114 protein-coding genes, 2 pseudogenes and 2 riboswitches (2 of these 118 running past the window's edge) are annotated in these 112302 nt (G+C 64.4%); of the genes and pseudogenes, 40 read left to right on the top strand and 76 right to left on the bottom strand.

From position 1 onward, the window contains the following. From gndA to ccoN, 9 genes are all read right to left on the bottom strand, one after another. Positions 1–649 carry the 5' end (the start) of an NADP-dependent phosphogluconate dehydrogenase gene (gene gndA / locus DFR48_RS03415; protein ID WP_114361698.1) on the bottom strand. 773 nt of this gene lie to the left of the window's left edge, so 649 of the gene's 1422 nt are visible here — the first part of the coding sequence; it begins with the start codon at positions 647–649; its stop codon lies beyond the left edge, outside the window. Between the two features lie 126 nt (positions 650–775). Next, the gene (gene ccoS / locus DFR48_RS03410; protein ID WP_112684834.1) at positions 776–931 is read right to left on the bottom strand and encodes a cbb3-type cytochrome oxidase assembly protein CcoS; all 156 of its coding nucleotides are present in this window, start codon (positions 929–931) and stop codon (positions 776–778) included. Next, positions 928–3228, bottom strand: coding sequence for a cation-translocating P-type ATPase (locus tag DFR48_RS03405; RefSeq protein WP_114361697.1), 2301 nt, complete (start codon positions 3226–3228; stop codon positions 928–930). Before DFR48_RS03405 ends, ccoS begins: the two co-directional genes overlap by 4 nt. After that, the gene (locus DFR48_RS03400; protein ID WP_114361696.1) at positions 3225–3770 is read right to left on the bottom strand and encodes a FixH family protein; all 546 of its coding nucleotides are present in this window, start codon (positions 3768–3770) and stop codon (positions 3225–3227) included. Before DFR48_RS03400 ends, DFR48_RS03405 begins: the two co-directional genes overlap by 4 nt. Then, complete coding sequence (ccoG, locus tag DFR48_RS03395) at positions 3767–5356, bottom strand: cytochrome c oxidase accessory protein CcoG (RefSeq protein ID WP_114361695.1); 1590 nt, start codon at positions 5354–5356, stop codon at positions 3767–3769. Before ccoG ends, DFR48_RS03400 begins: the two co-directional genes overlap by 4 nt. A 285-nt stretch (positions 5357–5641) precedes the next feature. Further along, positions 5642–6505: a cytochrome-c oxidase, cbb3-type subunit III gene (gene ccoP / locus DFR48_RS03390; protein ID WP_114361694.1), complete on the bottom strand. Its 864-nt coding sequence runs from the start codon at positions 6503–6505 to the stop codon at positions 5642–5644. Positions 6506–6508: 3 nt separating this feature from the next. Then, positions 6509–6661, bottom strand: a complete 153-nt coding sequence (locus DFR48_RS03385) for a cbb3-type cytochrome c oxidase subunit 3 (RefSeq protein ID WP_112684844.1) — start codon at positions 6659–6661, stop codon at positions 6509–6511. 10 nt (positions 6662–6671) lie between these two features. Next, on the bottom strand, positions 6672–7403 hold the full coding sequence (gene ccoO, locus DFR48_RS03380; protein ID WP_114361693.1) for a cytochrome-c oxidase, cbb3-type subunit II: 732 nt from the start codon (positions 7401–7403) through the stop codon (positions 6672–6674). Positions 7404–7417: 14 nt separating this feature from the next. Beyond that, positions 7418–9046, bottom strand: a complete 1629-nt coding sequence (ccoN, locus tag DFR48_RS03375; protein ID WP_114361692.1) for a cytochrome-c oxidase, cbb3-type subunit I — start codon at positions 9044–9046, stop codon at positions 7418–7420. 290 nt (positions 9047–9336) lie between these two features. On the opposite strand from ccoN, the gene DFR48_RS03370 reads away from it, so the two are divergent. After that, a complete protein-coding gene (locus tag DFR48_RS03370) occupies positions 9337–9855 on the top strand; it encodes a hemerythrin domain-containing protein (RefSeq protein ID WP_114361691.1) in 519 nt (172 codons plus the stop codon). Positions 9856–9891: 36 nt separating this feature from the next. Here DFR48_RS03370 and DFR48_RS03365 read toward each other — a convergent pair whose 3' ends face one another. From DFR48_RS03365 to hemN, 8 genes are all read right to left on the bottom strand, one after another. Further along, the gene (locus DFR48_RS03365) at positions 9892–10620 is read right to left on the bottom strand and encodes a PAS domain-containing protein (protein ID WP_114361690.1); all 729 of its coding nucleotides are present in this window, start codon (positions 10618–10620) and stop codon (positions 9892–9894) included. A 204-nt stretch (positions 10621–10824) separates the two neighbouring features. Next, the gene (locus DFR48_RS03360; RefSeq protein ID WP_114361689.1) at positions 10825–11763 is read right to left on the bottom strand and encodes a lipid A biosynthesis lauroyl acyltransferase; all 939 of its coding nucleotides are present in this window, start codon (positions 11761–11763) and stop codon (positions 10825–10827) included. 4 nt (positions 11764–11767) lie between these two features. Beyond that, on the bottom strand, positions 11768–12796 hold the full coding sequence (locus DFR48_RS03355; RefSeq protein WP_114361688.1) for a zinc-binding dehydrogenase: 1029 nt from the start codon (positions 12794–12796) through the stop codon (positions 11768–11770). Between the two features lie 56 nt (positions 12797–12852). Beyond that, positions 12853–14139 carry a beta-ketoacyl-ACP synthase gene (locus DFR48_RS03350; protein WP_114361687.1) on the bottom strand — a complete coding sequence of 429 codons (1287 nt, stop codon included), beginning with the start codon at positions 14137–14139 and terminating at the stop codon, positions 12853–12855. 14 nt (positions 14140–14153) lie between these two features. After that, the gene (locus tag DFR48_RS03345; protein ID WP_114361686.1) at positions 14154–15356 is read right to left on the bottom strand and encodes a beta-ketoacyl-ACP synthase; all 1203 of its coding nucleotides are present in this window, start codon (positions 15354–15356) and stop codon (positions 14154–14156) included. A 135-nt stretch (positions 15357–15491) separates the two neighbouring features. Further along, entirely contained in the window at positions 15492–15971 is a 480-nt protein-coding gene (locus DFR48_RS03340) for a 3-hydroxyacyl-ACP dehydratase FabZ family protein (RefSeq protein WP_114361685.1), read from the bottom strand. A 22-nt stretch (positions 15972–15993) separates the two neighbouring features. Beyond that, the gene (locus DFR48_RS03335; RefSeq protein WP_112831921.1) at positions 15994–16272 is read right to left on the bottom strand and encodes an acyl carrier protein; all 279 of its coding nucleotides are present in this window, start codon (positions 16270–16272) and stop codon (positions 15994–15996) included. Between the two features lie 105 nt (positions 16273–16377). After that, entirely contained in the window at positions 16378–17727 is a 1350-nt protein-coding gene (gene hemN / locus DFR48_RS03330) for an oxygen-independent coproporphyrinogen III oxidase (protein ID WP_114361846.1), read from the bottom strand. 207 nt (positions 17728–17934) lie between these two features. Between hemN and DFR48_RS03325 the strand changes: the two genes are divergently transcribed. Then, complete coding sequence (locus tag DFR48_RS03325) at positions 17935–18660, top strand: Crp/Fnr family transcriptional regulator (protein WP_114361845.1); 726 nt, start codon at positions 17935–17937, stop codon at positions 18658–18660. A 74-nt stretch (positions 18661–18734) separates the two neighbouring features. Here DFR48_RS03325 and DFR48_RS03320 read toward each other — a convergent pair whose 3' ends face one another. The 5 genes from DFR48_RS03320 to cobA all read right to left on the bottom strand — a co-directional run bounded on the left by DFR48_RS03320 (position 18735) and on the right by cobA (position 23374). Then, on the bottom strand, positions 18735–19163 hold the full coding sequence (locus DFR48_RS03320) for a L,D-transpeptidase (protein WP_114361684.1): 429 nt from the start codon (positions 19161–19163) through the stop codon (positions 18735–18737). An 86-nt stretch (positions 19164–19249) separates the two neighbouring features. Beyond that, positions 19250–20233 (bottom strand): adenosylcobinamide-phosphate synthase CbiB, encoded by a 984-nt coding sequence (cbiB, locus tag DFR48_RS03315; protein WP_114361683.1) that lies wholly within the window; start codon positions 20231–20233, stop codon positions 19250–19252. Further along, positions 20230–21234: a threonine-phosphate decarboxylase CobD gene (gene cobD / locus DFR48_RS03310; RefSeq protein ID WP_114361682.1), complete on the bottom strand. Its 1005-nt coding sequence runs from the start codon at positions 21232–21234 to the stop codon at positions 20230–20232. The genes cbiB and cobD overlap by 4 nt, the downstream gene beginning before the upstream one ends. Next, complete coding sequence (locus DFR48_RS03305) at positions 21231–22535, bottom strand: cobyrinic acid a,c-diamide synthase CobB (protein ID WP_114361681.1); 1305 nt, start codon at positions 22533–22535, stop codon at positions 21231–21233. Before DFR48_RS03305 ends, cobD begins: the two co-directional genes overlap by 4 nt. Beyond that, the gene (gene cobA, locus DFR48_RS03300) at positions 22532–23374 is read right to left on the bottom strand and encodes a uroporphyrinogen-III C-methyltransferase (protein WP_114361680.1); all 843 of its coding nucleotides are present in this window, start codon (positions 23372–23374) and stop codon (positions 22532–22534) included. The genes DFR48_RS03305 and cobA overlap by 4 nt, the downstream gene beginning before the upstream one ends. Positions 23375–23468: 94 nt before the next feature. Between cobA and DFR48_RS03295 the strand changes: the two genes are divergently transcribed. Further along, entirely contained in the window at positions 23469–24605 is a 1137-nt protein-coding gene (locus DFR48_RS03295; protein ID WP_114361844.1) for a cobalt-precorrin-5B (C(1))-methyltransferase, read from the top strand. Further along, entirely contained in the window at positions 24589–25281 is a 693-nt protein-coding gene (locus DFR48_RS03290; protein ID WP_245415504.1) for a cobalt-precorrin-6A reductase, read from the top strand. The genes DFR48_RS03295 and DFR48_RS03290 overlap by 17 nt, the downstream gene beginning before the upstream one ends. A gap of 24 nt (positions 25282–25305) precedes the next feature. On the opposite strand, the gene DFR48_RS03285 is transcribed toward DFR48_RS03290, so the two are convergent. Both DFR48_RS03285 and DFR48_RS03280 read right to left on the bottom strand, forming a co-directional pair. Beyond that, a complete protein-coding gene (locus DFR48_RS03285) occupies positions 25306–25734 on the bottom strand; it encodes an SRPBCC family protein (protein ID WP_114361678.1) in 429 nt (142 codons plus the stop codon). Next, positions 25721–26062 carry an ArsR/SmtB family transcription factor gene (locus DFR48_RS03280; RefSeq protein ID WP_114361677.1) on the bottom strand — a complete coding sequence of 114 codons (342 nt, stop codon included), beginning with the start codon at positions 26060–26062 and terminating at the stop codon, positions 25721–25723. The genes DFR48_RS03285 and DFR48_RS03280 overlap by 14 nt, the downstream gene beginning before the upstream one ends. Positions 26063–26290: 228 nt before the next feature. Here DFR48_RS03280 and DFR48_RS03275 point away from each other — a divergent pair, with 228 nt between their 5' ends. Further along, on the top strand, positions 26291–26674 hold the full coding sequence (locus DFR48_RS03275) for a nuclear transport factor 2 family protein (protein WP_245415503.1): 384 nt from the start codon (positions 26291–26293) through the stop codon (positions 26672–26674). Positions 26675–26696: 22 nt separating this feature from the next. Here the strand turns inward: DFR48_RS03275 and DFR48_RS03270 are convergent, their stop codons facing one another. From DFR48_RS03270 to DFR48_RS03230, 8 genes are all read right to left on the bottom strand, one after another. Next, positions 26697–27656, bottom strand: a complete 960-nt coding sequence (locus DFR48_RS03270) for a nucleoside hydrolase (protein WP_114361675.1) — start codon at positions 27654–27656, stop codon at positions 26697–26699. A gap of 270 nt (positions 27657–27926) precedes the next feature. Further along, entirely contained in the window at positions 27927–28235 is a 309-nt protein-coding gene (locus DFR48_RS03265) for a DUF1905 domain-containing protein (protein WP_114361674.1), read from the bottom strand. Positions 28236–28237: 2 nt separating this feature from the next. Next, complete coding sequence (cobM, locus tag DFR48_RS03260; RefSeq protein WP_114361673.1) at positions 28238–29020, bottom strand: precorrin-4 C(11)-methyltransferase; 783 nt, start codon at positions 29018–29020, stop codon at positions 28238–28240. 253 nt (positions 29021–29273) lie between these two features. Then, positions 29274–31298 carry a precorrin-3B C(17)-methyltransferase gene (gene cobJ, locus DFR48_RS03250; RefSeq protein ID WP_114361672.1) on the bottom strand — a complete coding sequence of 675 codons (2025 nt, stop codon included), beginning with the start codon at positions 31296–31298 and terminating at the stop codon, positions 29274–29276. Beyond that, positions 31295–32038: a precorrin-2 C(20)-methyltransferase gene (gene cobI, locus DFR48_RS03245; protein WP_114361671.1), complete on the bottom strand. Its 744-nt coding sequence runs from the start codon at positions 32036–32038 to the stop codon at positions 31295–31297. Before cobI ends, cobJ begins: the two co-directional genes overlap by 4 nt. A 241-nt stretch (positions 32039–32279) precedes the next feature. Continuing rightward, positions 32280–33509 carry a precorrin-6y C5,15-methyltransferase (decarboxylating) subunit CbiE gene (cbiE, locus tag DFR48_RS03240; RefSeq protein ID WP_114361670.1) on the bottom strand — a complete coding sequence of 410 codons (1230 nt, stop codon included), beginning with the start codon at positions 33507–33509 and terminating at the stop codon, positions 32280–32282. Continuing rightward, positions 33502–34146, bottom strand: coding sequence for a precorrin-8X methylmutase (locus DFR48_RS03235; RefSeq protein ID WP_114361669.1), 645 nt, complete (start codon positions 34144–34146; stop codon positions 33502–33504). The genes cbiE and DFR48_RS03235 overlap by 8 nt, the downstream gene beginning before the upstream one ends. Positions 34147–34465: 319 nt before the next feature. Next, a complete protein-coding gene (locus DFR48_RS03230) occupies positions 34466–35815 on the bottom strand; it encodes a sirohydrochlorin chelatase (RefSeq protein WP_114361668.1) in 1350 nt (449 codons plus the stop codon). Positions 35816–36146: 331 nt separating this feature from the next. Here DFR48_RS03230 and DFR48_RS03225 point away from each other — a divergent pair, with 331 nt between their 5' ends. Both DFR48_RS03225 and DFR48_RS03220 read left to right on the top strand, forming a co-directional pair. Next, complete coding sequence (locus tag DFR48_RS03225) at positions 36147–36932, top strand: TSUP family transporter (RefSeq protein ID WP_245415502.1); 786 nt, start codon at positions 36147–36149, stop codon at positions 36930–36932. A gap of 174 nt (positions 36933–37106) precedes the next feature. Then, positions 37107–38429, top strand: a complete 1323-nt coding sequence (locus tag DFR48_RS03220; RefSeq protein ID WP_114361667.1) for a glycosyltransferase — start codon at positions 37107–37109, stop codon at positions 38427–38429. 13 nt (positions 38430–38442) lie between these two features. Here the strand turns inward: DFR48_RS03220 and cobO are convergent, their stop codons facing one another. The 13 genes from cobO to DFR48_RS03155 all read right to left on the bottom strand — a co-directional run bounded on the left by cobO (position 38443) and on the right by DFR48_RS03155 (position 50838). Beyond that, complete coding sequence (gene cobO, locus DFR48_RS03215; protein WP_425359229.1) at positions 38443–39111, bottom strand: cob(I)yrinic acid a,c-diamide adenosyltransferase; 669 nt, start codon at positions 39109–39111, stop codon at positions 38443–38445. After that, entirely contained in the window at positions 39108–39551 is a 444-nt protein-coding gene (locus DFR48_RS03210) for a GNAT family N-acetyltransferase (RefSeq protein WP_245415501.1), read from the bottom strand. Before DFR48_RS03210 ends, cobO begins: the two co-directional genes overlap by 4 nt. Before the next feature lie 83 nt (positions 39552–39634). Then, a complete protein-coding gene (locus tag DFR48_RS03205) occupies positions 39635–39904 on the bottom strand; it encodes a Txe/YoeB family addiction module toxin (RefSeq protein WP_114361665.1) in 270 nt (89 codons plus the stop codon). Continuing rightward, entirely contained in the window at positions 39901–40161 is a 261-nt protein-coding gene (locus DFR48_RS03200; protein WP_114361664.1) for a type II toxin-antitoxin system Phd/YefM family antitoxin, read from the bottom strand. Before DFR48_RS03200 ends, DFR48_RS03205 begins: the two co-directional genes overlap by 4 nt. 47 nt (positions 40162–40208) lie before the next feature. Further along, positions 40209–44303 carry a cobaltochelatase subunit CobN gene (gene cobN, locus DFR48_RS03195; protein ID WP_114361663.1) on the bottom strand — a complete coding sequence of 1365 codons (4095 nt, stop codon included), beginning with the start codon at positions 44301–44303 and terminating at the stop codon, positions 40209–40211. A 276-nt stretch (positions 44304–44579) separates the two neighbouring features. Beyond that, positions 44580–45659, bottom strand: a complete 1080-nt coding sequence (gene cobW / locus DFR48_RS03190; protein WP_114361662.1) for a cobalamin biosynthesis protein CobW — start codon at positions 45657–45659, stop codon at positions 44580–44582. A gap of 3 nt (positions 45660–45662) precedes the next feature. After that, a complete protein-coding gene (cobU, locus tag DFR48_RS03185; protein ID WP_245415500.1) occupies positions 45663–46187 on the bottom strand; it encodes a bifunctional adenosylcobinamide kinase/adenosylcobinamide-phosphate guanylyltransferase in 525 nt (174 codons plus the stop codon). Between the two features lie 169 nt (positions 46188–46356). Then, positions 46357–46725: riboswitch (cobalamin riboswitch) on the bottom strand. A gap of 62 nt (positions 46726–46787) precedes the next feature. Beyond that, a complete protein-coding gene (locus tag DFR48_RS03180) occupies positions 46788–47255 on the bottom strand; it encodes a hypothetical protein (RefSeq protein WP_114361660.1) in 468 nt (155 codons plus the stop codon). Between the two features lie 62 nt (positions 47256–47317). Then, the gene (locus DFR48_RS03175; RefSeq protein ID WP_114361659.1) at positions 47318–48109 is read right to left on the bottom strand and encodes an ATP12 family chaperone protein; all 792 of its coding nucleotides are present in this window, start codon (positions 48107–48109) and stop codon (positions 47318–47320) included. Beyond that, entirely contained in the window at positions 48102–48773 is a 672-nt protein-coding gene (locus DFR48_RS03170) for an HAD-IA family hydrolase (protein ID WP_114361658.1), read from the bottom strand. The genes DFR48_RS03175 and DFR48_RS03170 overlap by 8 nt, the downstream gene beginning before the upstream one ends. Beyond that, the gene (locus DFR48_RS03165) at positions 48770–49762 is read right to left on the bottom strand and encodes an RluA family pseudouridine synthase (protein ID WP_114361657.1); all 993 of its coding nucleotides are present in this window, start codon (positions 49760–49762) and stop codon (positions 48770–48772) included. Before DFR48_RS03165 ends, DFR48_RS03170 begins: the two co-directional genes overlap by 4 nt. Positions 49763–49856: 94 nt before the next feature. After that, entirely contained in the window at positions 49857–50234 is a 378-nt protein-coding gene (crcB, locus tag DFR48_RS03160; RefSeq protein ID WP_114361656.1) for a fluoride efflux transporter CrcB, read from the bottom strand. Between the two features lie 67 nt (positions 50235–50301). Beyond that, positions 50302–50838, bottom strand: coding sequence for a flavodoxin domain-containing protein (locus tag DFR48_RS03155; RefSeq protein WP_114361655.1), 537 nt, complete (start codon positions 50836–50838; stop codon positions 50302–50304). A gap of 290 nt (positions 50839–51128) precedes the next feature. Between DFR48_RS03155 and DFR48_RS03150 the strand changes: the two genes are divergently transcribed. Beyond that, positions 51129–51404 (top strand): hypothetical protein, encoded by a 276-nt coding sequence (locus DFR48_RS03150; protein WP_114361654.1) that lies wholly within the window; start codon positions 51129–51131, stop codon positions 51402–51404. Between the two features lie 81 nt (positions 51405–51485). Here the strand turns inward: DFR48_RS03150 and DFR48_RS22150 are convergent. After that, a pseudogene (locus DFR48_RS22150) lies at positions 51486–51875 on the bottom strand (copper chaperone PCu(A)C); the annotation flags it as partial. Positions 51876–52214: 339 nt separating this feature from the next. Further along, entirely contained in the window at positions 52215–52586 is a 372-nt protein-coding gene (locus DFR48_RS21885) for a hypothetical protein (RefSeq protein ID WP_170141784.1), read from the bottom strand. Between the two features lie 225 nt (positions 52587–52811). Continuing rightward, positions 52812–52900: riboswitch (glycine riboswitch) on the top strand. A gap of 153 nt (positions 52901–53053) precedes the next feature. On the opposite strand from DFR48_RS21885, the gene gcvT reads away from it, so the two are divergent. The 4 genes from gcvT (at position 53054) to DFR48_RS03115 (ending at position 58115) form a co-directional block, all read left to right on the top strand. Further along, positions 53054–54187, top strand: coding sequence for a glycine cleavage system aminomethyltransferase GcvT (gcvT, locus tag DFR48_RS03130; RefSeq protein WP_114361650.1), 1134 nt, complete (start codon positions 53054–53056; stop codon positions 54185–54187). Positions 54188–54268: 81 nt separating this feature from the next. Next, positions 54269–54631, top strand: a complete 363-nt coding sequence (gcvH, locus tag DFR48_RS03125) for a glycine cleavage system protein GcvH (protein ID WP_114361649.1) — start codon at positions 54269–54271, stop codon at positions 54629–54631. Then, a complete protein-coding gene (gene gcvP, locus DFR48_RS03120) occupies positions 54628–57492 on the top strand; it encodes an aminomethyl-transferring glycine dehydrogenase (protein ID WP_114361648.1) in 2865 nt (954 codons plus the stop codon). The genes gcvH and gcvP overlap by 4 nt, the downstream gene beginning before the upstream one ends. A 296-nt stretch (positions 57493–57788) precedes the next feature. After that, positions 57789–58115, top strand: a complete 327-nt coding sequence (locus tag DFR48_RS03115) for a flagellar basal body protein (RefSeq protein ID WP_114361647.1) — start codon at positions 57789–57791, stop codon at positions 58113–58115. 109 nt (positions 58116–58224) lie between these two features. Here the strand turns inward: DFR48_RS03115 and DFR48_RS03110 are convergent, their stop codons facing one another. The 11 genes from DFR48_RS03110 to DFR48_RS03060 all read right to left on the bottom strand — a co-directional run bounded on the left by DFR48_RS03110 (position 58225) and on the right by DFR48_RS03060 (position 67917). After that, positions 58225–58977 (bottom strand): hypothetical protein, encoded by a 753-nt coding sequence (locus DFR48_RS03110; RefSeq protein WP_114361646.1) that lies wholly within the window; start codon positions 58975–58977, stop codon positions 58225–58227. Positions 58978–59114: 137 nt separating this feature from the next. Continuing rightward, complete coding sequence (locus DFR48_RS03105; RefSeq protein ID WP_114361645.1) at positions 59115–59741, bottom strand: LysE family translocator; 627 nt, start codon at positions 59739–59741, stop codon at positions 59115–59117. A gap of 1 nt (position 59742) precedes the next feature. Then, positions 59743–60192 carry an Lrp/AsnC family transcriptional regulator gene (locus tag DFR48_RS03100; protein ID WP_114361644.1) on the bottom strand — a complete coding sequence of 150 codons (450 nt, stop codon included), beginning with the start codon at positions 60190–60192 and terminating at the stop codon, positions 59743–59745. A gap of 189 nt (positions 60193–60381) precedes the next feature. Continuing rightward, complete coding sequence (gene sufA, locus DFR48_RS03095) at positions 60382–60774, bottom strand: Fe-S cluster assembly scaffold SufA (RefSeq protein WP_114361643.1); 393 nt, start codon at positions 60772–60774, stop codon at positions 60382–60384. A 76-nt stretch (positions 60775–60850) separates the two neighbouring features. Continuing rightward, positions 60851–61231, bottom strand: a complete 381-nt coding sequence (locus tag DFR48_RS03090) for an SUF system Fe-S cluster assembly protein (protein ID WP_112684953.1) — start codon at positions 61229–61231, stop codon at positions 60851–60853. 10 nt (positions 61232–61241) lie between these two features. Beyond that, positions 61242–62486 (bottom strand): cysteine desulfurase, encoded by a 1245-nt coding sequence (locus tag DFR48_RS03085; RefSeq protein WP_114361642.1) that lies wholly within the window; start codon positions 62484–62486, stop codon positions 61242–61244. Continuing rightward, positions 62479–63753 (bottom strand): Fe-S cluster assembly protein SufD, encoded by a 1275-nt coding sequence (sufD, locus tag DFR48_RS03080; RefSeq protein WP_114361641.1) that lies wholly within the window; start codon positions 63751–63753, stop codon positions 62479–62481. The genes DFR48_RS03085 and sufD overlap by 8 nt, the downstream gene beginning before the upstream one ends. A 23-nt stretch (positions 63754–63776) precedes the next feature. Further along, positions 63777–64532 carry a Fe-S cluster assembly ATPase SufC gene (gene sufC / locus DFR48_RS03075; RefSeq protein ID WP_114361640.1) on the bottom strand — a complete coding sequence of 252 codons (756 nt, stop codon included), beginning with the start codon at positions 64530–64532 and terminating at the stop codon, positions 63777–63779. Positions 64533–64655: 123 nt separating this feature from the next. Then, positions 64656–65138, bottom strand: coding sequence for a cupin domain-containing protein (locus DFR48_RS03070; RefSeq protein ID WP_114361639.1), 483 nt, complete (start codon positions 65136–65138; stop codon positions 64656–64658). Continuing rightward, complete coding sequence (sufB, locus tag DFR48_RS03065) at positions 65138–66607, bottom strand: Fe-S cluster assembly protein SufB (RefSeq protein WP_114361638.1); 1470 nt, start codon at positions 66605–66607, stop codon at positions 65138–65140. The genes DFR48_RS03070 and sufB overlap by 1 nt, the downstream gene beginning before the upstream one ends. 143 nt (positions 66608–66750) lie before the next feature. Next, the gene (locus tag DFR48_RS03060; protein WP_114361637.1) at positions 66751–67917 is read right to left on the bottom strand and encodes a cysteine desulfurase family protein; all 1167 of its coding nucleotides are present in this window, start codon (positions 67915–67917) and stop codon (positions 66751–66753) included. A 217-nt stretch (positions 67918–68134) separates the two neighbouring features. Here DFR48_RS03060 and DFR48_RS03055 point away from each other — a divergent pair, with 217 nt between their 5' ends. Further along, positions 68135–68812 carry an alpha/beta hydrolase gene (locus DFR48_RS03055; RefSeq protein WP_112684965.1) on the top strand — a complete coding sequence of 226 codons (678 nt, stop codon included), beginning with the start codon at positions 68135–68137 and terminating at the stop codon, positions 68810–68812. A gap of 95 nt (positions 68813–68907) precedes the next feature. Here DFR48_RS03055 and DFR48_RS03050 read toward each other — a convergent pair whose 3' ends face one another. Both DFR48_RS03050 and DFR48_RS03045 read right to left on the bottom strand, forming a co-directional pair. Further along, positions 68908–70077 (bottom strand): GGDEF domain-containing protein, encoded by a 1170-nt coding sequence (locus DFR48_RS03050; protein ID WP_114361636.1) that lies wholly within the window; start codon positions 70075–70077, stop codon positions 68908–68910. Positions 70078–70186: 109 nt separating this feature from the next. Next, entirely contained in the window at positions 70187–71332 is a 1146-nt protein-coding gene (locus DFR48_RS03045; RefSeq protein WP_114361635.1) for an anhydro-N-acetylmuramic acid kinase, read from the bottom strand. 124 nt (positions 71333–71456) lie between these two features. Between DFR48_RS03045 and tyrS the strand changes: the two genes are divergently transcribed. Continuing rightward, positions 71457–72710 (top strand): tyrosine--tRNA ligase, encoded by a 1254-nt coding sequence (tyrS, locus tag DFR48_RS03040; protein ID WP_114361634.1) that lies wholly within the window; start codon positions 71457–71459, stop codon positions 72708–72710. Positions 72711–72767: 57 nt separating this feature from the next. Here tyrS and DFR48_RS03035 read toward each other — a convergent pair whose 3' ends face one another. After that, positions 72768–76178 (bottom strand): hypothetical protein, encoded by a 3411-nt coding sequence (locus DFR48_RS03035; protein WP_114361633.1) that lies wholly within the window; start codon positions 76176–76178, stop codon positions 72768–72770. A 123-nt stretch (positions 76179–76301) separates the two neighbouring features. On the opposite strand from DFR48_RS03035, the gene DFR48_RS03030 reads away from it, so the two are divergent. The 6 genes from DFR48_RS03030 to DFR48_RS03005 all read left to right on the top strand — a co-directional run bounded on the left by DFR48_RS03030 (position 76302) and on the right by DFR48_RS03005 (position 81779). Further along, the gene (locus tag DFR48_RS03030) at positions 76302–76778 is read left to right on the top strand and encodes a peroxiredoxin (protein WP_114361632.1); all 477 of its coding nucleotides are present in this window, start codon (positions 76302–76304) and stop codon (positions 76776–76778) included. A gap of 1 nt (position 76779) precedes the next feature. Next, positions 76780–77607: a ferritin-like domain-containing protein gene (locus DFR48_RS03025; protein ID WP_114361631.1), complete on the top strand. Its 828-nt coding sequence runs from the start codon at positions 76780–76782 to the stop codon at positions 77605–77607. A gap of 160 nt (positions 77608–77767) precedes the next feature. Beyond that, entirely contained in the window at positions 77768–79057 is a 1290-nt protein-coding gene (locus DFR48_RS03020; RefSeq protein ID WP_245415499.1) for a M23 family metallopeptidase, read from the top strand. Between the two features lie 58 nt (positions 79058–79115). After that, entirely contained in the window at positions 79116–79739 is a 624-nt protein-coding gene (locus DFR48_RS03015) for a LysE family translocator (RefSeq protein WP_114361840.1), read from the top strand. 148 nt (positions 79740–79887) lie between these two features. Then, on the top strand, positions 79888–81372 hold the full coding sequence (locus tag DFR48_RS03010; RefSeq protein WP_114361630.1) for a DEAD/DEAH box helicase: 1485 nt from the start codon (positions 79888–79890) through the stop codon (positions 81370–81372). Beyond that, positions 81372–81779, top strand: coding sequence for an NUDIX domain-containing protein (locus tag DFR48_RS03005; protein ID WP_112684983.1), 408 nt, complete (start codon positions 81372–81374; stop codon positions 81777–81779). Before DFR48_RS03010 ends, DFR48_RS03005 begins: the two co-directional genes overlap by 1 nt. On the opposite strand, the gene DFR48_RS03000 is transcribed toward DFR48_RS03005, so the two are convergent. From DFR48_RS03000 to DFR48_RS02970, 7 genes are read right to left on the bottom strand one after another with little or no spacing between them, the layout of a single operon-like run. After that, on the bottom strand, positions 81767–82108 hold the full coding sequence (locus tag DFR48_RS03000; RefSeq protein ID WP_114361629.1) for a TfoX/Sxy family protein: 342 nt from the start codon (positions 82106–82108) through the stop codon (positions 81767–81769). The genes DFR48_RS03005 and DFR48_RS03000 overlap by 13 nt on opposite strands. A 4-nt stretch (positions 82109–82112) precedes the next feature. Then, a complete protein-coding gene (locus DFR48_RS02995; protein ID WP_114361628.1) occupies positions 82113–83744 on the bottom strand; it encodes an NTP transferase domain-containing protein in 1632 nt (543 codons plus the stop codon). Beyond that, complete coding sequence (locus DFR48_RS02990) at positions 83741–84445, bottom strand: XdhC family protein (protein WP_114361627.1); 705 nt, start codon at positions 84443–84445, stop codon at positions 83741–83743. Before DFR48_RS02990 ends, DFR48_RS02995 begins: the two co-directional genes overlap by 4 nt. After that, the gene (locus DFR48_RS02985) at positions 84445–84774 is read right to left on the bottom strand and encodes an XdhC family protein (RefSeq protein ID WP_114361626.1); all 330 of its coding nucleotides are present in this window, start codon (positions 84772–84774) and stop codon (positions 84445–84447) included. The genes DFR48_RS02990 and DFR48_RS02985 overlap by 1 nt, the downstream gene beginning before the upstream one ends. Further along, a complete protein-coding gene (locus tag DFR48_RS02980; RefSeq protein WP_114361625.1) occupies positions 84758–86029 on the bottom strand; it encodes a vWA domain-containing protein in 1272 nt (423 codons plus the stop codon). The genes DFR48_RS02985 and DFR48_RS02980 overlap by 17 nt, the downstream gene beginning before the upstream one ends. Before the next feature lies 1 nt (position 86030). Continuing rightward, complete coding sequence (locus DFR48_RS02975) at positions 86031–86960, bottom strand: AAA family ATPase (RefSeq protein WP_114361624.1); 930 nt, start codon at positions 86958–86960, stop codon at positions 86031–86033. 23 nt (positions 86961–86983) lie between these two features. Continuing rightward, entirely contained in the window at positions 86984–87478 is a 495-nt protein-coding gene (locus DFR48_RS02970; RefSeq protein ID WP_114361623.1) for a flavin reductase, read from the bottom strand. 184 nt (positions 87479–87662) lie between these two features. On the opposite strand from DFR48_RS02970, the gene DFR48_RS02965 reads away from it, so the two are divergent. Next, on the top strand, positions 87663–88745 hold the full coding sequence (locus tag DFR48_RS02965) for a branched-chain amino acid ABC transporter substrate-binding protein (RefSeq protein ID WP_245415498.1): 1083 nt from the start codon (positions 87663–87665) through the stop codon (positions 88743–88745). Between the two features lie 16 nt (positions 88746–88761). Here the strand turns inward: DFR48_RS02965 and DFR48_RS02960 are convergent, their stop codons facing one another. Then, entirely contained in the window at positions 88762–89517 is a 756-nt protein-coding gene (locus tag DFR48_RS02960; RefSeq protein ID WP_114361621.1) for an SDR family NAD(P)-dependent oxidoreductase, read from the bottom strand. A gap of 144 nt (positions 89518–89661) precedes the next feature. Here DFR48_RS02960 and rpe point away from each other — a divergent pair, with 144 nt between their 5' ends. From rpe to purB, 4 genes are all read left to right on the top strand, one after another. Continuing rightward, entirely contained in the window at positions 89662–90339 is a 678-nt protein-coding gene (gene rpe / locus DFR48_RS02955) for a ribulose-phosphate 3-epimerase (RefSeq protein WP_114361620.1), read from the top strand. Next, the gene (locus DFR48_RS02950; RefSeq protein ID WP_342634908.1) at positions 90336–91070 is read left to right on the top strand and encodes a DUF2259 domain-containing protein; all 735 of its coding nucleotides are present in this window, start codon (positions 90336–90338) and stop codon (positions 91068–91070) included. The genes rpe and DFR48_RS02950 overlap by 4 nt, the downstream gene beginning before the upstream one ends. A gap of 1 nt (position 91071) precedes the next feature. After that, the gene (locus DFR48_RS02945) at positions 91072–91593 is read left to right on the top strand and encodes a hypothetical protein (RefSeq protein ID WP_114361618.1); all 522 of its coding nucleotides are present in this window, start codon (positions 91072–91074) and stop codon (positions 91591–91593) included. 61 nt (positions 91594–91654) lie between these two features. Then, entirely contained in the window at positions 91655–92956 is a 1302-nt protein-coding gene (gene purB, locus DFR48_RS02940; RefSeq protein WP_114361617.1) for an adenylosuccinate lyase, read from the top strand. Positions 92957–93112: 156 nt separating this feature from the next. On the opposite strand, the pseudogene DFR48_RS22145 reads toward purB, so the two are convergent. Then, positions 93113–93221: pseudogene (locus tag DFR48_RS22145) on the bottom strand (low affinity iron permease family protein); the annotation flags it as partial. Positions 93222–93420: 199 nt separating this feature from the next. Between DFR48_RS22145 and DFR48_RS02930 the strand changes: the two are divergent. From DFR48_RS02930 to DFR48_RS02920, 3 genes are all read left to right on the top strand, one after another. Continuing rightward, positions 93421–94884: a ferredoxin reductase family protein gene (locus DFR48_RS02930; RefSeq protein WP_170141783.1), complete on the top strand. Its 1464-nt coding sequence runs from the start codon at positions 93421–93423 to the stop codon at positions 94882–94884. Positions 94885–94963: 79 nt separating this feature from the next. After that, positions 94964–95512: an RBBP9/YdeN family alpha/beta hydrolase gene (locus tag DFR48_RS02925; RefSeq protein ID WP_114361615.1), complete on the top strand. Its 549-nt coding sequence runs from the start codon at positions 94964–94966 to the stop codon at positions 95510–95512. A 113-nt stretch (positions 95513–95625) separates the two neighbouring features. Next, entirely contained in the window at positions 95626–98148 is a 2523-nt protein-coding gene (locus DFR48_RS02920) for a sensor domain-containing protein (RefSeq protein ID WP_342634907.1), read from the top strand. A gap of 39 nt (positions 98149–98187) precedes the next feature. On the opposite strand, the gene DFR48_RS02915 is transcribed toward DFR48_RS02920, so the two are convergent. Next, positions 98188–98499, bottom strand: coding sequence for a DUF1476 domain-containing protein (locus DFR48_RS02915; RefSeq protein ID WP_114361614.1), 312 nt, complete (start codon positions 98497–98499; stop codon positions 98188–98190). A 229-nt stretch (positions 98500–98728) separates the two neighbouring features. Between DFR48_RS02915 and purC the strand changes: the two genes are divergently transcribed. From purC to DFR48_RS02885, 6 genes are all read left to right on the top strand, one after another. Continuing rightward, positions 98729–99493, top strand: a complete 765-nt coding sequence (gene purC / locus DFR48_RS02910) for a phosphoribosylaminoimidazolesuccinocarboxamide synthase (RefSeq protein ID WP_114361613.1) — start codon at positions 98729–98731, stop codon at positions 99491–99493. Between the two features lie 18 nt (positions 99494–99511). Continuing rightward, positions 99512–99754 (top strand): phosphoribosylformylglycinamidine synthase subunit PurS, encoded by a 243-nt coding sequence (purS, locus tag DFR48_RS02905; RefSeq protein WP_114361612.1) that lies wholly within the window; start codon positions 99512–99514, stop codon positions 99752–99754. 18 nt (positions 99755–99772) lie between these two features. Continuing rightward, the gene (locus tag DFR48_RS02900; RefSeq protein ID WP_114361837.1) at positions 99773–100030 is read left to right on the top strand and encodes a hypothetical protein; all 258 of its coding nucleotides are present in this window, start codon (positions 99773–99775) and stop codon (positions 100028–100030) included. Further along, positions 100027–100701, top strand: coding sequence for a phosphoribosylformylglycinamidine synthase subunit PurQ (gene purQ, locus DFR48_RS02895; protein WP_114361611.1), 675 nt, complete (start codon positions 100027–100029; stop codon positions 100699–100701). The genes DFR48_RS02900 and purQ overlap by 4 nt, the downstream gene beginning before the upstream one ends. Before the next feature lie 47 nt (positions 100702–100748). Beyond that, complete coding sequence (locus DFR48_RS02890; protein WP_114361610.1) at positions 100749–101132, top strand: hypothetical protein; 384 nt, start codon at positions 100749–100751, stop codon at positions 101130–101132. A gap of 187 nt (positions 101133–101319) precedes the next feature. Beyond that, positions 101320–101892, top strand: coding sequence for an acyloxyacyl hydrolase (locus tag DFR48_RS02885; RefSeq protein WP_114361609.1), 573 nt, complete (start codon positions 101320–101322; stop codon positions 101890–101892). Positions 101893–101977: 85 nt separating this feature from the next. On the opposite strand, the gene DFR48_RS02880 is transcribed toward DFR48_RS02885, so the two are convergent. Further along, positions 101978–102151: a YjiS-like domain-containing protein gene (locus DFR48_RS02880; RefSeq protein ID WP_245415497.1), complete on the bottom strand. Its 174-nt coding sequence runs from the start codon at positions 102149–102151 to the stop codon at positions 101978–101980. Between the two features lie 167 nt (positions 102152–102318). Here DFR48_RS02880 and DFR48_RS02875 point away from each other — a divergent pair, with 167 nt between their 5' ends. From DFR48_RS02875 to DFR48_RS02850, 5 genes are all read left to right on the top strand, one after another. After that, positions 102319–103737, top strand: coding sequence for an aminotransferase-like domain-containing protein (locus tag DFR48_RS02875; RefSeq protein ID WP_114361608.1), 1419 nt, complete (start codon positions 102319–102321; stop codon positions 103735–103737). Between the two features lie 106 nt (positions 103738–103843). Next, complete coding sequence (purL, locus tag DFR48_RS02870; RefSeq protein WP_114361607.1) at positions 103844–106066, top strand: phosphoribosylformylglycinamidine synthase subunit PurL; 2223 nt, start codon at positions 103844–103846, stop codon at positions 106064–106066. A gap of 28 nt (positions 106067–106094) precedes the next feature. Next, on the top strand, positions 106095–106328 hold the full coding sequence (locus DFR48_RS02865) for a BolA/IbaG family iron-sulfur metabolism protein (RefSeq protein ID WP_112685033.1): 234 nt from the start codon (positions 106095–106097) through the stop codon (positions 106326–106328). A gap of 333 nt (positions 106329–106661) precedes the next feature. Further along, positions 106662–106997, top strand: a complete 336-nt coding sequence (grxD, locus tag DFR48_RS02855) for a Grx4 family monothiol glutaredoxin (RefSeq protein WP_112685037.1) — start codon at positions 106662–106664, stop codon at positions 106995–106997. Between the two features lie 143 nt (positions 106998–107140). Then, complete coding sequence (locus DFR48_RS02850; protein ID WP_114361835.1) at positions 107141–108346, top strand: multidrug effflux MFS transporter; 1206 nt, start codon at positions 107141–107143, stop codon at positions 108344–108346. 33 nt (positions 108347–108379) lie between these two features. Here the strand turns inward: DFR48_RS02850 and DFR48_RS02845 are convergent, their stop codons facing one another. The 4 genes from DFR48_RS02845 to rpsD form a co-directional block, all read right to left on the bottom strand. Continuing rightward, positions 108380–109201 (bottom strand): inositol monophosphatase family protein, encoded by an 822-nt coding sequence (locus DFR48_RS02845; protein ID WP_114361605.1) that lies wholly within the window; start codon positions 109199–109201, stop codon positions 108380–108382. Positions 109202–109203: 2 nt separating this feature from the next. Then, the gene (gene ttcA / locus DFR48_RS02840; RefSeq protein WP_114361604.1) at positions 109204–110091 is read right to left on the bottom strand and encodes a tRNA 2-thiocytidine(32) synthetase TtcA; all 888 of its coding nucleotides are present in this window, start codon (positions 110089–110091) and stop codon (positions 109204–109206) included. 61 nt (positions 110092–110152) lie between these two features. After that, positions 110153–111079 carry a glutaminase gene (locus DFR48_RS02835; RefSeq protein ID WP_114361603.1) on the bottom strand — a complete coding sequence of 309 codons (927 nt, stop codon included), beginning with the start codon at positions 111077–111079 and terminating at the stop codon, positions 110153–110155. A gap of 67 nt (positions 111080–111146) precedes the next feature. Next, entirely contained in the window at positions 111147–111764 is a 618-nt protein-coding gene (gene rpsD, locus DFR48_RS02830) for a 30S ribosomal protein S4 (protein WP_114361602.1), read from the bottom strand. A 425-nt stretch (positions 111765–112189) separates the two neighbouring features. On the opposite strand from rpsD, the gene DFR48_RS02825 reads away from it, so the two are divergent. Next, positions 112190–112302, top strand: partial view of a TerC family protein gene (locus DFR48_RS02825; protein ID WP_114361601.1) — the 5' portion only. The gene runs 877 nt beyond the window's last position; the window shows 113 of its 990 coding nt (coding positions 1–113); its start codon is at positions 112190–112192; its stop codon lies off the right edge, out of view.

The raw sequence follows: 112302 nt of genomic DNA, 5'->3' as shown, positions 1-112302 counted from the left end.
CGATCTCCGGAGCCTGTTTGCCGAGACCGTCGCGCAGGATGCCGTAGATCTCCGCGATCATCTGCATGTCGGCATATTCGATGCCGTTGTGGATCGTCTTGACGAAGTGGCCCGCGCCGTTCGGCCCGAGCCACGCGCAGCACGGATCGCCTTCGTATTTCGCGGCGATCGAGGTCAGGACATTCTCGACGCGAGCGTAGGAGTCCGGCGTACCGCCGACCATGACTGACGGACCGTGGCGCGCGCCCTCCTCGCCGCCCGAAACGCCCATGCCGATGTAGGTGAAGCCGGTGTCCTTCAGACGGTCGAAACGGGCCATCGTGTCGCGGAAATTGGCGTTCCCGGCGTCGATCATGATGTCGCCATTTGCGAGATACGGCATCAGCGCATCGATCTGCGCATCGACGGCATCGCCGGCCTTGATCATGATGACGATCGGGCGCGGGGGACGGATGGCGGCGACGAACGCCTCGATCGTACGGCAACCGACGATGTTGCCGCCAAGGTCGCCCGCCTCCTCAAGGAACTCGTCGGTGCGCGCGGCCGTGCGGTTGAAGACCGCGATCCGGTTGCCTTTTTCCGCAATGTTGAGGGCGAGGTTTGACCCCATCACCCCGAGACCGATCAAGCCGATTTCAGCCGTCTGCATGCGCAAGCCTCCTTCGTTTCAGGTGGAGGCATATGTGGCACTCATCGGAACGGGCAGCAAGCGCCGATCTGCCGGGCAGCGTCAGCCGAACACCTGCGAGGAACCGCGGGCTGCTCCTTAGGTCGTTCAGCGCGCCGGCCGGTCGTCGCCGTCGTCGAGAACGCGCCAGGAGGCGCCTTCGAGGTCCTCGTACTGGCCGCTCTTCAGCGACCAGAGGAAGGCGAAAAGTCCGAGACCGCCGAGAAAGAGTGCGATCGGGATGAGGAAGATCAGCATGTTCATGACGCGAACGACGCCTCCGGACCGGCATAGGACGGCTTTTCATCCGTCGCGGGCTGATCGGCCATTTCGAGCCGGTTGAGCCGCAACGCATTGAGGACGACGATGATCGACGAGGTCGACATGGCGATTGCCGCGATCAGCGGTGTCGCATAGCCCAGGATCGCGATCGGAACCGCCAGCGCATTATAGCCGATCGCGAGCGCGAAATTCTCGCGGATCAGCCGGCCGGCGCGGCGGGATGCCTGGATGGCGAACGGAACCGCATCGAGACTGTCGCGCATGAAGACGAAATCGGCAGCCTGGCGGCCGACATCGGCGGCGGTCGCCGGCGCGATCGACACGTGGGCGGCGGCGAGCGCCGGCGCATCGTTGATGCCGTCACCGACCATCAGCAGCTTCTGCCCCTTGTCGGAGGCAGCAGCACAAAGCTCGGCCTTCTCGCGCGGAGACAGACCCGAGCGCCAATTCTCGATGCCGAGACGACGCGCCAGCGGCGCGACGACACCTTCGCGATCTCCCGAGAGGATGCCCACGGCATAGCCCCGGGACTTCAGCCGTGCGACCGCCTTTTCCGCACCCGGCCGCACCGCATCCTCGAAGCGGAAGCTTTCGAGTTCCCGGCCGTCGAGCGACAGCACGACCTCGGAGGTCGCGTCATTCTCGCCCGCGGAGGCGCCGGCCGTCTCGCAGGCGAACGCGCGGCTGCCGAGACGATAGGTGCCGTCCGGCGTAACCGCCTCGACGCCGGCACCCGGAATTTCGCGGACGGTGTCGAGGTCGGACGACGGGCGGCCGCCCGCCGCGTGAAGCGCGCGCGACAGCGGGTGGCGCGAATGGGCCGCGAGGCCTGCGGCAAGCGCAAGATGCTGCGGATCGACCTCCGAGCGGTTGATGAAGCGCGGACGCCCGAGCGTCAGCGTGCCGGTCTTGTCGAAGGCGATCGTGTCGATTTCGGCAAGCCGCTCCATGGCGGACCCGTCCTTGACCATGATCCCGTTGCGGAAGAGACGGCCGGCAGCGACGACCTGCACCACCGGAACAGCAAGTCCGAGCGCGCAGGGGCAGGTGATGATCAGCACGGAGATCGCAATCAGCATCGCCTGCTTCCAGTCGCCGCCGAAGATGCCCCAGCCGAGGAAGGTGGTCAGCGCCAGAAGATGCACCGCCGGCGCATAGATCTGCGCCGCGCGGTCGGCGATGCGCCGGTATCGCGCCCTGCCCCCTTCGGCCGCTTCCATGAGGCCGATGATTTCCGCGAGGAAGGAATCGCGCGCCGTCGCCGTCGCACGGATGACCAGCGAGCCGGTAAGGCTCAGCGTTCCCGCCTGCACGCCGTCGCCGGTGGTGACCGCAAGCGGTGCGCTCTCGCCGTTGACGATCGAGACGTCCATGTCGCTCGAACCAGCGACGATCTCGCCGTCGACGGGCACCCTGTCGCCGGCCGCGATCGCGACCCGGTCGCCGACGCGGATTTCCTCGACGGGCCGGTAGTCGCGCGCGCCGTTCTCGCCGAGCACCATGGCACCGCGGGGGCTGAGCCGCGCAAGCCCGGTGATCGCGGAGCGCGCGCGGTCACGCATGACATGGTCGAGCGTGCGGCCGATCAAAAGGAAGAAGAGCAGCGACACGGTCGCGTCGAACCAGGCATGTTCGCCGTGATGGACGGTTTCCCACAGGGAGACGACGTAGGAGAGCGTGATCGCCAGCGCGATCGGCACGTCCATGTTGGTGCGGCCATGCTTGAGCGCGTTCCAGGCGGACTGATAGAAGAACCGGCCGGCGAAGATCAGCGCGGGCGCGGCGATCATCGCCGAAATCCAGTGGAAGAGATCACGTGTCGCGGCATCGGCACCCGACCAGATCGAAACCGACAGCAGCATGATGTTGCCGGCGGCAAAGCCGGAGAGCGCCACCGCCCGGATCAGCTTGTTGCGCAACTCGTCGGAGGCTTCCGCGGCCGTCGTGAAGAGATGGGTTTCGTAGCCGGTCGCGGCAATCGCCCGCGGCAATATCGAAGGATCGGTCGGACGACCGCCCTGCTCTTCCCGCCAGACGATCGACACCCGCTTGGACGTCAGGTTGACGCGGGCCCGCTCGACCTCGGGAAGTTTCCGCAGAGCCGTCTCGATCGTTGTGATGCACGCGCCGCAATGAACGGCGGGCACCGCGAGGTCGATCTGCTGCAGGCCGTCACCGAGGTCGCGGCTCGCGAGCCGCAGTTCCTCGGCCGTCGGCAGCGCATGGCCGGCTCGTTCGATGTCGAGTGCGCCTTCGGTTCCGGCCGCACAGCAGCTCATTTCTTGCCTCCTTCGCCGGGATGCTCGTGTCGCTCCTCGAGCAGGATCATCCTGCCGTCGGCGAGCGCGATGCGCGGCGCCTCGTGCATGATCGGCTTGCCGTCCTTGACCGCGATCAGTTCGACGATCCACTCGCCCGGCAGAACCTCGTGGCTTGCGCCGTAGAGGCCGCCGCCGAGCGCCGAAAGCTCGGCGACGAAGTCCTGATGCTCGCCGACGGGTCGCTTGAAATGCGCGGTCACCTTGTCGGCGGCGACGGGCTGGTCCACCGGAAGGGTCAGCCGGTAGCGGATCGCGTCACCGGAAACGTCCAGTTCACCCTTGATGCCGGAAGCCAGCATCTCGCGGATCGCCTCAGCCTTGGCGTTGAACTGCTGGCTGGCGACATAGGTGTTCTGAACCACTAGACCGCTCCAGGTCGAAGAGGCGTAATAGGCCATCACGAGGTTGACCGAGATGATCGTTCCGAAGAACAGGATCAAAACGCCGGCCATATGCCTGCCGGTGAACACGAACCCGGCCTTTTCCTCACGCACACTCATTTGTGTTTCTCTCCAGGAGCGTTGAACACTGCCTTGTAGCTGTCGGCTTCCTCGCTATCGACGTCCTTGACGTTGAACCGGAAGCTCTCGACCGTGGACTCGATCTGGTCCGCCGGCACGGTGACGAACACCTTCAGGGTCGTCGCCTCGTCGGGTTCGACGTTGACCGTGAAGGAACGGACATCCACTTCCGACAAGCCGTTCACCCGCATGGTCGCGCCCCGCAGGCCGTCCAGCGTGACTTCCACGTTGCGCGGCTGCGGCACCATGTTCAAGAGGCGAACGGTGTAACCGTTGCGGATCGATCCGTCGGATTCCAGCACGTATTGCGGATTGCGGTCGTGCAGGACGTTGATCTCCAGCCGGTCGCGGCCGAGCAGCGCAACGAGAAGCCCGATGCCGACGGCCGTCCAGACACCCATGTAGAGGAGCGTCCGTGGACGGAAGATGACGCGCCAGTTGAAGTGGCGAACCTTGTCGCTGAACGTGCCGTCGGCATTGTGCACACGGTTCGGCTGGATCTCGGTGGTGCCGTTGTCGGTCGCAAGCGCCATGTTGGACTGATATTCCTCGAGCGTCGCGTAGGCGATCAGGCCACGCGGCCTGCCGATCTTGTCCATGACCGCGTCGCAAGCATCGATGCAGAGCGCGCAGGTGATGCATTCCAGCTGCTGCCCGTCGCGGATATCGATACCCATGGGACAGACGGCGACGCAGGCATTGCAGTCGACGCAGTCGCCGGCAACCTTGCCCTCGGCGGCCGCCTTCTTGGTACCACGGATGCGCGGCTCGCCACGCCAGTCGTTGTAGGTCACGACCAGGGAACTCTCGTCGAGCATCGCCGCCTGAATGCGCGGCCAGGGACACATGTAGACGCAAACCTGTTCGCGCATCAGGCCGCCGAAGAGATAGGTGGTCGCGGTAAGCACGGCGACGGTCATGTAGGCGACCGGAGCCGCCTGCCCCTCGATGAAATCCATCGCGAGCATCGGCGCGTCGGCGAAGTAGAAGATCCAGGCGCCGCCGGTCGCAACGGCAATGGCCAGCCACATCGCATGCTTGGTCACACGCTTCCAGATCTTGTCGAAGGTCCAGGGCGCCGTCTCAAGCTTCATGCGTGCGTTGCGGTCACCTTCGATCGCCCGCTCGACGACCAGGAAAAGGTCCACCCAGACCGTCTGCGGACAGGTATAGCCGCACCAGGCGCGGCCGACGGCCGAGGTTATGAGGAAAAGGCCGAAGCCCGCCATGACCAGCAGGCCCGCGACGAAGAAGAATTCCTGCGGCCAGATCTCGATGAAGAAGAAGTAGAAGCGGCGATGGGCGAGGTCGATAAGCACCGCCTGGTCGGGCGCGAACTCACCACGATCCCATCTCAGCCACGGCGTCAGGTAGTAGATGCCGAGCGTCACGAGCATGACCAGCCACTTGAACTGCCGGAATCGCCCCTCCGCACGCTTCGGAAATATCTTCTTCCGAGCCTTGTAGAGGGGTTCCCGCCGCTTGGCGGACATCACCGGCTCCGCCTCGAGCCGCTCGACCTCGTCGGAGCCTGCCGGATTGTTCTTGTCGATGTGAAGATTCATGACTGGGGACCTCGTATTCTGGCCACCCTTTTCCCACTTCGCCAAGATGGCCGCCTTGACTTATATCAAGGGGCGGCGAAGCGTCGCAACGAAGGGTGAACAGCGCCGCCAGCGGCATAAGGTCACGCGCGGGGATCGCTGCCGGTCCGGAGAGGCGAGCAGGCCTGACCGGCCACGCGGGGCACCCTTCAAAAAAAGAGACCACGCGACAGGCGTGGTCTGAAAAGGGGACCTGATTGCATTCACGTGGTCCGGCGGCCGTCTCCGGCCGCCGGCAGGCACTGCTTACTCGCCGCCACCCAGCGAATGGACGTAGACGGCAAGTTCCTTGACGGTGGTGTCGCCGAGGCGAGCACCCCAGGCCGGCATCACACCATGCTTCGGCTGGGCGACCTGCTGGGCGATGCCCTGCTCGCCCTGCACGCGCAGCCAGATCGCGTCGGTCAGGTTCGGAGCGCCGAACTCGCGCATGCCCTTGGCGTCGGGGCCATGGCAGGCGGCGCAGTTGTCCGCAAAGACCTGCTTGCCGGGTTCGACGAGCGCCGGATCCGACGGCGTATTGGTCAGGCTCCAGACATAGGCGGCAACCTGCTGGATCTGTTCCGGCTGCAGGATGTCGGCGAAGGCCGGCATCTGCGACACGCGGGTATCGGCATCGGCATCATAGCGGATACCGTGGGTGAGCGTCGTCTGGATCGTCTCCAGATCGCCACCCCACAGCCAGTCGTTGTCGTTGAGGTTCGGATAGCCAGGCGAACCTGCGGCACCCGAGCCATGGCAGGGCGCGCAGTTGACCTTGAAGGCCGCCGCACCGCCGGACATGGCGAACTGCGCCAGTTCCTTGTCGGCGACGATCTGGTCGAGCGGCAAGGCGGCGATCTTGTCGAGATAGACCGCCTGTGCCGCCTTCGCCGCCGTCATTTCCTCGGTCAGCGCCGCACGGTTGGTGTAGTTCAGCATGCCCTTGGTGTTGCCCGTCAGGAGCGGCCAGGCCGGATAGGCGATGGTATAGCCGATCGCCCAGACGATGGTCGCGTAGAAGAACCAGACCCACCAGCGCGGCAACGGGTTGTTGAGCTCACGAATGCCGTCCCACTCATGGCCAGTGGTTTCGACGCCACTGATTTCGTCAATATGTTTCTCAGACATCTCTTAGTCCTCCTTGAGAGGGATGCGCGCGATCTCGTCGGCCAGTTTCTTGCCGCCGGGCCGGTAGGTGAAGAGGATCACGCCAACGAAGAACAGGGTCATGCCAAGCAGGCCCCAGCTGTCGGCGAAGTGGCGCATGGCCGTGTAGGTTTCCATGTGCCCCTCCTCAACGATATCCGGTCGCGTCGTCATAGGTGGTGAAGTCCACCAGCGTGCCGAGCATCTGGAGATAGGCAACGAGTGCATCCATCTCCGTCAGCTTCGCCGGATCGCCGTCGAAATCACCTACCTTGGCCTTGGGATAGCGCGCCAGCAGTCCCGAGGTGTCTGCGTTCGGATCGGCCTGGGCGGCGAGATCCGCATCAGCATTCGCGATCATGTCGTCCGTGTAGGGGACGCCAACGATCCTGTTGGTCTCGAGGTTCGCGGTGACGTTCGCGACCTTGAGCGGCGTCGTCTTCAGGAAGGAGTAGCTCGGCATCACCGACTCCGGAACGACGTCCCGGGGCTCGGTCAGGTGCTGAACGTGCCATTCGTTCGAATAGCGGTCGCCGACGCGCGCCAGATCCGGCCCGGTGCGCTTCGATCCCCACTGGAACGGATGGTCGTACATCGACTCCGCGGCCAGCGAGTAGTGACCGTAGCGTTCCACTTCGTCGCGGAACGGACGGATCATCTGGCTATGGCAGACGTAGCAGCCTTCGCGGATGTAGATGTTCCGGCCGGCGAGTTCCAGCGGCGAGTACGGCCGCATTCCCTCTACCTTTTCGATGGTGTTCTCGAGGTAGAAGAGCGGAACGATTTCGACGATACCCCCGACGGTCACGACCAGCAGCGATGCGACGAGGAGAAGGCTCGCGTTCTTCTCGAGGACTTGGTGTTTATCAAGAATAGACATGAGAGCCTTCCTTCTTATTCAGCCGGCTGGACGGCGGCGGGGACGACCGAACCGGGGATCGGTGCTTCCTGCCGTTCGTAGCCGCGGATGGTCATCAGGACGTTGTAGGCCATGATGAGACCACCGGTGAGGTACATCGCACCGCCGACGGCACGCAGGACGTAGTACGGGAACATGGCGGCGACCGACTCGGCGAACGAGTAGACCAGGAAGCCCTGTGCATCGTATTCGCGCCACATCAGGCCCTGCTGAATACCGGCGACCCACATGACGGCGGCGTAGAGAACGATGCCGAGGGTGGCGAGCCAGAAGTGCCAGTTGACGAGCCGCAGCGAGTAGAGGCGGTTGCGGTTCCAGAGCTTCGGCGTCAGGTAGTAGACCATGCCGAAGGAGATCATGCCGACCCAGCCGAGAGCGCCCGAGTGCACGTGACCGATGGTCCAGTCCGTGTAGTGGCTGAGCGAGTTGACTGCCTTGATCGACATCATCGGGCCTTCGAAGGTCGACATGCCGTAGAAGGCGATGGCGATGACCATCATGCGGATGATCGGGTCGGTACGGATCTTGTCCCATGCGCCCGAGAGCGTCATCAGACCGTTGATCATGCCACCCCACGAGGGCATCCACAGCATGATCGAGAACACCATGCCGAGCGTCTGCGCCCAGTCGGGCAGAGCGGTGTAGTGCAGGTGGTGCGGACCGGCCCAGATGTAGAGGAAGATCAGGGCCCAGAAATGGATGATCGAAAGACGGTAAGAATAGACCGGGCGACCGGCCTGCTTCGGAACGAAGTAGTACATCATGCCGAGGAAGCCGGCAGTCAGGAAGAAGCCAACGGCGTTATGGCCGTACCACCACTGGGTCAGCGCGTCCTGCACACCCGAGAAGGCCGAGTAGCTCTTCACGCCGAGGAAGGAGACCGGAACCGAGAGGTTGTTGACGATGTGCAGCATCGCGATCGTGACGATGAACGACAGGTAGAACCAGTTCGCCACGTAGATGTGCGATTCCTTGCGGGTCAGGATCGTGCCGAGGAAGGCCAGCAGATAGGCAACCCAGACGACGGTGAGCCAGAGGTCGACATACCATTCCGGTTCGGCGTATTCGCGACCTTCGGTGATGCCGAGCAAGTAACCCGTCGCGGCCATCACGATGAAGAGCTGATAGCCCCAGAATACGAACCAACCGAGCGAGCCGCCGAAGAGACGCTGGCGCGAGGTGCGCTGAACCACGTAGAAGGAGCTTGCGATCAGAGCATTGCCGCCGAAGGCGAAGATGACCGCCGACGTATGCAGCGGACGCATGCGGCCGAAATTGAACCAGGGTTCAATGTTCAGGTCGGGAAATGCGAGCTGCAAGGCGACCACGACGCCGACGAGGAAGCCGACGACTCCCCAGAAGACGGTCGCGATGACGCCGTATTTCACGACCTCATCGAAATATTCGGATTTGACCTGTGCGGCGGACTTTGCGTTCGCGGGTGCGAACTTCATCTGCCGCAGCATGACGACCGTACCGCCGAGCAGCACGATGAAGGCGACCGTCATGTGGACAGCGAAAAGGCTGTCCTGGGCGAAGGCCACCCCGAGCAACGCGGCGAAGGCGAGGATCGCCATCACCGTAGTTTCTATTGTGTAATTCATTGTTGGAACCCCCAACGGCTTGCTGATCAACCGCAGAAAGACCCCTGATAGGGCGGAGAATCCTCCTGCGCTGTGTGCAGAATTGACATCGAGCGCCTCAAGGCACCTTGATTTAAATCAATGCAGGAAAGCGGTGCTTAAGTGAAAAGTGAATATTGTCGCAGCCAGCCTGAAATGGTGCCGCAGGGAGCCCCGGGCGGCGGGAAAAGCCAGTTCAACCTCGCAGGCGCGGAGGATGACGGGCATGTTCGCGACCTTATGGCGCGGTCGAGGTACCGGAGATGACGGTAATGAAAGCAAAAACCACCGGAACGGGCTGCGATGCCACGGCAGGCACGCCCGTTCTGTCCGCAGCACTCAACGACAATCAGCGGACAATCGCGTGGCTGCGCCGTGCCCATGGCGAGCAGCTGGCCCTCTGCAACGAGCTCGAGGAGATCGCCGATTCGCTGCCGTCCAGCGTCAACCGGGAGAAGTGCCTCTACGCCGCCAAGATGCTCGGCCCCCTCGTCCAGAGCATCCATGAGTACGAGGAGGCGGTGCTGTTTCCCTGGATCGAGTCGCAGCGCGGCCCGCAGCTTCACGAAACAATCGAACGGCTGAAGTTCGAACACTGCGAGGACGAGTGCTTCGCGGAGGAACTGACGGACGCACTTCTGAAGCTCGGCACTGGCGACGCGGTCAACATGGAAGCCGTCGGCTACATGTTACGCGGCTTCTTCGAGGGCATGCGCCGGCATATCGCCTTCGAGCGCGACTGCCTGCTGACGCAGTTGCCGCCGGATGCGACACCCAACGGGCATCACTGACTTCGCAGGCGACCGGACGCGACGCATCTGCGCCGATTACGCGGCGATCTTGCTGCAGGGCTCCTGCTTCGGCCGAATCAGCACCACCGCGCCGACGATCCGGCCATCGTTCCCCTCGAACGGCGTCATCGTGCAGCACGCCGCCCCTTCGCGGCCCCACGGCCGGTAGGAGAAAGTGAACGTCAGCGTCTCGCCGGCAAAGCAGCGGTCGAGCCGCGTGCGCGTAAAATCTTCGAAGTGACTGCCGGGCATGAACTCCGCGACGTGACGGCCGACGATCTCGATCTGTCTGCGCTTCAGGGTCAAGGCATGTGCAGGATTGGCATAGAGATAGCGATAGTCGGTGGTTACGACTGCAACCTGCTCCGACAGCGTATTGAGGATCGATTCGTTGAAGAGATTGTCGTCACCCGCGATCGCAGCCACCCTCACCTGCTCGCTCTTCCCGGTCGCCGGCCGTTCCTCTCCGTCTCCGAAATACCGGTCGAGAAGCGTCGACAGGACGGACGAATGGCGCGTGACGCAGGATCGGTCGTCCGCGTTGTCGCGAATGAGATCGCTGATGAAGCGCAACTGTTGATATATCTCGTCGCTGTTCGAGGCGTGATACTCCACCACCGCCACGATCAGCGGATCGAGTTCCCTGTCGAGCAACCGGACGAGACGGTCGTCGCCGAAACGAACCGCCTGCCGAAGCTGCTCGCTCTTCAATGCAACCACCTCGAACAGTGCACGCAGGTTATCTTTCCGTGTCGCTTTTGGCATCAAGGAGCACTCCCGGCTAGCCCGGCATCGGCGGCTTCAGCCGCGCCGGGGTGTCGCGTTCGGAACAGAGATCCCGCGACGCATAACAACTCGGGTAACACGAATAGCCGACCGACTCAACAACTTGACTTTAGGGGTAAATGTGGCTCTGCACAGGTAAGTGCAGTCGTCCTGGGGCGAACCGGCCGGGACACGCGATGATTGTCACCCGAGATCGAGACTTCGCTTGATGTCCCAGCGATCGTGATACCAGAGCCATTGCTCGGGATACTCCCGCACCCACGACTCGACCTTGTCGTTGAGGAGCTGGGCCGTCGCCGTGACGTCGAGCTGGCCGGCCTCGGTGCGCGGCAGCGCGATCTTCGGTTCGATTTCGAGCCGGAAGCGGTTGCCGGGGAGCCGGATGCACCGCGCCGGGTACACGTCACAGTCGAACTGCCGTGCGAGCTTGGCGAGAAGCGGATTGGTCTTCACCGGGCGGCCGAAGAAGGCCGTGGTGACGCCCTTCTTGAATTTCTGGTCGACCAGCACGCCGACACCGCCACCCGCTTCGAGCTGGCGGGCGAGCGCGAAGGACGAGCCGGCATGCGAGGGAACCAGCTTGCCCATTCGCTTCTTGCGGAAGTCGAAGACCTTTTCGGCAATGTACGGGTTGTTCGGCGGGCGAAAGAGCACGCTCACGTAAAGGCCGAAGGCAGCGCCGGCGACCGGCAACAGCTCGAAGTTCGCGGTATGCGCGGTGAAGACGATGAAGGGGCGCGGATGGTCGCGCAGTTCCAGGAAGAGCGGAATGCCGCTCACCTCGATCCTCCCCTCTCCCAGTCTTTCAGGATCGAAATCGAAGAGCTGGTCGAGGAAGACGTATTCGGCGGCGAGCCGGCCCATATGGCCCCAACTCGCGACCGCGATCCGCTCGAGGTCGGCCTCGGACTTTTCCGGGAACGCATTGCGCAGGTTGGTGAGCATCAGCCCGTGACGCCGCGTCTTCGGTCCGATCCTGCGCATCAGCCAGTCGGCGAAGTTCATCGCCGGATCGGCCGGGAAGATCTTGAGAGCCGTCAGGAAACCGAAGGCGAGCTGCGCCACCAGCCACTGCTGGAAGCGGCGCAATGCAAGCACGATCCGGGTGACGAAGAGCTTCAAGGCGTCAGTCCATCCTGAGGATGATCTTGCCGAACACCTGCCGGGTCTCCATGCGACTCAGCGCCATGTCGATGTCCTCGAGGCGTACTTCGGTGTCGATGACGGGATGAACGATGCCGCGTGCCATCTTCTGCATCGCGTTCGCCATGTTTTCCATCCGGCAACCGAAGGAGCCGAGCAGCTTCAGTTGCTGCTGGAACAGCATCATCAGGTTCATGTCAGTCGAGACACCGGAGGTCGAGCCGCAGGTCACGAGCCTTCCGCCGCGCTTGAGGCACAGCATGGAGCCGGCCCAGGTGTCCTTGCCGACATGTTCGAAGACGACGTCGACGCCCTTCTTCTTGGTGATCTTGCGGACGACGCCTTCGAAGCGGTCGGTACGGTAGTTGATGACGTGGTCGGCGCCGAGCGCCTTCGCCGGCTCGATCTTGTCATCCGAACCGACCGTGGTGATAACCGTGCAGCCCATCTTCTTGGCGAGCTGGATCGCCGCCGTGCCGATGCCCGAACCGCCCGCATGGACGAGGATCGTTTCGCCGGGTTCGAGCTTGGCGTTGTCGAACAGCATGTGCTCGACGGTCCCGAAGGTCACCGGAGCAAGCGCCGCGCCGACAGCATCGACACCGGGCGGGGCCGGAACGAGCAGACGCGCCGGCAGGTTGATCTTTTCCTGGGCGAAGCCGTCGAGATGGAAGCCGTGTACGCCGCCCACATGTTCGCAGAGATTGTCGCGACCCTCGCGGCAGGGCTTGCAGAGGCCGCAGGTGCGCGCGCCGTAAACGGCAGCGAGTTGCCCGGGCAGGATGTTGCCGACGCCCGGCCCGATCGCCTCGACGACGCCCGAAGCCTCCGCACCGATGGTCAGCGGCATCTTGCGCTTGGCAAAGGCCATGCCGCGCCAGCCCCAGACGTCGATGTGGTTGAGCGCCACGGCCTTGACCCGGAGCGTCACTTCGCCCGGCCCCGGCGCTTCCGGCTCCGGCAGATCGACAATTTCGAGCTTGCGGTCATCGACCAGCTGCAATGCGCGCATGAATCCCGTCCTTCGCCTTTCGGCGTTCCGATACACTCTTTTTCGTGGCGTTCCGATTAAGCCGGTTCACGCGTCATGACAAGGCTGGCGTTCTGGCCGCCGAAACCGAACGAATTCGACAGCACGGCCGATACATCCGCCGTGCGTTTGACGTTCGGAACCACGTCGAGCTCCATCGCCGGATCGGGATTGACGTAGTTGATGGTCGGCGGAATCGTGCCGGTCAGCATGGTCTGGAACGAAAAGACCGCTTCGACCGCGCCCGCCGCCGTCAGCGTGTGCCCGATCATCGACTTGTTCGACGACACCGGAATCTGCTTCAGCCGATCGCCGAAAACGGCGAGCATCGCGCCGTATTCCATCTTGTCGTTTTCCGGCGTCGAGGTGCCGTGGGCGTTGACATAGTCGATGTCCGCCTCTCCGATCCCCGCATCGGCAAGCGCCGCGCGCATCGTCGCGATCGCCGGGCCACCGTCCGGCGAGGAACGCGTGCGGTGGAAATGGTCGGCCTTCTCCCCGCATCCCTTCATGACGCCGAGGATCTTCGCGCCGCGGGCGACGGCCGATTCCATCGATTCGAGAACGAGCGTTGCCGCGCCCTCGGCGATGACGAAGCCGTCGCGATCCTTGCTGAAGGGCTTCGACGCCTTCTCCGGCGCATCGTTCTGGGTCGACAGAGCAGACAGCAGGGAGAAACGGATCACCGCCTCGACGCTGATCGAGCCGTCGGTCGCAACCGTCAGCGCGCGCTCCGTGCGGCCCTGGCGGATCGCCTCGACGCCGAGCTGGATGGCGGTCGCGCCCGACGCGCATGCGGTCGAGAGCGTGACCGGCAGTCCGCGCGTGCCGAAGCGGTCGGCGAGCCGTTCCGAGATCGAGCCGAACTGCACCGCTTCAAGGAAGACCGGATCGGGCTTCGCCCGCATCGCGGCGAGGAAGCGCTCATAAACGTCGCCGTCATGATCCGGCGGCGGCGCCCGCTCGGCAAGCGCGAAGCGGTCGGACCATTCCGGTTCGACGGGCGGGGCTGCGAGGAACAGCGGGCCGTTGAAGTCGCCAGAGAGGCCGGCCTGGCCCAGTGCCTCGATCGTGGTTTCGCGGGCGAGGGCATAGGAACGCTCGACGGCGTTGCCGGCCGGGATATCGATGAAATCGACGGTGCCGCCGATGCGCGTCGGCATGCCCTCGGTCGGGAAGCGCTTGATTGCATGGATACCGGACTTGCCGGCAGTCAGTGCATTCCAGTTGTCGGCGAGCCCCTGGCCGAGCGAGGTGATCACGCCCATCCCGGTCACGACGACGATCGGGCGCCCGAGATGATCCTTGAAGCGGTTGTCGGTCATGGATCCCTTCCTTCTCAAGCGTCGGCAGAAACGAGGGCGACGCCTTCGCCGTGGACATAGCCCACCGTCGTCACGACGGCATGGCGGGCGGGTGCGGCCATCGCCGCTTCGTGGGCGGGATCGAAGGGCGGCACCTTCGCGTGGCTGTCGAGCGCAAGGGCGGCAAGCGCCAACCCGAGCGGGAATTGCGCTTCCATGCCGTGCCCGGTGCTGCCGCCGTAACCGCGCACCGGTGCTGCCGGAAAGCGGCGATCGAGCACGGCCTTCTCGCGGCGTGCCAGATCGTGCAGGCCACTCGAACCGGAAAAGACCACCGTATCGGAAGATGCGTCCGCGACATCGGAGAGCAGGCGTTCGATCCGGGCCTCGAAGCGACTGCTCTCGCGACTGCCGCGATCACCCTCGACCGCGTCCAGAACCGCATAGACATGGGCACCCCGCGCCTCGGCGTGTTCCCGGCGTTCGAGCACGAGGAAAGCGCCGACCGATCCGAGCATCATGCCGCCGCCGGCATCCTCGGAGCGCGACCACAGGGGCCGCCATTCACCGGTCGCATGTGCGCGGATGCCTTCGACGAGCAGCAGGATGTCCGGACGTTCGGCGATGAAGGCGCCGCCGACGAGCGTGTGGGTTGACTGGCCGCAGCGCAGGCGCGCGAACGCAGTCTCGATTGCGGAAATGCCGGCCGATTCCTCGCCCATGAAGGTGCGGGAAGAACCGGTGACCTTATGCACGATGGAGATATTGCCGGCCATGAGGTTGGAAAGCTGCGCCAGGAACAACGTCGGGCGAAGCTCGGTCGTCAGCTTCTCGACCAGCAACCTGTCGCGATCGTTGCGGCGCAGGGCCTCGTTGACGATCAGCGTGTCGACGTTGACATCGCGCTCGCCGCCGCCGGCCGCGACGATCAGATCCATCGTGCCGCAGAGTTCGGCATTGTCCTTCAGCCCGGCATCGTCGAGGGCAAGACCGGCCGCGTAGACGCCGAGCCGCTGCCAGTTTTCCATCTGGCGCTGGTCGCCGCGCTTGGCGATCTGCGTCGACCAGTCGATCTCCGGCAGGTGGTGGACCGGATACGGCTTGAACTTCTCCATCTCGACCACCGGCTCGGGCGCCGTCGCGGCGGACAGCAGGGCGATATGCGGCTCCTTGCCGGTCCCATGGCAGGTGACGATGCCAATACCGGTGATCACCACGTCGTTCGGCTTCTTGCTCATTCTCTATCCTTCAGCCGGCAATCCTTCGGCCGGCGTTCCATCCGGCGCATCCCTACGCCTTGCGCAGCGGCGCTGGCAATAGCTTTCGCGACCGGCGGGACTTGTCGGAAAATCCGCGAAGGGGCGGCCTGCCGCTCAGGCGCCGCCCTCCGCTTCGATGGCCGCCATCAGCCCGACCTCGACCGCACGGTTGCGGACGATCTCCGCCAGCGGCACCTCGCTGAAGGGCATGGTGCGCAGTTTGAGCTGGGCGTCGCAGATCTTCTTGCCGCCCGATGCGATCTTCGCCTTGGTGACGGCGAAACCCGAACCATCGTGTTCGAGGTGTGCCTCGATGTCGAGCACGGCACCGGGCTCGACGAAACTGCGCATTTTCGCGCCGTCGACCGACATCAGGAACGGCATCGACGAAAAGCCGCTCGCCGCCAGCACGAGAAAACCCGAGGCCTGCGCCATCGTCTCGATCAGCAGCACGCCCGGAACGAGCGGCATGCCGGGGAAATGACCCTCGAAGACAGGGCTTTTCTCCGGCACGACCGAGCGGGCCCGGAGCGTGCCGTCGCGGAGGTTCACGGCCTCCACCCTGTCGATCATCTGGAAGTATTCGAGCAGCATTGCGTTTCGTCCGCCGGACCGATCAGCCCTTGGCGGCGCGCAATTCGTCGATCTTCGCGCAGAGATTCTTGAGAACGAAGTATTCCTCGGTGGAAACCTTGCCCTCGTTGACTTCCTGCGTCCACTGTTCGAGCGGGATCTTGATGCCGAATTCCTTGTCGATCGCAAAGACGATGTCGAGGAAGTCCAGGCTGTCGATGCCGAGATCGTCGATCGTGTGGCTTTCAGGCGTAATGGTTTCGCGGTCAATCTCGCTGGTTTCAGCGATGATGTCAGCAACTTTGTCGAATGTAGCGCTCACGCCAATTACCTCATATGTCTTAAATCCGAGTTCCACATAGGGAAAACTCGGCGAAAAGCCAATGCCCTGTTGCGCCGGCAGGAAAATTTGCCGTTGCAGTGTTGCTCAAACAGCAATCGAGTGGCGGCCCTTGCCGGTCGACAGGTAGCTGTCGAAGACGGCCGCGATGCTGCGGGTGAAAGGCTTGCCGGTCTCGGTGATGCGGAACTGGTCGGCGACGATCTCGCAGATACCGTCCGGGTTGCTTGCGACATACTGTCGGGCTTCGGCGATCACTGCCTCGGCGATCTTCGGGAATCGATTCCGGATGTCGGCAAACGAGAAGGCGAAGCGGCACATCAGGTCCTCGATGACCTTGGCGCGCATCCGGTCGTCGTCTGTCAGCTCGATGCCGCGCACGACCGTCAGCCCCTGCCCCAGCGCCATCTTCTGGTACTCGCCGGTCGCCGGCATGTTCTGGACATAGCCTTCCGGCAATTGCCCGATCGAAGATGCCCCGAGGCCGATCAGCGCATCCGCCGCATCGTCGGTATAGCCCTGGAAATTGCGGTGGAGCCGCCCCTCGCGGCTCGCGATCGCCAGCTTGTCGCCGGGCTTGGCGAAGTGGTCGATGCCGATCGGCTCGTAGCCGGCCTCAACCAGCATCTCGGCAGCACGGTTCATCTGTCGGAAGCGCATCTCGACACCGGGAAGCGCCTCTTCCGGAATCATCGTCTGGTGCTTCTTCATCCACGGTACATGGGCATATCCGAAGAGCGCGATGCGATCGGGCGCCAGCGAGAGAATGTCGCGGACGGTGGCTTCCAGCGTCTCGAACGTCTGGTACGGCAGACCGTAGAGGATGTCGCAGTTGACCGAGCGCACGCCTCGCGCCCTCACCGCCTCGACGACACCTTTCGTGTGTTCGAAAGTCTGGATACGGTTGATCGCCTTCTGCACGTCCGGGTTGAAATCCTGAACACCGAGACTCGCCCGGGTCATGCCGATCGCCGCCAACGCGTCGTAGCGCGCGTCATCGAGATCGTTCGGGTCCATTTCGACGCTGATCTCGGCGTCGTCGCGGAAAGAGAAGTGCGCGCGCAGCGCCGCCATCAGGGCGATCATGTCCTCTGGCTTCAGCATGGTCGGCGAGCCGCCACCGAAATGCACGGCGCTCACCTTCGCATCCCGGTCGACGAATCTCCCGACGTGGGCGATTTCGCTGTGGAGAGCCTCGAGATAGGCGATAATCGGATCGTATTTCAGAGTATGTTTCGTATGGCAGGCGCAGAACCAGCACAGCCGATCGCAATAAGGAATATGGATATAGAGCGAGATATCTTGCCCTTTTCCGAGATTCTGCAACCATTGCGCATATTTGTCGCAGCCGACGCCCTCGTGAAAATGTGGCGCGGTCGGATAACTCGTGTAACGTGGCACCGCGCCGGAATACTTGCCCAGAAGGCCTTCTTGCATGAACTTCACCGCAATTGTCAGGATAAGCAATTGCTTAATTATTAACAGGAGACGGGCCCGCAGCCTTTGACTTCGATCAATTTGCTGTTAAAATTACGGCATAAGAAAACCGGAGGGTGCACGGCACCTTTCGCGGTCGAAACAGGGCGTTCCTGGTAAGCGCGAACAGGCGTAGGGATGGGCGGGCAGATGAGACCGATCGACATTATGGATGCCCTCAAGAGAAACGTTCTGGAGTGTGAAGGCCCTGCGGTCTGCAAGACGTGCGAAGCACGTCATGGTGGTGTCTGCGCGAGTCTCAGCGTTCCGCAGCTGGTGGAACTCAACAAGCACTCCTCCCGCCGCAAGGTGGAAGCCGGCAACGAGGTCATCGGCCAGGGCGAGTCGGTCTCCACCTACAGCAACATCCTGAACGGTGTCGTGAAGCTCTCCAAGATGATGGCAGACGGCCGCCAGCAGATCGTCGGCCTGCAGTTTGCGCCGGACTTCCTCGGCCGGCCGCATCAGGAAGAGAGCACCGTCACCGCGGAAGCGGCGACGGACACCGAGATCTGCGTTTTTCCGCGGGCGCTCATCGACCGGATCGTCAGCGAGACGCCGGATTTCGAGCGCATGCTCTACGAGCAGTCGCTGAAGGAACTCGACGAGGCGCGCGACTGGATGTTGACCCTCGGCCGCAAGACGGCGCAGGAAAAGGTCGCGAGCTTCCTGCATCTGATCGCGACTCACATCGATCCGGAGAATGCGAGCCCACGTACCTTCGACCTGCCGCTCTCGCGCGCCGATATCGCCGACTTCCTCGGCCTCACCATCGAGACCGTAAGCCGGCAGATGACGAAGCTGCGCAAGGAAGGCATCATCGTCATCGAGAACAACCGCCACGTCACGGTGCCGAGCCTCGAACGGCTGCGCTGCGTCGCCGGCAACGACTGATTCTATCGGCAAATCAGCTTTGAGGACCGCGTGACACCCGCCCAGAGACCTGGGTGTGGTTCAGCGTTTCAATCTCAGCGCGCGATGATGATCTTCGTATTGGCGAGCCCGTTGCTGGTCGCGAGGCGGAAGAAGATCGCCGCATTGTCGGGGTGGAGCCGGATGCAACCATGCGACACCGGCCGCCCGAGGCTTCTCACCTCGTAAGTGCCGTGGATGGCGTATCCTCCCTTGAAGAAGATCGCGTAAGGCATCGGCGCATTGTCGTATTTGCGCGACCGGTGATAGCGCGAGGCCCAGCGGGCAGTGAAGATCCCGGTCGGCGTCCGGTAGCCGCGGCGGGCGGTGGAGACCTTCCACGTATATTGCGGCTCGCCGTTCACCGAAACCCTCATCGTCTGCGCCGAGAGACTAATCTGGGCGACGACTGTATCCGCGATCGCGGCGGCAGGTACGGCCACCAAGAAGGCGAAAACGACCAGCAGAGCGGCAAGACGGCGCATTCCTCCAATACCCCCTGTTGCACATAAATGCCCATCGACATTAGCGCAAAAGGGGTAAACAAACACCCACGCGGCCGGAATCACCGTCAGAGCAGGATTGCGATCACCGTCAGGCCGAGCACGAGCACGGCGAGCGACGAGCAGGCGGCGTCGAAGATGCCGACGGCCGCGCCGATGTCACCCGCCTCAGCCTCGGCGCGGCCGGCGCCGTTGATCATCGGTTCGCTGACCACCTGGCCGCCATAGATACGCGGACCGGCGAGCCGGATGTCGAGTGCTCCTGCCATCGCCGCTTCCGGCCAGCCGGAATTGGGCGAACGATGGAGGCCGCTGTCGCGAAAGGCGACGGAGAGCGAACGACGGGCGGCGGCGCCTCCCTGTCGTATCGCCGCGCCGGCGGCGATCAACAGGCTCGAGAGCCGCGCCGCCGGCCAGTTGGCGAGGTCGTCGAGGCGGGCAGACGCCCAGCCGAAATCGCGATATTTCGGGCTCTTGTGGCCGATCATCGAATCGGCCGTGTTCAGCATCTTGTAGGCGAAGATGCCCGGCAATCCGGCGACCGCGTACCAGAAGGCCGGCGCAACCGTGCCGTCGGCGAAGTTTTCGGCAAGGCTTTCGATTGCTGCACGGACGACGCCGGCCTCGTCGAGCGTCTCCGGGTCTCGCCCGACGATCATCGAAACGGCGCGGCGCCCGCCGGCCAGTCCCTCGCGGCGAAGGCCGTCGGCGACGGCCGCGACATGGTCCTTCAGGCTCTTCTGCGCCAGCAGGACCGCGACGACCGCGATCTCCAGCAGGAAACCGACAAGGCCGAGCGCGGCAAAGAGACCGTGCAGCAAGCTACCGGCAAGCGCAGCTCCGACCAGAAGCAGCACGATCGCCACCACGCCGTTGCGGCGACGAACGTCGCCGGCGAGCGAATCGCGGTTCATTCGCCTGTCGAGCGCATCGATTGCCGCGCCGAAGACCACGACCGGATGGCGGACGCGCTGCCACAGCCACGCGGGATCGCCGACGAACCGGTCGAGCACCAATGCGAGGAAGAGAACCGAGAAGATCGTGCCGCTCATCGGCTGCTCCAGACCGCAAGCGCGGCGGCGAGACGAGCATCCGCCGCTTCGTCCGGCGTAAGGCCGATGCGCAGCCAGTTCGGCGCATAATCGAACTTGCGGGTCAGGATGTGCGCCCGGCAGAGATGGGCATGGAGTTGCTCCGCGTGCGGGTCCTCTACGAGCGCAAAGAGCGCCGTGCCGCCGGCGACGTGAAGACCGCCCCCCGTGAGCACGCGCTGCAGCGCCGCCCGCCGCTCGGCGAGCCGCCGTCGCATGGCGTCCGCGTCGCCGAGGAAGAGTGCGGCGGCGACCGAAAGGGCCGGCCCCGAAACCGCCCACGGCCCGAGCCATGCGGCCATCCGCTCGCGGATCTCCGGCCGTGCAATGACGAAGCCGAGCCGGATGCCGGCCATGCCGAAGAACTTTCCGAAGGAACGGAAGACGATCAGGTTCGGGGTCGCCGGCACGAGATCGACGACGCTCGTCTCCGGCGTGCAGTCGGCGAAGGCCTCGTCGACAACGAGATAGCCGCCGCGACCTGCAAGGTCGGCAGCGAGCCGCTTGAGAACCTCGCGCGATATCAACCGGCCGTCCGGGTTGTTGGGATTGACGGCGACCACGACAGCATGGTCCTCATGCACATCGTCCGGCCCGGCGATGGCATCGACGGCCGCGCCGGCGAGCGCGAAGACCCGCGCATATTCGCCATAGGTCGGCGAGAGGATCGCAACCCGCGCGCCGGCAGGAACGAGGCGCGGCAGCATCTGGATCGCCGCCTGCGTTCCCGGCACGGCAAGCGGCAAGATCTCGCCGGAGCGGTAGAAATCACGCGCCGCGATCGTCACCTCATCGAGAAGATGCTGGTCCGGGAGGCGCTGCCAGGCCGAGGCAGCGACGTCCGGAACGGCTGGCGGGCACGGATTGAGGCCGGTCGACAGGTCGAGCCAGTCCTCGACGTGGCCACCGTAAAGCGCCGCCGCCGCACCGATGCCGCCGCCATGCACGATTTCGCCGCTCATCGGGTCTCGCAGATGTCGATGAGATGCATGAAGGAACCGGCGACCGAACCGCGCCTGAGGCCGACCTCACCGAGCGACGTGCCGAGCGCGTCCTCGGCAGCAAAGAGCCGGTCGCCCTCGCCTTCGGAGATGATCGTCGCGTAGTGGAATTCGTGCGCCGTCATCTCCGTCGCGAAAAAGGACCCGGGAAGCGGCCGCACACGACGATAGCCGAGCTGGCGCTTGCGCCTGGCGAAACTCGTCACCAGCGGCAGGAAGCCGAGCATCCGGTGGCTCTCGCCCGCTTCGTCGATCAGAGCCTCGCCGAGGACCATGTAGCCGCCGCATTCGCCGAAGATGCGGGCACCGCGGGCCTGTGCCTCTGCCATGCCGGCACGGAAGGTTCCGGCCGCAGCGATCCGACCGGCGGAGAGTTCCGGATAGCCGCCCGGCAGGTAGACCGCATCGCAGTCATCCGCCGGCGCTTCGTCGGCGAGCGGCGAGAAGAAGGAGATTTCCGCGCCCCGGCGACGCCAGCCCATCAGCATATGCTCGTAGGAAAAGGCGAAGGCGTTGTCGCGGGCAACCGCGATCTTCTGCCCGAACGGCATCAGCCGGGCGATATTGGCATCGGAGGCGCGATCGGGGATGTGCCGCGCGGTGCGGATCAGCGCCTTGACGTCGCAAGAAGAGGCGACGAGGTCCGCCGCCCGGTCGATGAAGGTTTCGAGTTCGCCGTGCTCGCCGGCCTGCACCAGCCCGAGATGGCGTGCCGGCAGTTCGAGCGATTTGCTCGTGCGGATGACCCCGAAGACCGGCATGCGGATGGCGACCATGGCGTCCCGCAGCATCGCCTCGTGGCGGTCGCCGCTGACCCGGTTGAGGATCACGCCGACGATGCGGGTTTCGATCCGGTAATTGGCAAAGCCGCTGACGAGGGCGGCCGTCGAATGGGAGGAGCGCGCGCAATCGACGACGAGGAGCACCGAGAGCCCGAGGGTCGCGGCGAGATCCGCGGCCGAGCCGCGCCCGTCCGCGGCTCCGTCGAAGAGCCCCATCATAGCCTCGACGACGAGATCCTTGCCGCCGGAGGTGTGAAGGGCCGCATTGGCAAGCAGCAGCTCGCGCCGCATGGCCCAGGGATCGAAGTTGAGACAAACCTCGCCGCTCGCCGCCGCATGGAAGGCCGGGTCGATATAGTCCGGCCCCGCCTTGCCGGGCGCAACCGGGTGACCGAGCCGCTTCAGTGCGCGCAGGAGGCCGAGCGTCACCGTCGTCTTGCCCGATCCGGTTGCCGGCGCGGCGATCATCAACCCGCTCATGCCGTGTCCTTCCGATTGTCGCCGGCGAAGGGATCGCCGACGAGCTTGCGGCCGGAAAGCGCCCCGAGCCAGTCGAGCGACGGTCTCAGGCGGACGACCTCGCCGACGACGACGATGGCAGGTGGCTCGAAACCGGAGGCTGCCACCGCCCGCTCCGCCTCGCCGAGCGTCGTCTCCAGGACCTTCTGCGTGGCCGTTGCGGCATCGCAGACGAAGGCGACCGGCTCCGACGCGCTACGACCGCCGGCGATCAGTTGCGCGGAGATGCGTCCAATGTGCTTCATCGCCATGTACATCACGATCACCGGGGAGCCCTTGGCGATCGCCTCCCAGTCGATCCGGTCCGGAACGAGGCCGGAGGAATCATGGCCGGTGAGGAAAGTGACGGCGTGATTGATCTCCCGGTGCGTGACCGGAATGCCGGCATAGGCGAGCCCGCCGATCCCGGCGGTGATGCCGGGCACGATGCGGAACGGAACGCCGTGCTCGACCAACGTCAGCGCCTCCTCTCCGCCGCGACCGAAGACGAAGGGGTCGCCACCCTTGAGACGCAGGACCTTCAGGCCCGATTTCGCAAGCTCCACCAGCCGCAGCGAGATGTCGCGCTGCTTGGCGGAGGGCTTTCCCCCGCGCTTGCCTGCATATTCGAGGGCGGCACCCGGACGGGCGAGCTTCAGGCACTCCTCGTTGACCAGCGCGTCATGGACGATCACGTCGGCCTCGCCGAGCGCCTTCGCCGCAAGCAGCGTCAGAAGCCCCGGATCACCGGGGCCGGCGCCGGCCAGCCAGACATGACCGGGCTCGATCGCCGGAAGATCGGAAAACGGAAATTCAGTCATGGCCTTGCTCTATGCCCGCAGTCCCAAAATTGCAATCACGTGACACACCATCTGGGTGCTTTCGAAGGCCAGAACGCTGGCCTATAAGAAAGCCATGAACGAGACGACCGAAGCGGCGAAGACGACCACGGGAATCGCCGGCGAAAGCCGGGAGAAGCCCGAAGGACCGCTGCGCCCAGGCTGGACGACCGGTGCCTGCGCGACCGCCGCCACGAAGGCGGCGCTGACGGCGCTCATCACCGGCGAGTTCCCGGACCCCGTCAGCATTCGCCTGCCGCGCGGAGAGGAGCCCGCCTTCGCGCTCGCATTCGAAGGTCTCGGAGAAGGCTATGCCACGGCCGGCATCGTCAAGGATGCCGGCGACGATCCCGATGTCACCCATGGCGCCACAGTAATCGCGACCGTGCGGCCGTTGCCGCCCGGAAACGGTATCCGCTTTGTCGCCGGCGACGGCGTCGGAACCGTCACCAAACCCGGCCTGCCCCTCGGCGTCGGCGAACCCGCGATCAACCCCGTCCCGCGGCAGATGATGACCCGCGAAGTGGAAGCGCTCTGCGCCGAACACGGCCTGCCCGCCGACATCGAAATCACCGTCTCCATCCCCGGCGGCGAGGAGATCGCCAGACAGACCTGGAACCCGCGCCTCGGCATCCTGGGCGGTCTTTCGGTGCTGGGAACGACCGGTATCGTGCACCCGTTCTCCTGCGCCGCCTGGATCCACTCGATCCATCGCGGCATCGATGTCGCGCGTGCCGAGGGCATTACCCACGTGCTCGCCGCCACCGGCTCGACGTCCGAAAGGACCGCGCAGGAGCTCTACGGCCTGCCCGAGGGGGCACTCCTCGACATGGGAGATTTCGCCGGCGGCCTTCTCAAATACCTGCGGGTCCACCCGGTGCCGCGGCTGACGATCGCCGGCGGGTTCGCCAAGATGGCCAAGCTCGCGCAGGGCGCACTCGACCTCCATTCGTCCCGCAGCCAGATCGACAATAGCTATTTTCTTTCACTGCCTTGCACGGAAAACCTGAATCCGTCTGTCAGGAACAAAATCGAACAATCCAACACGGCCCTCGAAGTTCTCGAAATCCTGCGGGACGAGGCTATCGACATCGCCGCCGTCGTCGCGGCGGATGCCCGCGAAACGGCTCTCGACGTCCTGCGCGGCGCGCCGGTCGACGTCGATGTCATCGTTACCGACCGGGAAGGCAATATCCTTGGCCGCGCCGGTTGACCGACGGGAGAAAGTCCTGATCCTCGGCGGGACCGCGGAGGCGGCGGCGATCGCCCGTCGGCTGGTCGATGCCGGTGCGGATGTCGTCACCTCGCTCGCCGGTCGTACGAGCAACCCGGCGCCGCTCCCCGGCCGCACCCGAATCGGCGGCTTCGGCGGAGCGGAAGGTCTCGCCCGCTACATCGCCGAGAACGGCATCACAAAAGTGATCGACGCGACCCATCCCTTCGCGAACCGGATCTCGCAGAATGCCCGGCTGGCCTGTGCGGCAGCCGGGATACCGCTGGAGCAACCGGAGCGCCCCACCTGGAAGAAGCAGCCCGGCGACAACTGGATCGAAGTGCAGAGCCTCGAGGAAGCTGCCGCCGCCCTGCCCGCCGGTGCCCGTGCCTTTCTCGCCCTCGGGCGGCAGCATCTTGCCGCCTTTGAGGGCCGGTCGGATTGCCATTTCGTGGTTCGCATGGTCGATCCGCCGGAGACGCCGCTCGGCTTTGCCGATTGCGATCTGCTTCTTGGAAAGGCCTCGGCCGATCCCGAGGAGGAAGCGAACCTCTTCCGGCTCCATCGGGTCACGCACCTCGTCTGCCGCAATTCGGGCGGTGAAGCCGGCTACGGAAAGATAACCGCGGCAAGGAAGATGGGCCTGCCGGTCGTCATGGTGGGCCGGGCGGCCTGAACGCCGCCCGACGCAGTCTCCGGATCAGGCGAGCGTCTCGGCGAGATCGCCCAGGATCGCGGTCCATCCCTGGATGTGACCGAGGCGCGCCTCCTCGCTGCGGAACTTCACCTGTTTCAGGGTGATGTCCGTCATGCCGGGCTCCGGCTCCGAAAAGTCAATCGTGACGACGCTGTCGTCCTGCGAGAATGGCGACTCCCAGGTGAAGGAGAGGCGCGAGTAAGGATCGATCTCGAGATAGGTGCCGGCGTGCGGGATTTCCTTCTCCGGCGTCTTCATGATGATCGAGAAGCGACCGCCCTTGACCGGATCGTTCGTCACCTTCGCCGCCTCGCTGGCGGTGCCCGGCGGGCGCATGACCTTCGAAAGTATGGCGGGCGACAGCCAGGCATTGAAGACCTTTTCCCGCGAGGCGGCGATCGTGCGGCTTACCGTCAGTTCAAGTTCGCTCATGGTCGTGTTCCTCTGAAACGAGTGCATTTTCCAGCGCCGTCAGGCGCAACTCCCAGATGGACTTCAGTTGCGCAAACCAGCTCTCGGTGAGCTTCAGCGGTTCGAGCTCGGCCGCGATGAAATGCTCGCGGCCCATCGTCCGGCGGGTGACCAGTCCCGCCTCCTCCAGCACCTTGATATGCTTCGAGACGGAATTCAGCGACATGTCGAAATGGGCGGCGAGCGCGGTCACTCTCAACGCCCCTTCCTGAACGAGGAGTGTCAAGATCTGTCGCCGTGTGGTGTCACCGGCGGCTTTGAGAATTCGCGACAGAGCGTCATCGTCCATTTGTTCACCCATACGGTTGAATATATGAAACTCATCACATAGTCAACCATATGGGTGAATATTTTCAAGGTGAAGTTTCCAATGCCCCCGAAAACTTTTTGCAGTTCCGGCGGCAACAACATCTGTGGCAGGATCGGAGGATGGACCAAGAGCGCGAGAGGCAAAACGGAAGTGCCCCTGAAACAAGGCTGGCGTGCCGGTCCGAACCTGCCATGAAGGGAATTCGCTTTGAATAACAGCGCCTCAACCGACATTGCTCATCCCGTTCGGATGCAGTTGGACGCCTACAATGCCCGCGATATCGATTCCTTCATTCAGTGGTGGGCGGACGACTGCAAGTACTATGCCTTCCCTTCCACTCTCCTCGCCGACGGCAAGGCAGAAATTCGCGCGCGGCATATAGAACGTTTCAAAGAGCCAAACCTCTGCGGAAAACTGCTGACGAGATCGGTTGTCGGAAACATGGTCGTGGATCATGAAACAGTGACCCGTACCTTTCCGGAGGGTACCGGAGAAATAGACGTCATCTGTATCTACGAAATCGAAGGTGGCAAGATCGCCAAGGCTTGGTTCAAGCTGGGCGAATCTCGACTGCACCGACCAACGAAGTGACCGGCAGTCGAGTGCCCTGCGCTCAGTCTTCCTTCACCGACACGATGGTGTCGTGGATGAGTTGCAGCACAGCCGGCGCATCGATGCCGGTGCAGATGCGCTGCGAGGGAAGTCCGTCCCAGTCGCTCGGGCCGAAGGTGCGGCCGTCCGGTTTCTGGATCGTCATGCCGTCGGCAATGCCGCCGCAGACGACGCGGACCGTGCCGGCGCGGGTCTGAAAAAGCTCCGGCGCGACGACATAGGCGCAGGCGCAACTGTCGTGCACCACCATGCCGTCCGGCACACGCCCCTCGTAGAACTTGATGTAGAACTGCGAGAGGTCGAAGAGGAGTTTCGCGCGCGTGCCGGCGGCGTCGCGGATGTCGGCGAGCGCCTTCCGGGTCATGACGGTCTGGAGGGTGACGTCGAGCCCGACGATCACCACCGGCCACTCGGCCGTGAAGACGATGTCGGCGGCTTCCGGATCACCGTGGATATTGGCCTCGGCCGCCGGCGTCACGTTGCCGTTGACCTCGAAGGCGCCGCCCATGACGACGATTTCCTTCACGAGGTCGACGATCTCCGGATCTTCCTTCAACGCATTGGCGAGATTGGTCATGCGTCCGACGGCGACGATCGTCACCTCGCCCGGGTTCTCGCGGATGGTCTCGACGATGAAGCGATGGGCCGGCCGCGGATCGAGCGGCACGTCGAAGACATCGGGCACGCCGATATTGCCGAGACCGTCGTCGCCATGGATGAAGGTCGGCGGTTCGTGGCTGATGCGATGCGGGATGAAGGTCTCGCCGGCGCCTCTTGCCACCGGCGCGTCGATCTTCCACTCGCGCTTCAGGAAGAGCGCGTTGCGTGTCGTCGTCTCGATCCGGGCATTGCCGAAGACCGTGGTGACCCCGAGCAGGGCGACATCCGGGTGATGGTGGAGAAAGAGCAGCGCCATGGCGTCGTCGACGCCCGGATCCGTATCGAAAATGACCTTGTGCATGAAACCGCCGGGAGTGTGTCTATGTCGAAAGATGAGGCAGCCGTCTTATCGCATTTCGGACGCGATGGCCAAGCGATCAGACGCCGGCTTCGGCGAATTCGGTGATGGCACCGGTTTGCCGTGCACTTTGAACCGCAGCTGTCCGCAGAGGCAACTGCCTTCCGTTACGTTACTTTTGACTGTCGACGGAATCTCCGTTCCAAACGCCCGCACACCTTAGCGCCCGCGTGTTGGCGAGCAATGGCTTGCCAACGCCCGCTTGTGCGGTACTCACCGCTGGAGAACGATCCTGACCTTCAGCGTGTCGCCGGCCTTCACCCGTGCCGCCTTGCGGACCGCGGCCTTGACCGGCAGCAGATAGCTCGCCGACGTCTTGTCGGGAAAGACCGAGGTCTGGAAGGCGACGTCGCCGATTTCCGCCGTCACCGCCACCATGCCCCAGCCGGGGCGGCGGCCTTCGCTCGCGCAGCGGATCGCAAAACCGACCTCCGGCGGAAGGGTGACGAAGTGCCAGGCCCCCTTGCCCTTGTACTCCCAGAGTTCGGCCTCGAAATCCCAACCCTCCGCCGCGTGTTCCATGATCAGCCGGCCACCTGCTTCTTCTTCTTGCCGACATTCCGCAGCACGTGGCTGAACTGCGAATTGTAGAGATCGCTGTCGCGGAACTCGACCGAGCCGAAGACCTTGCCGACCATGATGAGGGCCGTGCGGGTGATCTTCGCCTCGCGCACCGCTGCCTGCATGTCCTTCAGCGTCGTGCGGATGAACAGTTCGTCCGGCCAGGTCGAGCGGTAGGCGACGACTACCGGGCAATCCTCGCCGTAGTAGGGTGTGAGAACCTCGCGGATATGCGGAAGGTTGCGGATCGACAGGTGGATTGCGAGCGTCGCCCGCGACTTGCCGAGGATTTCCAGCGTCTCGAACTCCGGCATCGAGGACGCCTTCATCTCGGTGCGGGTGATGATGATCGTCTGGGCGATCTCGGGCAGCGTGAGTTCCGTCTTGAGACGGGCGGCGGTCGCGGCAAACGCCGGCACGCCGGGCACCACGTCATAGGGGATGCCGACTGCATCGAGCCGGCGCATCTGTTCGGCGATGGCGCCGTAAATCGACGGATCGCCGGAATGAACTCGGGCGACGTCCTCGCCGCGGGCATGCGCCGCCTCCATCTCGGCAACGATCGCATCGAGATGCATCGGCGCGGTATCCTTGACGATCGCGCCTTCGGGCGCCGCCTTGACGATCTCCTCCGGGACCAGCGAGCCCGCGTAGAGGCAGACCGGGCAGCGCTCGATCAGCCTGAGGCCCCGGACGGTGATGAGGTCGGGAGCCCCCGGCCCTGCCCCGATGAAATAGACGGTCATGCTTGTTTCCTCATGTCTGCGGAGGCTTCACCCCCCTCTGCCCTGCCGGGCACCCCCACAAGGGGGGAGAACGCCGCAGGGCAAGCCTCATGCACCCCCGCCGACGTTGAACTCATTTGGCACGCCTCGCTCGCCCCCCACCTTGCCATGGCGGACAGCGTTTGCCGCAGTCCAATCTCCCCCCTTGTGGGGGAGATGGCCGGCAGGCCAGAGGGGGCTACCAAGAAACCGGCAGTCGCGGCGATACGGATGCTCACGACGCCATCCCCGTGTCCGCCTTCCCCGAATAGCCGCGCGGCGTATAGACCCAGGTCTTGCCGTCGCCGGTCACGACCGTGCGGCTTTCCGACGAACCGACGACGACGACCGTCAGCATGTCGACGTCGTCGACGTTCAGTGCGCCGAGCGGCACGGTGCGGACGTGCTCGCCGGGGCGCCCGAGATTGGTGGCGAGGATCACCGGTGTGGTGGCCGGACGGTATTCGAGCAGCTTTTCGCGCGCCCAGGCAAGCTGCGTGCGCCGCTTCATCGACACCGGATTGTAGAAGGCGATGACGAAGTCGCCCTCGCCCGCCGCCCTGACACGCTGCTGGATATGCTCCCACGGCGTCAGCAGGTCCGAGAGCGAGATGGTGCAGAAATCGTGGCCGAGCGGCGCACCGATGCGCGCAGCCGCCGCCTGCAGCGCCGAAATGCCGGGCGAAACCTGCACTTCGATGCGGCGTGCGCCGTCCGAGATGCCGCCCTTGTCGAAGAGTTCGAAGACCAGCGTCGCCATGGCGTAGATGCCGGCATCCCCCGAGCAGACCAGCGCCACCGTCCGGCCCTCACCGGCAAGCTCCATGGCCCGCACGACGCGCGCCTCTTCCTTGCCGAGGTCGAAATCGTGGCGCGCCTTGCCATCGGCGAGCGGACCGAGAAGGTCGAGATAGAGCGAATAGCCGACGAGATCGGTCGAGGCGGAAACCATCGCCGAGACCTCGGGCGAGCGCCACTGGTCGGCACCGGGACCGATGCCGACGACAAAGAGCTTTCCGCGTGCCCGGCCGACGGCTTCCGGATTGACGATCCCCGGCGCACGGGCGATTGCCGCGGTCGCACCCTTCGACTTGATCTTTTCGACGACGAGTTCCCCGGCTGGCCCGACGGCCGCGAGCGCAGCACCCTCGGCGACACCGTGGCAGCCGACCTCGGCGAAGACGATATCGGACGGGTTCTTGAGCCGGGGCGTTTCCGCCTCCAGCGTCGCGGCATCGAAGAAGCGGGCCGGCACCCCGAAATGCGCGGCGACGGCATGCACCGCCGCCTCGTCCGCCTTGACGTCGATCGAGGCGACCGCCGCGAGGCTCTGCCGCGCCAGTCCGCCGTCTGCAAGGGCCTTTTCGGCAAGCGCGATCGCCTCATCGCTGGAGGCGTGCCGCTCGCAACCGATCCCGAGAACGAGCGTCTTCGGGTGATAGACGAGCTCCAGCGGCCCTGCGTCCTTCGGCTGGTCGGTTACGGTCAAAGTCACCGACCCGTCGTCCGCGAAGGGGATGCGCGAGGCGGTAAGCCAGCCGGCCAGTGTCGGCGCGGCGCCCCCCTCTGCCCTGCCGGGCATCTCCCCCTCAAGGGGGGAGACCGACATCCTTCCAGCGTCGAGCGTCCCATCGGAGTGGCTGTCCGAGTCTGCGGCTCTCCCTGACAAAGGGTCGGCACCAGGTGCACCAACGATCTCCCCCCTTGAGGGGGAGATGTCGCGAAGCGACAGAGGGGGGTGTCCCGCTACCTCAGCGAATATTTGCGCCTTCGCCCCGGCCACCAGCTCGGCCATCACCGCCTTGGCGTTCGCCGGATTGGCGAGTACGTAGCCGGCCGGCGGATCGTCGAGCGCCAAACCGAACCGGAGGTCGCCGGCAGTGGTCACGGCCGCATGGGCATCGAGCGCGCCGGCGATCGTCCGCGCCAGATCGTTGCCGCCGTGATGACCGCCGAGGAGCGGCACGACCGAGGCACCGTCTTCGGAGACGCAGAGCACCGGCGGCTCGGCCTGCTTGTCGGAGAGAAGCGGCGCAAGAAGACGGATGACGGCACCCGAGGCCATGACCGCGACGATCGGTCGGCCTTCGGCGAAGAGCCCAGCCAGATGCGCCTTCACATCGTCGAACAGGCGGTCGGCAGACGCGACGCGCGCGCGGGCGCCGTGCAACTCGCCCCCGATTGCAGGCGCGATGCGCCGGCCGAGATCGAGGACCTTGTCCGACAGGATGACGACGGCCGGTTTGTTCAGTTCGCTCATGAGGGCATTCCGTTTGAGGTGCGCGGCGAGAGGCCGGCATTCCAGCCCTCCCCGCCCTTGTAGATCAGGATCATCGAAAAATAGGGCGCGACGTCTTCGCCGACTTCGGCGAGCGGCAGGACGCGCTGTTCGGCAAGGCTCACACGCTCGACGTAACCGGCGGCGGCTTCGAGCCCCATGGCGCGGATCAGCGCCCGGATGCGGGAAAAGTGTCGGCCGACCTTGATGATCGCCACGGCACCCGCCGCCTCGATGCGGGCACGCATGGTCTCGTCGTCGAGCGGGCCCGGCACGACGCTCAGCACGTCATTTCGCGCGGCGAGCGGCCGTCCGAGTGCCGCCGCCGCCGCCATCATCGAGGAGACACCGGGGACGATCTCGGTCGCAAAGCGCCCGGCGAGGCGCTCGAAGAGATACATGAACGAGCCGTAGAAGAAGGGATCGCCCTCGCACAGAACAGCGACGTCCTGCCCCGCCTCGAGACGGGCGGCGATCGCCTCCGCCGCCTGATCGTAGATCTCCTGTGCCGGGAAGCGCTCGACGCGCATCGGCACGACGATCGGAATTTCCACCTGTGTTCCCGGAAGGTGCGGAGCGGCGATCTGGCGGGCGAAGCTCGGCCCAGTATCGGGTGCCGGATAGGCGATCACCGGGACCGAGGTCAGGATCCGATGCGCCTTCAGCGTCAGGAGTTCGGGATCGCCAGGGCCGAGGCCGAGGCCGTAGAGCTTGCCGGTCATGAGGACTGCCCCCTGCTCGTCGGAAGAATACCCCCTCTGGCCTGCCGGCCATCTCCCCCACAAGGGGGGAGACAGGCAAGCGGCACTGCTCGCACCTTCAGAGGATCACGGGTTAACGCCCAGAAGGCAATGTCCGTGCGAAGCGAGCGGCGGGCGCGCAGCACGTTGGCGGCGCGGGTCTCTCCCCCCTTGTGGGGGAGATGGCCGGCAGGCCAGAGGGGGCATTGAAAAGCGAACCGCATCACGCGCTCTCCCCCTTCGTCACCGACCAGATGGTCACCGGCATCAGCGGCTTCCAGCCGCAATAGCGCCCGACCGGCGCGCCGCGCGACACCGAGATGCGGGTGAGTTCGCCGCCGTGAAGGCCCCTGAGATCCGCAAGCCTCGCCTCACCTTCGATCGTCACCGCATTGGCGACGAGCCGGCCGCCGGGTTTCAGCGCCGCCCAGCAATCCTCAAAAACGCCGGCATGGGTCAAGCCGCCACCGATGAAGATCCGATCCGGCGCATCGAGTCCTTCGAGCCCTTCCGGGGCCGGCGCCTCGACCACCTGGAGGTCCGGAACGCCGAGCGTTTCGGCATTGGTGCGGATCATCGTCACCCGTTCAGCGCGCGCCTCGATCGCCACCGCCTGGGTGCCCATGCCGCAACGCAGCCACTCGACAGCAATCGAACCGCAACCGGCGCCGACATCCCAGAGCAGGGCATTCGGAAAAGGCGCGAGCAGCGAAAGCGTCGCCGCCCTCACCTCGCGTTTCGTCAGCTGGCCATCATGCACGAAGGCCTCGTCCGGAAGACCCGGCACCGGCGCAAGAAGCGGTCCGTCGGCGGCGCAATCGATGGCCAGCGTGTTGAACTCCGAAATCGGCGGTGCCTCGGTCGCGAAAGCCTCGGCGCTCATCGCGGTGATCCGCTCCGCAGGTCCGCCCATGTGATCGAGCACGGTGATCACCGAGGCGCCGAAGCCGCGGCGGACGAGAAGGTTCGCCGCCTCGCGCACCGTTTCCACCCCCGAGGTCAGCGCAAGGATGCGCGCGCCCGGCAGCAGGTGCCGGTTGAGGTGCGAAAGCGGCCGCCCGTGCAGCGAGATCTGCGCCACCGACTGCAGCGGCCAGCCGAGCCGGGCGGCGGCGAGCGAGAAGGCCGACGGCGACGGCAGCACGGCCATCTCGTCCGCCGACACGTAGCGTCGCAGCGTCGCCCCGATGCCGAAATGCATGGGATCGCCGGTGGCGAGCACCGTCACCGGCGTTCCGCGCAGCTTCAGTACCTCCTGCAGGGTTTCACGAAAGCCGCCGCTCCAGTTGAGCACACGTTTCAGCCCCGGAAGGTGACCGCCTTCGAGCACGCCATCGAGCCGCTCGCCGAGCACGATGGTCTCGGCCTGCCAGAGCAGAGCCTGCGCCTCGGGCGTGAGGCTTGCGAGGCCGTTGTCGCCGACGCCGATGATGGCAAGCCAGCGCCTAGTCATTGGTGCCTAACCCTCCGGCGAGCGCGTTGACGGCGGCCGACGCCATGGCCGAGCCACCACGGCGCCCCCGGACGGCGATGAACGGCACGCCGCGCGGATCGGCGATCAGCGCCTCCTTGCTCTCCGCGGCACCGACGAAACCGACCGGAAAGCCGAGGATCAGCGCCGGCTTCGGCGCGCCGGCATCCAGCCGTTCGAGAAGCCGGAAGAGCGCCGTCGGGGCATTGCCGATCGCCACCACCGCGCCGCCGAGCCGCTCGCCCCAGAGATCGATCTGGGCGGCCGAGCGGGTGTTGCCGATTTCGGCCGCCTTCGGGCGCACGCGCTCGTCGGCGATGAGGCATATCACCTCGTTTCCGGCCGGCAACAGCCGGCGGATGATGCCGTGGCGAACCATCTCGGCATCGCAGAGGATCGGCGCACCGCCGGCGAGTGCCGCAGCACCGGCCTCGAAGGCGCCGTCCGAAAAGGCGATGTCGCCAGCGAGATCGACCATCCCGCAGGCGTGAATCAACCTGACAGCCAGCGCCTCCATGCCGTTGGAAAACCGCGACAAATCGGCCTCGCGCCGGATCGTCTCGAAGGACCGGCGGTAGATCTCTGCAGGATCGCGGATGTAATCGAGCGGAGTGGTCAATAGATACCCCCCTCTGCCCTGCCGGGCATCTCCCCCTCAAGGGGGGAGATCGACCTGCCGCAACCTCTCGCTCCCGCCGCAATGGCACGTGTTCGCGGAGCACCGTCCGGACATCCGGAGCCGGCGCTTTCGACCTTCGGATTTGCCGCATGGCGCATGACTGCAGCCGTTTCACGGATGGCCAACCTATCATCGGCGCCGCCAACGCTTTGCTCGCGGCCAAACCTGTTTTGGCGATGTCCGCGCCGCATACCGATCTCCCCCCTTGAGGGGGAGATGGCCGGCAGGCCAGAGGGGGGTGACCCGGCGAAAACCATCATCATTTCTTCTGCATAGACCTCGGGCCGAGCGGATGGTCCGCATGCGGATACGGTGCGTGGTGGTGTCCGTGATCGTGATCATGGCCATGCCCGTGGCCATGATGGTGCGCATGTCCATGGTCGTGGTCATGGTCGTGATGGTGGTGATGATCGTGGTCGTGGCCATGGTGATGATCGCCATGATGATGTCCGCAGCCGCAGTTCGGGCCGTGCTCGTGGACATGCGCCTTGCCGCTCAACGGCGCGTTCATAACCGCGTCGAGTTCGGCATCAGGCGTTGCATTCAGGAGATGGCCGTACTTGCCGCCGAGCGTGGTCGAAGCCGCGTAGTCGAAGGCCGGTTCGAGGTCGTTCGGCTCCGCGTGGGAATGAACGGGCGTCCAGGGCAGCCCATGCTCCCTGCAGAAGTCCGGATCGCGGCAGGAGGCGTCGCAGTCGCCCTTGCAGGGACAGTCTTCCAGCCCGCCGCCGATGCCTTCCACGTGGTGGTGGTGGCTTTCTTGGCGTTGGCCGAGATCGGCCTCGAAGCCGAGCACCTGCTCGCGATATTTGCACATCTGGCAGTTCATCACTGCCGCGCCGTTCAGCACTTCCCCGACGCGATCCTGGAAGGCCTCGAGCACCAGCGGATGGTCATTCAGGTAGCTCGCCTTGACAAACTGTATTTCGGGATGACGGGCCGCCACCTCGTCGGTGTAGGAGTAGATCCGCTTCACCAGCACGCCGGTGAAGAGGAAATAGGGAAACACGATGACGCGCTTGTAGCCGAGCCGGGCGGCGTGTTCGAGGCCGGGCTCGACGAGCGGGAAGGTCACGCCGGAATAGCACGTCTCGCCCCAGCCGAAGCCCATGCCCTCCCAGAGCATGCGCATTACTTTGGCGGCGTTCGAATTGGCATCCGGATCGGAGGAGCCGCGGCCGACGACCATCAGCAGCGTCTCGTGCTTGTCGACGAAGCCCAGTTCGGCATTTGCCTTGTCGACCGCCTCCTGGATGCGATCGCCGGCGGCGCGGATCATCTTGAGATCGATGCCGAGTTCACGGCCATATTCGATGACCATACCCGGATTCTGCGCCTGGTAGGTGTTGAGCACCGACGGGATGTCGTTCTTGGCGTGGCCGGCGGCAAAGAGCATGCCGGGGATCGCCAGCACCCGCGTGACGCCTTCCCCCCTCAGCTTGTCGAGGCCGGCCGAGATCACCGGATTGCAGAACTCCAGATAGCCGTATTCGACCGGCATGTCCGGATTGCGCGCTTTCAAGGCTTCGGCGATCACCGCGAATTCGCGCGCGGCGTTCTGGTTGCGGCTACCGTGTCCGCAGACCATGATTCCGAATTTTTCCGTCATTCTTTCCGGCCTCCTGCTTCGTTGCTTTCCACATGTACGAAGCGCCAGAACCGTCAAGCGGTCCTGCGGCCATCGGGACAGCTCCGGAATTGGCCCCCGACTTGGGTCGGCCGCACCGGACTATTTCCAGCCTGTCAAACAGGCGCCGTCGCACATTAGCGAGTGGTTTACCGAAGCCCATGGCCGCGGTCAAACCGGATTGCGCCGGAAGCTGTGGAGTCTGCGCCACGGCCCCGAGTCGCGCGACGACATGCGGCAAGACGGTTGCCGCGCGCGGATCGCTGGTGCAAGAGTGCCGGCGTCCTCAACCTTCCCCCGAAAGAGTCGTTTCGTGGCCGATCTCGCCCTGCAAGCCTTCGTCCTCCTGTTCATCGCGGCCTTCGTGGCGGGCTTCGTCGATTCGATCGCCGGCGGCGGCGGTCTGATCACCATTCCGGCCATGCTGATCGCCGGCATCCCGCCGCTCGAAACGCTCGGCACCAACAAGCTGCAGTCGCAATTCGGCGCGCTGTCGGCCACACTTGCCTATGCACGTAAAGGCCATGTCGACCTGAAGGCGCAGCGCCCGATGGCGGCAATGGCAGTCCTCGGCGGCGCCGTCGGGGCAATGATCGCAACCATCGTCCCCGGCGAGGTACTGCGGATGCTGATGCCCTTCCTGCTCGTCGCCATCGCCCTCTATTTCGCCTTCAAGCCGAACCTCAGCGACGAAGACCGGCACCGCCGCCTCTCAAACGTCCTCTTCGGCGTCACCATCGTGCCTGTAATCGGCCTCTACGACGGCGTCTTCGGCCCGGGCACCGGCTCCTTCTTCATGCTCGCCTTCGTCTCGCTCGCCGGCTTCGGCATGCTGAAGGCGACGGCCCACACCAAGCTCCTCAACCTCGGCTCCAATGTCGGCGCCTTCCTGGTCTTCCTGATGACCGGCGCCGTGCTCTGGAAGATCGGGCTGCTGATGGGCCTCGGCCAGTTCCTCGGCGCCCAGACCGGGTCGCGGCTTGCCATGCGCAACGGCGCGAAGATCATTCGCCCGCTCCTCGTCGTCACCTGCCTCGCCCTTGCCACGAAGCTGCTCGCCGATCCCGCCAATCCGGTCAGGATGTGGCTCGGGGTTTGACGACAGCCCATCCCGGCTCTGCGAACCTCACCCATTTCGGCACACACACGGCCTGAAAACGTCGAACACCCCTAGATCCTTGCGAATTGACGCAGGCACGGCGCCTGCACACGATGACGGCCGTCATTCATCAGGTCGCCTTTCAAGTATCGATTTTGGCTCAGGAAACAGGCCATGCGTGTCACCATCTTCACCATCGGCACGGAGGGGGACGTGCGGCCACTGGTCGCCCTGGGCGTTGGCCTGGCGCGCAAGGGCCACATCATCACCATCGCCACGGACAAAAGTTGTGCTGATCTCGTCACCGCCCATGGCCTCAACTATCGCCCGCTGTCGGGAGATTTCCGCAGCTGGATGCATGAGGACCCGGATCTGCACAAGCAGGGACTTTCGACACCCGACATGGCCCGCAAGTTTCGCGACCGCCTTAGGATGCTCGCGGAGGACTGGCCGAGACAAGGCATGGCGGCGGCGGCGGATGCGGATCTGCTGATCGGCAATGGCATGGTCTTCCTGCTGGCGGATTCGATCGCGGAACGGCTCGACCTTCCTGTGGCCGAGACGCAACTTGTCCCCACGCTGCCGTCCAGAAATCCGCCCCTCATGCCGCTGCCACGCTGGATGTATCGTCTGCCCGGCGCTGCCAACCGGCTTCTCGGTCGCCTGTCACGCCGTCTTGTCTGGAGTGTGATGGCACCGGCATATCAAGAGGTTGTGCGTCCTGGGCTGGGACTCGATCCCTATACGGCACCCGGACCGCTCTCCGGTATCCAGTCACGCCATCTCAGGCTGTTCGGCTACAGCCCCACACTGGTACCGCCGGACCCCGAGTGGCCCGACACGGTCCAGGTGACGGGAGCTTGGGTCTTGCCGGCTTCGTCCGAGTATAAACCCTCGCCCGAACTGACAACATTCCTGCTTTCCGGACCGAGGCCGATCTATGCGGGCTTCGGAAGCATGACAAATATCGACGCCGATGCCTTGACCGGGACCATGGCCAGGGTCGCACGCGAGACCGGCCGACGCTTCGTTCTGGCGACGGGCTGGGGCGGACTGCAGAGCGGAGAAATTGCAGATTGCCCGCTCATCCACGTCGTCCAACATGTGCCGCATGACTGGTTGCTGCCGCTAATGGCGGCCGCAATCCATCACGGGGGTGCGGGAACTTCGATCGCAGCCGCACGCGCCGGCATCCCCTCCATCATTGTGCCCGTCTTCGGCGATCAGCCTTTCTGGGCATCCCGTCTCCAGCGGCTCGGCGCGGCACCGCCTCCGATCCGGCGAAGCCAGATGACCGAAGCACGCCTGCAAAAAGCCCTGCGTGCCGTCGAAGATCCTGCCATGCAGCGCGCCGCCGCAGAGCTCGGCCAACGGCTCAGACGGGAAGACGGCGTCGATACTGCAATCGGCACCCTGGAGGCGTGGGGCCTGATTCGATCCAACCCAGCTTCGTTGGACCGTCAGACGACACCTGGAGCCGGCCCATCATCACATTGAGCGAGGTTGCCTTTCAGAATTCCACCCCGATCTGTGCCTTGATGCCGGAACGGAACGGATGCTTGACGAGCTCCATCTCGGTCACCAGGTCGGCGATCTCGATCAGCTCGTCCTTGGCGTTGCGGCCGGTCAGCACGACATGGGTCATTTCCGGCTTCTCGTTCGTGAGAAAGTCGACGACCTCGCCGATGTCGATGTAGTCGTAGCGGATGGCGATGTTGATCTCGTCGAGCAGCACCATCGAGTTCGACGGGTCGCGGATCAGTTCCTTCGCCTTCTCCCAAGCGGCCCTGGCCATCGCGATATCGCGCGCCTTGTCCTGAGTCTCCCAGGTAAAGCCCTCGCCCATGGTGTGGAATTCGCAAAGGTCGGAGAAGTGCCTGAGGATCAGGTCGCGCTCGCCGGTCGACATGGCGCCCTTGATGAACTGCACGACCGCGCATTTCTTGCCGTGCGCGATGTGCCGAAAGATCATGCCGAAGGCGGCCGACGACTTGCCCTTGCCCTTGCCGGTGTGGACGATGATCAGGCCCTTCTCGTCGGTCTTGGTGGCCATGATCTTGTCGCGCGCGGCCTTCTTCTTGGCCATCTTCTCCGCGTGGCGGGCAAGATCGGCGTCGCTTGAGGCATTGCTGTCGCCGGCGGAAAGGTCTTCGCTCACAGTGCTCGTCTCCCTTGTCATTCGAATGTCTTTGCAAACCAGATACGCTGCGGGGCGTTGCCTGCTGCCGGCAGACGACCGATTTCCCGGTATCCATGCTGCTGGTAGAATCGCGGCGCCTGGAACTCGAAGGTATCCAGATACACGCCTGCCAGTTGCTCGTCTCTGGCAGACGCTTCGGCCCGTGCCAGAAGCCGCTCTCCGATACCCGAATTGCGCACTTTCACATCGACCGCCAGCCCTTTGACATAGAGCCAGCCCTGCAGCCGCTCGGCAACCAGCCCGCCCAGCAAGGAGCCGTCGCCATCCGTGACTTTCAGATGGAGACGCTCTCCGGCAAAGGGGCGACCGACCTCTTCGGCAGAGCGGTCGAGAATGGCATCGAGCGCCGCAGCCAGTTCTCCAGCGTCATCGCCATCAACCACGACTATATCCATCATGCCCGTCATATCGAAACCCATCATTCGGCCTTCGGCAGGTAATCGCCGACTGGAGGTCAGTCGCCGCCTTCGTGTTCGACGATCATCTCATTTTTTCGCGAATTTCAACGATAATGATAGCGGCATGCCGCGGCCTGCAATTCCTGTGCGTCGCCGGAACCGCTGATGCGATAGACCAGCCGATGCTCGCCCGTGATGCGCCGGGACCAGAAACCCTGAAGCTCTCCCTTGAGCGGTTCGGGTTTTCCGGTGCCGGAGAACGGCGTGCGCATGCATTCCCGGATCAGGAGTTTGATCTTGTCGAGCATGGCGCGGTCCGTCTCCTGCCAGCAGAGGTAGTCGGCCCAGGAGCGCTCCGACCAGACGTGCCTCACGGCGTCTTACCGGCAAGAGCCCGCTCGGCTCCCTGCCCCGCATCAAGCTCGGCAATCGATGCCCGCAGGTGCTCGGCATTGATGGGACTGGCGAGGAGATGCAGGGTCTCGACCATGCTTTCATATTCTTCTTCCGCAAGCACGACGACGGACTTGCCTTTGCCGCGGGTCACGACCAGCGGCGCGCGGCTGTCTGTGACTTCATCGAGATGGGCTGCAAGGTTCTGACGAAACTCACTGACATTCACATGCGCCATAGGGCACCTCCATGTACATATATATGTACATGTCTCCGTCACCTGTTTCAAGCATCGGCATCCCCGCCGGCAAGCCGTGTCAGGTCGAACATCGCCGAATTGCTCTTCGGCGTCCACAACCCGCGGTCGATCGCCTCGATCAGCCGGGCCGACATCTCCTCGAGCGCCGCCGGGTTTTTCTCCGCCATGAAGTCGCGCACCCGCTCGTCGAGGATGAAGGCCCGGTAGACCGCCTCGAAATGATGGTCGCGCACCGCTCCGGTGGTCGCCGAAAAGGCGAACATGTAGTCGACCGTCGCGGCGATCTCGAAGGCGCCCTTGTAGCCGTGGCGCATGACGCCCTCGATCCATTTCGGGTTGACGACCCGCGCCCGCACGACACGGCCAATCTCCTCCTCGAGCGAGCGCACGACCGGCCGTTCCGGGCGGGAGTGGTCGTTGTGATAGACGCTCGGCCGATGGCCGGACACATGCTCGACGGCCGCAGTCATCCCGCCCTCGAACTGGTAGTAGTCGTCGCTGTCGAGGAGGTCGTGCTCGCGATTGTCCTGGTTTTGCACGACCGCCTGCACCGACCTCAGCCGCTCCTCGAAGAGCCCGCGCTCGGCCTTTCCTTCCTCCCCGGCGCCATAGGCATAGCCGCCCCAGACGAGATAGGCTTCGGCGAGATCGTCGCGGCGCTCCCAGCCCTTCTCGTCGATCAGCGCCTGGAGGCCTGCGCCATAGGCGCCGGGCTTGGAACCGAAGACGCGGTAGCCGGCGCGGCGGGCGGACGAGGCCTCGTCCATGCCCGCTTCGCGGAGCCGCGCGACCTCCTCCCGCATGCGGGCGGCAACCGGGTTGTCGGCCTCGTCCTCGTCGAGGGCGCCGACGGCGCGGACTGCGCGGTCGAAAAGGGTGATCTGCTCGGGAAAGGCATCGCGGAAGAAGCCGGAAATCCTGAGCGTCACATCGACGCGCGGCCGGCCGAGGACGGCCTGCGGAACGATCTCGAAGCCGGTGACGCGGCGGGAGGCCATGTCCCAGAGCGGCTTGACGCCGAGAAGCGCGAGCGCCTGGGCGATGTCGTCGCCGCCCGTGCGCATGTTCGAGGTGCCCCAGGCGGTGAGGCCGAAGGACGTCGGCCACTCGCCGTGATCCTGCACGTAACGGGCGATCAGCAGTTCGGCGGACTTCTTGCCGAGCTCATAGGCCGCCGGCGTCGGCACCGCGCGGCTGTCGACCGAGTAGAAATTGCGGCCCGTCGGCAGCACGTCCGGCCGGCCGCGCGTCGGCGCGCCGGAGGGGCCAGGCGGCACGAAGCGGCCAGCAAGGCCGGTGAGCAAGCCTTCGATTTCGGCCGGACCGCAGGCGACGACCGACGGCTTCAGCCGGTTTTCGATCTCGTCGAGCACCGCGCGGGTCCGCACCCACGTTTCGGGACACGTCACCTCGCCCGCCACCAGCCTTGCGGCCAGCAGTTCGATGCGCTCGACCGTGTCGCCTCTGGTACGCCACGGCTGGTCGTCAATGTCAGCAAGGATCGCCGGCCGCGGTCCGTTCCAGGGGTCGGACATCACGCAGTCGAGGGGATCGAAGGAACGGTCAGCGTCCAAAATCTCCCCCTCTGGCCTGCCGGCCAACTCCCCCACAAGGGGGGAGACAACGCGCGGCTCGCCTTGCTCCTCTGGGCGCGCGCCGGGCGCGAGTGGCAGCCCCTCCCCCTTGTGGGGAGGGGTTGGGGAGGGGTTTCCTCCGAAAGCATCCCCCGCGATCGCCCGCTGCAGGCTGGCGTCGCCGCCCTCGCCCAGCCCCCGCGGCACACGGGCCAGAGCGACGGTCAGGTCGGTCAGCAGCCGGCCTTCGGGCGCAAGGCCGAAGATGTGCAGGCCGTCGCGGATCTGCATCTCCTTGAGGTCGCAGAGATAGGCGTCGAGCTTTTCGAGCGCGCGTTCCTCCGCCTCGCCCTTGGCGATCCCCGCATCCTCGTCGAGGCCGATGTCGGCGACGAGGTCGAGGATCTGCTTCTTCAGCAGCTTCAGGCGTCGGGGATCGCCGCCGGCTGCCTCGTAGTACTCGTCGACCAGCGCTTCCAGGTCCTTCAGCGGCCCGTAGCTTTCGGCGCGCGTCAGCGGCGGCGTCAGGTGGTCGATGATGACGGCGGAGGTTCGGCGCTTGGCCTGGGTGCCCTCGCCCGGATCGTTGACGATGAAGGGGTAGAGATGCGGCAGCGGGCCGAACACGGCCTCCGGATAGCAGGTTTCCGACAACGCCAGCGCCTTGCCCGGCAGCCATTCCAGATTGCCGTGCTTGCCCATGTGGATCACCGCATGGGCGTCGAAGACCGTCCTCAGATGCGCATAGAAGGCGAGATAGCCGTGCGGAGGCACGAGGTCGGGAGAGTGATAGCTCTCCTTGGGATCGATGTTGTACCCGCGCGCCGGCTGGATGCCGACGAACAGATTGCCGAACCGCGACAGCGGCAGCGCGAACCGCCCGTCGATGAAGAACGGGTCGGTCTCCGGCGTGCCCCAGCGGGCCTCGACTTCATCCTGAATCGCTTTCGGCAGCGTTTCGAAGAAGGCCTTGTACTGGTTGAGGGAAATCGTTTCGCGGATCTCGCGCCCGTCATTTGCGGCATTCGTCGGTCCGGCCATCAGATGCGCCATCAGGGCGTCGCCGTCCTCCGGCACGTCGCCGACCGCATAGCGGGCCCTTTCCATGGCGCGCAGCGCCTCGACCGTTCCGGCCGGCGTATCGAGGCCGACGCCGTTGCCGAGACGGCCGTCACGGTTCGGATAGTTCGCCATGATAAGCGCCACCCGCCGATCGGCGGCCGGTGTCTGCCTGAGACGCGCCCAGCGGGCGGCGAGCGCCGCGACGAAGGCCGTCCGCCCCGGCTCGGGCTCGTGGGTGACGATGTTCGCCTCGACGCGCTCGTCGAACCGGGCCGCCGACTTGAACGAGACGGCACGGGCGAGCACCCGGCCGTCGACTTCGGGGAGCGCCACGTTCATGGCGAGATCGCGTGCCGAAAGCCCCTGGCTCGATGCTTGCCATGCATCCTTCGCGGAAGCCGAAAAGATCGCCTGCAGGACGACGGCTCCGCCTTCATCAAGGACGGTCGCCCGACGCTCGGCACCCGGCGCGGAAACGGCAAAGCCCGTCGCATTGATCACCACGGCGGGCGGCGCATCAGCAAAAATTGCCCTGAGGGTATCGACGGAGACCGCATCCTTGAGGCTCGAGACGAAGACAGGCAATGCGGCAAGCCCTTCGGCCTTCAAGGCGTCGATCAGGGCCTCCACCGGCTTCGTCTCGCCGCTCTGGACGAGCGCGCGGTAGAAGCAGATGGCAACGACGGACGTCGACGCTTGTTTCCCCCCCTCTGCCCTGCCGGGCATCTCCCCCACATGGGGGGAGAGCCGCTCGCGGCAAGCGCCAGCCTCAGCTGGCGCCGTGCCCTCAGAATCGCCTACCGCAAATTCCAACCCCGGAGGTGGTGCGGCGTGGCCGCCACCTCCGATCTCCCCCCCTGTGGGGGAGATGGCCGGCAGGCCAGAGGGGGGCGCAAAACCGCTACACCGCCCCCATTCCTCCACGCCGATCACGCCACGGCCCGGCCACCAGATGCCGGCCTTGAGCAGCGGCCGCGCCGGCTCCGGCTTCTCGGTTCCGGCGACGAGCGCCTCGGCATAGGCGACGAAGCCGCCGGCATTGGCGTCGCCGCCCTCGATCAGATAGGCCCAGAGTGCTGCAAGATCCTCCATCGGCACGTTGGAAAAGCCGGAAAGCCCCTCGTCCGGCTTGTCGTCGCCCGGAAGCACGGCGATCACGGCGCCCGACCGAGATGCCGCAGCGTGCAGGGCCTCCAGCGCATACTGGAAGTAGCTCGCGCCGCCGAGCGCCCGGACCACGATCAGCCGGGCATGGCGCGCGGTCCGCTCGACATAGGTGTCGACCGACATCGGATGCTTGAGCGCCATCAGGCTCGCGAGACGCCACCTGGGACCAGCCTCGCCACGCGCCCGCACCGCCGCGGCGATCGCGGAAAGCTCGGTGTCGGCCGCCGTCAGGAAGACGATGTCGCCGGCGCTCTGGCCGAGGTCGATCGCCTCCTCGCCGTCGCTGATCGAGCCTTTCTGGGCTAGGAGAAGATGCATGGACGCGTCGCTTCCCCAAAAGCTCGGATCGGGGCGTATCGCGTTGACATCACCCCCCTCTGGCCTGCCGGCCATCTCCCCCTCGAGGGGAGAGACCGGAAGACGACAAGTCGCGCCTCACGCCAAACCCTTTTGACCCGTGCTTCAACCAACCGACCCTCTTTAATGCTAACAGAATGACTGAGCGTCGCCGCATAGTGATCTCCCCCCTTGTGGGGGAGATGGCCGGCAGGCCAGAGGGGGGTAACTGATGCGTCCATCGCTCTCAATCGGTCCTCAGGCCGCCTTCTCGACCGCATCGACCACGGCGGCGAAATCCCATTCGTGCAGGCCGATGACGACGAGGCGGGTCTCCCGTTTCTCGCCGGCCGCCCAGGGGCGATCGAAGTAGGTGTCGATGCGCGAGCCGACCGCCTGGACGACCAGCCGCATCGGCTTGCCTGGCACGTCGACGAAGCCCTTGAGACGCAGGATGTCGTGCGCCTCGATGACACTCCTCAGCCGCTCGACGAAGGCCGCCGGATCGGAGATCGCCGGAAGCCGCAGCGCAAAACTCTCGAACTCGTCGTGGTCGTGGTGGTGCAGGTGGTCGTGACCCTCGCCGGAGGCATGGGCAGCCTCATGCTCCAGCTCGTGATGCGACTTGCGGTTTTCGATATCGGCCTCCGAACCAGCGCCGAGGCCGAGCAGCACGATCGCCGGAACTTCGCCGTTCCTCGCCTCGACCAGCGTCGGCCTGCGGTTGATGCGTCCAGCAACCTCGGAGCGGACCGCGGCAATCCCCTCGCCGTCCAGCAGATCGGTCTTGTTGAGAACGATGAGATCGGCGCAGGTGAGCTGGTCCTCGAAGAGCTCCTCGAGCGGGCTGTCATGGTCGAGCGAGGCATCCTGCTCGCGCATGGCGTCGACCCTGTCGTGGTCGTCGGCGAAACGACCAGCCGCCACCGCGGCACTGTCGACCACGGTCACCACGCCGTCGACCGTCACGCGGGTGCGGATGTCCGGCCAGTTGAAGGCGGCGACCAGCGGCTGCGGCAGGGCGAGACCGGAGGTCTCGATGACGATGTGATCCGGCCGCTCGTCGCGTTCCAGCAGGCGCTGCATGGTCGGCACGAAATCATCGGCCACCGTGCAGCAGATGCAGCCATTGGTGAGCTCGATGATGTCGTCCTCGGTGCAGTTGTCGGCGCCGCAGCCCTTCAGCACCTCGCCGTCGACGCCGAGGTCGCCGAATTCGTTGATGATGAGCGCGATCTTCTTGCCGCCGGCGTTCATCAGCATGTTGCGGATGATCGTCGTCTTTCCGGCGCCGAGGAAGCCGGTGATGACGGTTGCCGGGATCTTCTGCTGCAGCATGGTTCAACCCTTCATTTTCAGCGGCAGTCCCGCCGCAACGAAATAGACTTCGGTCGCGACCGCCGCGACCATCTGGTGGAGCCGTCCGGCGTGGTCGCGGAATTCGCGCGCCATGCGGTTTTCCGGCACGATGCCGAGCCCGACCTCGTTCGAAACGAGGACCAGCCGCGCCCGAAGCGTCGGCAGGACCGAAACGAGGCGCGCGCTTTCGGCGGCGACATCGCGTTCGTCCAGCATCAGGTTCGTGACCCAGAGCGTCAGGCAGTCGACGAGCACGACACGGTCCGGCGCATCGATGCGCCCGAGAACGCCGACGAGGTCGACGGGCTCTTCGTGGGTCGCCCAGAGCCCGCCGCGGCTTTCGCGATGCAGGGCAATGCGTTCGCGCATTTCGTCGTCGAAGGCGCGTCCCGTTGCGACATAGTGGCGTTCGAGCCCGCTCGCCTCGGCAAGCGATTCCGCATGCCGCGACTTGCCCGAACGGGCACCGCCGAGCACGAACACGCAGTGGTCGGCGGCCGCGCTCAAGGACGGACCTCCGCGGTGGCGCGCCGTGAAAGCGAACATGACAAAGGGCCGGGCGCGCGGCCCGGCAGAAAGGATGTGGAAATGCGGGATCGCACGATCCCGCCATCACAAGATGTCGCCACGACAACCTCCGTGCTGGCAACGGGGATTTTTCCCCAGGATGGGCTTTCAAAGCCCGGCACGGGTGGCAGGTCTCCTGGCTCGCGGTTGAGGCGCCAAGCGCCAGCGGGGCAATCTCGCCTTCCCGGAGCTTCGAAGCGGCACGAAGAGGCGGACGATTCGTAGAAATAGAGGCGTCCCGGCCCCGGCTGATCGTGTCGCCACTCCAGTGGCTTTTCCAGCTTCGCCGAAGAACCCGCCGTCCGCGCCTTGCGGACCCGTCGCGGGCATTCCGGCTCACCGGATGATTGACCCTCACCGCTCTACAGTCGCGGGGTCGGCTGCGATTGGCAGGCCCGGCTTGGGTCCCCACCGTCGCATTCCCTTTTGCGTTCCGCTCCGTATCGACGGCGCGGAAACCATCCGAATGAGAAAACGCTTAGGCGCAAGCGGCGGTGAAGTCAATTCGAACAGAACGCCTGCAAACCGCCCCAAAGCCAGTCACTGACGCGCAGAAGGCATGCTCAAGGCGAAGAGCAAGCGGATGCGCGCGGCGACCGCCTCGGCGAGCGCCTCCGCCTCGAAATCGGGGGTTTCCGTTTCGCTCGTCACCGGGAACGTCGCGGTGGCGACCGGAGAACCGTCGATGACCGAGATCGCGGTCACCGTGACGGTTGCCTCGCTGCGGCGGTTGAGCGGCGAAATGTCGGGTCGATAGGAGCCGATCCGCACCGAGAGCACCACCGGTGGCGCCTCCGGCCGCGGCACGGTCGCAGCGATCGCCGCGGCGATCCGGCTGTCGGTGCCGACGACCACGGTCTGCGGCACGCGGACATCGGCAAGCACCGTCAGGTCGCGAACCTCATACACCTTGCGCGGCGTCAAGAGCTCGACGCCCGCGACGCTGCACGACGACAGCAGAGCGGAAAGAAGAAGGGCGATGACGGCGTGGCAGAACCGCAGACACATGGCAGGCTGATCCGATCCCGATTCGGTCGGAAGAGATTGTCACCGTTATGGTTAGCGCCGCGTTAAGCGGCAGCCCGCACGGCCCGGAACAGGCGCGCCGCGGCATCCATCTCCTCGAAGCGCTTGGCCCTGCGGGCCTGCGCCTCCTCGTCGACGCCCCACTGCTCTTCGGTCCAGTCCTCGTCGAGATGAGCGAGCGCCCATACCTCCGGAGTGGAAAGGAAGCCTTCGGCGAAGGCGAGCGTCAGGATTGCCGAACCGGTCAGCGTCGTCACCACGTGCAACGCCGCGAGTTCGAACGGCGTCCGGTACTTGTCGAGCGCACCGGCGAAGGCGTCGATCGCCGCCTGTGGCTGTGCCTGGTGGACGATGCCGGCCGCAAGAATGAACCGCGCGCCATGGGAGGAAGCCACCCAGTCGATCACCGGTCCCCACTGCCGCGCCTGCCGTTCGACGAGTTCCTGGGGCGATTCCGCGTGGTAGCAGAGCAGGTCGTTGCCGGCGTAGCGCACGATATCCTCGAACACGGCGTCGATCTGTTCGGCGACGGCGTCGATCGCGGTATTGGCAAGCCGGGTCATCGGCATCGTCGCCGGGTCGATCGTTTCGCCCTGGGCGCGCCACTCCGAAGCGACGAGCTCGGCGGCATCGGCCGTCGGCAGGCGCAGCGGACGTTTCGCCGGCGTCTTCACGCCGCGACCGTCGAGCAGGATGGCAACGGCCTCATCTTCGTTCCGCGTGCCGACTTCGGTGTAGAAGCGCTTCGCCTGCGGCCGCTGCATCTGGATCTGCGCGCGGCGCACCGGGTCCGGATCGCTCGGCTCGGGGCCGAAATCGCTGAGAAGGTCACGCATCGACGGCTCCTTTCATGACATGGGCCAAAAGGTCGGCCGGGTGGTCGACGACGGCGTCGGCGCCTGCAAGCAGCAGCGCAGCAGTCGTCGAATAGCCCCAGGAGACGCCGATCGCCCGGGCGCCTGCGGCCTTGCCCATCTGCATGTCGTAGATCGCGTCGCCGATGACAACCGCATCTCGGGCGTCCATGCCGGTTTCGCGGCAGCACTCCAGAACCATGGCCGGATTGGGTTTCGACGGACATTCGTCCGCCGTCCGTGAAACGACGAAATGGGGCTTCAACCCGTGGGCTTCAAGCACGCCGTCGAGGCCTCGGCGGGACTTGCCCGTCACCGCACCGATCAGAAGGTCGTCGCGGCGAACCATCGCCGCGATCACCTCGGCAATCCCGTCGTAAAGCGGCTCCTCGAAGCCCTGCTCGGCGCGCACCTCGGCGAAGACCGCCTTGTAGTAGAGCGCCATTGCCCCCGCCTCGTGATCGACATCCGGCTTGCCCTGCATGGTGGCGATCGCGAGATCGAGGCTCAGGCCGATGATCGCCTTGGTGTGTTCGACATCCGGTGCGGCATGGCCGAAATGAAGGAAGGTGCGCGTCATCACCGCATGGATGAGGCAGACGCTGTCGACGAGCGTGCCGTCGCAATCGAAGAGAACGAGCTTCATTCCTCATCCCTCGCCCCGTCGGCTTCATCGAAGCCGAGCAGGTTCCAGCTCTGCACCATGTGTGGCGGCAGCGGCGCCGTGACCTTGAGCCGCCCGCCGGAAGGATGCGGAATGTCGATGTAGCGGGCGTGGAGATGCAACCGCTTCTGGATGCCGCCCGGAAAATCCCAGTTCGGATCGTCGATGAAATATTTCGGATCGCCGATGATCGGATGCCCCATGTAGAGCGCATGGACGCGAAGCTGATGGGTGCGCCCGGTATAGGGCTCCATCTCCAGCCAGGCGAGGTTTTGCGCGGCCGTGTCGATCACCCGGTAGTAGGAGACGGCGTGGTCTGCCCCCTCCTCGCCGTGCTTGGCGACGCGCATGCGGTCACCGTCCGGGGTCTGCTCCTTGACGAGCCAGGTCGAGATCTTGTCCTCGTGCTTGCGCGGCACACCCTTCACCAGCGACCAATAGATCTTGTGGGTGTCGCGTTCGCGGAAGGCGGCCGTCAGCTTTTGTGCCGCGCCGCGCGAGCGGGCGACGACGAGAACGCCGGAGGTGTCACGGTCGATACGATGGACGAGACGCGGCTTCTCACCCTTCTTGTTCGTCCAGGCCTCGAGCATCTTGTCGATGTGGCGGGTAACACCCGAGCCACCCTGTACGGCAAGGCCAGCCGGCTTGTTGAGCACGAAGACCTTGTCGTCCTCGTAAAGCAGCATCCGCGAGAGGAGTTCGCCGTCACCGGAATGCTTCAGGTCCTTGCCGGCGATCGGCCCCGTCTTGGCCTTGGCGTCGACGTCGAGCGGCGGCACGCGGATCATCTGATCCGGCTGGACGCGCGTATCGCTCTTCGCCCTGCCGCCGTCGACGCGCACCTGGCCGGAGCGCAGAAGCTTCTGCAACGCACCGAAGCCGAGGCCCGGAAAGTGCACCTTGAACCAACGGTCAAGCCGCATTCCGGCCTCGTCCGCATCCACCCTGATATGCTCGACGCCCGCCATTTCTGCTCTTTCGACAAATTTCCGCGCGGCCCGAACGCCGCACATCAGGGCCTTTAGAGCATTTCGCCCGCCGAAGGGAAGTGCAAAAGCTCTCTCAGAGCAGCGAACGCATGAGGCCGATGCCCGCAACGGTCGCAACGAGCGAGAGGCCGACGCTCGCGCCGACATAGACGAGGCTCGAAAGCGCTTCGCCACGCTCGAAGAGCGAGACGGCGTCGAGCGCAAAGGCGGAGAAGGTCGTGAACCCACCGAGGAAGCCGGTGATCAGCAGAAGTCGCATCTCCGGCGAGGCGCCGAAACGCGCGACGATCAGCTCCGCCAGGATCCCGATTCCGAACGAGCCGACGAGATTGACGGCAAGCGTACCCCACGGAAAGGCCGGGCCGGCCAGCCGAAGCAGACCGATGCCGACGAGATAGCGGCAGACCGAGCCGACCGCGCCGCCGGCGGCTACGAGGAGGATCTGGTTCACCTCTGGTCCTCTTCTTCTTATTCAGGTGTTCCGAAAGGTCCGGCGGGCAGGTCGCACACCGGCAGCATCAGGCTTTCGCGCCGGCGAGGAAGTCGGAAACGAAGCGCTCGAGCTCGGCCCAGTCGGTGAATTCGAAGTTCTGGCTGGCGTCGGTCGGGGCGCCCTCGCGGGCGGCAAGGCGCTTCGCCATCCAGCGCTTGAAGAAGTCGTATTCGGTGTAGCGCAGCGCGCCTGCGGCATTGAGCACCCGGCCGGGCGTCCAGCCGGTCTCGGCCATCAGCGTGTCGGGGAAATGGCGCGCTTCCTCGCGCTCCTCCTCGAACTCGCTGCGGATGAACAGCGACACCGACACGAATGCGCTCGGCACCGATTTCAGAAAGTCCCTCTCGCGGCGGACGAAATCCACGAAGGGTGCGGGATAGCGCCCGGCGTGGATCGGCGCGCAGAGGATCACCGCCTCCGGTCGCTCCAGCGCATATTCGGCCATGGAGGTGACGTTGAAGAAAACGGCGCGATGACCCGCCTTCTCGACGTGCTCGGCGATCTTCTCGGCAATCTTGCGCGTCTGCCCTTCGATGCTGACAAAGCCAATGAGAATGTTCATTTTCCCCTCCATCCCTTTGTCGGCAACTGCCCGAGTTACCGCGTCCCTTCCGATCGTCGATCGACGGCGCGGCCGTTCGAACGACTGAATTTACAAGCAAAATGACAGATCGGCGAGCGATTGCAAGCCTGCCCCGTTGCCATTTCGGGTAGTTCCGTCGGCGCCTTTCGACGCAGCCTCCGAGGACCGTCCTGCAGTCCATCGAATTTGACTAAAATGCCTCGACCATCCTTAGCGGTCCGTAGAGAGGCATGCCGTATCCTGCAGGGATAGAGATACCGGTGATAGCCATGCCCCAGGTAGTTACAGTTTCGGCCACCACGGCCGCCTATGCAATGGAAGCAACCAAACCGCCCCAGCGTGTTCCTCGCGGCACGCTGGTCGAAGAGCAGTTGCAGGTTTTTGCGGAACGCGCCGCCAAGGGCGACGACTTCAGACTGCGCGCGATCCTTACCGTCGTGCAGCCGCCGGCGCTGTCGCTCCATTTCCTGACGGCCGGACAGACGAGGCATGAGCAGGCCACGCTCAGGGAAGCGATCGACGCCTATCTCAGCTCGACGACCTGAGGACACCTTCAGCACCGACTTGAAATGCGCCGCGGACACGTCGTCCGCGGCGCTCCTTTATGGTTGAGCTCCGGCGCCTGCTTACATCTTCATCGGCGCGGCCGGGCCGACGGGCAGGACGAGATCGACCGAACCGGCATTCTTGAAGGTCAGCTTCACCTTGACGGTACCGCCTTCGACGAAGGGTTCCTTGACGCCCATGAACATCAGGTGCAGGCCACCCGGCTTCAGTTCGACCGTCTCGCCGGCCGGAACCGGAATGCCGTCCTTGAGAGGCCGCATCTTCATGACGTCGTTCTCCATGACCATCTCGTGAAGCTCGACGTGATCGGCCACGGCCGATTCGGCGGCGACCAGCACGTCGTCGACAGCGCCAGCGTTCTTGATGACGACGAAGCCGCCGCCGACCGGCTGGCCGGGAAGCATGGCCTTGGTGAAGCCGCCGGTCAGTTCGAGGTCGCCGAGCTTGACGGATTCCATTCCGCCCGGATCGACGACGCCCATGCCGGACCCGGCCATCGCGGCATGCATCTGGTGACCGCCGGTATCGGCGACCTTGACCACCGGAGCGCTCATATTGTGACCGGCATGCATGTCGGCCGGCGTCGCCGCCGCGGCACCGTCATGCATGCTGCAGGCAAGGCTCGGATGGGCGAAGACGGCACCGGCTGCGACGCTGACGACAGCAAGGGTGAGGCGGGAAATGGTGACTTTCATTATTGTTCTCCTGACCGGTCCTCTGAAACAGAATGGGAGGCGACCGGAACACGCCGCGTGGCGGCTTTGTTTCTGACGAAAATTCTCGAAAGATCAGGCGAAGGCCGGCGGTGCGCGAGAGCGCGGGCGCTCGACCGATTCGGGTTCAGGACCGGCGTCGGCGACGACCGGTTCGTTGTCGAGGCTCGCGAAGGTGGAGAGCAGCCATCCCTCGTCCGGCGGCGCCGGCAGGAGGCTCGCCGCAGCAAGGATGCAGGCTTCGCAGAAGCCGCTCGCTGCCGGGTGCTTGACCGCAACGTCGCCGATGCAGAGGTCGGCGTAGCTGCCGTCGGGAAGGACGTAGGAAGCGGTTTCGAGCACCGCCGCCATGACCTGCGGCGGCTTGTGCGCGAAGGCGAGCGACAGCACGGCGAGCGCGCACAGCATGCGCACGAAACCGCCACCGATCCACTTCACCTTCGTCATTCCATAACCTCCGGGCGGCTTCATCCTTAGCGTCTTTCGCGCCGGAATCAACGACCCTCTGCAGCCGTCGCCACATTCGGACGTCACGTCGCAGCTGTCTTTGATCAAGAACAAATCGCCGCGGACAGCTCGACCGTTGACGGCGGACGAAAACGACAGCGACAATTATTTGCTTCACAACGACGCAAGCCTCTTGCCAACCGCCCGCCTTGCCAGATAATGCCAAGCCATCTTGTTGGGAGAAGCCGGTTCGATCCGGTGCCGAAGGAGCAACCGCCCCGGAAACTCTCAGGCGAAAGGACCACAAGGTGCCATTGGACTCTGGAGAGAAGCGTTCCGTATGACGGGGCGCGCGCCGAAGGGATAACAATCTCAGGCAAACGGACAGAGGGGGCTCACGTAACCGGCGGGCATTTGCGCGCCATGACCTGAGCCAGCGCATCGAGCGCGAAAACCGGAGGCGCCCTTTGGATACCGCCGAACTGAAACGCACCCCTCTTTATGACCTTCACCTGTCGCTCGGCGCCAAGATGGTACCCTTCGCCGGCTACGACATGCCGGTGCAATATCCGGCCGGCGTGCTCAAGGAGCATCTTCACACGCGCGAAAAGGCGGGGCTCTTCGACGTCTCGCACATGGGTCAGGTGATCCTGCGTGCAAAGAGCGGCAGCGTCGAGGACGCAGCCCTCGCCCTCGAAAAGCTCGTCCCGGTCGACATTCTCGGTCTGAAGGCAGGTCGCCAGCGCTACGGCTTCTTCACCGATACCAACGGCGGCATTCTCGACGACCTGATGATCACCAATCGCGGTGATCACCTGCTGGTGGTCGTCAACGCGGCCTGCAAGGATGCCGATGTTGCGCACATGAAGGCAAACCTCGGCGACACCTGCAAGGTCGAGCTCCTCGATCGCGCCCTGCTGGCCCTTCAGGGACCGAAGGCCGAGGCCGTGCTCGCCTCGCTCTCTCCCGACATCGCTTCGATGAAATTCATGGACGTCCGTGACGCGACGATCGCCGGGATTGCCTGCATCGTCTCCCGCTCCGGCTATTCCGGCGAGGACGGCTTCGAGATCTCGGTGCCGGCCGACAGGGCGACGGATCTCGCCAATGCGCTGCTCGCGCATCCCGACTGCGAGCCGATCGGCCTCGGCGCCCGCGATTCGCTCCGCCTCGAAGCCGGGCTCTGCCTCTACGGCAACGACATCGACACCACGACCTCACCGGTCGAGGGCGCAATCGAGTGGGCGATCCAGAAGGCTCGCCGCAAGGGCGGCGCCCGCGAAGGCGGCTTTCCCGGTGCAGACCGTATCCTTTCCGAACTCGAGAACGGCCCCGCCCGCCGCCGCGTCGGCCTGAAGCCCGACGGCAAGGCGCCGGTCCGCTCGCATGCGAAGATCTACAGCGACGAGAACGGCACGACCGCGGTCGGCGAAGTCACCTCCGGCACCTTCGGCCCTTCGGCCGGCGGTCCGGTCGCCATGGGCTACCTGCCCTCCTCCCATGCGGCGGTCGGCACGACCGTCTATGCCGAGGTCCGCGGCAAGTACCTGCCGATGACCGTCGCCGCGCTCCCCTTCGTCGCGCAGACCTACAAGCGCTGAACCCATGACCGCGACCGCCCTCACCCGGCTGCTGCCGGCGTGAGGGCGGGTCGCTCCCCAACATCAAGAGAGGAACATCACATGCTGAAATTCACCGAAGAACATGAGTGGCTGAAGATCGAGGGCGACGTCGCGATCGTCGGCATCACCACCCACGCTGCCGAACAGCTCGGCGATCTGGTCTTCGTCGAACTTCCGGACGTCGGTGCAAGCTTCAAGAAGGGCGGCGACGCCGCGACCGTGGAATCGGTCAAGGCCGCCTCGGAAGTCTACTGCCCGCTCGACGGCGAGGTGACCGAGGTCAACCAGGCGATCGTCGACGATCCTTCGCTCGTCAATTCCGATCCGCAGGGTGCCGGCTGGTTCTTCAAGCTGAAGCTCGCCAATCCCGCCGATGTCGAGAAGCTGCTCGATGAAGCGGCCTACAAAGAGCTGATCGCATGACCACGCCGACCGAATTCCAGTTCACCGATTACCAGCCCTACGACTTCGCCAATCGCCGCCATATCGGCCCTTCGCCGGCGGAGATGGACGAGATGCTGGCGCTGATCGGTTACCCGAGCCTCGACGCGCTGATCGACGACACCGTGCCGGGCTCCATCCGCCAGCAGGTGCCCCTCACATGGGGGGCGCCGATGACCGAGCGCGAAGCACTCGACAAGCTGCGCGACACGGCCAACAAGAACGAGGTTCTCGTCTCGCTGATCGGCCAGGGCTACTACGGCACGATCACGCCGCCGGTCATCCAGCGCAACATCCTGGAAAACCCGGCCTGGTACACCGCCTACACGCCCTACCAGCCGGAAATCTCGCAAGGCCGCCTGGAAGCGCTGCTCAACTACCAGACGATGATCTGCGACCTGACCGGTCTCGACGTCGCAAACGCCTCGCTCCTTGACGAGGCGACCGCGGGCGCCGAGGCCATGGCCATGGCCGAACGCGTCGCCAAGTCGAAGGCGAAGGCCTTTTTCGTCGACGAGAACTGCCACCCGCAGACCATCGCGGTGATCGAGACCCGCGCGGCACCGCTCGGCTGGGAGGTCGTGGTCGGCAATCCGTTCACCGATCTCGATCCGGCGAAGGTCTTCGGGGCGCTCTTCCAGTATCCCGGCACCTACGGCCATGTGCATGACTTCACCGGCCTGATTACGAAGCTCCATGATGCCGGCGCGATCGCCGCCGTCGCCGCCGATCCGCTGGCGCTGGCGCTCCTGAAGGCGCCGGGCGAGATGGGTGCCGACATCGCCATCGGCTCCACCCAGCGCTTCGGCATTCCGGTCGGCTATGGCGGCCCGCACGCGGCCTACATGGCGGTGAAGGATGCCTACAAGCGCTCGATGCCCGGCCGCCTCGTCGGCGTGTCGGTCGATGCCCGCGGCAACCGTGCCTACCGCCTGTCGCTGCAGACCCGCGAGCAGCACATCCGCCGCGAGAAGGCGACGTCGAACATCTGCACCGCCCAGGTGCTGCTTGCCGTCATGGCCTCGATGTACGGCGTCTTCCACGGTCCGAAGGGCATCAAGGCGATCGCGCAGGCCGTCCATCAGAAGGCGGTCCTGATGGCGAAGGGGCTGGAAAAGCTCGGCTACAAGGTCGAGCCGGAAACCTTCTTCGACACGATCACCGTCGATGTCGGCCACATGCAGGGGCTCGTGCTGCGCGCCGCCCGCGCGGAGGGCGTCAACCTGCGCAAGGTCGGTGAGACGAAGATCGGGATCAGCCTCGACGAGCGCACGCGCCCGGCGACGCTGGAAGCGGTCTGGCGCGCCTTCGGCGGCAATTTCATGCTCGCCGATTTCGAGCCCGGCTACCGGCTGCCGAATGACCTGCTCCGCAAGAGCGAGTACATGACGCATCCGATCTTCCACATGAACCGCGCGGAAAGCGAGATGACCCGCTACATCCGCCGGCTCTCCGACCGCGACCTCGCGCTCGACCGGGCGATGATCCCGCTCGGCTCCTGCACGATGAAGCTGAATGCCACGGCGGAAATGCTGCCGATCACCTGGCCGGAATTTTCCGACATCCATCCCTTCGTGCCGGCCGACCAGGCCCTCGGCTACAAGGAGATGATCGACGATCTTTCCGAAAAGCTCTGCGCCGTCACCGGCTACGACGCCTTCTCCATGCAGCCGAACTCCGGCGCGCAGGGCGAATATGCGGGCCTTTTGACGATCCGCAACTATCACCTCGCCCGCGGTGACGCCCACCGTACCGTCTGCCTCATCCCGACCTCTGCGCATGGCACCAATCCCGCCTCCGCGCACATGGCCGGCATGGAGGTGGTGCCGGTGAAGGCGAAGGAGAACGGCGACGTCGATCTCGACGACTTCCGCGCCAAGGCCGAGCAGTATGCCGACACGTTGGCGTGCTGCATGGTCACCTACCCCTCGACCCACGGCGTATTCGAGGAGACGGTCAGGGAAATCTGCCGGATCACCCACGAGCACGGCGGTCAGGTCTACCTCGACGGCGCCAACATGAACGCCATGGTCGGCCTTGCCCGCCCCGGCGACATCGGCTCCGACGTCAGCCACCTGAACCTGCACAAGACCTTCTGCATTCCGCATGGCGGCGGCGGCCCGGGCATGGGACCGATCGGCGTCAAGGCGCATCTGGCTCCCTACCTGCCCGGCCATGTGGCAACCGACGACCGGTCGGGTGCGGTTTCGGCGGCGCCCTACGGTTCGCCCTCGATCCTGCCGATCTCCTGGAGCTACTGCCTGATGATGGGCGGCGAAGGGCTGACGCAGGCGACCAAGGTCGCGATCCTCAACGCCAACTACATCGCCGCACGGCTGAAGAGCGCCTACGATGTGCTCTACAAGTCCGAGCGCGGCCGTGTTGCGCACGAGTGCATCATCGATACGCGCCCGCTCGCCGAAAGCTCCGGCACCACCGTCGACGACATAGCGAAGCGCCTGATCGACTGCGGCTTCCACGCCCCGACCATGAGCTGGCCGGTCGCCGGCACGCTGATGATCGAGCCGACCGAAAGCGAGACGAAGGCGGAAATCGACCGCTTCTGCGACGCGATGCTGGCAATCCGCGAGGAAGCCCGCGCCGTCGAGGAAGGCCGCATGGACCGCAACGACAACCCGCTGAAGAACGCCCCCCACACCGTGGAGGACCTCGTCGGCGAGTGGAATCGGCCCTACAGCCGCGAACAGGCCTGCTTCCCGCCCGGCGCCTTCCGGGTCGACAAGTACTGGTCGCCGGTCAACCGCGTCGACAATGTCTATGGCGACCGCAATCTCGTCTGCACCTGCCCGCCGATGAGCGAATACGCGGAAGCTGCCGAGTAACCGGCTTATTTCAGCCGAAATGCGAAAGCCCGCCCCACCCGGCGGGCTTTCTGCATTCGGGCCGGGGTCGCAAAGTGACCATCGATACCGTGCATGCTTGGCATACACTTAGTTACAAAGCTAAATAATTAGATTTGTAATTACATATTTTCAACAAAGCGCCGCGAACATGCCAATGTGCCGTTCTGGTACAAAGTCGGCGCGCCCGGTCGAAAGCCTAAAGGCTGCTCGTTCACGCTTTGCAAAGCCAGGTGCATTAGGGTGACGCCACTCGCATCGGACCTCGGGGCAGGACTATGGGCATTTCCGCGATCTTGAATATCGCCGTTTCGGGCATGCAGGCGAACACGCGCAGCCTCACCACCTCGGCGCAGAACGTCGCCAATGCCATGACGCCCGGATACCAGCGTCAGGTCACTTCCTTCGCCGCCGATGCCTCCGGCGGCGTCACGACCTCCGTCCGCACGTCCGGCGCCACGCATCTCCCCGACACCTCGGATGTTGACCTCGGGCAGGAGATGCTCGACGCCATCCAGGCCGAAATCGGCTTCAAGGCCAATGCCGCCGTGTGGGAAACCGGCGCCGACATGTGGGACGTGCTCGCTTCGATAAAGCGGGACTGAGGCTCGCCGCTACGGCCGGCCGGATCGAAAACACCGCCGCCACGGTTGTCGCCCGATACGGTGGACTACAACGAAAAACGGGGAAGGACTTCTCCCTCCCCGCAGCCGTTCAGCCTTCATCGCCGCCGTCTTCGATGACTTCGCTACCACCATCGTCGGCGCCGGCACCATCCATTCCATCGTCACCGGCGTCATCCATTCCGGCATCGCCGGCGTCGTCCGTGCCGTCATCGACGGCCTCGTCCGTGCCCATCTCGTCGGCAGCATGATCCGAAACTTCGTCGTAGGCAGCGGCGTCGACCTCGTCATTGTTGCCGTCGGCCAGCTCGTCACCGGCCGCGTCCTCGGCGGTGCCGCTGTCGAGGTCGGCTTCGACCGTCTCCTCGACCTCCTCGTAGGTCACTTCCTCGCTCTCCTCGTAGGTGACCTCGGTGTATTCCTCGGTGATCGATATCTCTTCCGTCGTGACGACGGTATAGCTCTCGTAGACGCTGTATTCGACCTCGTAGCCGAAGCTGTAGCTGAGATCGACGAAGTGATTGCCCCTGGAGCCGGTCGAGGTGGCGACCACACCCGGCCCGAGAGCCAGCACCATCAGGCCTATGATCTCGGCGCTGTAGCCGTCGATGGCGACGATCGCCTCCGTACCGGCGTTGTCGGAGACGTGGAGGAAGTAGACCTGCGCCCTGCGCCGAAGGTCGATGACCTTGATCCCCTTCTTTTCGAGCGCGGTCACGATGAAATGGGCCGAGTGCAGCTTGTGGACATGGGCGGTCGCAGCGAGCGTCTGATGGGGTGCGACGGAGGTGAATGCCATGGTGAGTTGCGCAGCGATGGCTGCGGAGCAGAAAATCTTTCGCATGGAAATAACGGATCCCGGGGGAAATGACGATCCTGCAGGCACCCCCTTTTCTGCCCACCGGTCAGCAATGACACGGGGGCGGCAAGGCTGTCATCGTCGAATAGGCGATTTCGGGCGAATTTGCCCAAAAATGGGCGTCAGCCGATCAACCCCATCACGCCCATGCCGATCGCAATCGCGCCGAAGCCGAGCAGGACGACGCCGGAGATGCGCGAGACCCAGACGGAGAAGGACGGCGGCAGGCGATGGTGCAGCATCGCAACGAGGCCGGAAAGAAAGAACCACCAGAGCATCGAGCCAGCAAATACGCCGAGAACCAGCAGCGCCGCGCTCCAGCGGTCGCCTGCTCCGGCGAGCCCGAGCCCTGCGAAAATGGCGGCGAAGGAGAGGATGGTCGCCGGGTTGGTGATGGTGAGGAAGAAGGTCGATATGGTGGTCGCAAGCAAGTCCCGCGCGCCGACCGTCGCGGCGGTGACCGGCGGACGTGGCCGAAAGCTCGTCCAGCCGAGCCACAACATGAATGCCCCGCCGACGAGTTGGAGCGGCAACGAGATGGCATCGAGGATGAAGGCAAAGGCGGCAAAACCCGCCGCCGCCATCAGCGCGTAAGTGCCGTCGGCGAGCGCCGTACCCAAACCGCCGGCGACACCGGCCCAGAAGCCCCGCTCGAGCGTCCGGTTAATGCAGAGCGCTCCAATCGGGCCAAGGGGGGCCGCGATCGCCAGACCGAGGACGATGCCCTTAGCGACGAGCGCGACTGCCATCTCAGATCTCCGGCGGCGTGAACGGGGTTTCGGTTATGGTGGAGAGTGCAATCACGGTCTCGCTGCGGGCGAGAAAACCGCGCGCCTTGAGATCGGCGAGAAAGTCCTCGATGTCTGTCAACGCACCGACCCTGATCTTGATGAGATAGGACCAGGCGCCGGTGATGTGGTGACACTCCGCGATCGACCTGTGATCAGTCATATAGGCACGGAACGCCTCCTCGTTCGCCCGCGCATCCAGTGACACGAAGACGAAGGCGAGAATGTCCATCCCCAACGCGGCGTGGTCGGCATCCACCGTGAAGCGCTTGATGGCTCCCGACGCCAGAAGCCGCCGCATGCGCTCGTTGACAGCGGAGGGAGAGAGGCTTACATGCTCACCGATATCGCTGAGCGAGCGCCGTGAATCCTCGGCGAGAAGGCTGATGATTTTGTGGTCTATTGTATCCATGGCCGCAAACTATACAAATTGCGGAACGTAGAGCAATAGTTTTTGCAGAAAATTCACACGGAAGCGCAGAGCCTCCGGGCGCTACGCCTGCGAGTTCGAAAGCCGCGCGCCCTTCGGGCGGCCGCTGACGGCTGAAGAAACAGCTATCGGAAACAGAGTGGAAGAGCAGGTGACCGCCCCGCCGGCTGCTCAGCCGGCGGTCACTGCTGCGTCCTTCTGGCGGGCGAGCTCGGCGAGGTCTGCCGCTTTCAGCTCCACGGATTCGCCGCAGCCGCAGGCAGATGTCTGGTTCGGGTTGCTGAAGGTAAATCCTGAACGCAGCTTCGTCGTCTCGAAATCCATCTCGGTGCCGAGCAGATAGAGAACGGCCGCCGGATCGACCCAGACCTTCGCCCCGTCGCGCTCGATGAGATCGTCCCTGGCGCTCGGCGCCGTCACGAGCTCGATCGTGTATTCCATGCCGGCGCAACCGCCCTTCTTGATCCCGACGCGAACGCCCTGAGCGTCCGGTCCGGAACTATCGACGATTGCACGGACGCGCTGAGCCGCAGCGTCCGTCATGGTCATGACTTGAAAGCCCATTTCCTGTCTCCTGCCGCAGCCGGGTTCAAGGTCCGGCGCTTCGGTCATACAAATGTAGTTCTGGTCTTGACGACGATCAATACCAACCGACCGCCACCTGGGCCTCTTCCGACATCCGGTCGGGCGTCCATGGCGGATCGAAGGTCATCTCGACCTCGACGCCGGAGACGCCCTCGACGGCACTGACGGCGTTCTGCACCCAGCTCGGCATCTCGCCGGCGACGGGGCAGCCAGGCGCCGTCAGCGTCATGACGATCTTGACCATGCGGTCGTCGTCGATGTCGATCTTGTAGATCAGCCCGAGCTCGAAGATGTCGGCCGGGATTTCCGGATCGTAGACGGTCTTGAGCGCCGCGACGATGTCGTCCGAAAGACGCGCAAGCTCTTCCTGCGGGATGTTCGACTGCACGATATCCTCGCGGAAGTCCGGCTTCTGTTCGCTCTCGTTCACACTCATGAGCGGCTCCTCAAGCAAAAAATGTACGCGCGTAATCGAGCGCATCGGCCAGCGCATCGACTTCGGCGCGGGTATTGTAGAGGCCGAACGACGCCCGGCAGGTCGATGTCACGCCGAATCGCGCAAGCAATGGCTGCGCGCAATGCGTGCCCGCCCGGACCGCGACCCCGCGGCGATCGATCAGCATCGAGACGTCGTGGGCATGAATGCCCGCAAGCTCGAACGAGAAGATCGCGCCCTTGCCCGGCGCGTTGCCGATGATGCGAAGCGAATTGATCGCCCGCAGCCGTTCCTCGGCATAGGCGGCAAGTCCCGCCTCGTGGGCGGCGATCGCCTCGCGGCCGAGGCTGTCGATGTAATCGAGGGCATGGCCGAGACCAATCGCCTGGACGATCGGTGGCGTGCCCGCCTCGAAGCGATGCGGCGGGTCGTTGTAGGTCACGCGGTCCTCGGTCACCTCGACGATCATCTCGCCGCCGCCCATGAAGGGCTGCATTTCCTTCAGCAGCTCCGTCTTGCCGTAAAGTGCGCCGATCCCGGATGGGCCATAGAGCTTATGTCCCGTGACGGCGTACCAGTCGCAGTCGATGTCGCGGACGTCGACCGGCATGTGGACGGCACCCTGGCTGCCGTCGACCAGCACCGGAATGCCGCGCTCATGGGCGATCCGGCAGACCTCCTTGACCGGCACGACGGTGCCGGTCGCATTCGACATATGGGTGATCGCGACGAGCTTGGTCCGCTCGGTCAGGCACTTCTCAAAGTCCTCGATGTGGAAGGCACCGTCATCGTCGACCGGCACCCAAACGAGTTTGGCGCCTTTGCGCTCACGCAGGAAATGCCAGGGCACGATATTCGAATGGTGTTCGAGGATCGACAGCACGATCTCGTCGCCCTCGCCGATATGCGTCATGCCGTAGCCGTAGGCGACGGTGTTGATCGCCTCGGTCGAGGACTTGGTGAAGACAATCTCGTCAACCGAGCCGGCATTCAGAAACCGGCGCATCTTCTCGCGCGCGCCCTCATAGGCCTCGGTCGCGGCATTCGAGAGGAAATGCAGGCCGCGATGCACGTTGGCGTATTCGTGCGCGTAGGTGTGCGAGATTGCGTCGATCACCTGCCTCGGCTTCTGGGCCGAGGCGGCGTTGTCGAGATAGACGAGCGGCTTGCCGTAGACCTCGCGCGAGAGGATCGGGAAATCCTGCCGGACGCGCTCGACGTCATAGCCCGCGATTGTCGAGGAGAGATCAGCCATGGTGTTCCAGCCAGTCCGAGATCACCCCTTCCAGGGCATCAACCAGCGCCTCGCTTTCCAGTTCCTCGACGATCTCGGCGACGAAAGCCCGCACGAGCAGGGCCCGCGCCTGCTTCTCCGGGATGCCACGCGACATCAGGTAGTAGAGATGGTTGTGGTCGATGTCGGCGACCGTCGCGCCATGGGCGCACTGCACGTCGTCGGCAAAGATCTCCAGCTCGGGCTTGACCGAGAACTCGCCATCGTCCGAGAGCAGCAGCGTGTTGCAGGCCATGCGGGCGTCGGTCTTCTGGGCATCCGGGGCCACCTTAATCATCCCCTGGAAGACACCGCGACCGCGATTGAAAACGACGTTGCGCACGACTTCGGTCGAGGTGGTGTTCGCGACGTCGTGGCCGAGCGTCATCGTGACGTCGACATGGCTCTCGCCGCCGATCAGGTTGATGCCACGCAGGGTGAAGTCGGAGCCCTCGCCGGCGGTGCGGACATGGACTTCCTGCCGCACCAGCTTGCCGCCGACATTGATGATGAAGAGGCGGAACTTCGCGTTTTCCCCGAGTTCGGCCTTGATCTGGCCGAGATGGGTGTCTTCCTTGCCTTCGGATTGCAAGATGATCCAGGTCACCTCGGCGCCCTCGCCGAGAACGAGATCAGCGACGGACGAGACGAGCGCCGGTCCCGTGCCGGCGCCGATGTGCCGCTCGATCACCGTCACCCGGCTCTTCGCGCCGAAGGTGACGGGATAGCGGACATGGAGCTGGCCGGCGCCGTGGACGGACTGCAGTTCGATCGGCGCCTCGACGACCGTGTCGGCATCGACCGAGACGGCAAAGCCGTCGCGCACGAAACTGCTGTTGATGCGTCCGATGGTGTCGTCGCGATCATAGGCGACGAGCCGGGCGGCGGCGGAGCCGTCCGCCAGCGTGCTGCGGAAGGCCTGGACGTCGACGCCATCCGGCGCACGGACCTCCTGGGCCACCCCCTGCAGGACGGCAAACAGGCTCGATCCAGCCACGACGCGCGAAGCCGTGGTGGCATCCGTCGCCGGCACGAACTCCGGAACGACACGCAGGAGGTTCCTCAGGTCCGTATAGTGCCAGGCCTCGACCCGGCGGGTCGGCAGGCCGCCGCGCTTCAGTTCATCGAAAAGCCGGTCGCGGGCCGCGAGAACACCGCCGTCGCCCGGCAACTCGCCGATCTGGTCCGAATAGCTTTCAATCAGCTGCGTTTCTGCCGCCGTCAGTCGATTGGCTGCTTGCAGGGTCATCGTCAGGACTCCTTCCCGGCCGGTCAGGCCGCTTGCCCGATGATGTCGGCATAGCCGCCGGCTTCGAGCTCTAGCGCCAGGTTCTTGTCGCCGGTCTTCACGATCTGCCCCTTGTAGAGGACGTGGACGGTGTCCGGTACGATGTAGTCGAGGAGCCGCTGGTAGTGGGTGATGACGATGGTCGCGCGGTCCGGTGACTTCAGCGCGTTGACGCCATCAGCGACGATCTTCAGCGCGTCGATGTCGAGACCGCTGTCCGTCTCGTCGAGAATGCAGAGCTTCGGCTCCAAAAGCGCCATCTGCAGGATCTCGGCGCGCTTCTTCTCGCCGCCGGAGAAGCCGACGTTCAGCGGCCGCTTCAGCATGTCGGGCGCGATCTTCAGCTCGGCGGAGGCTTCCTTGACGCGACGCATGAATTCCGGCGTCGTCAGTTCCGGCTCGCCGCGCGCCTTGCGCTGCTCGTTCATCGCCACCTTGAGGAACTGCATGGTGGCGACGCCCGGAATTTCGACCGGATACTGGAAAGCGAGGAAGATGCCCTTCGCCGCACGCTCGGCCGGGTCGAGTTCGAGGATGCTCTCGCCGTTGTAGAGGATGTCGCCCTCGGTGACCTCGTAGTCCTCGCGGCCCGACAGGATGTAGGAGAGCGTCGACTTGCCGGAGCCGTTCGGCCCCATGATCGCCGCGACCTCGCCGGCCTTGACGGTGAGGTTCAGGCCACGGATGATTTCGGTGCCGTCTTCGGCGATCCGGGCGTGCAGGTTTCTGATTTCAAGCATGTCTGTGTTCCTGTTCTTAGGGCGGTTCAAGAGCCGCCTGTTTAAACGTTCGGCTTCGGATCAATTCACCCGCAACAGCCATTTGATTTCATTTCCGAGCTCCGTAGCAAACCCCATCCAGCGTCAAGCCTCGCCATCGAAATAGCCGACTTTGCTTGCCATGCGCCCAATGTAGCGAAAAACCTCTGACGAACCCGGTGCCGTGGAACGCACCAGAAACTTGTCTGAATCGGGATATTCGCAAATATCCGGGTCATTCATGGTCGAGACGCTCAGGTACTTCAGATCTTGCTGACCAGTGTTTATCAGATGATGTGCCGTTTCCCGCCCACCGGCAGGGGCCGCCATAATGTCACCGGTCTTCACGGCATAGCTCTCATCGCCAAAACGATAGGTTCCCTCACCGTCCACAATGAAGAACATTTCCTCATTGGCATGGTGATTGTGGAAGGGGCAGGATCGCTTTCCCGGTGGGACGATTGTCAGATTATAGCCAAGTTGCCTAGCACCGATGACGTCACTGAGCGGCGCATAACGTTCGGCAAAAACATCACCGGCGCTATGTTCCACAAGCGCAACATCATCAATGTTGACAACAGGCTTCATCACCCCACGCTTCCCTCGAGCGAGATGTTGATCAACTTCTGGGCTTCGACGGCGAATTCCATCGGCAACTGCTGGATGACGTCGCGGACGAAGCCGTTGACGATCAGGGCGATCGCCTCCTCTTCCGGAATGCCGCGCTGCATGGCGTAGAACTTCTGGTCCTCGGAGATCTTAGAGGTCGTCGCCTCGTGCTCCACCTTCGCCGTCGTGTTCTTGGCCTCGATATACGGTACGGTATGCGCGCCGCACTTGTCGCCGATCAGGAGCGAATCGCAGTTGGTGAAGTTGCGAGCGTTCTCGGCCTTGCGGTGGATCGACACCTGGCCGCGATACGTATTGTTCGAGCGGCCGGCGGAGATACCCTTCGAAATGATGCGGCTCGACGTGTTCTTGCCAAGATGCAGCATCTTCGTGCCGCTGTCGACCTGCTGGTAGCCGTTCGAAACCGCGATCGAATAGAACTCGCCGCGCGAACCGTCGCCGCGCAGGATGCAGGACGGATATTTCCAGGTGATCGCCGAGCCGGTCTCGACCTGCGTCCAGGAAATCTTGGAATTCTTGCCGCGGCAATCGCCCCGCTTGGTGACGAAGTTGTAGATGCCGCCCTTACCGTCCTTGTCGCCCGGATACCAGTTCTGGACGGTGGAATACTTGATTTCGGCGTCATCCAGCGCGACGAGTTCGACGACCGCCGCATGCAGCTGGTTTTCGTCGCGCTGCGGGGCGGTGCAGCCTTCGAGATAGGAGACATAGGCTCCCTCCTCGGCGATAATCAGCGTGCGCTCGAACTGGCCGGTATTCTTCTCGTTGATGCGGAAATAGGTCGAAAGCTCCATCGGGCAGCGAACGCCCTTCGGCACGAAGACGAAAGAGCCATCGGTAAACACGGCGGTATTGAGCGTCGCATAATAGTTGTCGCTGACCGGAACCACCGAGCCCAGGTATTTCTGTACCAGTTCGGGATGCTCGCGGATCGCCTCCGAGATCGACATGAAGATCACGCCGGCCTTCTTCAGCTCGTCCTTGAAGGTCGTCACGACCGAGACGCTGTCGAACACGGCGTCGACGGCGATCTTGGACTTCTCGACGCCGGCCAGGATTTCCTGTTCCTTCAGCGGAATGCCGAGCTTTTCATAGACCTTCAGCAGCTCCGGATCGACCTCGTCGAGGGATTTCGGGCCTTCCGCGGTCTTCGGAGCGGCATAGTAATAGATGTCGTTGAAGTCGATCTTCGGATAGTGGACGCGCGCCCAGGTCGGCTCTTCCATGGTGAGCCAGCGGCGATAGGCGTCGAGACGCCATTCCAGCATCCATTCCGGTTCGTTCTTCTTTGCGGAAATGAAACGGATGATGTCCTCCGACAGGCCTTTCGGAGCCTTGTCGACTTCGATCATCGTCTCAAAACCGTACTTGTACTGATCCACATCGATCTGGCGAACCTGATCGATCGTTTCCTGTACGGCAGCCATGCTCGTTCTCCAATCTTGCCGGGTCCAAGGTCCGACAGCTTGATGACGCAGAAGCGGAAACCGCCCCTTATGTAATTGCCAGAGGCGTGTATTTCACCCCTCGTCGCAAGCGGAAAATTGACTTTCCGCAAGTTCATCCCGTTTCAGGCCGCCTCGCCGGCCATCTTGCGCCGCGATGCGACCCGCGAAAAGATCTCAATCGCCCGCTCGACCTCGTCCGCCGTCGTGGAGGGCCCCAGCGAGATGCGCAGCCCACCGGTCTTGGCATCATGTCCCATCGCCGTCAGCACCTGGCTCCGCCCGACCTTGCCCGACGAGCAGGCCGCGCCCGCAGACAAAGCGAGACCTTCGAGGTCGAAGGCGATCTGCCCCGTCTCCGCCTTCATCCCCGGCAGCGTGAAGAAGCAGGTATTGGCGACCCGCACCTCGTCCGCGCCATGGATGATGACATCGGAGGCCGCCGCACGCATGCCGCCTTCGAGGCGGCTCCGCAAGGCGCCGATTGCCGCATTCCGTTCGGCAAGGCCCTCGGACATCCATTGCGCAGCAGCGCCGAAACCGACGATCGCCGCGACGTTCTCCGTTCCGGCGCGATGCCCCTTCTCCTGTCCGCCTCCCTTCAGGAGCGGCACCGGCATCAGCGTCTCGCCGCGCGAGACGAGTGCGCCGGCACCCTTGGGGCCACCGATCTTGTGGGACGACAGGATGAGGAAATCAGCGCCGAGCATACCCATGTCGATCGCGATACGGCCGGCCGCCTGTACCGCGTCGACCACGAGCACCCCGCCGTGGCCATGCACGACACGAGCGACATCGGCGACCGGCTGGATGACGCCCGTTTCGTTGTTGACGAGCATGACCGCGACCAGCGGCAAGCCCTCTTCCTTCGGATGAGCCCCGAGAAGACGTTCGAGAGCGCCGACATCGACGACGCCAGACGCGGTCACCGGAATCTCGCGGACGCGATCGGCCGCAAAACGTCCGCCCTCCCGCAGCGCCGGATGCTCGATCGCCGAGACATAGAGCATTGACGCGACGAGTGGCGCCCGTCCCATGCGGAATTCGGGCGTCAGTACATGGTTCGCAGCTTCGGTTGCGCAACTGGCAAAGGTCACGTGCGAGGGCTCCGCGCCCACAAGTGCGGCGACCTGCCGGCGGGCCTTCTCCACCATGGCACGGGCCGCACGCCCCTCGGCATGCACCGATGACGGGTTACCCGGTTCGGCCAACGCATCGAGCATGGCCGCACGCGCGTCGCCGAGCAAAGGCGCCGTCGCGTTCCAGTCCATGTAGATGCGTTGTTTCGCCATGACTATTTTCGCTTTTGACCCATTCCGGCCCGCTCGGCGCATTTTTCTTGAAATTTCGGCCGGGCTTGCCTTATGACACGTCCAACAATGGGTGACCCTTCATCCAGTTTCGAACGGTTCTAAACTTTGTTCTAGAAAAGCTGACTGCATTCGTCAAGTCATCGCGCTGCCCTGTGGACAGTCTGGAACCGAAAAAACACGAACGACCGGAGTATCCATGCCCGAAGTGATTTTCAACGGCCCTGCCGGCCGCCTCGAAGGCCGCTACCAGCCGTCCAAAGAGAAGAGTGCGCCGATCGCGATCATCCTGCATCCGCATCCGCAGTTCGGCGGCACGATGAACAACCAGATCGTCTACCAGCTCTTCTACATGTTCCAGAAGCGCGGGTTCACGACGCTGCGCTTCAACTTCCGCGGCATCGGCCGCAGCCAGGGCGAATTCGACCACGGCGCGGGCGAGCTTTCCGACGCGGCCTCCGCTCTCGACTGGGTGCAGAGCCTGCATCCGGATTCCAAGAGCTGCTGGGTCGCCGGCTACAATTTCGGTGCATGGATCGGCATGCAGCTCCTGATGCGCCGTCCGGAGATCGAAGGCTTCCTCTCGATCGCGCCGCAGCCGAACACCTACGACTTCTCCTTCCTCGCGCCCTGCCCGTCCTCCGGCCTCATCATCCATGGCGATGCCGACAAGGTGGCTCCGGAAAAGGACGTCCAGGGTCTGGTCGACAAGCTCAAGACGCAGAAGGGCATCCTGATCACCCACAAGACCATTCCGGGCGCCAACCATTTCTTCTCCGGCCAGGTGGAAACATTGCTGGCCGAATGCGAAGACTACCTCGATCGCCGCCTCGAGGGCGAACTGGTGCCGGAGCCGGCTGCCAAGCGCATCCGCTGACGAGGTACGGGCCCGTCCGGGGCCGACCTGTTCCATTCCCCGGGAATCACAATCAAGGCGCGGCTCCTGCGGACCGCGCCTTTCTTCATGCGGCGTCAGGAGGCGAGCGCCTGCGGACCCCCGGCCAGTTGCACCTGGTCGCGGCCGGCCGCCTTGGCGGCATAAAGGGCGGTGTCCGCCCGCTGCATCGCCCGCTCCAGCGTGTCACCGCCGAAAATCGAGGCGACGCCGAAGCTCGCCGTGATCGTCTCACTGTCACAGAACTGCCAGAGGCTGACCGCCGACATGGCGCCACGAATGTTGTGGGCGCATTCGCGCGCAAGCTCGCTGTCGACCGCCGGAATGTAGATCGCGAATTCCTCGCCGCCGATGCGCGCCACCTCGGCATCGCTCGGCGCAGCCTCGCGCAGCACGCGGGCGAAGGTCTGGATGACGATGTCGCCGACGTGATGGCCAAAGTTGTCGTTGATCCGCTTGAAGTGATCGATGTCCGCAAGGATCAGTGCGCCCGCCGCCATCTCGTTCTCCCGCTCCAGCCGCGGCGCCACGCGCCTTGCGAAGCCGCGCCGGTTGAAGATGCCGGAAAGCGGATCGATGTCGGCCTTCGCTACCGCGTCCTCGATCGCCTCCTTGACGAAAACGCCCACCATTGCGAGCCCCGCGGCAACGATCAGCACGGCGCCGAGCCCCTGCGACACCAGCGCGAACTTGCTGAGCAGATAGTCGTCTGCGGTCTCGCCCGCACCGACCTTGACCGCAACATATGCCTTGAACGGAAAGAAGGCGGCACTCAGTGCGAGCATGGAAAACAGCACCATGTCCGCCCCCGAACGACGACCGGAGCGGTAGACGGCCACGGCCGAAAGCGCCATCGTCAGGAAGAACGGCGTCTGGTAAGCGACCGAATGGACGACCGTCCCGCGCGGCAGGTCGTAGATCAGGAAATCGGTGAAAACGCCCGAGACGAAGAGCAACCAGAAAACACTGCTGGGAACGCAAAGCCCGTAGTGCCGGGTGATGCTCCGGGCGAGCAGGCAAAAGCCCCCGAACATCGACACGAAGGCGCCGATCGCGAAGAAGCGGACATATCCGGTAATGGGGATCAGGGCCTCGCAGACGGCCGACAGCGAAGCGATGGCAAAGGCGACAGCAAAGCCGAGGCCGGAACGACGCGACGGCCCCTTCAACGCGACGACACCAAACACGAGCACGAAAATCTGGGCGATCACGAAGTTCACGGCCAGAAGCGAAAATGCCGCGTCCATTCTGCTAACAACCACTCCCCCGGGCCATTCACGGCAACTACACGCATAACAAGAATGCGCTACTGTGCGCAATCTAAGATACTATATGCGTAAGCCATAAAACAAAGGATTAATGTTGAGAGCAAGGCCCGATCGCGTCGAAGACTGCAACAATACCGCCCGTGACCGGTTTTTCCACACCGGTTGTCCCCGGAAAGGTCAAAGGCAGGCCCTTCAGCGAGCGCACGGCCAGATAGGCCCAGGCCTCCGCCTCCATCGCATCACCGTCGAAACCCGCCTGCTCGGCCGTCAGCAAGACCGCGCCGATCCGTTCTGCTTCGTTCCTGAGATCGCCCATGATGGTGTCGTTATGGCGACCACCACCGCAGATCACGAACGTCTTCGGCATCTCCTCGAGATGACCGGCCGACCTGAAGATCGCCGCCGCCGTGACGTAGGCGAGCGTGCGCGCGCCATCGGAAAGCTCTGCATCGCCGCCCTCCGGCGGCAGGAAGTCGTTTCGGTCGAGCGACCGGCGTTTCTCGTCCGTAAAGAACGGACTGGCGAGATAGCGGTCTGCAAGCGCAGGCAGCACCCGGCCTTCGCTCGCGATCCGCCCGCCCTGGTCGAAGGGAATGCCGGCTTGGGCCTCCACCCACTGATCGATCAGCGTATTGCCGGGCCCGCTGTCGAAGGCGACGATCGCGCCATCGGCGCCGACACAGGTGAGATTGGAGATGCCGCCGATATTGACGAAACAGACCGGCCAGCGCGGATTGTCGAGATTGCGGGTGAGTGCCGCGTGATAGACGGGAACGAGCGGCGCGCCCTGCCCGCCATGCGCCATGTCGTTCGCCCGCATGTCGTAGACGACAGGAATGCCGATCTCCCGCGACAGCAGCGCACCATCGCCGATCTGTACCGTCAGCGCCTCGTCGGGGCGATGCAGGACCGTCTGTCCGTGGAAGCCGACGACATCAATACCATCAGGCAAAATATTGTTTTCACTCAGGAAGGCTCGGACGGCATCGGCATGCCGTAACGTCAGGTCACGCTCGAGACCGGCAAGGCTTCCCGGCCGTTCGTCGCGTTTCATGATTGCCTTGGCGTCCTCGAGACCGTGCTTCAGACGATCGCGAAAGGCTGGGTCGTAGGGGACGGAAAGGTTCTGCCGTCGTACGACCATGCCCTCGCCATCGGTTTCCAGCATCGCGACATCGATCCCGTCCATCGACGTGCCGCTCATCAGTCCGATCGCGGTGAAGATTTCTGCCATGGTCTGCCCTGCCGACTCGCGTGGTCACACCCCAACATTCATGACCGAAACAGGTGCACATTTCAAAAAACAATGCTAAAGCGCCGCCACTCCCGCATTCCGTTTTCCAGAAAGCCCAGTCGTCATGAAGAAGTTCAAGTCCGATTTCCTCCACACGATGCAAGAGCGCGGCTTCATTCATCAGATTTCCGATGAATCCGACCTCGACGATCTGCTGACGAAGGAAACCGTGACCGCCTATATCGGCTTCGACCCGACGGCGCCCTCGCTGCATGCCGGCTCGCTGATCCAGATCATGATGCTGCACTGGTTCCAGGCAACCGGCCACCGCGCGATCTCCCTGATGGGCGGCGGCACCGGCATGGTCGGCGACCCCTCATTCAAGGACGAGGCGCGGCAGCTCATGACCATCGAAACGATCGAGAACAACATCGCCTCGATCAAGAAGGTCTTCTCGAATTACCTGAACTACGGCGACGGCCCGAAGGACGCGCTGATGATCAACAACGCCGACTGGCTGCGTTCGATCAACTATCTCGAGTTCCTCCGCGACGTCGGCCGCTACTTCTCGGTCAACCGCATGCTGTCCTTCGACAGCGTCAAGACGCGGCTCGAGCGCGAACACTCGCTGTCCTTCCTCGAATTCAATTACATGATCCTGCAGGCCTACGACTTCGTCGAACTTGCCAAGCGCTACGGCTGCCGGCTGCAGATGGGCGGCTCCGACCAGTGGGGCAACATCATCAACGGCATCGATCTCGGCCACCGCATGGGCACGCCGCAGCTCTATGCATTGACCTCGCCGCTACTCACCACTTCTTCCGGTGCAAAGATGGGCAAGTCGGCGACGGGCGCCGTCTGGCTCAACGCGGACATGCTGTCGGCCTACGACTTCTGGCAGTACTGGCGCAACACCGAGGATGCGGACGTGCCGCGCTTCCTGAAGCTTTACACCACCTTGCCGATGAGCGAGGTCGGGCGCCTGTCGACCCTTGCCGGCTCGGAAATCAACGAGGTGAAGAAGATCCTCGCGACCGAGATCACCGCGATCCTGCATGGCCGCGCCGCAGCCGAAGAGGCCGCCGAGACCGCCCGCAAGACCTTCGAGGAAGGCGCGATCGCCGACAACCTGCCGTCGATCGAAGTGCCGACCGGCGAACTCGAGGCCGGCGTCGGCCTGCTCAACCTGATGGTCCGGGCGGGTCTTGCCGCCTCCAACGGCGAAGCGCGCCGCCACGTCCAGGGCGGCGCAGTCCGCATCAACGACAAGGCGGTCGCCGACGAACGCACGGCCGTCGGCACAGGCGAGGTCACGACGGACGGCGTGATCAAGCTCTCGCTCGGCAAGAAGAAGCATATTCTGGTGCGCCCGGCCTGATCCGGCATCATTCCGATCGAACACGCAAGCCGGCGCCTGACGCGCCGGCTTTCTCTTTTACCGGAATTCGAAGATCTGCCGGAAGACGCCTGGCGCGATGATCGACAGCGGATTGACGACCAGCTTCGGCTGCTCTGTGGCGCCCGTGAGCTTGAAGGTGATGCCGAGAAGGCCGCGGTCGCGGCCGTTGCCGAGCAGGATCCCGATCACCGGCAACTCCGCGAAGAGGCGGTTCAGCCCGTAGGCCGGCATGAAGGTGCCGGTAAGGTCGATCCGCCCCTGACTGTCGCGCACGAGCCCCTGGAAGGTCGCGCCGACCTGCTCACCGCGCACGACGCCGTTTTCGATCCGCAGTGTCTCGTTGCTGTAGATCAACCGGGCGAAGCCACGCTGGAAGCGTGCGGAACTGACGTCAATGTCCCGCTTGACGGCCTTGTTGAGGCTTCGCCCGTCGGCGCCCGCAGGCGTCGAGACGATCGACTGCAGGCGCTGTTCGTTGTCGAGGCTGAAATTGCGAAGATCGACGGAACCGTTCCAGATGCCGTTCTCATTCTCCTTCATCTTCAGGTTCAGCAGTCCGCCGTTCATGCGGCTGTAGAGATTGGCGAAGCGGGCGACGGCGCCGGCGTCTCCGCTCGTCACCGAAACCTCGCCGAGTCCCGATGACCTGCGCATCTGCCCGACGATGGCCTGGCCGTTTGCCGTCACGGCCGAAAAGTCGAGCCCGGAGAGCTTGCCGCTGCGCGAGGCGTAGTCGAGCGTCACGTTCGACAGAGCCTCGTCGCCAAAGCCGACCATGCGGTCGAGTCGGGCGTCGACACTGACGTTCGGGTCCGAACCGGCATCGCCGTCTTCATCTTTCCCCGGCGATTTCATCCGGTCGAGCAGCGAGCGGACATCCGCCGACTTGCCGTTGACCGCAACCTGGTAGCCGCCCTTGGCCTGGCGGACCACGACCGAGTAATCGTCGCTCGGCGACAGCCTGACGCGCGCAAGATCGGCGGAAACGAGCCCGTTCTTGTCGACGACCATCGAACCGCGGAGCCCAAACCCGTCGCCGTCGAGGACGAACTTGTCGATTGCAGACTGCTTTTCGCCCTCCGTCACCTCCAGCTTCGCCTTGGCGGCAATTCCCGCGCCCTTGGTCCAGCCGAGCCACGGAACGGTCAGTACTGCGCGCGTAAGGTCTGCGGTCACCGCCTGCCGCTTTTCGTCGAGGCGATCCAATTGTACGGTCACCGATCCGCCGATGATGCGCTCGAGCCCCGGAGCGAAACGGCCGATATTGCCACCATCGAGCACCACCTTGACCTGGCGCTCACGATGGAACTGCGGGTCCTCCCCGACCGGCTCGGAAACGGCGAGCTCCATCGAGATGCCGTCGATGTCGGCCTTGCCCTTCAGCCGCGCCGCCTTCGGATCGACGTCGAGAGCCGCGTTCAGATTGTCGATCTTCCGCCCGGAAAAAGGCTTCGCGAGATCGACGTCGGCAAGATCGAGATGCGCCTTCCACACCGGTTCAGGCGGGTTCTGCTCGGATATCAGGCCGAGGCGCACCTCGGCCGTTCCCTTGACCGTTCCCTTGAAATCGGCGGCCTCGAAACCGACGCGCTTCAGGGCGTTGATCGGCCGGAAGGAGACCAGTTCGGCAACGGAGTCCGCGCTGCCGGCGACGGCGATCTTGAGGTCCGCCATCAGCGGCTTGGTGTAGATCTCGCCGAGAACCAGTTCGCCGCTCTCGACCTTCACGCTGCGGCCTGAGGGGAAGTACGAGGTCGCCGTCTTGATGGTCGTCGTCACCTTCGGCCCGGCGAGCTCGAAATGGGCGTCCGTGTCGCGCAGCGGCGGAATATCCCCGGTGACGTTCATTCGGGCGTTGACGACGTCGAAACTGATCCTGAGCTCGTTCTCGTCGAGGTGGAGCGGCCGCGGTTCCACCGACATGCGGCCCTTCGGAATGAAGACCTGCACCGACCCTTCGGTCACCGTTCCGCCGAAAATGTTGGCAAGCACCCATCGACGCGGCTTGTCGGCAATCCAGTACGGCCAGAGCTGCTTGACGACGGTCGTCTGCATGTTCGCGAACCGTGCGCCGAAGCTGACTTCCGGCCCCTCGCCCTCGAAAAAGCGCACCCTCATCGACCCGGTCATCTGCCCCATCGGGGTCGAGACGCTCAAAGTGTCGAGTTGCAGTTCAGCGCTGTCGTAGAGGAAGCGTCCGAAGATCTTGAACGAGAAGGGAAAAGGCTGCTCCCCGGCCGCCGGCACGCTGGCGAGGCCCTGGTCGACGAGCAGGTCGATACCGATGCCCGGACCGGCCGCTTCGTTTCCGGGCAGGCGGTCGAGGTCGATCAATCCGCCGGAGATCGGCATGATCATCGGCCCGAAATCGACCCTTGAGGACGCGACTTCGATCGTGTCCTTCGAAAAATCATAGGCGAAATTGAGCGTGCCGCGCGTCACTTCCTGCGGGTTGCCGTCCTGGTAGAGCGTGCCGCCACGGGTCTGCGCGATCATCGAAACGGCCGGCTTCTCCGTCGCGCTTCCACGCCGGGCGGATATGGTCACCTCCGCGAAGCCGTCATATCCTTGGCGAGGATCGCCGCGCGAATCACGCCGGAGCAGGAACGGCGTGAGGCGCACGTCGCCGATCCACGCGCTGAACGAGCGCGTGAGCCCGTCGGCGTTCGTCGCCTTTGCCGAGATCTGGCTGTCGTAGCCGTTGATCGCCAGCGTTCCGGCAATCGTCAGCGAAGCGTCAACGCCGCGCTCCATCACAAGGTTGCGGACCGAAAGCAGGACGGGCCGCGTGCGCGCCTTGCCCATCGCGATCTCGAGGCCGTCGAGGCGCATGCGATCGAGGCCGCCCTTCGAAATGAATCCCTGCATCAGGTCGAGCTGCGTGAACGCCGCCTCGAGCAGCGTCGGGACGGCATCGATCCTGACCTTGGTAAAGTCGAGCGGCGGCCCGGAAGAGAAAAGCGATTCGTCGACCGATACGCCGTCCGCCTCGATCTCGCTCACCGAGAACCGGCCGGAAAGCAGGGCGATCGGATCGACCACGAGACGGACTGCCTCCGTCTCCGCCGCAACAAGCCCGTCGCTCTCGCGGTGTACGAAGACGTCCCGCGCCTCGACGGCAAGCTTCCACTCCCTGGAGAAGCGCACCGCCGTGCCCGAAATCTCCGCACGATATTGCGGAGCGAGCGCATTGTTCAGAACTCTCTGTGCACCGTCCGCGAAGGTAGCGTCGAGCGCCCCGCTTTCGATCACGACGAAAAACCCGCCGCACAGGACGGCGGAGAGCAGGAACAGACCGAATGTGAAGCGCGCGACCCGGCCCAGCCATGTGGATCGTGGCGGACAATGCACGATCAGCGGATCCTCGGCGCGCGCAGACGGCAGGTCGTGCAAGGGAACGATGTCTTTCTTGCTGAACCTTACCTTTTCGCCGCGGATTTCTCCCATGTGCTGGCGACTGTCTCCGTTTGCCCGCTCCCGACGCAATCCGATGTTGGACTGCCGCCGTGCGGACTATATATCGATGGTCGCGTATTTCATCCACAAAACGGGCAAAAGAAAGGTTATCCCATGGCAGAATTGGCACCCGGAGACTTGGCGCCCGATTTCGAGCTTCCCCGTGACGGCGGAGGGACCGTGTCACTGAAGGAATTCGCCGGGCGCCCGGTGGTTCTCTACTTCTATCCGAAGGACAACACGACCGGCTGCACCGCCGAGGCGATCGATTTCACCGCGCTCGCTCCCGAGTTCGAGAAGAAGGGCGCCGTCGTGATCGGCATGTCCGCCGACCCGGTGAAGAGCCACGACAAGTTCATCGCCAAGCACGGGCTGACGGTCATCCTCGCCTCCGACGAAGACGCGAAAGTGATGACGGATTACGGCGTCTGGCGGGAAAAGAGCATGTATGGCCGCACCTTCCTGGGCGTCGTCCGCACGACGTTCCTGATCGGTCCCGACGGCCATATCGTCAATATCTGGGACAAGGTGAAGGTCAAAGGCCACGCCCAAGAGGTGCTCGACGCCGTCGCCGGGCTCGGGGACATTTGAGATGGACGAATACGACGAGATCCGGTCGCTACGCGCCGGGGCGACGCTGGCGATCAGCGCGAGCGATCTCGACCGCAAGACGGCGCTCGCACAGGCGACCGCCCGCCGCTGGCATGCCCGCAGGCTCTCGCTGCGCTCGCCGCTCGATCCGGAACTTCCAGAGCGCCCCGGTCGTCCCTCACGGCCGGAGCTCGTGCCGCCCAAGGCGGTCGAGAAGCGCTCGCTGCACACACTCCCCGGCCGCATAGCCCTCCTGCACGCCCTCGCCCATATCGAGCTCAACGCTGTCGATCTCGCCCTCGACATCGTCGCGCGATTCGCCACCGAGCCGGTCCCGCATTCCTTCTTCGACGGCTGGATGCAGGTCGCCTTCGAGGAGGCCAAGCATTTCGGCATGGTGCGCGAGCGTCTGCGCGCGCTCGGTGCCGACTACGGCGACATGCCGGCCCATGACGGCCTCTGGCAGGCGGCGCATTCAACCCGCAACGACCTGACGGCGAGGCTCGCCGTAGTTCCGCTCATCCTCGAGGCCCGCGGGCTGGACGTCACCCCCTCGCTCCAGGAAAAGATGCGCGAAACCGGTGATGTCGAGAGCGCCGAAGTGCTGAAGGTCATCTACGAGGACGAGAAGGGTCATGTGGCGATCGGCGCCAAATGGTTCCGTTTCCTCTGCGCACGGGAACGGAAAGACCCCGCACGGACCTTCCAGGACCTGGTGCGCGTGAACTTCCGCGGTGCGCTCAAGGCGCCCTTCAACGATCTCGCCCGCGCCGAAGCCGGACTGACGCCTTCCTTCTATCGCTCGCTCACCTCGACAAGCAGCGGTTGACGCCCGTCGGTCACCTCCCGCGACCACCGAACTCAAACCTTTGTTAACCTTAACAATGTCTAATTGCGACGAGCCAGCGGGAGCCGAAAAAGCTCCAGCTCTCCCGTCGCGAGAAGGAATGGCTTGCGCGGAGTTCGCCCGGCCAAGTTGAGGAAAGCCCGTGACCGCAAGAGCAGGCCATCACGTCTTCGGAAAGCGCCGGACCCAGCACGTCATCATTCTCGCAAGCGGCGACAAGATCCGCCACATGACGGTTCGTCCGTGGATGGCGGCACTCGCCTTCTGTTTCTGCGGCGTCATGGCGATCGGCTATCTCGGCGCCACCACCTACCTCGTCATGCGCGACAATCTGATCGGCGCCTCCATGGCGCGGCAGGCGCGCATGCAGCATGTCTACGAAGACCGCATCGCCGCGCTGCGCGCGCAGGTCGACCGCGTGACGTCGCGGCAGCTCCTCGACCAGCAGGTGGTCGAAGAAAAGGTCGAAAAGCTGCTCGAACAGCAGATGGCGCTTTCTTCCCGCCACGGACGGCTTGGTGCTCTGCTCGACCGGGCGGAACAATCCGGCCTCGACACGGGGGCGCCCGTGCCATCGGTACGGCCGGCGGACGGCGCAAAGCAGGCCAGCCTCACCGGCGGGATCAAGGCAATCGAGAGCCTGCTCGGCAAACCTGCCGCGGAACCGCAGGGAACGGAGGTCGCAGCGCTCGGCTACGCCCCAGCCGGCGAATCGGTCGCCGACCGCACTGACCGCATCTTTTCGCGGGTGACGATCTCGCTGAAGGATATCGAACAGGAACAGTTCGACCGCATTCGCGACCTCACCGACGGCGCCGTCGAAACGGCCGACAAGATCGAGACCATCCTCGCGCGCAACGGCGTGGCAGTGCAAACCGAAACGCCCGCTGCTGCAGCCGATGCCATCGGCGGCCCCTATCTTGCGCCGCAGCCCGCCACGTCTTTCGAAGCCTCGCTGAACGGCCTCGACAACGCGCTCGCCCGCCTCGAGACCGCCCGGGAGACCGCGACCGACCTTCCCTTCGGCAATCCGGCGCCCGGCCGCGACATCACGAGCGGGTTCGGCAATCGCCGCGATCCCTTCCTCGGCCGGCTGGCACTCCATGCGGGTATCGACTTCCGCTCCCCTGTGGGGGGTGAAATCCGCGCCTCCGGCCGCGGCAAGGTGATCACGGCAGGCCCCGTCGGCGGTTACGGCAACATGGTCGAGATCGACCACGGCATGGGCTTCACCACCCGTTACGGACACATGTCGCGCATTCTCGTCAAGGTCGGCGACGAGATCACGCCCGGAGAGGTCATCGGACAATCCGGAAGCACCGGCCGCTCCACCGGCCCCCACCTCCACTACGAAGTCCGCCGCAACGGGGCGCCGATCGACCCGATGCATTTCGTCAATGCCGGGCTGAAGCTTTCCACGCTGATCGATTGACGCGAAACCTTCACACGCTAAAGTATATCCCGAACACCAAGACGAGAGGGACATGCGCGTGGAGACGACCACCCTTCTGGCTTTTGCCGCCGCTTTCTTCGTCTTTGCCGCAAGCCCCGGCCCCGACAACATGACAATCATGGCGCGAACGGTCTCCGCCGGCCCCGCCTCCGGCATCGCCTACGGGATCGGCACCTTGATCGGCATCCTGATCTATCTTGCGCTCGCAGCCTTCGGCCTTTCGATGATCGCGGGCGAGATGGGGCTCTTGATGACGGCCGTGCGCTACGTCGGGGCGGCCTATCTCGTCTACATGGGCATCCGCTTGTGGACCAGCGAGCCTGTTCTGCCGCAGGCGCGGCCGCTCGAACACCGGCGCGACCTCGTGGCCGTCTGCCTGACGGCCGTCGCGCTCAATCTCGGCAATCCGAAAATGCCGCTCTTCTATCTCGCCCTGCTGCCGAATTTCGTCGACGCGGACTTCCGCCCGGCGGACTATCTTTCACTCGCCACAGCAATCGTCGCCGTCGAGGTCGTGGTGGTCGGCGGGCATGTCTGGCTTGCACACCGGGCGCGTCGGCTGTTGACGACGCCGCGCATAGTAAAGGCGGTCAATCGTGCGGCCGGAAGCGTGCTTGCCACGGCCGGTGCGGCAGTAATGGTGTCGCATCGCGGCAGTTGAACGATTACATTCACCCTTTGTTACGACAGATCGTCCAGTTTTCTTGACTTTCGGGGATTTTAGCACTATCCCGCGCTTACGTTGACGCCGGCGCTTCGCAGGCGTTCGAATTGTGTTCGCAAGAACCGGAACAGAAACAGATCCCCCATTGACCACGTTTTCTGACCTTGGCCTGAGCCAAAAAGTACTTTCAGCCGTCACCGATGCCGGCTACACGACCCCGACCCCGATCCAGGCCGGTGCCATTCCCTTCGCGCTGCAGCGCCGCGACATCTGCGGTATTGCGCAGACGGGAACGGGCAAGACCGCCTCCTTCGTATTGCCGATGCTGACGCTGCTCGAAAAGGGCCGCGCCCGCGCCCGCATGCCGCGCACACTGATCCTCGAACCGACGCGCGAACTCGCCGCGCAGGTCGCCGAGAACTTCGAGAAGTACGGCAAGAATCACAAGCTCAACGTCGCACTGCTGATCGGCGGCGTTTCCTTCGACGAACAGGACCGCAAGCTGGAACGCGGCGCCGACGTGCTGATCTGCACGCCCGGCCGCCTTCTCGACCATTGCGAGCGCGGCAAGCTCCTGATGACCGGCGTCGAGATCCTCGTCATCGACGAGGCCGACCGCATGCTCGACATGGGCTTCATCCCCGACATCGAGCGCATCGCCAAGATGATTCCCTTCACCCGCCAGACGCTGTTCTTCTCGGCGACCATGCCGCCGGAAATCCAGAAGCTGGCCGACCGCTTCCTGCAGAATCCGGAGCGGATCGAGGTCGCCCCGCCGTCGTCGACGGCGAAGACGGTCACCCAGCGGCTCGTCGCCTCGAACAACAAGGACTACGAGAAGCGGGAGGTGCTGCGCAACCTCATCCGCGAGCAGGACGACCTCAAGAACGCGATCATCTTCTGCAACCGCAAGAAGGATGTCGCGGACCTCTTCCGTTCGCTGGAACGCCACGGCTTCTCCGTCGGAGCCCTGCACGGCGACATGGACCAGCGTTCGCGTACCAACATGCTCGCAGGCTTCAAGGACAACCAGATCACCCTGCTTGTCGCCTCGGACGTCGCCGCCCGCGGTCTCGACATCCCGGATGTGAGCCACGTCTTCAACTTCGACGTTCCGATCCACGCCGAGGACTATGTCCACCGCATCGGCCGTACCGGCCGCGCCGGACGCTCCGGCAAGGCGTTCACGATCGTCACCAAGTCCGACACCAAGCACCTGGACGCCATCGAGAAGCTGATCGGCACCAAGATCGAATGGCAGAACGGCGACCTCACCGCCCTGCCGCCGCCCGCAGAGCACGACGAATCGCGCGTTCGCCGCGGCGCGAAGGACAAGGGTCGCGGACGCCGCGACACCGCAGGTCACAAATCTGAAAAGAAGATCGAGCAGACTGTGGCCGTCGAGATCGAAGAGACGCCAGCAAGGACGGAAAGCGTGAAGGCAGAGCGGAAGAAGGATCAACGGCCGAGCCACGCAGAGCGTCCGGCCCGCGGCGGCAGAACGCCGAACCCGGCGAATGACGATCGCCGCGAACGCCGTAGCCATTACCGCGATCGCGACGACGGCCCGACCCCGGTCGGCTTCGGCGACGACATCCCGGCCTTCATGCTGATCCAGGCCAAGGCCTGATGGGTCTTCCCGGCGTCAATTTCCCGGGCGTCGGCGTCGGGCTCGCAATCCTGCGCGACGGCAAACTCCTGCTCGCCCGCCGTCTGAAGGCGCCGGAAGCCGGTTTCTGGAACATCGTCGGCGGCAAGGTCGACCACCTCGAGCCCGCCGAACAGGCAGCAAAGCGCGAGGCCGAAGAGGAAACCGGCCTCTCGGTCGGCGCGATCGAATTCGTCTGTGCGACGGAGCAGATCATCGACGCCGACCGCCAGCACTGGATTTCCCTGCTCTACCGGACGAGCGATGTGCAGGGAGAGGCGCAACTGACCGAGCCGGACAAGATCGCCGAAATCGGCTGGTTCTCCCTCGACGACCTGCCGCAACCGCTTTCGGCGTTCACCGCGGCCCTTCTTCCCTACTTGCGCTGACCACGCGCCGGCGGTGCCCTGAGCGCCGCCTCATAGGCAAGCCGCACCCATTTCGCCATTTCCTCCGGATCGTCGTAGGCCGCGTCCGGCACCGACCAGTAGGGCATACGGACGGGCGATTTCCTTGCCTTGCCACTGTAGACCCAGCGCCGCGCACCCGCCTCCTCGAAGAGTGGAGCGCTCACCTCGTCGGCCTTCAGGAGAAGCTCCCCGTCGACGACGAGCGCGAGAATCAGTCCGTCGTGATAGATACCCTTGCCGCTGAACATCCGCCGGATCGTCACGCGACCGAGCGACTGGAAGACCTCTTCGAGCGCTTCGTTGTCCATGCTCTCACCCTTTCAGCAGCCCGCCGGCGGACAGCACCGCCTCGGGCGTATCGACGTCGAGATGGGCCACCTCGCCGAGCTCGACGTCGATGACGGCAAGCCCCGAGCCTTCGACGATCGAGCGAGCGCCGACATCGCCTTCGAGCGCCTGGACCGCCTCGAAAGTGGTGCGTGGCAGGATCACCGGATTGCCGCGCTTTCCGCCTGCAACCGCCCGCACGATCACGCGCCCGCCGGCCTCGCGGAAGGCGGCGATCAGGCGCCGCAAATCCTGCGTGTCTAGGCCGGGCATGTCGGCGAGCATCACCAGCACACCGTCGGCGCGCCGCGCTGCCGCGCTCGAAAAGCCGATCTTCAACGAACTCGCCATGCCGCTCGCATGATCGGGATTGTCGACGATGTCGACGGCGAGCCCCTGGAGGGCGCTGCCGATCTCCGCCGCCCGATAGCCGGTCACGACCACGACGCCGTCGGCGCCGCTCTCGAGCGATATCCGCGCCGAGCGCCGCACGAGCGGTTCTCCGGAAAACTCCGCGAGCAACTTATGGCGCCCGCCCTCGCCCATCCGGCTCGCGCTGCCCGCGGCAAGTACGACGGCCGCGACGCGCGGCCGCGTCGGTTCCTCGGCGATCTCGCGTGGCATCGGCCGGCTCGGGATTTCCATCAGGAGGCCGCCCACTCCCATGCCAGTCAGGTCGTGCACCGTCGGCTTCTCGCCGGCGAGAAGCCGGTTCAAGACCCAATCGAAACCATTCTCCTTCGGTGAGCGCGCGCAGCCCGGCGCTCCGATCACAGGCACCTCTCCGATGTGGCCGAGCACCAGAAGATTGCCGGGATCGACAGGCAGCCCCACCTGCTCGACGGTTCCGCCCGCCATCCGGATCGCTTCCGGCAGCACGTCGGCGGGATCGGCGACGGCGGAAGCACCGAACAGCACCACCATCTGCGGCGCGTTCTGCGGTTCTGCCAGCGCCTGTTCGATCGCGGCGGCCACAGCCACCGCCCGATGTGCCACGCGCCGCTCGCCGACAAGCCGGCTGCCAGACGCGGCGAGGCGCAGCTCCAGAACGCGGGCGGTCTTGTCCATCACCGACGGCTTCAACGACGGAAGCTCGGTCGCAACGAGCGAGACGGCATGCGGCCGGTAGGGCTTGAGACGAATTGGCGGTGCGCCGCGGAAGACGGCCGCCGCGGCCTCGACGCTCGCACGCGGCGCGGCGAGCGGGATGATCTTGACGGTCGCAAGCAAGTCGCCGTCGCGGACGTCGCTGTGATCGGCAAGGCAGGCGAAGGTGATCGCCGGATCGATGCGGTTGAAGCAGTCCACGGTGTCGCGGTCGGCGGTGAAGAGGCCGTTGCAGGTCGCATAGACGTTCACCCTGCCAGTGGCGGCCGGCGAGAAGCGCAGATGGTCGGGGTCGATCGCCTCCGCCAGCATCGCCGCCGCGGTGTCCTCGTCGAGGTCATCCGCTTCGATGCGGCAGGCGATGACGGACGCGATGCCGCCCGCCCTAAGCCGCGCCACATCCGCATTGGTGATCCTGTGCCCCTTCCCGAGCCGCCCATCCGGCAGCCGGACCGAATGGGCGAGGATCAGCCCTTCAGAAGCCTCGACCGGAAATTCGCCGAAGATCATCCAGCGGTCCCTTCCTGCCCGAGTTCACGCCGGCGGAACGCCTGGATGATATCGGCGAGGATGGCGACCGCGATCTCTCCGGGGGTCGCGGCCCCGATGTCGAGACCGATCGGCGCTGAGATGCGGGCGATCTCGCCGTCGCCGAAACCTTCGGCCTTCAATCGTTCCACGCGCTTGCCGTGGGTCTTCCGGCTGCCGAGCGCGCCCACGTAGAAGCATCCGGATTTCAATGCCATCGCAATGGGATAGTCGTCGATCTTCGGATCGTGGGTGAGCGCCGCAAGCGCGGTGTAGCCATCAAGCGGGCGGGCCTTCAGCGCATCCTCCGGCCAGTCCGCGACAAGGTTGGCACCGGCGAACCGCTCGGCGGTGGCAAAGGCCGTCCGCGGGTCGATGATCGTCAGGTCGAAGCCTGCGATACGCGCCATCGGATAGAGCGCCTGGCTGATGTGGACGGCGCCGATCACCACGATACGCGGCGGCGGCAGGTAAACGTTGAGGAAGTGCGGACGTCCATCGACCTCGACTGAGCCGGACTTGCCGGAGCGCAGGCGCCCGGTGACCTCCTCGCCAAGATCGCCCCCGATCGCCTCCCCCTCGACAACCAGACGGCTGCGGCCATCCTCGAGGCTGGTCACCAGCACGGCGGCCTTGCGCGCCTGCCGCGCCGCATTGAGCTCTTTCAGAAGCCGGGGATCCATCAGCCGAGCCTTTCGACATAGACACGGATGCGGCCGCCGCAGGAAAGGCCGACCCGCCAGGCCGTCTCGTCGGCAACGCCGAATTCGAGCATTCTCGGTTCGCCCTTTTCGAGCACGTCGAGCGCCTCGGTGATTACCGCCCCTTCCACGCAGCCGCCGGAGACGGAACCGTGGAAATTACCCTCGCCGTCGATCACCAGATGGCTGCCGACGGGTCGCGGCGCCGAGCCCCAGGTCTCCACGACGGTCGCAACCGCGACCTTGCGGCCCTCGTCGAGCCATGTCTCGGCGATCGTCAGCGGATCGATCTCGTCAATGTCGTGTGCCATGATGCCCCTCCGGCAGAAAACGCCGCGGATCGCCGCCGCCGCTGCGGCCGTCGCCGAGCGACGCGACGAGGTCGCCGAGCGCATTGAGATTGTGCACCGGCCGCAGCTCGTCGACATGCGGCAGCATCGCCCGCACCCCTCGGGCACGCGCCTCGAAGCCCTCGAAACGCAGGAGCGGGTTGAGCCAGATCAGACGACGGCAGGAGCGGTGCAGCCGGTCGATCTCGTGGACGAGGAGGTCGACATCCTCCCGCTCGAGCCCATCGGTGATCAGAAGCACCACCGCTCCCTGGCCGAGCACGCGGCGCGACCATTTGCGATTGAATTCCCGGAGCGTCTCGCCGATGCGCGTGCCGCCCGACCAGTCCTTGACCGCGCCGGCGCACTGTTCGAGCGCCTCGTCGGGATCGCGATTGCGCATCTGCCGCGTCACATTGGTGAGCCGGGTACCGAAGAGAAAGGTGTGCACGCGCCGGCGCCGCTCCGTCATCGCGTGCAGGAAATGCAGGAAGACGCGGGTGTACTGGCTCATCGAGCCGGAAATATCGGCGAGGATCACCAGCGGCGGGTGCATCGTGCGGCGCTCGCGAAAGCGCGGAAGAATGAGCGCGCCTCCGGTGCGCATCGACGCCCGCATCGTCGCCCGCGGATCGACCGACTGCGGCCGGTGCGACGCGCGATAACGGCGCACCGGCACCTCGTCGAAGGGCAGCACGAGCCTGCCGATCTCCTTGCGCGCGAGCGCCAGTTCCGCGGCCGACATCTGCGCGAAATCCATGCCGCGCAACACTTCGCTTCCGGAGACGGTAAAGCGCGCATCGATTTCGAGCTCCGGTTCCTCTTCTTCGCGGCCTTCGCGCTGCCGTTCGGCGAAAAGCGCGTCGCTCACCCGCGCCGCCCCGGCCTTGGCCTTGTCCTTCTCGCTGCGGTCGGGTGCCACCGGCGACATCATGGCGATCATCTTGCCGACGAGGTCGCGCGAGCGCCAGAAGAGACGGAAGGCCTCGTCGAAAACCGCCTGGTCCTCGTGACGCTTGACGAAGACAGCCGAAAGCGCGGCGTGGAATTCCTCCCGCGAACCAATCCCGATCGCATCGATCGCGGCAATCGCATCGGCGACGGAGCCGGGACCGGGTTTCAGGCCGGCCTTGCGCAGCACCCGCGCAAAAAAGGCGATGTTGTCGGCAAGCCGTCCGTCGCCGACCGGAACCGGCGGAACGACGAGCCCATCCTTCCTGCCGACCTCCCTCTCCATCTCAGCCCACCGCCCTGAGTTCGGCCTCGATCTCGGAGAGGATCTTCCGTCCTTCCCCACTCTGGATGCGGGCGATGTCGTCCTGGTATTTCAAGAGCGTGCCCAGCGTGTCGGAAATGGTCTCCGGGTCCAGCGCCACGCGGTCGAGTTCGGTCAGCGCCGTCGCCCAGTCGATCGTCTCGGCGACACCCGGATTCTTGAAGAGATCGATGGTTCGGAGCTTCTGCACATAGGCGACGACCTGCCGCGACAGGGCCTCGTTGCAGCCCGGGACCTTGCGGCGGATGATCTCCAGTTCCTGCGCGGCGTCGGGATAGTCGACCCAGTGATAGAGGCAGCGGCGCTTCAGCGCATCGTGCACCTCGCGCGTGCGGTTGCTGGTGACGATGACGATCGGCGGATGCGCTGCCCTGACCGTGCCGAATTCCGGGATCGTCACCTGGAAGTCGGAAAGCACCTCTAGCAGGAAAGCCTCGAAGGCCTCGTCGGTGCGGTCGAGCTCATCGATCAGGAACACGGGCGCGCGGCCACCTTCACTGGTCAGCGCCTGCAGCACTGGCCGGCGGATCAGGTAGCGTTCGGAAAAGATGTCGTGCTCCAGCCGGTCGCGATCGGAGATCCCCGCCGCCTCGGAGAGCCGGATTTCCAGCATCTGGGCCGGATAGTTCCACTCGTAAACGGCCGAGGCGACATCCAGTCCCTCGTAGCACTGGAGGCGGATCAACGGCCGGTCAAGCGCCGCCGAAAGAACCTTGGCGATCTCGGTCTTGCCGACGCCCGCCTCTCCTTCGAGGAAGAGCGGACGCTCCATCCTCAGCGCGAGGAAGAGAACGGTGGCCAAGGATCGGCTTGCGAGATAGTCATGCGACGAGAGAAGGGCAAGCATCTCGTCGATCGTCGTCGGGATGCCCTCTACCGGTAAATTGGCCATTGTTCCTCCCTTTCGGGAGGAGATTACAAGCTGCGGTAGCCGCGGTCCAGATAGATGAGCGCCGGTTCGCGTGGCCCGAAATGAACCGCCGCGACCTCGCCGAAGAGCACGGTGTGGGTCGCCGTCACCTTGCGGTCGGTGACCCTGCAGTCGAAGGCCACCACTGCATCGGTCAGCACCGGCGCACCGGTCGAAAGCACCTGCCACTCCGCGAGCGCGAAGCGGGCGTCGGCCTCCTTCACGCCGAAGCCGGCGAAGGCGTTGGCGAGCGCCTCATGCTGGGCGCCGAGCGTGTTGAGGGCAAAATAGCCGGCCTCGAAGAACACCGCATTGTTCGGATTGTTGTTGTTGAGACAGACGAGCAGCATCGGCGGACGATCCGATACCGAACAGGCGGCCGTGATCGTGACGCCACGACGCACGCCCTCATATTCCGTCGTGACGATCTGGACGTGGCCCGCGTACCGGCTCATCGCCTCCCGATAAAGGACGGGATCCATCTGCTGCGTGTTCAACAATCGCGTGTCTCCGGGTGCGAAAGCTCTCGCCGCACATTGGTTTGCCCACAATATGGCTTGCAAGGTTTACATTTTCCACAACGGCGACGATTTTTCGAAAACCGCCGTCGACCGGCCAATTTGCGGTTTGTGCGGCCCCGCGTCTCGGATAAGCTGCCGCCGTTTCGTGAAGGAGAACAAGAATTTGAAGCCCGCCCTGCGCCTGCTGCCGGTCCTGCTTGCCGCGACGGCTCTGTCGGCGACGGCCGCAGCAGCGGCAAGCATCGGCGTGGTCGCCCCGCAGTCGGGACCCTTCGCACTTCTCGGAAAACAGATGCAGGACGGCGCCGAAGCGGCGGCGGAGAGGCTCGGAATAGAGGTTCACCCCGTCGCCGAAACCTGCCAGCCCGGCAGCGGCGAAGCGATCGGCCGTCAGCTCAGGGACGCGAAGGTCACGGCAGCGATCGGCTTTCTTTGCAGTGAGTCGCTCGACGGGGCGCTGCCGCTCCTCAAGGAGGCCGGCATTCCTGCAATCACCCTTTCGGTTCGATGGAAGGTGCTGATGGAGGATGCCCTGAAGAACGAATGGCCGTTCTTCAGGATGGCACCGACAGCCGACGACGAGGCGGAAAAGGTGATCGCGATCATCCTGCGGGAGTGGTCCGGAGATGCCGTTGCGCTGATCGAGGACGGCACGATCCACGGCCGGGAACTCGTGGAGGCAGTCCGAGCGGGGATGGAGGAGCGCGGCATGAAGCCGGTCTTCACCGACACCTACCGTCCCGGACAGGAACAGCAGGTAGCGCTGGTACGACGGCTGAAGAAGGCCGGGGCCACGCACGTCTTCGTCGGCGGCGACCGCAACGACGTGGCGATCATCGCCCGCGATGCGGCGGCCGAACAGGCGACGCTGACCCTGATGGGAGGCGACGCCATGCGGGCGGCAGACCAGCCGGTCGCGCTCGCCGCGGGAACACTGGCCGTCGCTCTGCCGGAATACGACGCCTCCCCTTCGGCACAGGAGGCCGTCGCCATCCTGCGAGGCAAGGGCATCGTCCCGGAAGGCTACGCGCTGCCGGCCTTTGCGGGCGTCGAGCTGGTGGCCGATGCCGCAGGCCTCTCCTCGGCGATGGGCATGCCCGTCGCCGAAGCGCTGGTCGGAACCGGTTTCGAGACCGCAATCGGCAATGTCACCTTCGATTCCGGCCACGAACTGGCCGACAATCCCTACGTGCTGATGGAGTGGCGGGACGGACGCTTCGTACCCGTCGGCGCCGTCGGACAGTAGCGCCGCCACCTACTCCTCAATACGGCCATTGCGGCTGCGAAAACACGCCGCCGTCGACCCATATCGTCTGGCCGGTCACGAAGCCGGCTGCCTCGCTTGCAAGAAACAGGACCGGTCCGGCGACATCCTGAGGCGTGCCGACGCGGCGCAGCGGCGTCACCGCGCCCCATGTCTCGGCGTAGTCCGGCGCCTCCGCCTTGGTCCGCTCGGTCTCGATAGCGCCCGGCGCGACGCAGTTGACCCGGATACCGCTCGGCCCGAGTTCGACCGCCGCGACCTTGGTGAACTGTTCGACCCCGCCCTTCGAAGCCGTGTAGTCGACAAGCCGTGGGAAGGCGTGCTTGTTGCAGCCGGAGCCGATGTTGACGATCGAGCCGCCCTTGCCGGCGCTGACCATGTGCCGGGCGACGATCTGCGTGTTCAGGAATGTGCCCTTGAGATTGGTGCGGATAACGGCGTCCCACCGCTCCTCGGACAATTCGAGCAGCGGCGACCAGGTCTGGATGCCGGCATTGTTGACGAGCACGTCAGGTGCCTGCCCCGCCCATTTCTCGGCTTCGGCAACGAAACGTTCCACAGCCACGGCATCACCGACGTCGCAGGCCGCGGCCATGACCCGCCCGCAGCCGGAGGCGGCGGCAACCGTCGCCTCGGCGTCCTCGGCGGCCCCGAGATGGCTGAAGGCGACGTCATAGCCCTCCGCGACAAAGGCCGACACCAGGTGCCGGCCGATACCTGAACTACCACCGGTGATGATCGCAAACCGCTTCATGCTCTCCTCCGTCAACCATCGCAGGGATGGCCCGGCAAGCGGGCAACGTCAAGTGGCTCGCCATCCTCGCCCTTGGTACGGTTGCCGCGCCCGGCCCGCAATGTTAAGGCCACGCCAAAGTCACCGCCGACAAGGAAAGAGCCCATGACCCGCCCGTTGCTGATCGCCCCTTCGATCCTCGCCTCCAATTTCGCGAAGCTCGGCCAGGAAGTCGCCGACGTCGTGGACGCGGGCGCAGACTGGATCCACCTCGACGTGATGGATGGCCACTTCGTGCCGAACATCACCTTCGGCCCGGCGGTGGTCAAGGCGCTCCGTCCCTACACGAAGGCCGTCTTCGACTGCCACCTGATGATCGCGCCCGCCGACCCCTATCTTGAGGCCTTTGCCGAGGCCGGCTGCGACTACATCACCGTTCATGCCGAGGCCGGCCCGCACCTGCACCGCTCGCTGCAGACCATCCGGGCGCTCGGCAAGAAGGCCGGCGTATCGCTCAACCCGGCGACCCCGGTCTCGGTTCTCGAACATGTGCTCGACGACATCGACCTGCTCCTGATCATGAGCGTCAATCCCGGCTTCGGTGGGCAGAAGTTCATCCCTGCCATGGTCGAGAAGATTGCCCAGGCGAACCGGATGATCGGCGATCGCCCGATCATGCTCCAGGTGGACGGCGGGATTACCGCGACCACCGCCCCGCTCGTCACCTCTGCCGGCGCCAACGTGCTGGTCGCAGGCTCGGCAATCTACAAGGGCGAAGGCGTTGACGACTACCGCAAAACCGTCGACAGTCTGAAGAAGGCTGCCGAAGAGGGACGTCGTTGAAGGGATTGTGGGGATCGCTTGCAGGACTGACGGCCGGTTTCGCGCTCGCCGCGACATCCGCTGCGGCCGGCGACATCGCCGGCTTCCGGTCGATCGGCTTCTCCGGCGACGGCAAGGTCTACGCCTTCGAGGAATACGGCATCCAGGACGGGTCCGGCTTTCCCTATTCGAACATCTACTTTCTCGACACGGTAAAGGACGCCTACCTCTCCGGAACGCCGATCCGCGTGCGGATCGACGACGAGCAGGCAGGCCTCGGGGCCGCCCGTGCCGAAGCGGCGAAGAAGGCGTCCCCACTCATCGAAAGCAATGGTCTTGCCGATGAACCCGGGCAGGTCGTCACCTTCAACCCGATGACGGAAGTCGACTCCGACCCACATCGGCTTCGGTATCTGCCCTTCCCCAGCGACCCACCCTTCGGCAAGCCCTATGCGCTGGTGCTGGAGGAATACGCACTTCCCTCGCCGCCGGCCTGCAAGGACATCGTCGAGGAGGTCAGGGGCTTCCGGCTGCGACTGACAGAGCGCGACGGCGCTGCCTTAGACGACCTGGTCCATGAAGACGACCACCTGCCTGCGAGCCGCAATTGCGCGACCGGTTATCGTCTCGCCGGTGTGGTGACCCATACGCCGCCGGGAGCACCTCCCGTCCACATGGCGCTGGTCCTCGTGCTGAGCTTCGGCTTCGAGGGCCGCGACGGACGCTGGATCGCCGTGCCGGTGCATCCCTGAAATGCTCCAGGCCTCCCGCTCCTCGCCGCTCAACCTGCGTGCCCGCCTCGCCGCCAGCATTCCGTCTGCCGGCCTTTGGCTTCTCGGCGCGCTGGTCTGGGGCGCGGTCATGGCGCTTTCCTGCCTGCTCGCGATGTGGATGCTGCACTGGACACCCTACGCGCACCGCGACCAGTTGCTCCTGCTCTTTCTGGGCGGCGGCATGCTCGGATGGCTGACCGCCGTGCCCGTCACCCGCTTCTTCAGCCTCAACCGCCCGGTGGAGACGCGCTTTGCCGCCGGATTCCTGTTTCTATCCGTCGGTACGGTCGCGTTTACGGCCTTTCTCTTCGCCATGCAGTACCGCAGCTTCTACGCACAGTGGCATGCGCCGTTCGGCACCAGGATATGGGCGTTTCAGTTCGTGTTCACCTCCGCCTCGGCCATTTTCCAGTTCAGTGTCCTGGGCTTGCGCCTCTTCCTGCCGTTCGGACTCCTGTTCCTCGTCACGGCAAGCCTCCTGCTGGCGCGCCGCAACCGTTGAGATTGCCGGCAGTCTTTGCTAAAGCGACGCCATCCCGCAGCTTTCCAGGAAAGATAGGCCTATGATCCCCCGCTACTCCCGGCCCGAAATGGTCGCCGTCTGGTCGCCCGAAACCAAGTTCCGCATCTGGTTCGAGATCGAGGCCCACGCTTGCGACGCGCTCGCCGAGATCGGCGTGATCCCGAAGGAAGCGGCGAAGACCATCTGGGAGAAGGGTGGCGCGGCGGAGTTCGACGTCGCCCGCATCGACGAGATCGAGGCCGTCACCAAGCATGACGTCATCGCTTTCCTCACCCATCTTGCCGAATTCGTCGGCCCGGACAGCCGCTTCATCCACCAGGGCATGACCTCGTCGGACGTGCTCGACACGACCTTCAACATCCAGCTCGTACGCGCCGCCGACATCCTGCTGGCTGACATGGACCGCGTTCTCGCCGCGCTGAAGACGCGCGCTTTCGAGCACAAGGATACGATCCGCATCGGCCGCAGCCACGGCATCCATGCCGAACCGACGACGATGGGCCTCACCTTCGCGCGCTTCTATGCCGAGATGAGCCGCAACCGCGCGCGCCTCGAGGCGGCACGCGCCGAAGTCGCGACCGGTGCCATCTCCGGCGCCGTCGGCACCTTTGCCAACATCGATCCGCGCGTCGAGGAACATGTCTGCGAAAAACTCGGCCTGAAGCCGGAGCCGATTTCGACCCAGGTCATCCCGCGCGACCGCCATGCGATGTTCTTTGCCACCCTCGGCGTCATCGCCTCCTCGATCGAAAACGTCGCGATCGAGATCCGCCACATGCAGCGCACGGAAGTGCTCGAAGCGGAAGAGTTCTTCTCACCGGGCCAGAAGGGCTCGTCGGCCATGCCGCACAAGCGCAACCCGGTGCTGACGGAAAACCTGACCGGCCTCGCCCGTCTCGTGCGCATGTCGGTGACGCCGGCGCTGGAAAACGTGGCGCTCTGGCACGAGCGTGACATCAGCCATTCGAGCGTCGAGCGCGCCATCGGCCCGGATACGACGATCACCCTCGATTTCGCCCTCAACCGCCTCGCCGGCGTCATCGAGAAGCTCGTGATCTATCCCGAGAACATGTTGAAGAACATGAACAAGTTCAAGGGCCTTGTGATGAGCCAGCGCGTGCTCCTGGCGCTCACCCAGGCCGGCGTGTCGCGCGAGGACAGCTACCGGCTCGTCCAGCGCAATGCCATGAAAGTCTGGGAAAAGGGCGCGGACTTCCTCGAAGAACTGCTCGCCGACGCCGATGTCCGGAAGGCGCTTTCCGAAGAGGACATCCGCGAAAAGTTCGACCTCGGCTATCACACCAAGAACGTCGACACGATCTTCAAGCGCGTCTTCGGCTGAGCCGTCGTCCGCTCAGCGCGGCGCCGCCCTTTCGAGTGGCGGCGCCTTTTCCGTCCCGTCTCGTCCCGCCTCCGAACCGTGTGGCAGACGGAGAGCACAGTCTCCTGCGCGCGCCGGTCGCGCTTCGCCGCGTCGCCAAGCAGCGCGTTGCGTTGGGATGCTTTAGTTCCTCCTCATCGCGATTTTCGATACCGATGAAGCGGTTCTCCGCCCGACTGGTCAGTATGATTTCGTCGAGCCTGGTTCGGATTGCACGGCTGTCACGCGAAGATACTGATTTTATTTTCCATTTTCGCTCATCTCGAGAAAGCCGCAGGTAAACGCGCGAAGTGCCTCAACGTTCCGGCGGATCCGAACGCGCTCGCACATTGACTTGTGTCACGACCGACCGCAGAACATTCGTGTATACGGAAATGGCAATACATCCGCGGCCGGATGGCGTCCGCCCCAGGGAGAACGATCGAATGCCGCAGCCCAGATCAGCCGGAGATCGATTCATCGGTTTGCCCGCGCCGGTGCTTGCCGTCATCTATGTCGCCCTGACAGCCGGCCCCGTCCTGCTCGCGTCCTTCACCGGGGGGCCGCGCGGATCGACCGTGTTTTCGCTTCTTGCGCGCGCGGGCGGCGTGGCGGCACTTTCCATGTTCCTGATGCAGTTCGTGACCTCGGGCCGCTTCGAAACCATCTCCGGACGGATCGGGCTCGATCGGACCATGGGCTTTCACAGGCTTGCGGCCGTCGGCGCTCTCGGCATGGTCGGCCTCCACGTCATCCTCTTCCTCTTTCGGGCTGGCGAAAGCGGTGTCACGGCTATGGCGAGCCGGCTGCTCACCTATTTCCTGAGGCCGGACCTGCTCACGGGCGTCATCGCGACACTGCTTGCAGTCATCCTCATCGTCACCGGCAAATATATGCGCGGAAGGGTCTTGCCGTACCAGGGCTGGCGCGTCGGGCACGGCGCGATGGCGGTGGCACTGGTGCTGCTCGGCCTTCACCATGCATTCACGAACGCACGCTTCATGGCCGATCCCCTGGGCGCAGCCGCCTTGCTCTTCATCGCGCTCGTCGCGCTGGCATCGCTCCTCGTTGTCTATGTCTTCAGGCCCGTCCACGCCTTTCGCAGCGGTTTCACCGTTACCTCCGCGCGCTCGCTCAGCCCTTCGATCGCCGAACTCGTGCTGACGACGGATACACCCGAACGCTTTTCCTTCGCCGCAGGTCAGTTCGTCTGGCTGACGATCGGCCGCCGCCACACATTCACCGACAACCCCTTCTCGATCGCCTCCGCCCCGTCCGACTTGCCGCAGTTGCGATTCCTGATCCGCAACGCCGGCGACATGAGCGGCAGCGTCAGCAGCCTCGCTCCCGGCACGCGGATGGGCGTCGACGGACCGCATGGCAGTTTCACGTTGCGGGAGGCGGGCAATGGCCCGATCGCTCTCCTTGCCGGGGGCATCGGCATCGCGCCGGTGCTCAGCCTTGTTCGTGCACTCGCCGCAACGGACGATCGGCGGCCCGTGCGGCTGATCGCTGGCGCCCGGTCGGCCGCCGACCACGTCGCTCGCAAGGAAATCGAGGACGCGATGGCGGGGCACGATTTCCGGGCGATCTTCCTCGCGGACATGGACGATGATTCCGGCTGCGAAAAGGGAACCTGCGACGCCGGTCACCTCAATCGCATCCTGGAGGACCTCGACCGAGGAGCGGTCACGGCATTCGTCTGCGGTCCGCCCGCCATGATGGAAAGCGCCATCGGGCTGCTCGTGCAGGCCGGCGTGCCGGCCGCTCACATCGTCATGGAACGCTTCGACTTCGACGGCGGCAACGATGTCGTGTGCCGGATCGTGAGGCGCCGCTTCATCTCGGTGATCGCACTCGTCTACGGGGCGACATTGGCTGTGGCCCTGGTTGCCGCCCTCATCCGGTGAGGCCACAGGGCATGCTATTTCTGCGTTCGGCAGCCGCCTTCGTCTTGACGTGGAGGCTATGCGAACGCAGATAAGCGGCATGAAAGCATCCGACGCCGATATCCTCATCATTCCCGGTTACACCAATTCCGGGCCCGATCACTGGCAAAGCCGCTGGCAGGCGAAACTCTCGACCGCCCGCCGCGTGGAGCAGGCGGAATGGTCGAAACCCGTCAGGGAGGATTGGGTGGAGCGCGTGGTCGAGGAGGTGAATGCTTCGACCCGACCGGTGGTCCTGGTCGCCCATTCATTGGGTGTGGCGACCGCGGTCCAGGCCGTACCCCGTTTCACGAGCACGGTCGCCGGCGCCTTCTTCGTCGCGCCGCCGGACGTCGCCAATCCGGAGATCAGGCCGAAACACCTGATGACCTTCGGCCCTTACCCACGCGCGCCCCTGCCGTTCCCCTCAATAACGGTGGCGAGCCGGAACGACCCTTTCGGCGCGTTCGAACAGGCCGAGGATATTGCGAACGCCTGGGGCTCGTTGCTCCTCGATGCCGGAGAATGCGGCCACATCAACGCCGAGTCCGGCCACGGCCCATGGCCGGAAGGGACCATGGTCTTCGCCCAGTTTCTGGCGCGCCTTTGACGAGGGGTTGCGTCCCGGTACGGAACAGGCCAGCATGTATCGGTTTAATTCGATATTAATCCGGCGGCACTAGCGTCTCGACCGAAACGTCCATGTAAACGCGAGCACTGGTTTTGCCAAAGGCCGACGGTAGCTGCCGAAAGAAAGACGAGTGGCGCCTGACAAAGACCACTGACCTGCTTGGTGTCATCCCGTCGCCGGCACTTGTCATAGACATCCGAACCTCCGTAAAGGCGGCGAATGCGACTGGACTTGCGCTGCTGAAGGGTGGTGAACGCCTCTCTGACCTTCTTACTCCGGCTTGCGCGGCCCAGCTGACGGCTGCTCTTCTTGCGACGTCGGCAACCGGAACGGCGCAGCACGGTCTCGAGCTCGCGATCACCTCGGCTGGCGGCGATATCTGGCTGATGGCAGCACTCGCGCCGTATCCGCAGAACGGCGACCTCTTTCTCGTCACCCTCACGGATGTAAGCGCCTTGAAGAACCGGCTGGCGGTGAGCGAGGCCGCCGAAAGGCGCTGGCACAGCGCCTTGGTTGGATCATTCTCCGGCGTATGGGAATACCGTGCCGATCTCGACCAATGGTACTGTTCAGACATCTGGCGGCAGATGCGCGGGATCGGCCCCGACGAACCCATCCAGACCGAGACGGACGCCTGGCTCGAGCGCATCCATCCGGAAGACCGCGAACGCGTCGCCCATTATGTCGAACGCCAGACCGCTGGCGATCCCGACTATATGATCTTCGACTACCGGGAACGACACAGGGACGGCCATTATCTATGGATCGAATGCCGCGGCTCATGCGTCGAGCGCTATCCCGACGGACGACCGCTGCGGATCATCGGAACCGATATCGACATAACGGCACGCAAACAGACCGAGGAGAGACTCACCCACCTCTCGCGGCGACTCAAGGTCGCCCTGGAGGTTTCCCGCGTCGGCGTGTTCGAGGCCGATTTCGATCTCGGAACGTCTGACTGGGACGACGGGATGTTCGCCCTCTATGGCGTCGACAGGAACGAGGAGGTCAAGATCGGCGGGCTATGGGAGAGCATGCTGCATCCGGACGATCGTGGCCGTGTGTTCGACGAGGTCGAGCGCCACGTTGCCAACCTGCTGCCGTTCTCGGATGAATACCGTGTGATCCTCAGGGACGGTTCGACGCACTATATCCGTTCACGCACCCTGCCCTTCATCGATTCAGATGGCCACCGCAAGATGATCGGCGCTAACTGGGACGTCACCGGCGATGTCGTCCTGCATCGGGAGCTCGAACGGGCGAAAACGCTTGCCGAAGCACGCAACGCGGAGCTCGAAGCAGCCAAGGCGCGCATCGAGCATATAGCCCTGCACGACTACCTGACCGACCTCCCGAACCGCCGCTATCTCGACCAGATGCTCGATCGCCTCGCCGCCGACTGCGACGAGCGCGGCCAGGGGCTCGCGGCTCTGCACATAGACCTGGACCGGTTCAAGCAGGTGAACGATACGCTCGGCCACAATGCCGGCGACCAGATGCTTCGTCACGCGGCGCGCGTGTTGCGTGACGCCGTGCGCCACGATGGCGACTTCGTCGCCCGGATCGGTGGCGACGAGTTCGTCTTCCTCGCTCCATGCGACGGGAACGAGGACGAGCTTGCCGCCATGGCGGAGCGGCTTATCGCCGAACTGCGGCGCCCGGTCATCTTCGAGGGACACGAATGCCGCGCCGGCGCGAGCATCGGCATCGCCATCGAGCGCAGCGGCAGGATCGATGCTCGGCAATTGCTTCTCAATGCCGACATCGCTCTCTACCACGCCAAGAATGCCGGACGGAACCGCTACGAGTTCTTCTGTCGCGACCGCCGCCATCAGATGGTGACTGCGCATCGCCTTGCCGACGATCTGATGCGCGCACTGGAGAACGATGAGTTCGTGCCGCACTACCAGTTTCAGTTCTGCGCCCGCAGCCTCGACGTGGTCGGCGCCGAGGCCCTCGTTCGCTGGCAACACCCCGGGCGCGGCCTTCTGGCGCCCGCCGAGTTCCTCGCGGTCGCCGAGGAGATCGGTATCGTCGCGCAGATCGACGGTTTGCTGCTGGAGAAGGCTGTCGCGGATGCCGCCCGCTGGCGAGCCGAGGGGCTGCGCGTTCCGAAGGTATCCGTCAACGTATCGACCCGCCGCCTCCACGATCCGCACCTCACCCAGAAGCTCGCCGCGCTCGCCTTCGAGCCCGGATCAGTCTCGTTCGAACTCCTGGAGTCGATCTTCCTCGACGAATCCGACGAACAGGCCCGCGCCAACCTCGCCCACATCCGCAAGCTTGGGATCGGCATCGAGATCGATGATTTCGGCACCGGTCATGCATCGATCGTGAGCCTTCTGCGGATCGGTCCGGATTCGCTGAAAATCGATCGCGAGCTCGTGCGCGACGTGACACGTTCGCCCGAACAGCGCCGGCTGGTCGGCTCGATCATCGATATAGGACGGTCGCTGAACGTGAAAATCATCGCAGAAGGCGTGGAAACGCGAGACCACGTGCGCGTGCTCGCGAAACTCGGTTGCGATGTGCTGCAGGGTTACGGCCTGGCAAAGCCGATGGGCATGGAAGACACGTTCGCCTTCCTGCGCGCGCAAAGCTGGCGCGCAACGTGACCGGCGCGGTCGCGAGGACCGCGCCCGCGCATGACTGTATTATTCGCTCTGTATCTGATCGACGGCCTGGGCGAGGAAATCGCTCATCTTCGTGCGCAGTTCCTGCTCGTCGACGGAAACGCCGGCTGCGGCGAGATCGTCGCGGACCTTGCGGAAAACGTCCTCATGGCCCGCTTCCTCGAAGTCCGAGGCAATCACTTCCTTGGCGTAGGCCTCCGGATCCTTGCCCATCAGCGCAGCCGCCCAGACACCGAGCAGCTTGTTGCGCCGTGCTTCAGCCCGGAACTTCAGTTCCTGATCGTGCGCGAACTTGTTTTCAAATGCCTTTTCGCGATCGCTCATGCCGCTCATCTGTGTCTCCCAAAAACTAGCGCCATCCAAGGGTTTCAGCCCCCATTAATCAAAAGCCCCGCCAAAGTCCAATGCGAAGTTAGGCGCATCCGGGGCGCCGGGTGCGATTTGAGGATTCGATCGAAACGAACAATACCCGCATTGTGAAAACCGTTGTTTTCCGCTATGGGACCGCAACATATCGATCCACGCGTCCTCGATGTGACGCCAACAGCAGAGACAACCAGCCATGAACCGTCGCCGCCGTGTTTACGAGGGCAAGGCCAAGATCCTATATGAAGGACCGGAGCCGGGCACGCTGATTCAACACTTCAAGGACGACGCCACCGCCTTCAACAAGAAGAAGCACGCCGTCATCGACGGCAAGGGGGTGCTCAACAACCGCATCTCCGAATACGTCTTTACGCATCTCAACAAGATCGGCATTCCGACGCATTTCATCCGCCGGATCAACATGCGCGAGCAGCTGATCAAGGAAGTGGAGATGATTCCGCTCCAGATCGTCGTGCGCAACGTCGCCGCCGGCTCGCTCGCCCGCCGCCTCGGCATCGAGGAAGGCGTGGTCCTGCCGCGCTCGATCATCGAATTCTACTATAAGTCCGATGCGCTCGACGACCCCATGGTCTCGGAGGAGCACATCACCGCCTTCGGCTGGGCCAACCCTGCCGAACTCGACGACATCATGGCGCTCGCCATCCGCGTCAACGACTTCCTGAGCGGCCTCTTCCTCGGCGTCGGGATCCAGCTGATCGACTTCAAGATCGAATGCGGCCGCCTCTACGAGGGCGACATGATGCGCATCATTCTCGCCGACGAGATCTCTCCCGATTCGTGCCGTCTCTGGGACATCGAGACCAAGGAAAAGATGGACAAGGACCGGTTCCGTCAGGATCTCGGCGGACTGCTCGAAGCCTATCAGGAGGTGGCGCGCCGCCTCGGCATCATCAATCTGAATGAACCGCTGCGCGGCACCGGGCCGGTTCTGGTCAAGTAAGGACAGGAGAAGCCTCAAGTGATCAAGGCACGCGTGACCGTAACTCTGAAGAACGGCGTTCTGGACCCGCAGGGAAAGGCGATCGAGGGCGCCCTCTCCGCGCTCGGCTTCGAAGGCGTCGACCATGTCCGCCAGGGCAAGGTCTTCGACCTCGAGCTCGAAGGTACCGACAAGACGAAGGCGGAAGCCGAGCTCAAGGCCATGTGCGAGAAACTCCTCGCAAACACGGTCATCGAGAACTATACTATCTCCATCGCCTGACGGTTGAAGGAGCCGGCCGTGGCCGAGGTGACCAGCGAACTGATGTACGAGCTACTGAAGCGGGTCCACGCGGATGTGACCGACACAAGGCTGGGTCAGCGAGAGCTGCGGGCGGAATTGAATGTCATGCGTGGCACACTCGTGCCGACGCATCAGGACATGCTGAATATCCATACCACTCTGGCGCGTCACGAGGCGCGTCTGGACCGCATTGAAAATCGCCTGGAATTGCGCGAATTCCAGGAAGCCCAAGCAAGGTTTGAGCCCCAGCCATGAAATCAGCCGTCCTCCAACTCCCCGGCCTCAATCGCGACCGCGACATGATTGCCGCGCTCACCAAGATTTCCGGCAAGGCCCCGCTCACCATCTGGCAGACCGAGACGGAAATTCCCGAAAGCGTCGACCTGATCGTCATTCCCGGTGGCTTCTCCTACGGCGACTATCTGCGCTGCGGCGCGATTGCCGCGCGGATGCCGGTGATGCAGGCGGTCAAGGCGGCGGCGGAACGCGGCACCAAGGTGCTCGGCGTCTGTAACGGCTTCCAGATTCTCGTCGAGGCGGGCATGCTGCCGGGTGCGCTGATGCGCAATGCATCGCTGAAGTTCGTCTGCAAAGAGATCAAGCTAGAAGTCGTCAACGCCGAGACGGATTTCACCCGCGCCTACTCGAAGGGTCAGATCCTGCGTTGCCCCGTCGCCCATCATGACGGCAACTATTTCGCGGACGACGAAACGCTGAAGCGCATCGAAGACAACGGCCAGGTGGTCTTCCGTTACGCCGAGGGTACCAATCCGAACGGCTCGATCCACGATATCGCGGGCGTGATCAATGCCCGGGGCAACGTGCTCGGCATGATGCCGCATCCGGAAAACCTGATCGAAGCGGCCCACGGCGGCAGCGACGGTCGCGGCCTCTTCGCCTCGGCTCTCGACGTCATCGCTGCCTGACGCCGTCCGGCCGAAAGTCACCCGCGCCCAAAATCTGGACCCCGCCCATGCGCCCTGCCCTCGTCGTGCTCAGCCTTTCCGGCGCGCTCGCACTGACCGCCTGCCAGTCCGACAAGCCGAAGCCGATCCGCGGCCATTCCGCGCTTGACGTCATGGAACGGGTCGCGGTCGGCGCCAACACCTGCTGGATCAAATCGGGTGACGGAGACTTCAAGGGTTACGCCATGGCGCCGGAACTCGATTCCTATTCCGGCCGTCCGCGCATCCTGCTCGTTCGCAAGAACAGCAGCGACATCCGCCCGCACCTCGTCGTGCAGGCGGAAGGCAACCCGGCACGCCTCGATGCCTTCGGGCCGATGATGGACCAACCGGTCCACGCCCGCATCGTCCGCGACGTGAACCGTTGGTCCAAGGGCGACAAGGGCTGCTGATCGCCGGTCGATCGCGCGGCGTCCGTGGCGTTTGCCCTGTGGAAAAGTGCCCTTCGGTCTGCGATTGAAACGCCGGGCCACAAACCTGCGTTTTTCCTATTGCACTAATAAACCTCGTCGGCCTATCCTCCGCGCAACCTTCGAGAGCTGCTTGCCTCCTAGGTGAGTTGTGGGAGGAGCCTTGCGCATGAGTACTGCCACTACTGCGACGCTTCTGCGCCTCGGAATGGCGGTGGCGGTGCTTTCAACCGCCGGGGTGGAGCCGGCGGCTGCGCAGGATCATCTGTTCGATGAAGTGCGCCTCGGCGGGCTGATGGCCGCCGACAAGACCGACACCAACGACGAGAAGGGCGGATTCGTCGAGGCGATGGCCTTGTTCGATCCTTGGGGCCGCAACGAGGCCGATGGCCTGCAAAAGCTCATCCGCCCCCGTATCCATGCCGGCGCAACCATGAGCACCGCCGGAGAAGCGAGCCAGATCTTCGGCGGCTTCAGCTGGACCGTCGACCTCGGCGACGGTTTCTTCGTTGAAGGTGGCGTCGGCGGAACCCTTCACAACGGTAGACTGAGAGTGGATGGAACGGACGGACCGAAGCTCGGCTGCGCGCTGTTGTTTCACGAATACGCCGCCGCCGGCATCAACCTCGACGCTCACTGGCGGGTCATCGCCCAGATCGAGCATTCTTCCCACGCCAACCTGTGCGGTGACACGAACAACGGCCTCACCCGCGGCGGCGTCCTGATCGGCTACAAGTTCTAGGGCCACCTGTCCGCCATACTGGCACAGCCCGAACAAGGGCCGCGAGAAAAGGGCGGGAAACCGGGTACCGGTACCAGCCCGCGTCTCACTTCGGAAGCACTGTCCTGTCGGTCACCAGAAACAGAGAACGGCGGACTTCGGCGTCCGCCTCGCGCTGCGTCAACCCGATATCGCGCAACTGGTCCGCGGTCAGCCCGGCAAGATCGATCCGGGTCCTGCGGACACGCCTGCGACGGGCCATCTCCCTGAAGAGGGTCACCAATGCGCCCCTTACGCGACGCCGCCAAGGCGCCGAGCTTCCGGCCTGCCCCTGCATATGGCACATTGTATCGATTGTCATCGTATTCCCCGGATATCGACATCGCAAGACAGATACAATTGCTATGAATTGACAGATTCACGATGACAATATACAAAAATGTCACCATGACAAATTGGCTTCCAGACCTTACCTCGACCGAGGGGCCCCTCTATGTTCGCATTGCCGAAGCGACTGAGCGCGACATCAAGGTTGGTCGCCTCACCGACGGCGCCAAGCTGCCGCCGCAGCGCGATATCGCCTACGACATGGGCGTCACGATCGGCACGATTTCCAGAGCCTACAACCTGCTTCGCGAACGTGGTCTGGTTTCGGGCGAAGTCGGCCGCGGCACCTACGTGCTCGCCGGCCATCGGGAAGCCCCCGCGCCCGCCGGGGATCCGGTCGTCGCGCGCTACGGCGGCACGCGGCCGCTGACGGCGCCCGCCGGCAAGCTGCGATTCGACACCACCGCCGCAGTCGACGTCGGACAGGCCGCCCTGATCGGCCAGCTGATGCAGGATATCGCCCGCGACTATCCCGGCGAACTTGCAAGCTATACGCGGGCGCTCGCACCGCACTGGCTGGAGGCGGGCCAGCGGTGGCTGACGAACGGAGAATGGACGCCGCGGCGGGAAGCCGTCACACCGCATCTCGGCGTCCACGCCGCCGTCGTCGCCATCATCGCCGCGGTGACCAGCCCCGGCGACCGGTTGCTCTGCGAGCATCTGACCTATTCGCAAGTCGCCCGCAGTGCGACGCTGATCGGACGTCAGGTCTGCCTCGTCGATTCCGATCGGGACGGCATTCTGCCCGAGGACTTCGAGAGGGTCTGCGCGCGCGAGCACCCGAAGCTCGCCTTCATCATCAGCTCGGGGCAAAACCCGACTCTCAGCACTCTGCCCGAGGACCGGAGGCGGCAGATCGCCGACATAGCCCGAAGGTACAATGTCTTCCTGATCGAGGACTATATCTACGGCGCCCTGATCCAGGACCGCATTCCGCTGCTCGCCGAGATCGCGCCCGATCGTACCTTCCTCGTCAGCGGCCTGTCGAAGGCGGTCGCCGCCGGCGTCCGCGGCGCCTGGGTCGCGGCACCCGACCATTTCTCGCAGCGCCTGCGGGTCACCCAGAAGATGACCTCCGGCGGTCTGCCCTTCGTGCTCGCGGAACTGAGCGCACAGCTCGTACTCTCGGGGGCGGCCGATGACATCCGTCGCCGCGTCGTGGAAGAGATCGGCATTCGTGAGCGGCATGTGCGCGATATCTTTTCCGGTCACGTCTTCCGTTCCCATCCGCGCATTCCGTTCTTCTGGCTGCAACTGCCGGAGCCATGGCTTTCGGGAACCTTCAAGCAGGCAGCCCTCAACGAGGGCGTTCTGATCGACGACGAGGACGAGTTCAAGGCCGGTCGTTCCTCGCGCGTTTACCATCACGTGCGTGTGGGGTTCAGCGAAGGGCGCGAGCGGGATCCCGTGATCGCCGGTCTCCATACCCTGCGGCGGTTGCTGGACGGAGGCCCGGCCGCGTACGAAACCGATTCCTGAATCTCCTCCGGATCACGTCGAAAACGGGCAATTTCCCTATCGCGGTTTGGGCGCGCATGGGCTATAGGCAGTCCGAAGCCGTCGTCCCAACGATCCAGAGAAGATCATGACCATTCCGAACGCCATTCCGATCACGCCCGAACTCGTCGCCGCCCACGGTCTCAAGCCCGAGGAATACGACCGGATTCTGGAGCTGATCGGACGCGAGCCGACATTCACCGAGCTCGGCATCTTCTCCGCAATGTGGAACGAACACTGCTCGTACAAGTCCTCGAAGAAGTGGCTGAAAACCCTGCCGACCAAGGGACCCCGCGTGCTGCAGGGCCCCGGCGAGAACGCCGGCGTCGTCGATATCGATGACGGCGATTGCGTCGTCTTCAAGATGGAAAGCCACAACCACCCCTCCTTCATCGAACCCTATCAGGGCGCCGCGACGGGTGTCGGCGGCATCCTGCGCGACGTCTTCACCATGGGTGCCCGCCCGGTCGCGGCGATGAACGCGCTTCGCTTCGGCGCACCGGATCATCCGAAGACCCGCCATCTCGTCGCCGGCGTCGTTGCGGGGGTCGGCGGCTACGGCAATTCCTTCGGCGTGCCGACGGTGGGCGGCGAAGTCGAATTCGACGCCCGCTACAATGGCAACATCCTCGTCAATGCCTTCGCCGCAGGACTGGCCAAGTCGAACGCCATCTTCCTCTCGCAGGCCAAGGGCGTCGGCCTGCCGGTCGTCTACCTCGGCGCCAAGACCGGTCGCGACGGCGTCGGCGGCGCGACGATGGCGTCGGCGGAATTCGATGAATCGATCGAGGAGAAGCGCCCGACCGTCCAGGTCGGCGACCCCTTCACCGAAAAGTGCCTGCTCGAGGCCTGCCTCGAGCTCATGCAGACCGGTGCGGTCATCGCCATCCAGGACATGGGCGCCGCCGGCCTCACCTGCTCCGCCGTCGAGATGGGTGCCAAGGGCGACCTCGGCATCGAGCTCGACCTCGACAAGGTGCCGGTCCGCGAAGAGCGCATGACCGCCTACGAAATGATGCTCTCGGAAAGCCAGGAGCGCATGCTCATGGTCCTCAGCCCGGAAAAGGAGCAGGAGGCCGAGGCGATCTTCCACAAGTGGGGTCTCGACTTCGCAATCGTCGGCAAGACCACCGACGACCTGCGCTTCCGCGTCCTGCACGAGGGCGAGGAAGTGGCGAACCTGCCGATCAAGGAGCTCGGCGACGAGGCTCCGGAATACGACCGCCCGTGGATCGAGCCCAACAAGCCGGCTCCGCTCGCCGAAAACGACATTCCGCAGGCGGACATCGCAGACGCCCTTCTGAAGCTCGTCGGCTCGCCCAACAACTGCTCGCGCCGCTGGGTTTACGAGCAGTACGACACGCTGATCCAGGGCAACTCGCTGCAGCTTCCGGGCGGCGACGCCGGCGTCGTCCGCGTCGACACCCACCCGACCAAGGCGCTCGCCTTCTCCTCCGACGTGACGCCGCGTTACGTCGAAGCCGATCCGTTCGAAGGCGGCAAGCAGGCGGTGGCCGAGTGCTGGCGCAACATCACCGCGACCGGCGCCCTGCCGCTCGCTGCAACCGACAACCTGAATTTCGGCAATCCCGAGCGCCCGGAGACCATGGGCCAGTTCGTCTTCGCGATCAAAGGCATCGGCGAAGCCTGCAAGGCCCTCGACTTCCCGATCGTCTCCGGCAACGTCTCGCTCTACAACGAGACCAACGGCCAGGCGATCCTGCCGACCCCCACGATCGGCGGCGTCGGCCTGCTCAAGGACTGGTCGAAGATGGCCCGCATCCGCTTTGCCGCCCAGGGCGAGGCGATCCTGCTCGCCGGCGCACCTTCGAGCTGGGGAACGCATCTTGGCCAGTCGGTCTACCTGCGTGACATCCACGGCCGCACCGACGGCCCTGCCCCGCATGTCGACCTCGCCGAGGAGAAGAAAACGGGCGACTTCGTTCGTGGCCTGATCGAAGACGGACTGGCAACAGCCGTCCACGACTGCTCGTCGGGCGGGCTTGCTCTCGCCGTCGCCGAAATGGCGATGGCATCGGGGATCGGCGCCAGCGTCAACGCCCTCAACGACGCCGATCCGATCCCGGTCTTCTTCGGCGAAGACCAGGGCCGCTACGTCTTGACGGTCAAGGAAGAGGATGTTGACACCGTGCTCGTCCGCGCCGAAGCGGCCGGCGTTTTCTGCCCCTGGATCGGCAGAACCGGCGGCTCGACGGTCAAGCTCGGAGAGGCCCGTCCGGTCGCAATTGACCAATTGCGTTCGGCCCATGAATCGTGGTTCCCTGACTTCATGAGCGGAGAACTGGCCTGAGGCCGCCCGCAAGCAAGGAGTACCGATCATGGCTATGAAACCCGGCGACATCGAAGATCTCATCAAGGCTGGCATCCCCGGGGCCCGCGTCGTGATCCGTGACCTGGCCGGAGACGGCGATCACTATGCTGCAGAGGTTGTCGCGGAGGCGTTCCGCGGCAAGACGCGTGTGCAGCAGCACCAGATGGTCTATGACGCGCTGAAGGGCAACATGGGCGGCGTGCTTCATGCGCTCGCGCTGCAGACTTCGGTTCCCGAATAGGTCGACGGAAAGCCACGATCGTGAAGGGCGTCCTCGGCGAATTCATTGCGGCACTCGTCAGAAGCATCATATCGGGGCTCACGCGGCCGCGGCGGCGGCGGCGCTCGTACACGGGAGGCCGCAACACGTCGACACCGCGGCAGAAGCGCACCACACGCGAGGCGGGCAAGACGGCGCGCGCGGCGCGCCGGATCAACCGCCGCAGCCGATAGGACACACCTCTCATCCCGTTTCTGGCTTTTTTCAAATGGCGGCTGGAAATCTCGGCTCGCCATGTTATCTAAGCGAAAGACGAAGCAGCGGCACTTGAACCGCATGTGAGAGGATATTGCCATGAGCGGCATCAACGAATTCATCGACAACGAAGTGAAGAGCAACGACGTGGTTCTCTTCATGAAGGGTACCCCGCAGTTTCCGCAGTGCGGCTTCTCCGGTCAGGTGGTGCAGATCCTCGATTACGTCGGGGTCGACTACAAGGGCATCAACGTGCTCGCCGATGACGAGATCCGCCAGGGCATCAAGGACTACTCGAACTGGCCGACGATTCCCCAGCTCTACATCAAGGGCGAGTTCGTCGGTGGCTGCGACATCGTCCGCGAAATGTTCCAGTCGGGCGAACTGCAGAAGCATCTCGCCGACCAGGGCATCAGCGCCCGCGGCGCCGCCTGATTTTCCCACCCGCGGCCTTCGCCGCGGATGTCCATGACCTTCAACTTGCCAAGGCGCCGCCTCCCACGGCGCCTTCTCGCTGTTTTTCAGGAATGGATTCGATGAACAAACCATTGGAATCGCGCCCCTCGCTGCTCAAGGGCATGAGGCGGCCGGAATTCATCGCGCTGATGGCGTTCCTGATGGCGCTGAATGCACTGGCGATCGACATCATGCTGCCGGGGCTGCAACAGATCGGCAGCGCCCTCGACGTCACCAACGAGAACCACCGCCAGTACGTCGTCTCGGCCTACCTGATCGGCTTCGGCATCGCGCAGCTCTTCTACGGCCCGGTCGCCGACCGCTTCGGTCGCCGCAAGCCGATTCTGTTCGGCCTCGGCATCTATGTCCTCTCCTCGCTGGCCGTCACCCTGGTGCCGAGCTTCGGGGTCCTGCTTGCCCTCCGCTTCATCCAGGGGATCGGCTCAGCGGCGATGCGCGTTGTCACCATCTCGGTCGTGCGCGACGTCTATGGTGGTCGCCAGATGGCCGAGGTCATGTCGCTGATCATGATGGTCTTCATGGTGATCCCGGTCGTCGCCCCCGGCACCGGGCAGGTCATCATGCTGCTCGGCCCCTGGCAGTTGATCTTCGTCTTCATGGCGGTGGCGGCGGCGCTCGTCGGCTCTTGGATGTACATCCGCCTGCCGGAGACGCTTTCGCCGGCGGACGTTCGGCCGTTCACTGTCCGGTCGATCCTCGAAGGTTTCCGCATCGTGCTCACCGATCGCGTGGCGCTCTGCTATACGCTGGCGAGCACCTTCATCTTCGGCGCCCTCTTCGGCTTCATCAACTCGGCCCAGCAGATCTATGTCGGCATCTATCATCTCGGCACATGGTTCCCGGTCGCCTTCGCCGGCGTCGCGACCTTCATGGCACTGTCGTCCTTCGTGAATTCACGCCTCGTCGGACGCTTCGGCATGCGGCGGCTCTCGCACGCCTCGCTGGTCGGCTTCATCTCCATCACGTTCGTATGGCTGCTGGTGCAGGTCTTCGGGCCGCAGCCGATGCCCTTCCCGCTGTTCTTCCTGCTCTTCGCGCTGGCGATGTTCCAGTTCGGGTGGATCGGCTCGAACTTCAACTCGCTCGCCATGGAACCGCTCGGCCATGTCGCAGGCACGGCGTCCTCGGTGCTCGGCTTCATGGGAACGGTCGGCGGCTCGCTGATCGGCGCCGCGATCGGCCAGGCCTATGACGGGACGGCGCTACCGATGGTGGCCGGCTACTTCACCGTTTCGCTGATCGGCCTGGTCTTCGTGCTGGTCGCCGAAAAGGGACACTTGTTCCGACCGCAGAACGCCCCGCGCTGACAGAAAAGCCCGGTCTGACCGGGCTTTTCTGTCTCAGATGGTGAAGACCTTTTCCATGAGCTCCCGCCAGCTCTCCTCGTCGTTGGCGATCAGCAGGCCGCCGGTCGTGTGATGCGGAAGGTAAGGCGAGCCGTCGAATCGCGCCGCGTAGGCGCCCGCTTCCTGTGCGATCAGCGTACCGGCCAGATGGTCCCAGGGCATCAGCTTGTTATACATGGCGAAATCCATGTGCCCCTGGGCGAGCATGCGATATTCGTGGGCCGCGCAGCGATAGCTGGTGAAGAGACGCACGTCGGCGAGATTGACGAGCAGCTTGCGGCGGGTCTCGATATCGAAGAAGCCGGTGTTGGCGATCCCGATCATCTGCGAGAGCGGCTGCGACGGCCGCACGACCATCCGCTCCTGCGTGCCGTCTGTACGGCAGAGCCACGCGCCCGATCCCTTCTCCGCAATCGCCCAGTCGTTGCCGATCGGGTCGTAGATGATGCCGGCGACGGTCTCGCCTTCGGAGACGACGCTCAGCATCACGCCGAACAGCGGCAGGCCGGCGGCAAAGTTGAAGGTGCCGTCGATGGGATCGACGACGACGGCGAGATCGGCATCTCCGATCTTCCCGAGAAGGGCCGGATCGGCGGCGACAGACTCCTCACCGACGAAAAGAGCCTCGGGCAGCAGTTCCGCCACGCGATCGCGGATCAGCCGCTCGGCCGCCTCGTCGGCCTCGGTGACGAGATCGATCGCCTCGGTCTTCATCCGGATGTCGCCGTCGCCGAGATTGCGGAAGCGGGGCAGGACCTCGGCATACGCCGCCTCCTGAAGCACGTTGGCGAGCGCAGCAATGTCGAGATCGGCCATGGTCATTCGTCCTTTGTCGGCGAGAGGGAGGAGAAGTCGAAGAGCTTCGGATCGAGCAGATGCGACGGATCGACATGGGCGAGCGCCCGCAACATGGCGTCCTTGCGCCCCGGCATCTTCGCTTCGATACCGGCCAGCATTTCCTTCATCGCATTGCGCTGCAACCCGTCCTGGGAGCCGCAGAGATCGCAGGGGATGATCGGAAACTGCATGGCGGCGGCGAACCGCGCGAGATCCTCCTCCGCGGCATAGGCGAGCGGCCTGAGCACCATCAGGTCACCCTCGTCGTTCAGGAGCTTCGCGGGCATGGCCGACAACCGGCCGCCGTGGAAGAAGTTCATGAAGAAGGTCTCGAGGATATCCTCGCGGTGGTGGCCGAGCACCAGCGCCTCGCAGCCCTCCTCGCGGGCGATACGGTAGAGATTGCCGCGCCTCAGCCGTGAGCAGAGCGAGCAATAGGTGGCGCCTTGCGGCACCTTCTCCGTCACCACCGAATAGGTGTCGCGGTATTCGATCCGGTGCGGAACGCCGATCGATGAGAGATAGTCCGGCAGCACGTGCTTGGGAAAATTCGGCTGCCCCTGATCGAGATTGCAGGCGACGAGATCGACCGGCAGCAGGCCCCGCCATTTGAGGTCGAGAAGCAGCGCGAGCAGCCCGTAGCTGTCCTTGCCGCCGGAAAGCCCGACCAGCCAGCGCTTCTGCCCCTTCAGCATGTCGAAATCGGCAATCGCCTGCCGGACTTGGCGGATCAGCCGCTTGCGCAGCTTGTTGAAGCCGACCGAGCGCGGGGCGTTGGCAAAGACCGGATGGGCGGAAACCGCGTCCGCAACTTCGGGATCATCGCCGGCATCGGTGTCGAATTGCTCGGCGGACGTCGAAAATGTCATCGTCTGACTCCGGGACGACCTGGATGGCTCGCACTGGCAATGCCCGCTTGGGAAGCGAAGATCAAGCCCCGAATACCGACCAGCCGGTGCGCGAGGCGAGCATTTCGAGCGCGACGGTGCCGAGTGCGGAGTTTCCGACCTTGTTCAGCCCCGGCGACCAGACGGCGATCGAAGCCTTGCCCGGCGCGATCGCCATGATGCCGCCGCCCACACCGCTCTTGCCCGGCAGGCCGACATGGAAGGCGAAATCGCCCGAGCCGTCGTAGTGGCCGCAGGTGAGCATCAGCGCGTTGATACGCCGCGCCCGCTTTTCCGTCACCACCGAATAGCCGCCGATCGGGTCAGCACCGCGCGCCGCCAGAAAGAGCCCGGCCCGCGACAATTGCCGGCAGGTCATCGCAAGCGCGCATTGGTGAAAGTAAACTCCGAGAACATGATCAACATCATGCTGGAGATTATTGAACGAGCGCATGAAGTTGGCGAGGGCGTAGTTGCGGTAACCCGTCGCCGTTTCGGACTGCGCCACCGCCTTGTCGATGGTGATCGTGTCGTCGTCGGCGAGCGAACGCACGAAACGCAGGAATTCACCGATCGCCTCCTTTGGCTTGTAGCCGGCGAGAACGAGATCACAGACGACGATGGCGCCGGCGTTGATAAAGGGGTTGCGCGGAATGCCGTGCTCATGCTCGAGCTGGACGATGGAGTTGAACGCCGTGCCCGACGGCTCTCGCCCGACCCGGCGCCAGATCGCTTCGCCGACCTTGCCGAGCGCAAGCGTCAGCATGAAGACCTTGGAAATGCTCTGGATGGAGAAGGGCACCGCGGCATCGCCGGCGGCGTAGACCTTGCCGTCGACCGTGGTCACCGCAATTCCGAACTGGTTCGGGTCCACCTTGGCAAGCTGCGGAATATAGTCCGCCACCTTGCCCTCGCCCCGCCGTTCCGCGAGCTCTGCAACAATGTCGTCGAGAAGCGTCTGAAGATCCATGAGACAGTCCCTCTAACAAAAAAGCCGCCCCGAGGGACGGCTTTCCTGAATTCCAGATAGCACGCAATTAACGCGAATAGAATTCGACGACCAGCTGCGGTTCCATGACGACCGGGTACGGAACGTCGGAGAGCGTCGGAACGCGGGCGAACGTCGCGACCATCTTGTTGTGGTCGACTTCGATGTAGTCCGGAACGTCACGCTCGGCGAGCTGGACCGATTCCAGAACCGTAACCAGCTGCTTGGACTTCTGGCGAACTTCGATGACGTCGCCGGCCTTGCAACGGTAGGAACCGATGTTGACGCGAACGCCGTTGACGGTGACGTGGCCGTGGTTGACGAACTGGCGGGCAGCCCAGACGGTCGGCACGAACTTGGCGCGATAGACGATGGCGTCGAGGCGCGATTCCAAGAGGCCGATCAGGTTTTCTCCGGTGTCGCCCTTGCGGCGGTTGGCTTCTTCGTAGATCGCGCGGAACTGCTTCTCGCGGATGTCGCCGTAGTAGCCCTTCAGCTTCTGCTTGGCGCGCAGCTGCACGCCGAAGTCGGAGAGCTTGCCCTTGCGGCGCTGGCCGTGCTGGCCCGGGCCGTATTCGCGGCGGTTGACCGGGGACTTCGGACGGCCCCAGATGTTCTCGCCCATGCGGCGGTCAATTTTGTACTTGGATGATGCGCGCTTGCTCATCGTATTTCCTTTCAACGTCTTCTTATGCGGCACCTTCCGGCCCCGCTCTGTTAGGAAACACGCCCTCCTCTGGATTGCCTTTCGGCTTCTCCTGACAGGCGGCTCACGTCAGCAACGGAGCAGCCACGGGACATGTCAAATGAAACACCGGGCGTCGCCACCCGGTGCTGGCGCTGTCTTTAGGGGGAAGTCGCGGAATTGTCAACAAGCACCCTGCAAACGCGGCCGAGTTGGCGCGGCTCGACCTTTCCAGGACCATAGGAGCGCCATTAGAAAACCGCGTTCGTTTTTGTCGCCGGCCTCTTGAACGGCACCAGTCGGCTTCCCACTTCCATCCTCGGCACCGGGCCCCTCTGACGTGTATCGCCGGATCGACCGTGATGTCGGTGCTCTTCCAATCAACCTGATCCGGCATGGATTATGTCATGGATTTCCTATGGGTTGATTTCCAGGGCGCCGCCGTCTGGATGTGGCTCGCCTTCATTTCCGTCGTAATCGCTCTGCTCGCCCTCGACCTCGGCGTTCTTCACAGGAAGAG

This window comes from Ciceribacter lividus (genome assembly GCF_003337715.1).
GTDB classification, from domain to species: Bacteria; Pseudomonadota; Alphaproteobacteria; order Rhizobiales; family Rhizobiaceae; genus Allorhizobium; species Allorhizobium lividum.
This window is presented reverse-complemented; position numbering and strand designations above follow the sequence as displayed.

Coding starts and splice junctions, on each gene's coding strand:
- ccoS (WP_112684834.1), bottom strand. CDS start 931: ATGAACATGCTGATCTTCCTCATCCCGATCGCACTCTTTCTCGGCGGT.
- DFR48_RS03405 (WP_114361697.1), bottom strand. CDS start 3,228: ATGAGCTGCTGTGCGGCCGGAACCGAAGGCGCACTCGACATCGAACGA.
- DFR48_RS03400 (WP_114361696.1), bottom strand. CDS start 3,770: ATGAGTGTGCGTGAGGAAAAGGCCGGGTTCGTGTTCACCGGCAGGCAT.
- ccoG (WP_114361695.1), bottom strand. CDS start 5,356: ATGAATCTTCACATCGACAAGAACAATCCGGCAGGCTCCGACGAGGTC.
- ccoP (WP_114361694.1), bottom strand. CDS start 6,505: ATGTCTGAGAAACATATTGACGAAATCAGTGGCGTCGAAACCACTGGC.
- DFR48_RS03385 (WP_112684844.1), bottom strand. CDS start 6,661: ATGGAAACCTACACGGCCATGCGCCACTTCGCCGACAGCTGGGGCCTG.
- ccoO (WP_114361693.1), bottom strand. CDS start 7,403: ATGTCTATTCTTGATAAACACCAAGTCCTCGAGAAGAACGCGAGCCTT.
- ccoN (WP_114361692.1), bottom strand. CDS start 9,046: ATGAATTACACAATAGAAACTACGGTGATGGCGATCCTCGCCTTCGCC.
- DFR48_RS03370 (WP_114361691.1), top strand. CDS start 9,337: ATGAAAGCAAAAACCACCGGAACGGGCTGCGATGCCACGGCAGGCACG.
- DFR48_RS03365 (WP_114361690.1), bottom strand. CDS start 10,620: ATGCCAAAAGCGACACGGAAAGATAACCTGCGTGCACTGTTCGAGGTG.
- DFR48_RS03355 (WP_114361688.1), bottom strand. CDS start 12,796: ATGCGCGCATTGCAGCTGGTCGATGACCGCAAGCTCGAAATTGTCGAT.
- DFR48_RS03350 (WP_114361687.1), bottom strand. CDS start 14,139: ATGACCGACAACCGCTTCAAGGATCATCTCGGGCGCCCGATCGTCGTC.
- DFR48_RS03345 (WP_114361686.1), bottom strand. CDS start 15,356: ATGAGCAAGAAGCCGAACGACGTGGTGATCACCGGTATTGGCATCGTC.
- DFR48_RS03340 (WP_114361685.1), bottom strand. CDS start 15,971: ATGCTGCTCGAATACTTCCAGATGATCGACAGGGTGGAGGCCGTGAAC.
- hemN (WP_114361846.1), bottom strand. CDS start 17,727: ATGCAAGAAGGCCTTCTGGGCAAGTATTCCGGCGCGGTGCCACGTTAC.
- DFR48_RS03325 (WP_114361845.1), top strand. CDS start 17,935: ATGGATGCCCTCAAGAGAAACGTTCTGGAGTGTGAAGGCCCTGCGGTC.
- DFR48_RS03320 (WP_114361684.1), bottom strand. CDS start 19,163: ATGCGCCGTCTTGCCGCTCTGCTGGTCGTTTTCGCCTTCTTGGTGGCC.
- cbiB (WP_114361683.1), bottom strand. CDS start 20,233: ATGAGCGGCACGATCTTCTCGGTTCTCTTCCTCGCATTGGTGCTCGAC.
- cobD (WP_114361682.1), bottom strand. CDS start 21,234: ATGAGCGGCGAAATCGTGCATGGCGGCGGCATCGGTGCGGCGGCGGCG.
- DFR48_RS03305 (WP_114361681.1), bottom strand. CDS start 22,535: ATGAGCGGGTTGATGATCGCCGCGCCGGCAACCGGATCGGGCAAGACG.
- cobA (WP_114361680.1), bottom strand. CDS start 23,374: ATGACTGAATTTCCGTTTTCCGATCTTCCGGCGATCGAGCCCGGTCAT.
- DFR48_RS03295 (WP_114361844.1), top strand. CDS start 23,469: ATGAACGAGACGACCGAAGCGGCGAAGACGACCACGGGAATCGCCGGC.
- DFR48_RS03285 (WP_114361678.1), bottom strand. CDS start 25,734: ATGAGCGAACTTGAACTGACGGTAAGCCGCACGATCGCCGCCTCGCGG.
- DFR48_RS03280 (WP_114361677.1), bottom strand. CDS start 26,062: ATGGACGATGACGCTCTGTCGCGAATTCTCAAAGCCGCCGGTGACACC.
- DFR48_RS03270 (WP_114361675.1), bottom strand. CDS start 27,656: ATGCACAAGGTCATTTTCGATACGGATCCGGGCGTCGACGACGCCATG.
- DFR48_RS03265 (WP_114361674.1), bottom strand. CDS start 28,235: ATGGAACACGCGGCGGAGGGTTGGGATTTCGAGGCCGAACTCTGGGAG.
- cobM (WP_114361673.1), bottom strand. CDS start 29,020: ATGACCGTCTATTTCATCGGGGCAGGGCCGGGGGCTCCCGACCTCATC.
- cobJ (WP_114361672.1), bottom strand. CDS start 31,298: ATGAGCGAACTGAACAAACCGGCCGTCGTCATCCTGTCGGACAAGGTC.
- cobI (WP_114361671.1), bottom strand. CDS start 32,038: ATGACCGGCAAGCTCTACGGCCTCGGCCTCGGCCCTGGCGATCCCGAA.
- cbiE (WP_114361670.1), bottom strand. CDS start 33,509: ATGACTAGGCGCTGGCTTGCCATCATCGGCGTCGGCGACAACGGCCTC.
- DFR48_RS03230 (WP_114361668.1), bottom strand. CDS start 35,815: ATGACGGAAAAATTCGGAATCATGGTCTGCGGACACGGTAGCCGCAAC.
- DFR48_RS03220 (WP_114361667.1), top strand. CDS start 37,107: ATGCGTGTCACCATCTTCACCATCGGCACGGAGGGGGACGTGCGGCCA.
- cobO (WP_425359229.1), bottom strand. CDS start 39,111: ATGACAAGGGAGACGAGCACTGTGAGCGAAGACCTTTCCGCCGGCGAC.
- DFR48_RS03210 (WP_245415501.1), bottom strand. CDS start 39,551: ATGGGTTTCGATATGACGGGCATGATGGATATAGTCGTGGTTGATGGC.
- DFR48_RS03200 (WP_114361664.1), bottom strand. CDS start 40,161: ATGGCGCATGTGAATGTCAGTGAGTTTCGTCAGAACCTTGCAGCCCAT.
- cobN (WP_114361663.1), bottom strand. CDS start 44,303: ATGCATCTTCTCCTAGCCCAGAAAGGCTCGATCAGCGACGGCGAGGAG.
- cobW (WP_114361662.1), bottom strand. CDS start 45,659: ATGCTGCAGCAGAAGATCCCGGCAACCGTCATCACCGGCTTCCTCGGC.
- DFR48_RS03180 (WP_114361660.1), bottom strand. CDS start 47,255: ATGTGTCTGCGGTTCTGCCACGCCGTCATCGCCCTTCTTCTTTCCGCT.
- DFR48_RS03175 (WP_114361659.1), bottom strand. CDS start 48,109: ATGCGTGACCTTCTCAGCGATTTCGGCCCCGAGCCGAGCGATCCGGAC.
- DFR48_RS03170 (WP_114361658.1), bottom strand. CDS start 48,773: ATGAAGCTCGTTCTCTTCGATTGCGACGGCACGCTCGTCGACAGCGTC.
- DFR48_RS03165 (WP_114361657.1), bottom strand. CDS start 49,762: ATGGCGGGCGTCGAGCATATCAGGGTGGATGCGGACGAGGCCGGAATG.
- DFR48_RS03155 (WP_114361655.1), bottom strand. CDS start 50,838: ATGAACATTCTCATTGGCTTTGTCAGCATCGAAGGGCAGACGCGCAAG.
- DFR48_RS03150 (WP_114361654.1), top strand. CDS start 51,129: ATGCCCCAGGTAGTTACAGTTTCGGCCACCACGGCCGCCTATGCAATG.
- DFR48_RS21885 (WP_170141784.1), bottom strand. CDS start 52,586: ATGACGAAGGTGAAGTGGATCGGTGGCGGTTTCGTGCGCATGCTGTGC.
- gcvH (WP_114361649.1), top strand. CDS start 54,269: ATGCTGAAATTCACCGAAGAACATGAGTGGCTGAAGATCGAGGGCGAC.
- gcvP (WP_114361648.1), top strand. CDS start 54,628: ATGACCACGCCGACCGAATTCCAGTTCACCGATTACCAGCCCTACGAC.
- DFR48_RS03115 (WP_114361647.1), top strand. CDS start 57,789: ATGGGCATTTCCGCGATCTTGAATATCGCCGTTTCGGGCATGCAGGCG.
- DFR48_RS03110 (WP_114361646.1), bottom strand. CDS start 58,977: ATGCGAAAGATTTTCTGCTCCGCAGCCATCGCTGCGCAACTCACCATG.
- DFR48_RS03105 (WP_114361645.1), bottom strand. CDS start 59,741: ATGGCAGTCGCGCTCGTCGCTAAGGGCATCGTCCTCGGTCTGGCGATC.
- DFR48_RS03100 (WP_114361644.1), bottom strand. CDS start 60,192: ATGGATACAATAGACCACAAAATCATCAGCCTTCTCGCCGAGGATTCA.
- sufA (WP_114361643.1), bottom strand. CDS start 60,774: ATGGGCTTTCAAGTCATGACCATGACGGACGCTGCGGCTCAGCGCGTC.
- DFR48_RS03090 (WP_112684953.1), bottom strand. CDS start 61,231: ATGAGTGTGAACGAGAGCGAACAGAAGCCGGACTTCCGCGAGGATATC.
- DFR48_RS03085 (WP_114361642.1), bottom strand. CDS start 62,486: ATGGCTGATCTCTCCTCGACAATCGCGGGCTATGACGTCGAGCGCGTC.
- sufD (WP_114361641.1), bottom strand. CDS start 63,753: ATGACCCTGCAAGCAGCCAATCGACTGACGGCGGCAGAAACGCAGCTG.
- sufC (WP_114361640.1), bottom strand. CDS start 64,532: ATGCTTGAAATCAGAAACCTGCACGCCCGGATCGCCGAAGACGGCACC.
- DFR48_RS03070 (WP_114361639.1), bottom strand. CDS start 65,138: ATGAAGCCTGTTGTCAACATTGATGATGTTGCGCTTGTGGAACATAGC.
- sufB (WP_114361638.1), bottom strand. CDS start 66,607: ATGGCTGCCGTACAGGAAACGATCGATCAGGTTCGCCAGATCGATGTG.
- DFR48_RS03060 (WP_114361637.1), bottom strand. CDS start 67,917: ATGGCGAAACAACGCATCTACATGGACTGGAACGCGACGGCGCCTTTG.
- DFR48_RS03055 (WP_112684965.1), top strand. CDS start 68,135: ATGCCCGAAGTGATTTTCAACGGCCCTGCCGGCCGCCTCGAAGGCCGC.
- DFR48_RS03050 (WP_114361636.1), bottom strand. CDS start 70,077: ATGGACGCGGCATTTTCGCTTCTGGCCGTGAACTTCGTGATCGCCCAG.
- DFR48_RS03045 (WP_114361635.1), bottom strand. CDS start 71,332: ATGGCAGAAATCTTCACCGCGATCGGACTGATGAGCGGCACGTCGATG.
- tyrS (WP_114361634.1), top strand. CDS start 71,457: ATGAAGAAGTTCAAGTCCGATTTCCTCCACACGATGCAAGAGCGCGGC.
- DFR48_RS03035 (WP_114361633.1), bottom strand. CDS start 76,178: ATGGGAGAAATCCGCGGCGAAAAGGTAAGGTTCAGCAAGAAAGACATC.
- DFR48_RS03030 (WP_114361632.1), top strand. CDS start 76,302: ATGGCAGAATTGGCACCCGGAGACTTGGCGCCCGATTTCGAGCTTCCC.
- DFR48_RS03025 (WP_114361631.1), top strand. CDS start 76,780: ATGGACGAATACGACGAGATCCGGTCGCTACGCGCCGGGGCGACGCTG.
- DFR48_RS03005 (WP_112684983.1), top strand. CDS start 81,372: ATGGGTCTTCCCGGCGTCAATTTCCCGGGCGTCGGCGTCGGGCTCGCA.
- DFR48_RS03000 (WP_114361629.1), bottom strand. CDS start 82,108: ATGGACAACGAAGCGCTCGAAGAGGTCTTCCAGTCGCTCGGTCGCGTG.
- DFR48_RS02995 (WP_114361628.1), bottom strand. CDS start 83,744: ATGATCTTCGGCGAATTTCCGGTCGAGGCTTCTGAAGGGCTGATCCTC.
- DFR48_RS02990 (WP_114361627.1), bottom strand. CDS start 84,445: ATGGATCCCCGGCTTCTGAAAGAGCTCAATGCGGCGCGGCAGGCGCGC.
- DFR48_RS02985 (WP_114361626.1), bottom strand. CDS start 84,774: ATGGCACACGACATTGACGAGATCGATCCGCTGACGATCGCCGAGACA.
- DFR48_RS02980 (WP_114361625.1), bottom strand. CDS start 86,029: ATGGAGAGGGAGGTCGGCAGGAAGGATGGGCTCGTCGTTCCGCCGGTT.
- DFR48_RS02975 (WP_114361624.1), bottom strand. CDS start 86,960: ATGGCCAATTTACCGGTAGAGGGCATCCCGACGACGATCGACGAGATG.
- DFR48_RS02960 (WP_114361621.1), bottom strand. CDS start 89,517: ATGAAGCGGTTTGCGATCATCACCGGTGGTAGTTCAGGTATCGGCCGG.
- rpe (WP_114361620.1), top strand. CDS start 89,662: ATGACCCGCCCGTTGCTGATCGCCCCTTCGATCCTCGCCTCCAATTTC.
- DFR48_RS02945 (WP_114361618.1), top strand. CDS start 91,072: ATGCTCCAGGCCTCCCGCTCCTCGCCGCTCAACCTGCGTGCCCGCCTC.
- purB (WP_114361617.1), top strand. CDS start 91,655: ATGATCCCCCGCTACTCCCGGCCCGAAATGGTCGCCGTCTGGTCGCCC.
- DFR48_RS02930 (WP_170141783.1), top strand. CDS start 93,421: ATGCCGCAGCCCAGATCAGCCGGAGATCGATTCATCGGTTTGCCCGCG.
- DFR48_RS02925 (WP_114361615.1), top strand. CDS start 94,964: ATGAAAGCATCCGACGCCGATATCCTCATCATTCCCGGTTACACCAAT.
- DFR48_RS02915 (WP_114361614.1), bottom strand. CDS start 98,499: ATGAGCGGCATGAGCGATCGCGAAAAGGCATTTGAAAACAAGTTCGCG.
- purC (WP_114361613.1), top strand. CDS start 98,729: ATGAACCGTCGCCGCCGTGTTTACGAGGGCAAGGCCAAGATCCTATAT.
- purQ (WP_114361611.1), top strand. CDS start 100,027: ATGAAATCAGCCGTCCTCCAACTCCCCGGCCTCAATCGCGACCGCGAC.
- DFR48_RS02890 (WP_114361610.1), top strand. CDS start 100,749: ATGCGCCCTGCCCTCGTCGTGCTCAGCCTTTCCGGCGCGCTCGCACTG.
- DFR48_RS02885 (WP_114361609.1), top strand. CDS start 101,320: ATGAGTACTGCCACTACTGCGACGCTTCTGCGCCTCGGAATGGCGGTG.
- DFR48_RS02875 (WP_114361608.1), top strand. CDS start 102,319: ATGACAAATTGGCTTCCAGACCTTACCTCGACCGAGGGGCCCCTCTAT.
- purL (WP_114361607.1), top strand. CDS start 103,844: ATGACCATTCCGAACGCCATTCCGATCACGCCCGAACTCGTCGCCGCC.
- DFR48_RS02865 (WP_112685033.1), top strand. CDS start 106,095: ATGGCTATGAAACCCGGCGACATCGAAGATCTCATCAAGGCTGGCATC.
- grxD (WP_112685037.1), top strand. CDS start 106,662: ATGAGCGGCATCAACGAATTCATCGACAACGAAGTGAAGAGCAACGAC.
- DFR48_RS02850 (WP_114361835.1), top strand. CDS start 107,141: ATGAGGCGGCCGGAATTCATCGCGCTGATGGCGTTCCTGATGGCGCTG.
- DFR48_RS02845 (WP_114361605.1), bottom strand. CDS start 109,201: ATGGCCGATCTCGACATTGCTGCGCTCGCCAACGTGCTTCAGGAGGCG.
- ttcA (WP_114361604.1), bottom strand. CDS start 110,091: ATGACATTTTCGACGTCCGCCGAGCAATTCGACACCGATGCCGGCGAT.
- DFR48_RS02835 (WP_114361603.1), bottom strand. CDS start 111,079: ATGGATCTTCAGACGCTTCTCGACGACATTGTTGCAGAGCTCGCGGAA.
- rpsD (WP_114361602.1), bottom strand. CDS start 111,764: ATGAGCAAGCGCGCATCATCCAAGTACAAAATTGACCGCCGCATGGGC.